We start from the raw sequence: 112,948 nt of genomic DNA, 5'->3' as shown, positions 1-112,948 counted from the left end.
CCTGAGCGCTGGCACGACGTCGTTGCACGCTATTGGGGTGTTGATCGACGGCGCCCAGTTGCGGACCACGCGCAGGCGTACGTCCGGTAACGTTTGCTGACGACCAGGCAGGCAAGAAGCCACATGGTTGCAACGCATCCAATAAAAAAGGCCGCATCGTTCGATGCGGCCTTTTGCTTTTCCATCAAGCGATTCAGTGCATCAGCGCGCCAGCGGCGGACCCTTGCTTAGGTCGCCGTCGTCGGCGATGCCTTTCAGCAGCAGGTCGGAGATCGGCTTGCCGTCGGCATCGTGGTGATACACGTGCAGGTCGCGCTGCGGATACGGGATGTTGAGCCCGTTTTCCAGCAACTGGTTGCGGATCTGTTCCAGCGTGGTGCTCTTGGCCGCGCCGAAATTGCCGTTGGTCGCATATGCGAACAACATCAGATCCACCGTGCTTTCGCCCAGGTTGGTGACCTGCACGAACGGTGCCGGCGACTGAAGGAGGTTCGGATTGTCCTTGGCGATCTGCAGCAACAGCTGCTGGGCTTTCTTCAGATCGTCGCCGTAGCCCACGCCCACGGTCACTTCCAGGCGCCGGTTGGGCAGGGTGCTGTAGTTGACGATCGGCGAGGTGGTAATGGTGCTGTTGGGCAGGGTGATCATGCGCTCGTCGAACGAGCGGATCCGGGTCTGGAAGATCCGGATCTCGTCGACGATGCCTTCTTGGCCGGCAATCACCACATGGTCGCCATCGCGCATCGGCCGCAGCACGATCAGCATCACGCCTGCAGCGATATTGGACAGCGAGTCCTTCAACGCCAGACCGACCGCCAGGCCGGCCGCACCCAGCACCGCGATCAGCGAGGTCGGCGGCACGCCGATCTTGCTCAGCGCGCTCACGAACACCAGCACCAGCAGCAACGCATACAACACGTTGCGCAGGAAGTTGGTCAGCGTGATCTCGATGCGCGCGCGGGTCAGCGCACGGTGCAGCCACTGGCTGAGCTGCTTGGCCAGCCACATGCCGACCACCACGATCAGCAGGGCCAGCCCCCAGTTGAGCGCATATTGCGCCCACGGAATATTGGCCCAGTTGAACGCCGGCTCCGCCGTCTTGGCCGCCACCGGCCTTGCGGCGACTGCTCCCGCAGCCGCCGCCAACACCGCACCCAATATACCCATCAGCTCTCGCTCTTCAACTTGGCCAGACGCAGCCAGGTGTCGACCACGGTGTCAGGATTCAGCGATACCGACTCGATCCCTTCCTGCATTAGCCACTCGGCCAGTTCCGGGTGATCGGACGGCCCCTGGCCGCAGATGCCCACGTACTTGCCCTTGGCGCGCGCCGACTTGATCGCCATCGACAGCAGCTTCTTGACCGCCGGGTTCCGCTCGTCGAACAGATGCGCCACGATCGACGAGTCGCGGTCCAGGCCCAGGGTCAGCTGGGTCAGGTCGTTGGAGCCGATCGAGAAGCCGTCGAAGATCTCCAGGAACTCGTCGGCCAGCAGCGCATTGGACGGCAGCTCGCACATCATGATGATCTTCAGGCCGTTTTCGCCCTGCTTGAGCCCGTTCCGCTCCAGCACCTCGATCACCTTGCGGCCTTCTTCCAGCGTGCGCACGAACGGGATCATCACCCAGAGGTTGTCCAGGCCCATCTCGTTGCGCACCTTCAGCACCGCCTTGCACTCCAGCGAGAAGGCCTTGGTGAAGGACGGATCGACGTAGCGGCTGGCGCCACGGAAGCCGATCATCGGGTTCTCTTCATGCGGTTCGTAACGCGAGCCGCCGATCAGGTTGGCGTACTCGTTGGACTTGAAGTCCGACAGGCGCACGATCACCGTATTCGGTGCCACCGAGGCGGTTAGCGTCGCGATGCCCTCGGCCAGGCGATTGACGTAGAAGCTTACCGGGTCGCCGTAGCCGGCGGTCTTGGCGTCGATCTTCTTGCGGACGTCAGCATCCTGCTTGTCGTATTCCAGCAGCGCGTTGGGATGGATGCCGATATGCGCGGCGATGATCATTTCCAGACGCGCCAGGCCGATGCCGGCGTTGGGCAACTGGCCGAAGTCGAACGCGCGCTCCGGGTTGGCCACGTTCATCATGATCTTGAGCGGGGCAGGCGGCATGTTGCCCAGGTCGGTGGTGGTGCGCTCGAACGGCAGCAGGCCGTCGTAGATGAAGCCGGTATCGCCTTCGGCGCAGCTCACCGTCACTTCCTGACCGTCGCTGATCACATCGGTGGCGTTGCCCGAGCCGACCACGGCCGGCACGCCGAGTTCGCGCGCGATGATCGCCGCATGGCAGGTGCGGCCGCCGCGATTGGTGACGATGGCCGAGGCACGCTTCATCACCGGCTCCCAATCGGGATCGGTCATGTCGGCGATCAATACATCGCCGGCCTGCACGCGATTCATGTCGTCCAGCGAGCGCACCACGCGTGCCACGCCGCTGCCGATCTTGGCGCCTACCGCACGCCCTTCGACCAGGATCTTGGCGTCCTTGGCTTCCAGCGAGAAACGCTCGATCTGGGTGGCATGGCTGCGCGACTTCACCGTTTCCGGACGCGCCTGCACGATGAACAGCTTGCCGCTGACACCGTCCTTGGCCCACTCGATATCCATCGGGCGGCCGTAATGCTTTTCGATCACCAGCGCCTGCTTGGAAAGCTCCTGCACGTCTTCGTCGCTGATCGAGAAGGTGCTGCGCAGTTCCACCGGCGTGTCTTCGGTGCGTACGCGTTCGCCGGGCACATCTGAGTAGACCATGCGGATCGCCTTGCTGCCGAGCGAGCGGCGCAGGATCGCCGGTTTGCCTGCGGTCAGCGTGGGCTTGTAGACGTAGAACTCGTCCGGGTTGACCGCGCCTTGCACGACCATCTCGCCCAGACCGAAGCTGGAGGTGACGAACACCACGTCGCGGAAGCCCGATTCGGTGTCCAGCGTGAACAGCACGCCGGCCGCACCGACGCCCGAGCGCACCATCAACTGCACGCCGGCCGACAGGAACACGTCTTCGTGCTTGAAGCCATGATGCACGCGGTAGGCGATTGCGCGATCGTTATAGAGGCTGGCGAACACTTCCTTGACCTTGTGCACGACATCGTCGGCACCGGTCACGTTGAGGAAGGTCTCCTGCTGGCCAGCGAACGAGGCATCGGGCAGATCTTCGGCAGTGGCCGACGAACGCACCGCCACGGCGACTTCGCCACCACCGTTTTCCGCACACAGCTGTGCGTACGCGGTGCGGATATCGCGGTCCAGTTCCGGCTGCAGCGGAGCATCGATCACCCAGCCGCGGATTTCCTTGCCGGCAACGGTGAGGGCAGACACGTCTTCGACATCCAGCGTTGCCAGCTTGTCGAAGATGCGCTTGGACAGATCGTTATGGGCGATGAAGTCCTTGAAAGCCTCGGCAGTGGTCGCATATCCACCGGGAACCGAAACGCCAAGCCCGGCCAGGTTGCCGATCATCTCGCCGAGCGAGGAATTCTTACCACCTACGCGGGCCAGATCGGCCAGGCGTAGCTCATGCAACCACAGGATATTCTCGTTCAAGCGCGATGCTCCGTATGGCCATCGCCCGAGCGGGCTGGATGGCCGCGTCCGTAGGAAGAAGCCGCTATGATGCAGTGCACAGCGGAATCTGCACAAGCATGAACCCGTAAGTTTTGGACACCAGTTCAAAGAGGTGGTCTTGATGTCAACAATTCGACCGGTGTTCTACGTCTCCGATGGAACCGGTATCACCGCTGAAACGATTGGGCATAGCCTGCTCACGCAGTTCAGTGGATTCAACTTCGTCACCGACCGCATGTCGTTCATTGATGATGCAGAAAAAGCGCGCGATGCGGCGCTGCGGGTGCGCGCGGCAGGCGAGCGGTACCAGGTGCGCCCGGTGGTGGTCAATTCCTGCGTCGATCCCCAGCTGAGCATGATCCTGGCCGAAAGTGGCGCCTTGATGCTGGACGTGTTCGCGCCCTTCATCGAGCCGCTGGAGCGCGAGCTCAATGCGCCGCGGCATTCACGCGTGGGCCGTGCGCACGGCATGGTGGACTTCGAGACCTATCACCGCCGCATCAACGCGATGAACTTCGCGCTGAGCCACGATGACGGTATCGCACTCAATTACGACGAGGCCGACGTGATCCTGGTGGCGGTGTCGCGCGCCGGCAAGACGCCGACCTGCATCTACCTGGCATTGCATTACGGCATCCGCGCCGCCAACTATCCGTTGACCGAGGAAGATCTGGAAAACGAACGCCTGCCGCCGCGCCTGCGCAATTACCGCAGCAAGTTGTTCGGCCTGACCATCGACCCGGAGCGGTTGCAGCAGATCCGCCAGGAGCGGCGCGCCAATTCCCGCTACAGCGCGGCAGAGACCTGCCGGCGCGAGGTGGCCACCGCCGAGCGCATGTTCCAGATGGAGCGCATTCCGACCTTGAGCACCACCAATACCTCGATCGAGGAAATTTCCAGCAAGGTGTTGTCCACGCTGGGGCTGCAGCGCGAGATGTTTTGAGGCGGGGGACTGGTTGGCGGGATTGGGGACTGGAGACGCGCGTAGCGTATTCACGATCCGGAGCTGCCATGACGTGTCACGGCCGGTCGGCAAGCGTCTGAGGAAATAAAAGCGGGCGGGGCAGGGCTCCGCCAAGGTAGGCCTGCCGGTGGCCGGTCGTCAATGCTGCCCGTGCGGCAGCGCAGCGTGTAGGATCGGTTCATGGCGCAAGCACTGAGTAAACTCGAACGCATCCCCAAGTTGAGCCGGTTCGGCTGGCTGATGGGCTTGTACGCAGAAAACTTCCAGCATCTGACCCGGCTGTTCGCACCGGCCGACCTCGCTCCCGGCTCCTATGTCTCGTCGATCGGCGATGGCCTGGACCTGCGTCTGGACGTGATCGAGTGCCACCGCTACACGGTCGAGTTGCGGCTGACCTACGACCTGTGCGATCCGGTGACAGGCGAGCCTGACCCGTCGGCCTATGTACGCCTGTACCGCGATGCGCGCCAGGCCGAGACCACCCATTGCTATGTCGGCCGTCGCTGGCAGGACGTGATGGGCATGTTCCCACCGCCGGCCGAGCTGATCAGCCACCGCATGCGCATGAACACGTTCCTGGGCAAGTGGCTGGACTATCTGGCCGAGCGCGGCCATGGCGTGGCTACCTTGCGTCTGGATACCGACTACGTCGCGCCACCGCGCCCGGGCTCGCAGGCTGCGGTCGGCTGAGGCTGCGCCACGCCGCCTGCACAGCATCGGTCATACTGATGCGCTCGATTCCAGCTCGCCCGCCATGCCCTATACCCCCATCGTCGCCACGCTCGGCTACCTGTTGTCGCCCGACGGCACACAGGTGTTGATGATCCATCGCAATGCCCGCCCCGGCGATCAGCACCTGGGCAAGTACAACGGGCTCGGCGGCAAGGTGGAACCGGACGAAGACGTGCTGGCCGGCATGCGCCGCGAGATCCGCGAAGAGGCCGGCGTGGAGTGCGGCGACATGCAACTGCGCGGCACCATCAGCTGGCCGGGCTTTGGCAAGCATGGCGAGGACTGGCTGGGCTTCGTATTCCTGATCCGCAGCTTCGAAGGCAAGCCGCAGGCCTCCAACCCGGAAGGCACGCTGGAATGGGTGGCGATCGACCGCATGGACCAGGTGCCAATGTGGGAAGGCGACCGCAATTTCCTGCCACTGGTCTTCGATGGCGACCCGCGTCCGTTTCACGGTGTGATGCCGTATCGCGACGGGCGCATGCAGTCGTGGACGTATTCGCGCATCTGAGCGGGGATTAAGGGAGTGCGCAGACGCCCGGGCGAGCGCGGCTGTTGCTGCTGTCTGGCGCGGTCACCGTAGTGCCGGACTTGCGTGTCGTCTCCATTCTCCATGGATGTCGTTTCATCGGCGCTAATGCCATGCGATCGACCTGGCGAGCGCAACCGCAAGCCGGCGCTGCACGCTGTGGCGACCTGCCGCCTGCATTCGCCTCCACGCACTTCTCCACACCGGTTGTGGATGAATCCTGCGCAAGTCTGTGGACAACTGCGCGCGCGCCTTGCGGCGCAAGGCGGCCACGGAAACTGGTGAAAATTTCGCCAGCCGTGCTTACTGCGCGGTCCAGCCGCCGTCGATGGCGATCGCCTGCCCGGTGATGTTGCGCGCGGCATGCGACATCAGGAACGCGACCGTGCCGGCGAGTTCGTCGTAGTCGATGAAGGCGCCCTTGGGCATCGGCTTGAGCATCACATCGCGGATCACCGCCTCTTCGGCGATGCCGCGCGTGCGCGCCTGGTCGGCGATCTGGCGCTCCACCAGCGGGGTGCGCACATAGCTCGGGCATAGCGTGTTGACGGTGATGTCGCAGTCGGCGGTTTCCAGTGCGATGACCTTGGCCAGGCCGACCAGGCCGTGCTTGGCTGCGACATACGCGCTCTTGTACGGGCTGGCGACCAGCGAATGGATGCTGCCGATGTTGACGATGCGCCCGTAGCCGGCCGCGCGCATGCCGGGCAGGACCGCGCGGCTGAGCCGTGCGGCGCCGGTCAGCATCACATCCACCAGCAAGGCCCAGCGCTGCATCGGGAAGTCTTCCAGTGCGGCAACCTGCTGCAGGCCGGCGTTGTTGACCAGCACCTGCGGCGCGCGCGTCACGCACGCCAAGGCCTGCGCGATGCCGTGGTCATCGGTCACGTCCAGCGCCAGTGCTTCGGCCGAGCTGCCGGTGTCGCGCAGGCGCTGCGCGGTGCGTTCGGCCGCCGCCAGATCCATATCGCTGACGATCAGATGGTGGCCGCCGGCGGCCAGCTCGGTGGCGATGCCGGCACCGATGCCGCTGCCTGCGCCGGTGATCAGGATGCTGCGCTTCATGCGGTCCTCGTCGTCGATCGTGCCCGGCCGGAGCGGCCATGCTGATTGCCAGCCTAGCCGATAGCGTGAAACGGTCGCCTGCATGGCGTGCGCGCGTTACCCTTTGCGCCTTGCTCCTCTCAGGTTCCGCATGAAACGCCATTTCTCGATGCTGCGCGATTTCCAACTCGCGGACTGGTTCACCCTGGCCAACGCCTTCTGCGGTACCGGCGCGGTGTTTGCGTCGATGCGCTTCCTGCAGGAAGGCCATCGCGGCGACCTGCTGTTGGGCATGGCGCTGATCCCGCTGGCGTTCGTGTTCGATGCGCTGGACGGGCATGTGGCGCGCTGGCGCAAGGCGTCCTCGACCCTGGGCCGCGAGCTGGATTCGCTGGCCGACGTGATCTCGTTCGGCGTAGCGCCGGCGGCGCTGGGCTATGCCTGCGGCATGCGCGGCGGCTGGGATTGGCTGGTGCTGAGCTATTTCGTCTGCTGCGGCGTCAGCCGGCTGGCGCGCTACAACGTGACTGCCGAAGAGATCGCCGGCGAGGCCGACAAGGTGCCGTACTTCGAAGGCACCCCGATTCCCACCAGCCTGCTGCTGGTGATCCTGCTGGCGGTCGCTGCCAGCAGCGGCCATATCGGCCAGACCTTGTGGTGGGGGCAGTGGCAGCTGGGGCCGTGGCAGTTCCACCCGTTGGTGCTGCTGTTTGCGGTGTCCGGCTCGCTGATGATCAGCAAGACGCTGCGCATCCCCAAACCCTGACCGGTACGGCCGGGCACACGCGGTAGGATGGCTGGTGGACAGTCACGGGAAGGGATCATGGCAACCAGCGGTTCGGACAACGGCAACTTCGAAGACAAGGCGCGCCAGTACTGGAGCGCCTGGGGAGATGCCATGCGCCACGGCCAGTCCGGCGCCGCTGCCCAGCCCGGTGCCGTTCCCGGGACGGGGCCGGGCAGCGACGCACCGCAGGATTGGCGCAAGGCGATGGACTGGTGGTCGCAGCTGCTGCCCACCCAGGCCGCACCGCAGGCGCAGGAGGCCATCGACCGCTTCCGTCATCAGGCCGGCGACTGGTTCGGCACCATGCAGCAGGTGGCCGCGCAGTTCGCCGGGCGCGACACCTCGGCCAACGAAGTCTCCGAAGCCTGGCGGCGCGCCGTGCAGGGGCAGGGCGAGCAGCTGATGCAGTGGACGCTGGGCTCGCTGCGTGGCGGCAGCCCGGGCGGCTTCGACCCGTGGCTGCAGGACGCCGCGCAGGCGCTGGCGAAGTGGCGGGAAGAAAACGCGCCCTGGCTGGACATGCCGGCATTCGGCGTGAGCCGCAATCACCAGGCACGCCTGCAGACGCTGGCCCGTGCACAGCAGGAGTACCAGGCGCAATCGCAGGCCTATGGCGAACAACTCAAGTCGGCCATTGAGCAGGCGTTCGGCCGATTCGCCTCCAAGCTGGGCGAGCACGAAAGCAGCGGCAGTCAGCTGACCAGTGCGCGTGCCTTGTTCGATCTGTGGATCGAGGCCGCCGAAGAGTCGTATGCCGACGTCGCCTTGTCCGACCAGTTTCGCGAGGTGTACGGCGGCTTTGCCAATGCGCATATGCGCCTGCGCGCCGCGTTGCAGGAAGAAGTGGAGCAGTTGAGCGAGCGTTTCGGGATGCCGACGCGTTCTGAGATGGACGCCGCGCACCGCCGCATCGCCGAGCTGGAACGTGCGGTGCGACGCATGCTGCGCACTACGGCCAGCCCGGCCGGCAAGCCCGCTGCAGCGGCGGCTGACCCGGTTGCGCCGGCCACGGCCAAACGCGCGCCGGCATCCAGGGCGGACACTGCGCCCAAGCCGGCAGCGACGACCGGCCCGGCCAAGAAACCGCCAGCGAAAACCGCCACAGCCAAGAACACGAAGGCGTCCAAAAGCGCCGCCAGGCCATCGGCCGGCACAGCTTCCGCTAAGCCGGCCGCACGCAAGCCACGTGGAGCGCAGACATGAAAGGACCGTTGGGATTCAGCGCCGAAGACCTGATGCAGGAAACCCTGTCGATGCAGCGCAAGCTGCGCGAGGGGCTCAAGCTGCTGCCCGGCGTGGAAGACGTGGATTACGGCGTGACCGAGCGCGAGGAAATCTGGCGCGACGGCAAGGTGGTGCTGTACCGCTTTGTCGGCGAGCAGGCGCCGGTGGCCAGGACGCCGCTGCTGATCGTCTACGCGCTGGTCAACCGGCCCTACATGGTCGACCTGCAGGCCGACCGCTCGCTGGTCAAGGGCCTGCTGGGCCACGGCCAGGACGTCTACGTGCTGGATTGGGGCTACCCGGACCGCTCCGAGCGTTACCTCACGCTGGAGGACTATCTGCTGCGCTATATCGATGGCGCGGTGGACCACCTGCGCGCGCAGTCGGGGCTGGAGGCGGTCGATGTGCTCGGCATCTGCCAGGGCGGCACGTTTGCGCTGTGCTATGCGGCACTGCAGCGGCCGAAGGTGCGCAACCTGATCACCATGGTCACGCCGGTGGATTTCCACACCCCCGACAACATGCTCTCCAACTGGGCGCGCATGGTCGATGTGGATCTGTTCGTGGACACCATGGGCAACGTGCCGGCGGATCTGATGAACGCCAGTTACCTGATGCTCAAGCCGTTCCGGCTGAATCTGCAGAAGTACGTCGGCTTGCTCGACATCCTTGACGACAAGCAGGCGCTGGAAGATTTCCTGCGCATGGAAAAGTGGATCTTCGATTCGCCCGATCTGGCCGGCGAGGCCTTCCGCGAGTTCGTCACCCAGTTCTATCAGCGCAATGGCCTGGTGACCGGGCAGGTGCGCATCGGCGGGGAAGCGGTCGATCTGCAGGCAGTGGACATGCCGGTGCTCAACATCTACGCCGAACACGATCATCTGGTGCCGCCCGACGCCTCGCGTGCATTGCGCGGCCTGGTTGGCAGCGACGATTACACCGAGCTGAGTTTCCGCGGCGGGCATATCGGCATCTACGTCTCCGGACGTGCGCAGCGCGAGGTGCCGGTGGCGATCCACCGCTGGTTGCAGGAGCGTGGCGGCAACGCGTGATGCGGCTTTGGGTTGCGCTGTGCCTGCAGCGAGCAGCCGCAGCCGTCACAAGGCGCAGTCGCTGCGCTTTTTAGACTGGGCATCACGTTCGAAGGAGCCTTCCATGGCCACGACCACCGCATTGTCCCGTTCCCTCAACGACCGCATGATCGCCGGCGTGGTCGGTGGCATCGCCCGCCGCTTCGGCTGGAGCTCCACACTGTTGCGAGTGCTGTTCGTGATCGTGTCGATCGCCTCGGCCGCGTTCCCCGGCATCCTGGTCTATCTGATCCTGTGGCTGCTGATCCCCAACCAGGCCGACTGACGCCCGCCCGGCGCCGGTGGTCGTCCGTGCAGGTGCTGGGCGCGTTGTGGACGCTGCCCAATACCTTGCTCGGCCTTGCCATCGGTGCCGCCGGCAGCTGTTTCGGCGCGCGTCCGCGCTGGTCCGGGCAGGAACTGGCGGTGGTGTTCCATGCCTGGCCATGGGGACCAGGTGGGGCAATGACGCTGGGCAACGTGATCCTGCTCAAGGGCGCTTCGCTGGATCTGCAATGCAGCACGTATGCGCATGCTGCCGGGCGCTGTCAGCACCCGCCGGTGCGCCTAGGCGACCACGAACGTGCGCATGTCTACCAGTACATGCTGCTCGGCCCGCTGTTTTTGCCGGTGTATTTGCTGTGCGGCGGCATCCACGTACGCAATCCGCTGGAACGGGCCGCCGACGCATATGCGCTGCACGGCCACGGCTGGTGGCCGTGGGGATCTCAGCGCAACCGCGAGAAACCGAACAGGTCCGACAACGGGTGAGGCCTGCCTTCCAGTTGCGCTCGCAATAAGCCTGCGCCGATCGCGCTGTAGGTGATGCCGTTGCCGCCGTACGCCATCGCGAACGACACCCGCGGCCCATGTTGCGGATGCGGGCCGAAGAACGGCAGCCCATCGGCGGTTTCGGCGAAGGTGCCGCCCCAGGCGAATACCGGGCGCAGGCTGATGTCCGGCATCGTCTGGTGGATCTTCTTCAGCAGCGTCTTCAGCTTGCGCATGACACGTGCGTCGCGACGTGCGGGCAGATCGATGTTGTCGTCTTCGCCGCCGGCCACCACGCGTCCATCCGGCGTGCTGCGCAGGTAGAGATAGGGACGCGCGGTTTCCCACATCATGGTGTGCTTGAGCGCGCCCATCTCGCCGTCGTGCAGCGGATCGGTCACGAATGCGTAGCTGCTGCGGTTGCGTGCCACGCGCTGCGACAGCCACTGCTGGTTTGCGTAGCCTGCGGCCATGATGACGTGCCGGGCGCGCAGCGTGACCCCGTCGCGGGTGCGCAACGCGACATGCCGGTCGTGGGGTGTAAGGGTGGCAATTGTGGTGCGGTCGTAGATGCGCGCGCCGTATTGCTCGCCTTCTGCAAACAGGCGGTAGCACAGCCGATACGGATCGACGCTGGCGGCCAGGCGGCTGAGGATCGCGCCCTCGGAACGTACGCCATAGCTGTGCCACAACGGCGCGCGCTCGATCCATTCGACGGGAAGTTTGTGGGTTTTTCGCACCTGCAGTTCGCGACGCAGGTCGTCGAGATCCCGCGACCGGCTGGCGTAGTACAGGCTGTCCTGACGGCTGAAGTCGCAGCCGCCCAGCGTATTGCAAAGGCCTTGCAGGTCGAGCACGGCTTGCGCGCACGCAGCGTACGCCAGCGCAGCCGCCGGCATGCCGTATTGCCTGGCCAGCGCGATCATGGGTGTGTCGATTTCGTACTGCAGCAAGGCGGTGCTGGCCGAGGTACTGCCCCAGCCGATCTCGCGCTGCTCGAGCACCACCACCTCGTGCCCGTGCTTGAGCAGCTCGTGCGCGATCAGGGCGGCGGTGACCCCGCCACCGACGATGGCCGCCTCGCAATCGGTGTCGCGCTCCAGACGCGGATAGGCGCGCATCAACCCGTTGCGGATCGACCAGAACGGGTAGCCACTCTTGAGGTCCATGCGGTGTCGTACGTGCGGGCGGAGCGCAATTGGACCGGCAGGCAGGGTGAAGCGGTTGTGCAGACAGGCGAGGGGATCCCGCCGTCACCAAACCGCAAACAGCCGGCGTTAACGTGCGTGGAAAGCTCCTCACGGCACGGTCGTTATGCTCGCGCCACTAACGTAGTCACAGTTGTTAACGAGGGTGTGGGCATGTCGATCGTTCTGTACGTCGGTGGCAGCAAAGATGGCGACAAGGGAGTTGTGCCTTACGGGTTCAGCAAGTCGCGCGCGATGACCGACGCCGGCCCGGAGATCTATGTCGAGCGCATGGTGCCGTTGAAGGACGTCGGCAAGATCCGCGTGATGGCACTGGAATCGCTGCACGAAAGCATCCTGGTCGAGCGCGCTGCCACGCATTACGCAGGTCGCGCCAGCTAAGCGCAGCCGACCGGACGAGTGCGCCCACCGTCAGTGGGCGCCAAGTGCCCACAGCTGCAGGTATCGCAACGGTACTTCAGCTCTTACGCACCCTCTGCAACTACCTGACGATCGCCCGCTAGCGCTCGTCAGCCGTCGAAAGACGCGCCGGCATAGTGTTATGGCGATCCTGTCAACGGGTTCCCGCGGCGGGCCAGCACTGCGAAAATGCTTTTTTCAGTGAAGCGGCTCCGGCCGCGCCGCCATGCACGACAGCCAGCTTGCCCAGCAGATCGCTCGCACCATCGCCGACGAGATCGGTGCCCAACCCGCGCAGGCGCGCGCCGCCATTGCCCTTCTCGACGAGGGTGCCAGCGTTCCGTTCATCGCGCGCTACCGCAAGGAAGTCACCGGCGGGCTGGACGACACCCAATTGCGCAATCTGGAAACGCGCCTGACCTATCTGCGCGAGCTGGAAGAGCGCCGCGCGGCGATCCTGTCCAGCATCGGCGAGCAGGGCAAACTCAGCGACGAATTGCGCGCCGAGATCGTGGCGGCCGACAGCAAGTCGCGGCTGGAAGATCTGTACCTTCCTTACAAGCCCAAGCGCCGCACGCGTGCGCAGATTGCGCGCGAAGCCGGCCTGGAGCCGCTGGCTGACGGCCTGCTGGCCGACCCGAACCAGGCGCCGGAAGTCGCTGCTGCGGCGTACATCGATGCAGAGAAGGGCGTGGCCGATATCAAGGCAGCGCTGGAGGGCGCACGCGCCATCCTGATGGAGCGCTGGGGCGAAGATGCCGCCCTGGTGGGCGAGCTGCGCAGCTGGTTGAACGACAACGGCGTGATTCGCGCGCGCGTTGCCGAGGGCAAGGAAGAGGCCGGTGCCAAATACCGCGATTACTTCGATCATGCCGAATCGCTGTCCAAGATTCCCTCGCACCGCTTGCTGGCGCTGTTTCGTGCGCGCCGCGAGGAGTTCCTGTACCTGGATCTGGAGCCGGGCAACGATGCCGAGGCCGGCCATCAGTACGCCGAGGGACGTGTGGCGCGCAATGCCGGCATCTCCAACCAGAACCGTCCGGCCGATCGCTGGTTGCTGGATGCCTGCCGGCTGACCTGGCGCGCCAAGCTGCACATGCATCTGCTGCTGGACCTGTTCAACCAGGCGCGCGAAAAGGCCGAGGCCGAGGCGATCGCCGTGTTCGGCGACAACCTCAAGGACCTGATGCTGGCCGCGCCGGCCGGCCCGCGCGTGGTGCTGGGGCTGGACCCGGGTATCCGCACCGGTTGCAAGATCGCCGTGGTCGATGCCACCGGCAAGCTGGTGGCCACCGAGACGATCTACCCGCACGAGCCCAAGCGGCAATGGGAGCAGTCGCTGCAGACGATCAAGAAGCTGTGCATGCAGCACAACGTGGAGCTGATTGCGATCGGCAATGGCACCGCCAGCCGCGAGACCGACAAGCTCGCCGGTGAGGCGATCGCGCTGTGCGGTGCGAGCAATCTGCAGAAGATCGTGGTCAGCGAAGCCGGTGCGTCGGTGTATTCGGCGTCCGAGTTTGCTGCCAAGGAGTTCCCCAATCTGGACGTGTCGCTGCGCGGTGCGGTGTCGATTGCGCGGCGCCTGCAGGATCCGCTGGCCGAGCTGGTCAAGATCGAGCCCAAGGCGATTGGCGTGGGCCAGTACCAGCACGACGTGGATCAATATCGTCTGGCCAAGGCGCTGGAGGCGCGCGTGGAAGACTGCGTCAATGCGGTCGGCGTGTACGTCAATACCGCGTCGGCGGCGCTGCTGTCGCGCGTGTCCGGGCTGTCGAGCACGGTGGCGGAAAACATCGTGCGCCATCGCGACGACAACGGTCCGTTCAAGCGCCGCAAGGACCTGCTCAAGGTGCCGCGTCTGGGCGACAAGACCTTCGAACAATGCGCCGGTTTCCTGCGCATCGCCGATGGCGACGAGCCGCTGGACGTGTCGGCGGTGCATCCGGAAGCCTATCCAGTGGTCGAGCGCATCGTCGGCAGCACCGGCAAGCCGATCAAGGCCCTGCTGGGCGACGGCAGCTTCCTGCGTGGACTCAAGCCGGAGCTGTTCACCGACGAGCAGTTCGGTGTACCGACCGTGCGCGACATCCTCAAGGAGCTGGAAAAACCCGGCCGCGATCCGCGCCCCGAGTTCAAGGCGGCACAGTTCGCCGAAGGCATCGAGGACATCAAGCATCTCAAGCCCGGCATGGTGCTCGAAGGCGTGGTCAGCAACGTGGCCGCATTCGGTGCGTTCGTCGATATCGGCGTGCATCAGGATGGCCTGGTCCACATCTCCGCGTTGTCGGACACCTTCGTCAAGGATCCGCGCGATGTGGTCAAGGCCGGCGACATCGTCAAGGTCAAGGTGCTGGAAGTGGACGTGGCGCGCAAACGCATCGCACTGACCTGCCGTCTGTCCGATACGCCACCGCCGGCCGATGCCTCAGCCCAATCGCGCGATCAACGCGGCAACGGCGGCGCGGGGCAGGGCCGGCGCGATGGTGGCGGTGGGCGTGGCCCGGCGCAGGGCAACAGCAAGCCGCGTACCACTGCGCCGCCGGCCGACAACGCGCTGGCCGCGGCATTCGCCCGCGCCAAGCGCGGCTGAGTCAGCGTGCCCGGCGGCTGCCCTGGCGTGGCCGGGCAGTGTAGATAGACCCGCTCGCAAGGCGGCGGGTCTGCTGCTGCGATTGGATCGCTATTGGAGCGGTTGATCTGCAATGCCGCTGCGGGGATCTTGCTCTCCGGCCATCGCGATGCGCATGTGCAGAGAAATTGTTCGAAAGGCGGCTGATCTGAGGCCTTGGTGTAGGGCCCTTGCCCGCCCACCATCGCAGGACACGCCGCAAGTACGTCCATGTAGGCTCTTACGCGGCATCCATGCCGCGTAAGGTCCCGCGACGGTGGGCGGGCAAGGACCAATCGGGATGGTCGGTGGGTGTGTTGCAAGCAGCGCTTGGTTGACGACGCTGTTTTGATTAGCTGCTCCCGCGCGACATCACGCCTCACTGCGTACCGCGCGTGTCGGCAAGATCAGGCGTTCGATCAGGTCGACCAGGCCGGGTGGTTCCACCGGCTTGCCCATATGCGCATCGAATCCGGCGACTACTGCGCGGTCGCGGTCTTCTTCGCGTACATAGGCGGTGAGGGCGATCGCGGGGATGTGCCGCGGCAGGTCGGCGCGGCCGGAGCGCACGGTGCGGATCAAGTCGTAGCCATCGCGCACCGGCATGGCGATATCGCTGACCAGCACGTCGAAGGAAGTCTCTGCCAGGCATTGTTCGGCCGCTTCCACCGAGCCGGCCGCCTGCACCTGCGCGCCGGCAAGCATCAGGAACTGCACTACCGCCTCGCGCGAATCCTGGTCGTCGTCGACCAGCAGCAGGCGCACGCCATCCAGGCGCCCGAGACAATCACTCGGCAGCGGACCGACCTGCAGCGACCCGGCCGACGCGGGACGCAGATCGCTGACCCCGTGCTGGAACGGCAGCACGATGGTGAAGGTCGACCCCTGGCCTTCGCCCGCACTGGAGGCACCCAGGCTGCCGCCGTGCAGATCGACCAACTGGCGCGAGATCGACAAGCCCAGCCCCAGCCCGCCCACGCGCCGCGTGGTGCCGGCATCGGCCTGCCGAAAGCGGTCGAACACATGTGGCAGGAACTCGGCGGCAATCCCGATGCCGGTGTCCTGCACGCACAGTCGCAGCCGTTCGTCCTCGATGTCCAGCGCTACCCGCACCGTTCCGCCGGGTGAGGTGAACTTGAGTGCGTTGCTGAGCAGGTTGGACAGCACCTGCTGCAGCCGCCCGGCATCGCCGAAGAACCACAGCTCGCCTTCGCCGGGTGCATCCAGTTCCAGTGCGATGTCGCGCGCCAGTGCAGAGGGTTGCATCAACTCCACCGTGCTGCGCATCAGTCCTGCGATATCGAAGTGCTCTGCCTGCAGGCGGATCTTGCCGGACAGGATCGCGCTCATGTCGAGCAGGTCGTCGATGATCTGCGTCTGCGCACGCGCACTGCGTTCGATGATGATCAGGCCCTTGCCCAGATTGGCCGGCTCGAACACCTCCGACTGCATCAACCGCGACCAGCCCAGGATGGCATTGAGCGGCGTGCGCAATTCGTGGCTGAGCGTGGCCAGGAACTCGTCCTTGACCCGGCTGGCATGCTCGGCCTGGCTGCGTGCGGCGGTCTCGGCCTGCAGCGATTGCTTGAGCTTGGCATCGACGCGCGTGCGCTCGATGACGATGCCGGCCAGATGCGATGCAGAGCGCGCCATCGCCTGTTCGCGCAGCGAGGGCAGGTGGACGCGGTCGTAGTAGATGTTGAGCGTGCCCAGCACCTGCCCGTTGCTATCCAGGATGGGCGTCACGCAGCAGGCAACGATGCCCAGCGCCGCCGAAATCGCGTGGTGGTCGCTGAAGCTGGGGTCGGCCTGGATGTCCTCGCAGATCACCTGCTGCCCGAGATAGGCCGAGCGCGCGCACGGCGGCCCGTTCGGTCCGATCGGCGAGGCTTCGAAATGCCCGCGGTACTCGACCGGAAAATGTGGCGCCGAGCCGAAGCTCAGCGTCTTGCGTACGTCATCCAGCACCATCACCGCGCAATACAGCGCAATGTCGCCACGCGCTTCCACGCTCGCTGCGATGGCGTCCAGCACCACCGGCAGCGGTGCGCCGGTGGTGATCAGGCTCAGGATGACGCGATCGGAGGCGGTTTCATCCTCGATCAGCTTGCGTTCGGAGATATCGGTCAGCGAGCCGATGTGGCCGAGAAAACGTCCATCGCTGGCGAAGTGCGGCGACGCGGTATCGATGCACCAACGGTATTGCCCGTCGTGACGACGCACGCGGTACTCGGCCAGGAACTCGCCACGTTGCTCCAAGGCCTGGCCGAATGCGTGGCGCACGCGTTCGGCATCGTCCGGATGCATCACATCCCACCAGCCCTGATCCATGGCCTGGTCTTCGGCCTGCCCGGTGAAGTGATACCAGCGCGGATTCCAGTACACGCAGTCGCCCTGCGCGTCGGCCATCCAGATCATTGCCGGCACCGTTTCGCACAAAGCGCGGAAGCGCACTTCGCTTTCGCGCAGCTGTTGCTCGAACGCACGGCGGTCATGGATATCGGTGTAGGTGCCGATCCACTCGCTGATGCTGCCGTCGTCGCCGCGCACGGGTAGGGCACGCGCCAGGTGCCAGCGCCTTTGGCCATCGTGGCGTTGCAGCTCACACTCCATTTCGTAGGCGCGTTCAACCTCGATGGCCAATGCCCAGGCCTGCGCTGACAGCTGCAGGCCCTCGGCGGTGTGTGCCTGATGCCACGCGGCGGTCTGGTGGTCGGCAGGGTCCAGTCCGGTGTATTCATACCAACGCTGATTGAAGTAATGCGGCTCACCCTCCGGGTCGGCAATGAAGATGATCTGCGGCAGGGTGTCGGCCAGTCGGCGCAGCCGCGCCTCGTTGGCGGCCAGTTGCTGCTGCGCCTTAGCGCGTTGCATGGATTCCCAACAGCGCGCCGCAACCAGGCGGACCAGCTCGATCTCGGTGGACAGCCAGCGCCGCGGTGCGCGCTGATGCACGCCGATGGCCGCGACCAGGCGGCCGTGTTTATGCAGCGGAATCGCCAGCGATGCGCGCAGGCCGGAGCGTCGGTACTGCCGCGCCACATAGTCCGGCGCACCGGGCGCCATCGCATCGGTGGTGAACCAGGGGCGGTTTTCCAGCAAGGCGTCGCGCAGGCCCTGCGCTACTTCCAGCGGAAAATCGCCCTGCAGGCTTGGCATGTCCTGCACATGGTCGCTGATCACGTGCATGGTTCTGCCGTCGGCCGCCGCCAGGCCGAACGCGCAGCGATTGACCTGCAGATGCTCGCCCAGCAATCGCACGCTGGTGTCGATGATCTGACGCGGATCGGAAACGTTTTGCAGCGCGTCTTCGAGCATCAGCAGGAAACTGTCGCGACTTGCCATGCTGCGTTGCTGGGTGACATCGAATCCGTGCACCAGGATCGCGTCGATGCGGCCGTCGCGCTCGCGCATCGGCTGATACAGGAAATCCACGAAGGTCTGATCGAGCGCATTGCCGGGCGTGCGCTGCAGATAGGCGGACATCGACTCGCCGATGAAGGGACGGCCGCTGCGCCGCACCTCATCGAGCAGCTCGAGATAGCCCTGGTCGGCGACTTCCGGCATCGCCTCGAGCAAGGGACGGCCGAGCAACGGTCGCTGTCCGACCAGCTCGTGGAAACGTTGGTTCGCGCTTTCGATGATGTAGCTGGGTCCACGCAGCACCGCCATGAAGGCCGGCGACTGGTCGAGCGAAGGCAACACCGCTGCGGGCGCGGACTCGCGACGGGGCGGCCCTGCAGCAGGGGCGGGCGTGCCGGCGACATACAGCATGCCCAGAGGTTTGCCGGCCTGCAGCACCGGGCTGCAGGACCATGTCGACAGCGTCAATGCTGCACGCGCATCGGCATCGCTGTGGTTGGCTTCGGCGCCGTCTGCAAGTTCCGCCAAGGGTTGGCCGAATGCTGCCGGGTGGCGTTCGCCCAACAGCGCGATGCAGGCATCGTTGTAGATGCAGCGCGACTGCTCGCCCCAGACCAGCAGCATCGGCACCTGTGCATGCAGGCACAGCGAAAGCGTCGTCCGCAGCGCTGGGCTGTCGCGCAGCTGCGGGTCGGCGGCGCATGCGGACGACGCCAGCAACAGCCCGGCTGTCTCGCACGTCTCCGGCAACAAACCGGCAAACGGCGACACGGCGATATCCATTGGTGACCTGCCCATCATGCCTGGATGCACGATTCTAGTGGCAAGCGGGCCGTGATCGAGGGGGTGTGGCAGCCGGCGCGGCCGCGCGAGGGGTCTACGTTAAGCCCGGCAGGCGGGCGGTCAGCAGCTGTGGCTGACGGTGAAGAGCGTTGAAGACCGGCCGCGCATACATGCTGGCGGCGCACCCGCTTGCGCTGTTGCTCAGCTGGCGGCGTCGCTCAGCTGCCGTGCCCTGGACAGCGCGCTGATCAGTTCGTCTGACAAATAGGGCTTGGTCAGGATCACGCCGCGCTCGAAGCCGCTGGGGATGGTGCCACTGGCAACACCGGTCGCCAGTACGAACGGAATCCCGAGCTCCGACAGCAACCGGGCGACCGGCTCGCTGGTCTCGCCATTGCCGAGGCGGTAGTCGAGCACTGCGATCTCCGGCGCATCGGCCTGGATCAGGGTTAGCGCTTGCGCAACTTCCCCAACCGGACCCAGCACGACCGCGCCAGCCTGGACGAGCTGCAGATCGAGCAGCATGGCATTCATCTGGTCGTTCTCGACCACCAGCACCCGAACTCCACGCAACACCGACATTGCTTACTCCTTCACCTAAGTCGGCCAGTATATCGACACTGCTCCACCGCAGCGCTGACGCCACTGCTTGCACCTGAATTCGTCAGGCGCGTTCTGACACTGTTCGTTTCATGCGCAAGTCGCTATACTGCGCGGCCACGCCGAAGTGGCGGAATCGGTAGACGCAGCGGATTCAAAATCCGCCGCCCTTAAAAGCGTGTGGGTTCGAGTCCCACCTTCGGCACCAGGATGTAGCGGTACAAGCAAAGCCCTTCTGGCGACGGTCAGAGGGGCTTTTCTTTTGTGCGCTCGATAATCGTCGGAACCTGCGAATGTTGGCGGCTGTTGCCCCCTCGCGCCGAGCAGCATCGCGGTCAAAAACAGGGCGATTTGTCGTCGACGTGGTGCAGCAGTTGGTGCGGCATCGTCACCTTTCTTCGCCGTATGGCGGCGTGTTCCATTGCCGCGCATCGATGATGCGTGGTCGCTGAAAATTCCGGCGAGATGAGCGTGGATTGCCGCCAGGCGCCTGCAGGCACGCAACCATCACGCGCGATGCGTACCTTGGAAAGCTCTCTTCAAGCAGGTGGCTTCCCATGGATTTCGATTCTTCGCAGCAACTGCGCATCTTGCGCGACATCCATGACACCACTCCGGTTGCCGACGAAGAGGCCAACTGGGCAGTGCGTGCCGGCTATGCAACACAGGCCGAAGACGGCGACATCGATCTCACCCACGAAGGCCGCAAGGCGCTGGATGTCGGCCAGACCTGATTCGTCGTTGTGTGGATTTGTTCGACTCGCAAGCAAGTAAGTGCGCAGTCGAGTGAGCGCGTTCCACAGTCGATCCGTGCGTGTTTGGATGGAGTGGCGCGATGCGCGTGTATCGTGCCGCTACCGATTGCATGCGGTGGAGTAGGGTGCCCCTGAATTCCAGGCAAAAAAAAGCCCCGGCAATGCCGAGGCTTTCGGATGATTGGCGTCCCCACGGGGATTCGAACCCCGGTGTCCACCGTGAAAGGGTGGTGTCCTAGGCCTCTAGACGATGGGGACGCGTATCAAAACCTGGTTGTAGATTCCAGACGGCCTATGTCGGGAATTTGGTGGAGCCAGGCGGGATCGAACCGCCGACCTCCTGCATGCCATGCAGGCGCTCTCCCAGCTGAGCTATGGCCCCACGATGCTGCGAGCCGGCAATCATAGCGACATCGATGACACTTGGGAAGTGGGGTGTGCAAAAGAGTTTGCGCGACGGATTCGCCAGTGGCGGGGACCAATGTGGCGCGTGCCTTTGCGAGCGCTTGATGAGTGCCCACGTCGCAAGCTGATCGACCTAGATGTCGTCTGCATGCACGAGTGTCTGGTTGCGTAAGGTGACGATGCAGTGGCAGCGGCGTCTTTTGCACGTCGGTCATATGCAACAGTCTGCGCACAGCATTCGATCAGCATCGCAACATCCTGCATTTGCTTGCACCGCCATCTGCGTAGCCGTGCCGGCAACCGCAGCAGGTGAGGTGTAAAGCTCCAGGTCGCACTACGCTGATGCGGAGCTGTTGCATCATCGATATCGACAGATGACACGCCACACCACGAGCACCGCGTGCAGATAACCGCTTACGCAATCGATGCTGAAAAACACGCAAAAAAAAGCCCCGGCAGTGCCGGGGCTTTCAGATGATTGGCGTCCCCACGGGGATTCGAACCCCGGTGTCCACCGTGAAAGGGTGGTGTCCTAGGCCTCTAGACGATGGGGACGCGTATCAAAACCTGAGTTGTCACCCTGACGGCCTAAGCCAGGAGTGGTGGAGCCAGGCGGGATCGAACCGCCGACCTCCTGCATGCCATGCAGGCGCTCTCCCAGCTGAGCTATGGCCCCACGAAACTGAGAACGAAATGATAGCGGCCTGTTAATGTTCGCGCAAGTGCTTTTTCATTTCGCATGAGACGCAGCGTGCGCGGGCACGCTGTGCGTCTGCAACTCAGTTGACGCCGTGCAGGTCGCGCAGTTGCGTCTGTCGAGCACCGAAGTAGGCGGCTAGGTCGGCAATGTCCTGATCGCTCAGTGCAGTGGCCTGCGCCGTCATCAACGGGTGCTGGCGATCGCCGCTGCGGTAGGCCTGCAGAGCATGTGCAAGATAATCGCCGTACTGGCCGCCGAGCTTGGGATAGCTGGGGTCGATAGGGGCGTTGCCGTCGGCGCCATGGCAATCGATGCAGCTCTGGCCGGTGGCCTTGCCTTTCGCGTGCGCCAGCTTGTCGCCGGCGTCGGCGCGCCCGGTCGGCAGGCCGGCAGACGAGCCGGAGCCATGTTCGCCGCTGGCGTGGCCGGCATCGCCGGCGGAATGGTCGGTGGACTCAACCTGGGATTGGGAGCAGGCCGCCAACATCAGGGCAGCGACCAGGGCGATGGCTAGACGCGGAGCGTGCAGGGCGTTCGGCATGTGGGCGCTTATTTGAGGGTGGACAGGTAGGCGGAGATATCGGCGATGTCCTGCTCGGAAAAGCTCTGCGCCTGCGCTTGCATGGTGGGATGCTTGCGTTTGCCCTGGCGGTACTCGGTTAGCGCCTGGGTCAGATACTGGCTGGACTGGCCGCCGATCTTGGGCACGCGATAACTGGGGTAGGCGTTCTTGTAGCCGGTGACCCCATGGCAGCCCTGGCAGGTATAGGCCAGCAAGCGGCCGTTGGACGGGTTGCCGGTGGGCGCTGCGGGTGTGGCCACTGCCGCGGCGGGCGCAGGCGTGGCGGGTGCGGCTGGCGTGACTGACGGTGTCGCTGATACGCCCCCAAACGGCAGGAAGACGACCAGAGCGAGACAAGCGGCGAGCGGCTGCGGGCGCATGGTTTCGTATCCGGAAGACTGATTGAACGTCCGCACGTGGGGGCGTGGCGGAACCGGTCCGAGTATGCCTGCGATTTGGCGCCGCGCAAACGGGGTGAATACGCGAACTTGAACAGACCATGACCTTTGGCGCATTGGCGACATGATCGTTCGGGTGGTCTACTTGCCTACAACACCTGTTCACGCATCCACTAGGACACGACGATGTCGCCACTCTCCTTCTTGCCGGGCCGCAGCGGAACCTGCGCCGCTGCATTGTTGATCACCACGAGCCTGTTGCTGGGCGGCTGCAAGGCGGGAGATGGCGAGGCCAAGGCCGCCGAGGAGAAGAAAACCGTCGATGCGGTACCGGTGGAAATTGCCAAGGCCGCACGCCGTGCGGTGGCGGCCAGCTATACCGGCACCGCCGCCCTGGAGCCGCGTGCCGAAGCGCAGGTGGTGGCCAAGACTTCCGGCGTTGCATTGGCGGTGATGGTGGAAGAGGGCCAGAAGGTGTCCGCGGGTCAGGCCCTGGTTCGCCTGGATCCTGACCGTGCGCATCTGGCCGTGGCGCAAAGCGAAGCGCAGCTGCGCAAACTGGAGAACAGTTACCGCCGTGCCACCCAGTTGGTGGGGCAACAGCTGGTCAGTGCCGCCGATGTCGACCAGCTCAAGTTCGATGTCGAAAACAGCCGCGCGCAGCATCGCCTGGCATCGCTGGAGCTGTCCTACACCACGGTGCAGGCGCCGATTTCCGGGGTGATCGCCTCGCGCTCGATCAAGACCGGCAACTTCGTGCAGATCAATACGCCGATCTTCCGCATCGTCGACGATTCGCAGCTGGAAGCCACGCTCAACGTGCCCGAGCGCGAACTGGCCACGCTCAAATCCGGCCAGCCGGTGACCTTGCTGGCCGATGCCTTGCCTGGTCAGCAGTTCATCGGCAAGGTCGACCGCATTGCGCCGGTGGTGGATTCGGGCAGCGGCACCTTCCGGGTGATCTGTGCATTCGGCCAGGGCGCCGAAGCGCTGCAGCCGGGCATGTTCGGGCGCATCCGTATCGACTACGACCAGCGCAAGGACGCGTTGGTGATTCCGCGCCTGGCGCTGCTGGACGATGGCGAGCCGGCGGTGTTCGTGGTGCGTAACGGCAAGGCCAGCCGGGTGCCGGTGAAACTCGGCTATGCCGAAGGTCCGTGGCTGGAAGTGCGGCAAGGGCTGAAGGAAGGTGACCAGGTGGTGACCGCCGGCAAGGTGGCGCTGCGCGATGGCACTGCGGTGCAGGTCATCGGCCAGCCTGACCGCAAGCCGGTTGCGGCTGCGGCACCGGCAACCGGCAGCGACGGGAAACGCTCATGAGCGATCACGGCAACCCGCACGCACCCGTGCACGACCCGCATGCCCCCTTGCCTGGCGGCGGCGGTCTGGTGGCCTTCGCCACGCGGCGGCGGGTGACCATCGCGATGATCACCGTGACCATGCTGCTGTTCGGGCTGATCGCGCTGCGCAGTCTCAAGGTCAACCTGTTGCCGGACCTGAGCTATCCCACGCTGACCGTGCGCACCGAATACACCGGCGCGGCGCCGGCGGAAATCGAAACGCTGGTGACCGAGCCGGTGGAAGAAGCCGTCGGCGTGGTCAAGAACCTGCGCAAGCTCAAGTCGATCTCGCGCACCGGGCAGAGCGATGTGGTGCTGGAGTTCGCCTGGGGCACCAACATGGACCAGGCCAGCCTGGAGGTGCGCGACAAGATGGAGGCCCTGTCGCTGCCGCTGGAAACCAAGCCGCCGGTGCTGCTGCGTTTTAATCCATCCACCGAGCCGATCATGCGGCTGGCGCTGTCGCCCAAACAGGCGCCGGCCTCCGACAACGATGCGATCCGCCAGCTCACCGGTTTGCGTCGCTACGCCGACGAAGACCTGAAGAAGAAGCTCGAACCGGTGGCCGGCGTGGCCGCGGTCAAGGTCGGCGGCGGGCTGGAAGACGAGATCCAGGTCGATATCGATCAGCAAAAACTGGCGCAGCTCAACCTGCCGATCGACAACGTGATCACCCGGCTCAAGGAGGAGAACGTCAATATCTCCGGTGGCCGGCTGGAGGAAGGCTCGCAGCGGTATCTGGTGCGCACGGTCAACCAGTTCGTGGATCTGGACGAGATCCGCAACATGCTGGTGACCACGCAGAGCAGCAGCGGCAGCGCCGCGGAAGCGGCGATGCAGCAGATGTATGCGATTGCCGCGTCCACCGGGTCGCAGGCGGCATTGGCGGCGGCGGCCGAAGTGCAGAGCACCTCGTCGGCGTCCAGCAGCAGCATCGCCGGCGGCATGCCGGTGCGATTGAAGGATGTGGCCGAGGTCCGCCAGGGCTACAAGGAGCGTGAGGCGATCATCCGCCTGGGCGGCAAGGAAGCGGTGGAGCTGGCGATCTACAAGGAAGGCGACGCCAATACCGTGTCCACCGCCGCGGCGCTGCGCAAGCGGCTGGAGCAGTTGAAGGCGACCGTGCCCGGCGATGTGGAGATCACCACCATCGAGGACCAGTCGCACTTCATCGAGCACGCGATCAGCGACGTCAAGAAGGATGCGGTGATTGGCGGCGTGCTGGCGATCCTGATCATCTTCCTGTTCCTGCGCGATGGCTGGAGCACCTTCGTGATCAGCCTGTCGTTGCCGGTGTCGATCATCACCACCTTCTTCTTCATGGGCCAGTTGGGCCTGAGCCTCAACGTGATGTCGCTGGGCGGGCTGGCACTGGCTACCGGGCTGGTGGTGGATGATTCGATCGTGGTGCTGGAAAGCATCGCCAAGGCGCGCGAACGTGGCCTGAGCGTGCTGGATGCGGCAATCGCCGGCACCCGTGAAGTCAGCATGGCGGTGATGGCGTCCACATTGACCACGATCGCGGTGTTTCTGCCGCTGGTGTTCGTCGAGGGCATCGCCGGGCAGCTGTTCCGCGACCAGGCGCTGACCGTGGCGATCGCGATCGCGATCTCGCTGGTGGTGTCGATGACGCTGATTCCGATGCTGAGTTCGCTCAAGGGCGCGCCGCCGATGGCGTTCCCGGACGAGCCCAGCCACCCGCAGTGGCAGCCGCAGCAGCGCTGGCTCAAGCCGGTGGCTGCCGGTCGGCGCGGGGCCGGCGCGAGCGTGCGCTATGCGTTCTTCGCGGTGGCGTGGGCGGTGGTCAGGCTGTGGCGCGGCATCGCACGAGTGGTGTCGCCGGTGATGCGCAAGGCCAGCGACCTGGCGATGGCGCCGTATGGCCGCGCCGAGCGTGGTTACCTGGCGATGCTGCCGGCGGCATTGCGGCGGCCCGGCCTGGTGCTGGGACTGGCGGCCGCTGCGTTCATCGGCACCGTGTTGCTGGTGCCGATGCTGGGTGCGGATTTGATTCCGCAGCTGGCGCAGGACCGCTTCGAAATGACGGTGAAGCTGCCTTCCGGCACGCCGCTGGCGCAGACCGACGCCCTGGTGCGCGAGTTGCAGCTGGCGCACGACAAGGACCCGGGCATCGCCTCGTTGTATGGGGTGAGCGGCAGCGGTACGCGGCTGGACGCCAACCCCACCGAGAGCGGCGAGAACATCGGCAAGCTCACCGTGGTGATGGCCGGCGGCGGCAGCCCGGAAGTGGAAGCGGCGGCCACCAGGCGGCTACGCAGCAGCATGGTGGACCATCCGGGAGCGCAGGTGGATTTTGCACGGCCGGCATTGTTCAGTTTTTCCACGCCGCTGGAAGTGGAGCTGCGCGGGCAGGATCTGGGCGAGCTGGAACGTGCCGGGCAGAAACTGGCGGCGATGCTGCGGGCCAATGGCCATTACGCCGACGTCAAGTCGACGGTGGAAGAGGGCTTCCCGGAAATCCAGATCCGTTTCGATCAGGAACGCGCCGCTGCGTTGGGCCTGACCACCCGCCAGATCGCCGATGTCATCGTCAAGAAGGTGCGCGGCGATGTGGCCACGCGCTACAGCTTTCGCGATCGCAAGATCGATGTGCTGGTGCGTGCGCAACACAGCGACCGCGCCAGTGTGGATGCGATCCGTCAGCTGATCGTCAACCCGGGCAGCAGCCGGCCGGTGCGTCTGGCGGCGGTGGCCGAGGTGGTGGCGACGACCGGGCCTAGCGAGATCCATCGCGCCGATCAGACCCGCGTGGCGATCGTCTCGGCCAGCCTGCATGACATGGATCTGGGCGGCGCGGTGCGCGAGGTCGAATCGATGGTGCGCGACGATCCGCTGGCCGCCGGCGTGGGCATGCATATCGGCGGGCAAGGCGAGGAACTCGCGCAATCGGTGAAGTCGCTGTTGTTCGCCTTCGGTCTGGCGATCTTTCTGGTCTATCTAGTGATGGCCTCGCAGTTCGAATCGCTGCTGCATCCGTTCGTCATCCTGTTCACCATTCCGCTGGCGATGGTCGGCGCGGTGCTGGCCTTGCTGATGACCGGCAAGCCGGTGTCGGTGGTGGTGTTCATCGGCTTGATCCTGCTGGTGGGGCTGGTGACCAAGAACGCGATCATCCTGATCGACAAGGTCAACCAGCTGCGCGAGGAAGGTGTGCCCAAGCGCGAGGCCTTGATCGAAGGCGCGCGTTCGCGCTTGCGGCCGATCGTGATGACCACGCTGTGCACCTTGTTCGGCTTCCTGCCATTGGCGGTGGCGATGGGCGAGGGCGCCGAGGTGCGCGCGCCGATGGCGATCACCGTGATCGGTGGGTTGCTGGTGTCCACGCTGCTGACCCTGCTGGTGATCCCGGTGGTGTACGACCTGCTGGACCGTCGCGCCGACGCGTACTACCTGGAGCGTGGCCGGCGCACGGCCGGCCAACGTGCGCAGGCGACCGGTAACTCCGACGGGCTGGAGGCGCTATGAGCGTTGCCGCCTTCAGCATCCGTCGGCCGGTCACCACCATCATGTGCTTCGTCTCGCTGGTGGTGGTGGGGCTGATTGCCGCGTTCCGGCTGCCGCTGGAGGCGCTGCCGGACATTTCCGCACCGTTCCTGTTCGTGCAACTGCCGTACACCGGCTCCACCCCGGACGAGGTGGAACGCAACCTGGTGCGGCCGGCCGAAGAGGCGCTGGCGACGATGACCGGCATCAAGCGCATGCGCTCGACCGCCACCGCCGATGGCGCCAACATCTTCATCGAGTTCTCCGACTGGGACCGCGACATCGCCATCGCCGCATCGGATGCGCGCGAGCGGCTGGATGCCATCCGCGACGATTTTCCGGAAGATCTGCAGCGCTTGCATATCTACAAATGGTCCAGCAGCGACGAACCGGTGCTGAAGGTGCGCCTGGCCAGCCAGACCGATCTGACCGGCGCGTACGACATGCTCGACCGCGAGTTCAAGCGGCGCATCGAACGGATTCCCGGCGTGGCCAAGGTGGAGATCTCCGGCGCACCGCCAAACGAAGTGGAGATTGCCATCGCGCCGGACCGGCTCACCGCGCACGACCTCAGCCTCAATGACTTGAGCGAGCGCCTGGGCAAGCTCAATTTTTCGGTATCGGCAGGCCAGATCGACGACAACGGCCAGCGCATTCGGGTACAGCCGATCGGCGAATTGCGCGACCTGCAGGAACTGCGCGACCTGGTGCTCAATGCCAAGGGGCTGCGGCTCGCCGACATCGCGCAGGTGCGGTTGAAGCCGACGCGGATGAATTACGGCCGCCGCCTGGATGGGCGCCCGGCGATCGGGCTGGACATCTACAAGGAGCGCAGCGCCAACCTGGTGGATGTGTCCAAGGCGGCGTTGAAGGAGGTCGAGGACATCCGCGCCGAACCTGCGATGCGCGATGTGCAGATCAAGGTGATCGACAACCAGGGCAAGGCGGTGACCTCGTCGCTGGCGGAACTGGCCGAAGCCGGCGCGGTGGGCCTGCTGTTGTCGATCACGGTGCTGTTCTTCTTCCTGCGCCACTGGCCATCGACGCTGATGGTGACGCTGGCGATTCCGATCTGCTTTGCGATCACGCTGGGCTTCATGTACTTCGTCGGCGTCACGCTCAACATCCTGACCATGATGGGCTTGCTGCTGGCGGTCGGCATGCTGGTCGACAACGCGGTGGTGGTGGTGGAAAGCATCTACCAGGAACGCGAGCGCATGCCCGGTCAACCGCAGCTGGCGGCCCTGCTCGGCACGCGCAGCGTGGCAATCGCGCTCAGCGCCGGCACCTTGTGCCATTGCATCGTGTTCGTGCCGAACCTGTTTGGCGAGACCAACAACATCAGCATCTTCATGGCGCAGATCGCGATCACCATTTCGGTGTCGCTGCTGGCCTCGTGGCTGGTGGCGATCAGCCTGATTCCGATGTTGTCAGCGCGCATGAAGACACCGCCGATGGTGAGCTCCGAGCGCGGCGTGATCGCGCGGCTGCAGCGCAGTTATGCCAAGGTGCTGGCATGGACGCTGGCCCATCGCGGCTGGAGCGTGGCCGGCATCGTGTTGGTCAGTGCGATCAGCCTGGTGCCAATGAAGTTGACCAAGGTCGACATGTTCGGCGGCGATGGCGGCAACGAGGCTTTCATCCAGTATCAGTGGAAAGGCTCGTACACGCATGAGCAGATGGGGGAGGAGGTGGGGCGGGTCGAGCGTTACCTGCAAGCCAATCGCGACAAGTACCACATCACCCAGATCTATTCGTGGTTCAGCGAAGCGGAAGGCGGCAGCACCACCGTGACTTTCGACGCAGGCAAGGTCAAGGAGCTGCCGGCGTTGCTGGAACAGATCCGCAAGGCCTTGCCGCGCTCGGCGCGTGCGGACTACAGCATCGGCAATCAGGGCGATGGCGGCAGCGGTAATCAAGGCGTGCAGGTGCAGTTGGTCGGCGATTCGACCCAGGCCTTGCAGGCCCTGGCCGACGATGTGATCCCGCTGCTGGCGCAGCGCAAGGAATTGCGCGACGTGCATGTGGACACCGGCGACCGCACCAGCGAGTTGGCGATCCGGGTCGATCGCGAGCGTGCGGCGGCCTTCGGGTTCAGTGCCGAGCAGGTGGCAAGTTTCGTCGGTCTGGCGTTGCGTGGCACGCCGTTGCGCGAGTTCCGCCGCGGCGACAACGAGGTGCCGGTGTGGGTGCGCTTTGCCGGCGCCGAACAGAGCAAGCCGGAAGACCTGGCCAGCTTCACGGTGCGTACCAAGGATGGCCGCAGCGTGCCGTTGCTCAGTCTGGTCGATGTGCAGATTCGCCCGGCCGCCACCCAGATCGGCCGCACCAATCGCCAGACCACGCTGACCATCAAGGCCAATCTGGCCAGCAAGGTCACCGTGCCGGAAGCACGCGCGGCAATGGAAAAGCCGCTCAAGGCGATGAGTTTCCCCGCCGGTTACAGCTACACCTTCGACGGTGGCGATTACCAGAACGACGGCGAAGCGATGGGCCAGATGGTGTTCAACCTGGTGATCGCGCTGGTGATGATCTATGTAGTGATGGCAGCGGTATTCGAATCGCTGCTGTTTCCTGCGGCGATCATGAGCGGCGTGGTGTTTTCCATCTTCGGGGTGTTCTGGCTGTTCTGGATCACCGGCACCTCGTTCGGGATTATGTCCTTCATCGGCATCCTGGTGTTGATGGGCGTGGTGGTGAACAACGGCATCGTGATGATCGAGCACATCAACAACCTGCGCCGCCGCGGCATGGGCCGCACGCAGGCACTGATCGAAGGCTCACGCGAGCGCTTGCGGCCGATCATGATGACGATGGGCACCGCCATCCTGGCGATGGTGCCGATCTCGTTGACCAGCACCACGATGTTCAGCGATGGCCCGCCGTACTTCCCGATGGCCCGCGCGATCGCCGGCGGGCTGGCGTTCTCGACGGTGGTGAGTCTGCTGTTCCTGCCGACGATCTACGCAATTCTCGATGACATGAGCAACGGCGCAGCCGCGCTGGTACGACGTGCGCGCGGCGTGCCGAAGACGCCGCCGGCAAGCGATGCGCTGGAATCGTGAGCCGCCACCCTGCTGAAGGTTTCCCGGCGTAAGTCATTCACCAGCGCACTGAGGCCCTGAGTGACAAGGCGCAAAGGCCCTCTCCCGGTGGGGCGAGGAGGCACGGCGTGCGCGCCAAGGGCGCGCGTGCCTTGGAGCGCCCGCGCCGCAAGCGTGGGCTGGGGCGCGGAGCGAGGGGTTGGGGTGAGGGTACGGCTTCTCTTCCGGGGCACTGCCAAGCACGCGGCTGTGTTTCGCCGGCTTCGGTGAGGGCGACAGCGCGTCCGCGGACTGGCTCCTCGGCTCGGTCAGACATCCTGTCTGACTCGCCGCCGCGGCACATCCCTGTGCCGCTCTCCGCCAATCCCCGGCCACGCTGCCGCTTCGGCGAGTCGTTGCCATGGCCTATTCAAGGCAAGCCGATTCGTCATTTTGTTTTCCAGTGATCTGCGCGATTCTTAATGACAGCAGCAGAGCCGGGATCTGTTGACGTGTCACGGTGTGGTGCGCCGAAGACGCCATCGCCACGTAGCGCCCGAGTTTTGAACGACACGGCGCGCCTGAAGCCCCTCTACCCGTCGGGGCGAGGAGGCACGGCTTGCGCGTCAAGGGCGCGCGTGCCTTGGAGCGCCCGCGCCGCAAGCGTGGGCCGGGGCGCGGAGCGAGGGGGGGGTGAGGGCACGGTTTCTCTTCCGGGCCACTGCCAAGCACGCGGCTGTGTTTCGCTGGCTTCGGTGAGGGCGACAGCGCGCCCGCGGACTGGCTCCTCGGCTCGGTCAGACATCCTGTCTGACTCGCCGCCGCGGCACATCCCTGTGCCGCTCTCCGCCAATCCCGGGCCACGCTGCCGCTTCGGCGAGTCGTTTCCACGACGTTGAGCGACGAAAAACGACAGCCAATTCAGTGCTCGATTTGGCGCGAGCCAATCATCTGCCAAGTTCGCCGCACGTCTTCTGGACCTTCGACTTCGTAGCTCTCAGACACACCGTCCAGATGCCAACTGCTCAGAAGTGCACGGTTTCCACCGCTCTCAATCCGCCGCCTTCAAGAAGGATGCGAAGAGGCCTCTGCCCCGATAGCCGAGGCAACGATCAAAACCTAGGTCGGGCATGCCCTGCGGCAATTGTTGCTCTCCGTTCCGCCAACACAGGAACATTCGAGAGTGGTCCGCGGGCGCCGGGGCAAGAGACCTTACACGACATGGGGCGTGTAAGAGCCCCCATGGATGGGTTCACGGCGTGTCCTGCCCCGGCGCCCTCGGAGCGCTCCTGCGCGCAAAAGGCGCCGGCAAACCGGGCTTTCCTCATTTAAAACCAAAGCGCCAGCTGATCAGCTTTCCTCAGCTATCCAGCTTTCCCGGCAACCTGGGTTCCAAGTTGCTGGATACGGCGGCCAGAGAATCAGCCCGCGCGTACCTGCCGCACGATCGCCGCCGCCTTGGCCGAGCTCTCCTTGACCTTGTCCCACTGGCCCTGCGCCAGCCAGTCCTTGGGCACCATCCACGAGCCGCCGATGCACAGCACGTTCGGCTGCGACAGGAACTCGGCCGCGTTGGCCTCGCTGATGCCACCGGTGGGGCAGAGCTTGAGTTCGGACAGCGGGCCGGCTAGGCCTTTGAGCATCTGCAAGCCACCCACGGCGGTGGCCGGGAACAGCTTGCACACGCGGAAGCCCAGGCCCATCAAGGTCAGCAGCTCGGTCGGCGTGGCCGCGCCGGGCACGGCGGGGATCGGCGCATCGGCAAGCAGGCGCGCCAGCGGCGCCGGCGTGCCGGGGGTGACCAGGAAGTCGGCCCCGGCATCCACCGACTGACGCAGTTGCAGCTCGCTCAGCACGGTGCCGGCACCGATCACGATGTTGGGCAGCTCGCGCTTGAGCATGGCCAGCGCTTCGATCGCGACCGGTGTGCGCAGGGTCAGTTCGATCGCGGGCAGGCCGCCTTCGAGCAGCGCATCGGCCACGCGGCGCGCCTGGTCCAGCGTGTCCACGGTGACCACCGGCAGGATGCCGGCGTCGCGCAGCAGCTGTTCGGCGGTGTTCTGGGTCTGGGCAATCGTCATTGCAACTCCGTTAGACGGCGACCGCGAGGCGGTCGCGCAGAGGGAAGGGGAATCAGGCGTCCTTGGACTCGTGCGGTGCGGCGGCTGCCGCTGCATCGGCACCGAGTTCGTACTCGGCGTCGTAGCTCCACAGCGCGCCGTCCGGACGGGTCGGGCCGCAGGAAATCGAGATGGCGCCCTGGTCGGCCGGGCCAACCACCTGGCGGTTGATGGCGAACAAATTGCGCCCCAGATCGTTGCCCGCCACCGAGGTGTTGGGTGCGACCTCGCGCGATGCCCACTCTTCGGCCGAGACCAGCACTTCCAGCGTGCCGGCTTCGCCGTCCAGGCGCACGATGTCGCCTTCGCGCACACGCCCGATCGGACCGCCGCGTGCGGCCTCTGGCGTCATATGGATCGCCGCCGGGAACTTGCCCGAGGCACCGGACAGACGGCCGTCAGTGACCAATGCCACGCGCCGGCCCTGGTTCTGCAACAGGCCCAGCAACGGCGCCATCGAATGCAGTTCCGGCATGCCGTTGGCACGCGGGCCCTGGTAACGCAGCACCACCACAAAATCGTGCGGCAGCACGCCGGCGGCATGCAGCTTGTTGAGCACCTGCGGCGTATCGATCACCACTGCCGGCGCTTCGATCGTGCGGTGCTGCGGCTTGACTGCTGACAACTTGATCAGCGAACGGCCCAGGTTGCCGCGCAGCAGGCGCAGGCCGCCCTGTGATTCGAATGCGGCGCTGACCGGCCGCGCCACGCTGTCGTCGGCAGTGGTCGCAGTGCCGGGCACGTAGACGACCTTGCCGTCCTGCAGGCGCGGCTCGTTGGCGTAGGCGCGCATGCCGCCTTCGACCACGGTGGGCAGGTCGTCGTGCATCAGCCCGGCGTCCATCAGCTCGCGGAACACGAAGGCAGTGCCGCCCGCGGCCTGGAAGCGGTTCACGTCGGCTTCGCCGTTGGGGTAGATGCGGGTCAGCAGCGGCACGGTCTGAGAGATCAGATCCATGTCGTCCCAGGTCAGCACGATGCCGGCCGCACGCGCCACCGCAATCCAGTGGATGGTGTGATTGGTCGAACCACCGGTGGCCATCAGCGCGACCACGGCATTGACGATGGCACGCTCGTCGATCAGGCGACCGAACGGACGGAAGTCCTGGCCCAGCGCGGAGATCGCCAGCGCACGCGCGGTGCCCTCACGGGTCAGTGCATCGCGCAACTGCAGCTCCGGGTTGACGAACGAGGCGCCAGGCAGCTGCACGCCCATCGCCTCGAGCAACACCTGGTTGGAGTTGGCGGTGCCGTAGAAGGTGCAGGTACCGGCCGAGTGATACGAGGACGACTCGGCTTCCAGCAATTCGGCACGGGTGGCTTCGCCGGCGGCGTAGCGCTCGCGCACTTCGGCCTTCTGCTTGTTCGGAATGCCCGGCGTCATCGGGCCGGCCGGCATGAACAGCGCCGGCAGATGCCCGAACGCCAGCGCGCCGATCAACAGGCCCGGCACGATCTTGTCGCACACGCCCAGGTAGACCACGCTGTCGAACATGTCGTGGCTCAGGCCGATCGCCGCGGCCTGGGCGATGTTGTCGCGCGAGAACAGCGACAGCTCCATGCCGGCGCGGCCCTGGGTCACGCCGTCGCACATCGCCGGCACGCCGCCGGCGACCTGCGCGGTGGCACCGAGCGTACGCGCGGTGTCGCGGATCAGCTGGGGGTAATGCTCGAACGGCTGATGCGCCGACAGCATGTCGTTGTAGGCGGTGATGATGCCCAGGTTGGGCGTGGCCGCACCGCGCAGGCGCGACTTGTCGGTCGGCTCGGACGCGGCGAAACCATGCGCCAGGTTGCCGCAGCTCAAACGGCTGCGGAACGGACCCTCGCGCAGGGCGGCATCGAGACCGGCCAGATACGCCGCGCGCGAGGGCGCGCTGCGCTTGCGGATACGGTCGGTGACAGCTTGGATGTTCGGATGCAGGCTCATTGGCTACCGGCTATGAGAAACGGGGGGAAGAAAGTAAGCACGCTCTTTTTGATACCCGCAGAAGACGTGCGGGCTCTTGCGAAGGACTCGCACAACATCGGTTGTTGCGAGGGACTCGCACCTAAGCACACCAGTGAACCCGCAATTTCGGGCCCGGGGGCTGCAGCGCCACGCGGATCGGATACTCGCTGACATCGTCACCGGCCAATGCAGCCTGCAGCACGTCCAGCTTCTGCTTGCCGCGCAACAGCAGCAGGCGGGTCGGGATGGCGGCCAGTCCGGCCGGTGTTAGCGTGATCCGCAGCGGCCACTGATTCGAGCCGGGGCAGCCGGTGGCATCCAGCGACGCGTAGGGCTGCGGGCTGGACAGTGCCTTGCTCAGGTCGGTCGAGCCCGGAAACAGCGAGGCGGTGTGTCCGTCGCCGCCCATGCCCAGCACCGCCAGACACGCCGGTTCGGCGTGCGTGGCCTGCAGGTTCGCGGTGTGCACGCACTCGGGCAACTGCTTGCCCGGGCGCACCAGCGGGATGAAGGTCGCCGCCGGTGCGTGGGTCAAAAAGCTGTGATTGACCAGCCAGGCGTTGCTGTCCTGATCCTGCGGCGAGAGCCAGCGCTCATCGACCAGGCCCACTTCCACCCGCGACCAGTCCAGCGGACGGTGAGCGAGCGATTCGTACACAGGCGCCGGGGTGGTGCCGCCTGACAGCAGCATGCGCGCCTGGCCGCGGCGCGAAATCTCCTGTTCCAGCAGGTCGGCCATCTCGCTGGCCACCGCCTCGGTCCATTCGGCCGGGTCTTCGTAGCGCACCAGTGTGATGCGCGGATTGTCCTGCAGGTTCATCGCTGCTCCCCTGGATGCTGACGCTGCGCATCCACCGCATAGGCGGCGGCACCGAGCAGGCCGGCATGCGGATGCATGACAGCCAGCGACGGCACCCGCGACATGATCGCGGAGAAGCGTCCCTTGTGTTCGAAGCGCTGGCGGAAGCCGGAATGCTGCAGCGAATCCAGCACCTTGGGCACCAGCCCGCCGGTGAGGAACACGCCGTCCCAGGCGCCCTGCATCAACACCATGTCGCCGGCGATCGCGCCGAAGATGGCGCAGAACAGATCGATGGTGCGCGACGAGCGCGGGTCGCCCGCCGCCGCACGCGCGGTGATGTCCTTGGGCTGCAGCGGGCCCGGGTCGACCCCGGCGATCTCGCTGAGCGCGCGATGGATGTTGACCAGGCCCGGGCCACAGATCAGACGCTCGTTGGAAACCCGGCCGAACTGCTCGGAAAGGATCTCCAGGATGCGGATCTCCTCCGGCGTGCCGGGCGGGAAGCTGACGTGGCCACCTTCGGTTTCCAGCGGAAAGCAGCGCCCGTTGCGGATGATCAGCCCACCCACGCCCAGCCCGGTGCCCGGGCCGATCACGCCGTAGTTGCGCGGCTGATCGATCGGCGCCGGCCGCCAGCTGGCGCCGCCGACCTGCACCACGTCCTGCGGGCGCAGCAGGCTGATCGCCATGGCCTGCGCGGCGAAGTCGTTGATCAGGTGCAGGGTGCTGAAACCCAGCATCGCGGCGGTGCGCGAGCGCGAGATCACCCACGGATGGTTGGTGATGCGCGCCTCGTCGCCGTCCACGCGGCCGGCCACGGCGAACACGCCCTGGGTGGCCTGCACGCCGATCTGGTCGAGGTAATAGCGCGCGGCTTCGCCGAGCGAACCGAAATCGACCACCGCAAATTCGCGCGAGGTGTCATCCAGCAGCGGCACCGAGGCGTCGACATCGGCCAGCGCGAAGCGCGCATTGGTTCCGCCGATATCGGCAACCAGCACCGGCTTGGAAGGAGCGGTCATGCGGTGTGTCCCTGTGCGTCGGTGGCCGGGGGCAGGAAGGGCGCCGCGGCATCGGGGCCCCAGCTGCCGGCCGGGTAGGGCTGCAGCGGCAGCTGCGCGTCTTTCCACGCATCGCTGACGCTGTCGATCCACGACCAGGCGGCCTTGACCTCGTCGTCGCGCACGAACAGTGCCGGGTTGCCGTTGAAGGCATCCACGAACAGGCGCTCGTAGGCGATGCGGCGGTGCAGGCCGGTCGGTACCGACAGTTCCAGTTCCAGCGGCTGCAGTTCGATCGCGCCCCATTCCGGGCCGGCCAGGCTGCTCATCAGGCCAAGCTCGATGTTTTCCTGCGGCTGCAGCTGGAAGGTCAGGCGGTTGGGCACCGCGTTCTGCCGGTCCGGGCGCTCGAACAGCCAATGCGTCACCGGCTTGAGCGTGACCACGATGCGGGTGGAACGCTCGGCCAGGCGCTTGCCGGTGCACAGGTGGAACGGCACCCCGGCCCAGCGCCAGTTGTCGATATGCGCGGTCACCGCGACGAAGGTTTCCACGTCGCTGCCTTCCGGCGGGTGATAGGCCTGCGCCGGCTGGCCGTTGATGCTGCCGGCGGTATAGCGGCCGCGCACGCTGTCGTGGGCGGCATGTTCGGCGGTCATCGGGCGCAGCGCGCGCAGCACCTTGACCTTCTCGTCGCGGATGCGGTCGGCTTCCAGCGAGGCCGGCGGCTCCATCGCCACCAGGCAGAGCAACTGCAGGATGTGACTCTGCACCATGTCGCGCAGTGCGCCGGAGCGTGCGTAATAGGCATCGCGCCCGTCCACGCCTTCGCTTTCGGCCACCAGGATCTGCACCGACTCGATATAGGTGCGGTTCCACACCGCTTCCAGCAGCGTATTGCCGAAGCGCAGCGCGATCAGGTTCTGCACCGCCGCCTTGCCCAGGTAATGGTCCAGGCGGAACACGCGGTCTTCGTCGATCAGCGCGCCGATCGACTGCAGGATCTCGCGGGCGCTGTCCGAGTCGTGGCCGATCGGCTTTTCCAGCATCAGCCGGTGCGGCGCAGCCAGCGCGCCGCCCAGGGCCAGGCCCTGGCAGGTGCTGATGTACAGGCCCGGCGGAATCGCCAGGTAGCTCACGCACTGGCGGCTGGCCAGCTCGCGTACGGCATTGGCCACCGACTCGGCATCGCGCAGATCCACCGAGCGATAGTCGACCCGCTGCAGCAGCGTTTCGATCTGCTCGGGCGTGGCGATCGGCAGCGCGGCGGCCAGGCGCGGGCGCAGGACCTCGCGGAATGCCTCGGTGTCGTGCGGCGACAATGCCAGCGCACGGATACGGAAGTCCTCCGGCAGCAGGCCATCGACGAACAATCGCAGCAGGGACGGGAAGAGATAGCGCTGGGCGAGATCGCCGGTGGCGCCGAACAGGATCAGGGTGTTGTGCATGGACCGAATTTCAGATTCTGGAGACATCGTGATCAGCAGCTGGTCGGAAAGGCGCCGGACAGCCGGCGGTCGGTATGTCTGTTCCTGAGCGACACTGGCGTGCGCGCAGCGGGGGATGGACGCGCACGCCCAATCCCCGATTGTTGCAGCAAGTGGCCGTCAGCGGTTAGCGCCGCGGCGGTAGATCTGCACATGCGTGGCCGAATGGCGGGCCTCGCAAGGTAGGCTGCACCGCTTGAGACAGCGGCTTGGGTCGGTGGCGGCATGGTCCCTCCCGAGATCGATGTTGCCATGTGAAAACGATTACATGTCAGAATAAACCAATGCATTCGTTTGCAGGAAATTTCCTTGCAGGCACATGCGGCGTCACCGCCGTCGGGAGGGCCGAGGGCAGGGCGCACAACTTACGTTGAGGCCGAAGATGGCGAAAGTGCAGTTGGAAGGTGTCCGCAAGGTCTACGAGAACGGCCAGGTCGCGGTACAGGGTGCGAGCTTCGAGGTCGCCGATGGCGAATTGATGGTGCTGGTCGGGCCGTCCGGCTGCGGCAAATCGACCCTGTTGCGCATGATCGCCGGGCTTGAGGACATCAGCGCCGGCACGCTGAAGATCGGCGAGCGCGTGGTCAACGACGTGGCCCCCAAGGACCGCGACATCGCCATGGTGTTCCAGAGCTATGCGCTCTACCCGCACATGACCGTGGCCGAGAACCTGGCCTTCGGGCTCAAGCTGCGCGGCCACCCCAAGCAGGTCATCGCCGAGCGGGTCAACAACGCCGCCGAGCTGCTGGGGCTGACCCCGATGCTCGACAAGCTGCCCAAGGCGATGTCCGGCGGCCAGCGTCAGCGCGTGGCGCTGGGGCGGGCGATGGTGCGCGAGTCGTCGGTGTTCCTGCTCGATGAGCCGCTGTCCAATCTGGATGCCAAGCTGCGCCACAGCGTACGTACCGAGATCGCGCAGCTGCACCGCAAGCTCGGCACCACGATGATCTACGTCACCCACGATCAGGTCGAGGCGATGACGCTGGGCCAGCGCATCGTGGTGCTCAAGGATGGGGTGATCCAGCAGATCGACAGCCCGATGGCGCTGTACGACCGCCCGGCCAATCTGTTCGTGGCCGGATTCCTCGGCAGCCCGGCGATGAACGTGCTGCAGGGGCGCCTGGATGAGCAGGACGGCCTGCATCTGGTCATGGCCGATGGCTGGCGCGTGCCGCTGGGTGCGGCGCGGGTCGAGCGCAGCTGGTTCGGTCGCGAGGTCATCGTCGGCGTGCGTCCGGAGCATCTGCAGCCGTCAAACGACGCCGCGCTGGGCTTTGACGCGCGTATCGATGTGATCGAGCCGGTCGGCAACGAGATCTTCCTCAATCTCGACCGCGGCGGCCAGCCGCTGGTGATCCGCGTCGCGCCGCAGGCCCTGCCGGCGGTGGGGGAGCATCTGCGCCTGGCACTGCGCAGCGAGGCGCTGCACTTCTTCGACCCGGCCAGCGGCGAACGGCTGGCGCTGGCCTAACGCGCCAGCCCCTGCACGAACGCAAGCGGGCGGGCGGCATGCGCGCCCGCCTGCAGCACGGCGTCGGCTTCGAGGGTCAGCTCCAGCGGCAACACCGCCAGCGCAAGATCGCCCGCCACGCTGACCAGCGTGCCGATGGTGGCATCGCCCAGCAGCACGGCCTGGCCCGCCTCGACCAGCGCATCGCTGCCAACGGCATCGCCCTGCAACAGCTGCAGCGCACGCTTGGCCTTGCCCAGAAAATGCGTCCGCGCCACGATCTCCTGGCCCGGATAGCAGCCCTTTTTGACGCTGAAGGCCTGCAGGCGATCCAGCGCCAGCTGCTGCGGCGTCCACTGCTCACGTTGCGCATCGGGCAGGCGCGCCAGCCCCAGTTGCAGGTCCGTACGGCGCCACTCGGCGTCCATGCGCGGTACTTCGATAGGCGTGGCCAATGCCTCATCGTTCGCCAGCAACATCAGCGTGCGCGGCAGGGCAGGGCTGCCCAGGTCCAATTCGATACGCTGCGTTCCGATATCGGCCTGCGGGCCCTGGGCGCGGGCAGGCGCGGCAAGGCCGCCAAACGCCGAAAGCGCCGCCACGCCGATCTTGAGCTTGCGTCGGAACACAAAACGGCCGAGTTGCGTTGCGATCTCGGCCGCATTGCCATCGGGCAACAGCATCAGCAGGTGTGTGTCGTCCTCACGCAGGAGTGCGAAGATGGCGATCACGCGCCCCTTTGCCGTCAACCACGCATTCCACTGCCACTGCCCGATCGCCAGCGCCTGTACGTCGTTGGCAAATTGCGCATGCGCGAACGCCACTGCATCCGTCCCGATCAAGCGGACGTATTGCATGTCGTGCAGGGAGCCAAAACCCTGTGGAATAAGATTCAGGTTGTCAGCCATGGAAGGGGAGGACTAAAATCGCAATGTTGTGAGACCACTATGATAGGCCATCCAACCCCCACCCCAGCGCAGGATTCCGAGACGCAGCCTTCCCCTCAGGAGACGATTCCCGAGAAGAAGCCACTGCCGAAGGAAATTGGTGGACGCGACGGCCCCGAGCCAACGCGCTACGGCGACTGGGAAAAAAATGGACGCTGCATCGATTTTTGAGCAGCTTTTAGCCACAGCGGTCTAGTGCCGCCCAGCCGAGAAAACGAGCCCAGCGAATGGCGATCCGCGAACGTCCTCTTTCCCCGCATCTCCAGGTGTACCGCTGGCAGATACAGATGGTGACCTCGATTCTCAATCGAGCCACCGGCATCGTACTGTCCATCGGCGCTCTGGCGATTGCCGCCGCCTTGCTGACATTGATGCTCGGCCCCGACCACTGGAATTGTTTCCGCGAGCACGCAGGCGCCTGGTACGGCCAGGTCTTCCTGTTCGGCTGGACTTGGTGCTTCGCGTTCCACCTGTTCGGTGGACTGCGCCACATCATGCAGGACTTCGGACAGGGCTATGCAGTGCGCTCGTTCGTCAGTCTTGGCTGGTTGTCGCTGATCCTGAGCTTCGTGCTCACCGCTGCGATCTGGGCCTATGTACTGCTGGCCGGAGGTGCCGTATGAACCGCTACCGTACCCCGCTGAAGAACGTGCGTGGCCTGGGCGCCGCCAAGACCGGCACCGAGCACTTCGTGGTGCAGCGCCTGACCGCCACCGCCCTGGTGCCGCTGTCGATCTGGTTCCTGATCTTCGTGCTGAGCCTGATCGGTGCCGATCACGCTGCAGCCAGCGCCGCGGTGGCCAAGCCCTGGAATGCGATCCTGTTGGTCGGCTTCCTGATCGCCTCGTTCTGGCATGCGCAGCTGGGCATGCAGGTGGTGCTGGAAGATTACGTGCACAACTCGCTGCTTGCGCTTGCTGCGCAGACCATCGTGCGCTTCGTCGCCGTGCTGGGCGCCATCGTCAGCGTGTTTGCCGTGGCGCGTATTGCGCTGGGCATCAGCTGAGTCGTCCGCGACCAAACAGGAATCCATAATTCGATGTCCGCTTACAAGATTACAGAACACAAGTACGACATGGTCGTGGTGGGCGCCGGCGGCGCCGGCCTGCGCGCCACGTTCGGCCTGGCCCAGAAGGGCCTGCAGACGGTCTGCCTGACCAAGGTCTTCCCGACCCGCTCGCATACCGTGGCGGCGCAGGGTGGCATCTCGGCCGCGCTCGGCAACATGGGCGAAGACGACTGGCGCTACCACTTCTACGACACCATCAAGGGCTCGGACTGGCTGGGCGACCAGGACGCGATCGAGTACATGTGCCGCGAGGCGATTCCGGCCATTATCGAGCTCGAGCACTACGGCGTGCCGTTCTCGCGGACCGAAGAGGGCAAGATCTACCAGCGCCCGTTCGGCGGCATGACCACCAAGTACGGCGAAGGCCCGTCGGCACAGCGCACCTGCGCGGCGGCCGACCGTACCGGTCACGCGATGTTGCACACGCTGTATCAGCAGTCGCTGGCGCACAACGCGCGCTTCATGATCGAGTACTTTGCACTCGACCTGATCTTCGACGAGGAAGGCGTTTGCCGTGGTGTGCTGGCGCTGGACATGGCCGATGGCAGCTTGCATCTGTTCCGCGCCCACGGCGTGGTGCTGGCCACCGGCGGCTATGGCCGTGCCTACTTCAGCGCGACCTCTGCCCACACCTGTACCGGTGACGGCGGCGGCCTGGTGATGCGTGCCGGCCTGCCGGTGCAGGACATGGAGTTCGTGCAGTTCCATCCCACCGGTATCTACGGTGCGGGCTGCCTGATCACCGAGGGCGTGCGTGGTGAAGGCGGCATCCTGCGCAACAGCAACGGCGAGCGCTTCATGGAGCGCTATGCACCGCATTACAAGGATCTGGCATCGCGCGACGTGGTATCGCGTTCGATGACCGTGGAGATCCGCGAAGGCCGTGGCGTGGGCGAGCACAAGGATCACATCCTGCTCGACCTGACCCACCTCGGCCCAGAAGTGATCAACGAAAAGCTGCCCGGCATCGCCGAAAGCGCGCACATCTTTGCCGGTGTGGACGTGACCAAGCAGCCGATTCCGGTGTTGCCGACCGTGCACTACAACATGGGCGGCATTCCGACCAACTTCTACGGCGAAGTCGTGCGCAAGCAGGGCGACAACCCGGATGCGGTCGTGCCGGGCCTGTATGCGATCGGCGAAGCTGCCTGCGTGTCGGTGCACGGTGCCAACCGCCTGGGTTCCAACTCGCTGCTGGATCTGGTGGTGTTCGGCCGTGCGGTGGCAAACCGCTGCGCCGAGACGGTCAAGCCCAACCAGCCGCACAAGACGCTGCCGTCCGATGCCTGCGACAAGGCCCTGGGCCTGCTGGACAAGCTTCGCTACGCCAACGGCTCCACGCCGACCTCGGTGATTCGCGACAACATGCAGCGCACCATGCAGTCGGACGCGGCCGTGTTCCGTACCAGCAAGACGCTGAAAGAGGGCGTCGACAAGATGGCCGAGATCTTCGCCAGCTTCGAAGACGTCAAGGTCTCGGACCGCTCGCTGGTGTGGAACTCTGACCTGATCGAAACCTACGAGTTGAACAACCTGCTGCTCAATGCAGTGGCGACGATCAACTCGGCCGAGCAGCGGCATGAGAGCCGCGGCGCGCATTCGCACGAAGACTTCCCGGACCGCGACGACGTCAACTGGCAGAAGCACACGCTGGTCACCGTCGACGACAAGGGCAAGTGCGAGTTCGAATATCGCCCGGTGCACATGTACACGCTGAGCAAGGACGTGGACGTGGTCCCGCCGAAGCCGCGCGTTTACTGATCGATGCGCATGGATCGATCCGCTTTCGCATTGCCTCTGCTGGCCGGCCTGTCCGGGTACCGCAGCCGTGCACCGCGACAGCCGGATCGCCCCATGACGCAGGGGCAACGCCGGCACGCCGCCGGCGGTTGCGCCACCGCCTCGGCGGTGGCATCCGTCATCTTTACCTTCATGCGCACGGTGCGGTTGTCGTTCGCACCGCGCATCGCCTGAGCCAACGAGAGCAGCTATGGCAGAGTTCACCCTCCCCAAGAATTCAAAGATCGGCAAGGGCAAGCATTACCCTGCTCAGGGCGCCAAGAACAAGCGCACCTTCAAGGTCTACCGCTGGGATCCGGATGGCGAAGCCAACCCGCGTACCGACAGCTATGAGATCGATCTCGACAAGTGCGGTCCGATGGTGTTGGACGCGCTGATCAAGATCAAAAACGAGATCGACCCGACGCTGGCGTTCCGTCGCTCCTGCCGCGAGGGCATCTGCGGCTCGTGTGCGATGAACATCGACGGCACCAATACGCTGGCCTGCACCAAGGCGATTGCCGCCTGCGGCAAGGCCGAGGTGCCGATCTATCCGCTGCCGCACATGAGCGTGATCAAGGATCTGGTGCCGGATCTGACGCATTTCTACGCGCAGTACGCGTCGATCAAGCCGTGGATCCGCACCCAGACCCCGCCGCCGCCGGACCGCGAGCGCCTGCAGTCGCCGGAAGACCGCCGCAAGCTCGATGGGTTGTACGAGTGCATCCTGTGCGCCTGCTGCTCGACCAGCTGCCCGAGCTACTGGTGGAATGGCGAGCGCTATCTGGGCCCGGCGATCCTGCTGCAGGCGTATCGCTGGATCATCGATTCGCGCGACGAAGACACCGGTGCGCGCCTGGACGACCTGGAAGATCCGTTCAAGCTGTATCGCTGCCACACCATCATGAACTGCGCGCGGACCTGCCCCAAGGGCCTGAACCCGGCGCTGGCGATTGCCGAGATCAAGAAGTTGATGATGGCGCGTCGCGCCTGATCGCAGGGCAATGCGGCCCCCGCTTCGGCGGGGAGATGGTTCACAGCGGCACCGGCCCTTGGTCTGGTGCCGCTGTCGTTTTCGGTGCCGGCAAGGCGAGCTGGAGAGTGAGATGGATGAAGAAACCCTGCTGAAGAAACTGCGCTGGCGTTGCCGACGCGGCATGCGCGAGCTCGATCAATTGTTCGGGCGCTATCTGGATCAACGCTGGGCGCAGGCTTCCGAGTCCGAGCGCGCGGTTTTCCTACAGCTGCTGGATTGCGAAGACGATAAGTTGTGGCGCTGGTTCATGGGATACGAGGCCTGCCCCGATGCCGTCAACGCCGCACTCATCGCCGATATTCGCGCCATGCCGGCTTGAATGGCGGCCCTCGCGCGGGCTTGCCTGCGCGCTGGGCGTGCTGAGCGCGCTCGCATTGTGGGCACTCTGGCGGAGCGGGGTGCCGCCATGGCTGGCGGTGCTGTTGTCTGTCCATGCAGTGTTGACCGGTGGGCGATCGCTGCGCCTGCTGTTGCGCTCGCCAGCGCGGGAAGTGATCGTGCCCTGGAGCGAAACGCCTGCCAGCGTTGACGGTGTGCAGGTGCAGGGCCTGCAGGTGGCGTGGCGCGGGCCGATCGCGGTGGTGGCGTGGACCGGCCTGGATGCACGTCGCCAACGCCTGCTTTTCTGGCCGGATACCTTGCCCGCGGCGCAGCGACGTGAACTGCGTCTGGCCGCTCAGGCATACGCCATTTCGTCCCGGCGGCCGCAAGTGGCACCATAGCGTCCCTTTCCTGGTTGAACCGCATGTTCAAACCTATCCCGGTTGCCATCGGCTTGCGCTACCTGCGTGCCAAGCGGCGCAATGGCTTCATCTCGTTTATCTCGATGGCATCGATCCTGGGCATCGCCCTGGGCGTGACCGTGCTGATCACCACGCTGGCGGTGATGAGCGGTTTCCAGAAGGAAATCCGCGACCGTCTGCTGCAGATGGCCGCGCATGCCACGGTCAGTGCGGACGGCGCGCCGATGCACGACTGGCAGCATGCAGTCGCGGTCGCCATGGCCGATCCGCGCATCGCCGGTGCCGCGCCGTACATCGAAACCGAATCGCTGCTGCAGGGCCCGCGCAAGCAGCCGGCGATCGTGCGCGGCATCGTTCCTGCCGAAGAGGGCAAGGTGTCGGTGCTGGCCAAGAAGATGCAGCAGGGGTCGGTCGACAGCCTGACCCCGGGCTCCTACAACATCGTCATCGGCAAGGAGCTGGCGATCTGGCTGGGCGTGGACATGGGCGACAGCATCGTGGTGCTGCTCAGCGATACCCAGGCCACGCCGCTGGGCGCGATGCCGCGGCTCAAGCGCTTCACCGTCAGCGGAATCTTCGAGGCGGGCTACAACGAGATCGACCGCGGCCTGGCCGTGGTCAACATGCAGGACCTGGCGCGTGTGTTGCGCATGGACGGCGTCACCGGCGTGCGGCTGCGCCTGCACGACATGGATCAGGCCTGGCCGGTGGCGCGCGATCTGGCGGTGAAGTTGCATGGCCCGTACCGGGTCAGCGACTGGACCCAGGAGAACGCCAATCTCTACCACTCGTTGAAGATGGAAAAGACCGTGATGGGCATCTTGCTGTCGCTGATCGTGGCGATGGGCGCGTTCAACCTGGTGTCCTCGCAGGTCATGCTGGTCACCGACAAGCAGGCCGATATCGCCATCCTGCGCACCCTGGGCCTGTCGCCTGCGGGGGTGATGCAGGTGTTCATGGTGCAGGGCTCGTTGATCGGCTTCATGGGCACGATCATGGGCGTGATCGGCGGCATCGTGCTGACGCTCAACCTGGAACGCATCCTGGGCGTGATCGAGACGATCTTCAGCGTCAAGCTGCTGCCCGAGGACGTGTATTACATCACCGGCTTGCCGACCGACATGCAGACCCAGGACGTGGTGGTGATCACCGTCGTTGCGTTGGTGATGAGTTTCCTGGCGACCTTGTATCCGGCATGGCGCGCCTCGCGCACGCAGCCGGCGGAGGCGCTGCGTTATGAATGAGATCAGGGAATCGGCTGTGCAAATGCCAAACCAAGCAGAGGCGGTGATCCGCGCCGAGGGTCTGGCCAAGACCTACGCCGAAGGCAAGATGCGCACGCCGGTGTTCGACGGTCTGGATCTGACAGTGGCGACCGGCGAAACCGTGGCCATTGTCGGCGCCTCGGGGGCGGGCAAGAGCACGCTGCTGCATCTGCTCGGCGGCTTGGATATTCCGACCTCGGGCGAGGTGTATGTGGCCGGCCGCCGCATGTCAGCGTTGTCCGATGGCGAGCGCGGCAAGCTGCGCAATCAGGCCCTGGGTTTCGTGTACCAGTTCCATCATCTGCTGCCGGAATTCACCGCGCTGGAAAACGTGATGATGCCGGTGCTGCTGTCCGGGAAAGAGGTGTCGGTGGCGCGGGCGCAGGCCTTGCAGTTGCTGGAATCGGTCGGGCTCGGACATCGCATCGAGCACAAGCCGAGCGAGTTGTCCGGCGGCGAGCGTCAGCGTGCGGCGGTGGCGCGTGCGCTGGTAAACAAGCCAGGCTGCGTGCTGGGCGATGAGCCCACCGGCAACCTGGACGACAAGACCGCCGAGACCGTGTTCGAACTGATGCTGGAACTCAATCGTGCGCAGCGCACCAGTCTGGTCCTGGTGACGCACGATCGCAGTCTGGCGCGACGCCTGGACCGCGTGCTCGAGCTGCATCAGGGCAAGCTGCGCGAACTGGCGCCATCTGCGGTGTGAGACGCGTTGCCTGGCCGTCGGAGTTCCTGGCGGCTGGGCGGCGGTGAACCCGCGATCTCAGATTGAAGATCCTGGGGGCTGGTTGCGGGTGCATTCGCGTGATGCACCGACTGGCGTTGGCCACAACATGCGCCTTCAGCACGCAGTGCCCGCGCGCTGCATCGCGTCGATGCTCGCGGTGACAGGACGCGCCGTGACAGGAAGAACGGTCGCCGCCACGGGCGTGGCAACGACCCAACGCATCAGGGAATGATGCGCAGCGCGCGCAGGCGCGTGAACAGTTCCAGGAACGATGCACGGCTGTCGTAGAAATCCGTAAAGCCCAGTTCGCGGCTCTTGGTCATGTCGTTGACGCACTCGATCTCGCGGCCCAGGTCGGCATCGGTGTGCCACCAGGATGCCAATCGATTGACGTCGGCCTCCACCAGGCCATGCTGGCTGGCGATCTCGCTCCATATTGCCGGCGCGGTCTCGCTCAGGCGTGCCTCCAGCGGCTGCGGGGTCTCGGGGCAGGGCGCAGCGTCGAGCCCGAAGAAGTCGGCAATCTGGCTCCACATCCAGCGCCAGCGGAACACGTCGCCGTTGACGGTGTTGAAGGCCTGATTGCGTGCGGCCGGGCTCAGGCCTGCCCAGGCCAGCTGCTTGCCGAGCAGGCCGGCATCGGTCAGGTCGGTGAGGCTGTTCCACTGCGCCTGCGAGCCGGGAAACACGAACGGCTGGCCGGTGTGCTTGCATAGCGATGCATACACCGCCAGCGTCACGCCCATGTTCATCGCATTGCTGCCATTGGCCATGCCGATCATGGTGTGCGAGCGATGCACGCTCCAGCCGAAGCCATGCTGCTCGGCATGTGCGAACAACAGGTCTTCCAGCGTGTAGTAGAAGTTCTCGCCGGGCTGGCGCGGCTCGCTTTCGCGAAACGGCGTTTCCGCCTTGCCGCTGCCGTAGTTCTCGAACGCGCCGAGGTAGTGCTTGGTACCGGTGACCAGCGCCATGTGCTGCAGCGGCGCATCGCTCAGCGCTTCGCACAGATGCCGCATCATCGCGCCGTTGGCTTCGACGTTCTCGCGCTCGGTGTCGCGCCGTGTCCAGGTGCAGAAGAACACGTGGGTGATCGGCAGGCCACGCAGCGCGGTGCTGGTGCTGTCGGCATCCAGCAGATCGGCCGCAAGCGAGATCACGCCGTCCTGAGGCAGCGGGCGCCGTGCCAGGCCATAGACGGTCCAGCCATCGGCCACCAGGACATTGGCGAGGTTGTAACCGGAAATGCCGGTCACGCCGACAATCAGTGCAGTGCCTTTACGCATGGGGGAAGCTCCTCAGAAACAGTGGCGAACATAGCGCGGCAGTCATGAAATCGAGGCGAATGCAGTCCGATAAGGTTGCTGTGTGGCCTGCAGACGCTGTCCTGCCCGGCGCATTGCACCTGCGTGGCAGCACCTTCCACCTGCTGGATATACCACTGCAGGGTTAGCCTGATTCCTACCGCGCAATGCGCCGCTCGCTGCTGTGCCCGACGCAGGCGCTGGTCTAACTTGAGTCGGTGGATGGACCACGGCCGGGATGGCGACCGACAGCATGGATGCGTCAGCACAGGCACCGCCTACACCGCGGCGGATACCGACGATGACCGCGGCAGCGGCCTTGTTGCTGGGCATCGTGGTGTGCGCGTGGTCGCCGGCGCTGCTGTCGCGTGCGGTCTATGCCGCGTGCCTTGCTGCAGGGCTGCTGGGCATCGGCCTCGGCACATGGCTGCGTCCGCGGCGGATCGTGTTAGCGGGGACACTGGCCAGCGCGGTGTTCGGTTTCGGTCTGGTGGGCTGGCAGGTCACCGGCGTTCTGCAGGCACAACTGCGCCCGCAGGATGAAGCGCGGGAACTGACGGTGCGCGGGCAGATTGTCGAACTGCCGGTCGCCGAGCCACGACGCACGCGCTTTCAGCTGCGCGTGGATGACGATTCCGCACAGCCTGCCGCGCTGCGCGGCAAGCTGCTGCAGTTGGCCTGGTATGACGACTTCGGTGCCGAGCGCATGGGGCCGCGTGCCGCGCTGCGCGCGGGCGCCGCCTGGCAGCTGCGGCTCAAGCTGCGTGCGCCGCGCGGCTTGCGCAACCCTGGTGGCTTCGATGCCGAGCGGCAGGCACTGGCGCAGCGCATTGCCGCCAGCGGCTATGTGCGGGTGCCGATTGCGGCGCGGCAGACCGCTGCACCGCGCGGCGTGGATGCCTGGCGCGAAGCGATGTCGCAGCGCATTGCCGACCGCGTGCCCGGATCATCGGCGCCTTACCTGCGCGCGCTCGCCCTGGGCGACACGCGCGGGCTGGACGACGCAGCCTGGGCCACGCTGCGTGCGACCGGGCTCAGCCATCTGATTGCGATCTCGGGATTTCATGTAGGGCTGGTCGCTGCATTCGTCGCCCTACTGGTCGCCGGACTCTGGCGAGCCTGGCCGGTGCTTGGAACGCGGATTCCGCGTAGCCACGCGGCGGCGGTCGCCGCCTTGCTCGGTGCCGCAGGGTATGCAGTGCTGGCGGGCCTGGCGCTGCCCACGGTGCGCACCGTGTTGATGATTGCCGTGGTCGCGTTGGCGCGGGTGCTGCGGCGGCGTGCCAGCACCGTGCAGATCCTCGCGCTGGCCTTGTTGGCAGTACTGCTGTGGGACCCGCTGAGCGTGCTGGTGGCGGGCTTCTGGCTCAGCTTTGCCGGGGTGGCCTGGCTGGTGTGGTGCCTGCCAGCTGACGATCGCGCAGTTGTGCGCGGCTTCCTGTCCGCCCAGACCGTCGCCACTGTCGGCCTGCTGCCGTTGACCGTCAGCCTGTTCGGGCAGGCATCGCTGGTGGGGCCATTGGCCAATCTGGTCGCCATTCCCTGGTGGACTTTTGTGGTGGTGCCACTCGCCTTGCTGGGCACCGGGCTGGAAGCAGTGCTGCCGGGAGCGGGCGTGTGGGCATGGCGATTGGCCGGTTGGTGCTTCGAGCTGACCTGGCCAGGCCTGGTCTGGCTTGGGCAGACCTCGGTGGCGCTGTGGTGGGTGCCCGAGTCCGATGCGCTTGCGTTGGTCGCAGCCTTGCTCGGCGCGTTCTGGTTGCTGTTGCCGCGCGGCACGCCCGGCAAATCCATGGCGCTGCTGTTGTGGTTGCCGCTGCTGTGGCCGGACCGCGAGCTGCCCGCGGCCGGCGAGGCCGACGTGCAGGTGCTGGACGTGGGGCAGGGCCTGGCGGTGCTGGTACGCACGCAGCGGCATGCGTTGCTGTTCGACACCGGCCCGGCGGTACGCGATGGCTTCGATGCCGGCGAGCGGGTGGTGCTGCCGGCCTTGCGCGCGCTCGGGGTGCGACGCCTGGATGCCATCGTGCTCAGCCATGCCGACGCCGACCATGCCGGCGGCTATGCAGCGGTGCGTGCGGGATTGCCCGTGGCGATGACGGCGGCACCGCCACAGGCGCCACTGGACGTCAGCACCCGCTGCCGTGCCGGCCAGCAATGGGCATGGGATGGGGTGCGCTTTGGCTTCCTGCACCCCAGCGCCGGCTTCCCGTATCTGCGCAATCAGTCCAGTTGCGTGCTGCGTATCGAAACACGGTATGGCAGCGCATTGTTGCCGGGCGATATCGGTGAGCTCGTCGAGCGCAGCCTGCTGCGGGAACATGCTCCGGAGTTGCGTGCCGATCTGGTGGTGGTCCCGCACCATGGCAGCGCCGACGGCTCGCATGCCGATTTCATCGCCGCCACCGGCGCGCGGCTGGCGCTGGTGTCCTCCGGGCACGGCAATCGCTTCGGTCACCCGCGTGCCGAGGTGGTGCAGCGCTGGCAGGGCAGTGGCGCCGAGTTGCTCGACACGGCCCAGGCCGGGGCAATCCGGGTCTGGCTGGGCGCCGACGGCCTGCAGGTACGCGAGCGCCGGCGCTGGCAGCCACGGCTCTGGGATGCTGCGGAACGGCGGCGGTCGGCTGCTATCCTATCGACCAGCGAATAGGCGGCCGCGTTGCCGGAGGAATCGAATCGTGTTGGAGCTGGTCAAGGCAGGCGGTTGGCCGATGGTGCCGTTGCTGTTGCTGGGCGTGATCGCGCTGGCGATCGTGCTGGAGCGTCTGTGGAGCCTGCGCCGCAACGAGGTGACCCCGCCAGGTCTGGGCGAGGAGGTCCGCAACTGGGCCGCGCGCGGCAAACTGGATCCCAGCCACATTGAGTCGCTGCGGCGCAATTCGCCGCTGGGCGCCTTGCTGGCTGCGGCGCTGGACGTGCGTGGTCGTCCGCGTGAGTTGATTCGCGAGCGCATCGAGGACACCGGCCGGCATGTGGTGCACCGCATGGAGCGCTATCTGAATGCCTTGGGCACGATCGCCTCGGCCGGGCCGCTGCTGGGACTGCTGGGCACGGTGGTCGGCATGATCCAGATGTTCCTGGGCATCCTCGATCACGGCGTGGGCGATGTGAACCAGCTGGCCGGCGGCATCGGCAAGGCGCTGGTGTGCACGGCCACCGGCATGATCATCGCGGTACCGGCATTGATGGCGCATCGCTTCTTCAAGGGCCGCATCGCCGGTTACATCATCGAGATGGAGCAGGAAGCCACCTTGTTGCTGGACACGATGGACGGCCGCGTGGTGCCAGCCGCCACGGCGCCGGTCGCGGCAGCTGGCAAACCCGTCATGGCAAAGGGCTGACGGATGCGCATCGGCAGTGACCGAGGCCAGGACGAGCCGCATATCGATCTGGTGCCATTGATTGACGTCATCCTTGTCCTCATCATCTTTTTCGTGGTGACCACGACTTTCGACGCACGCTCCACGCTGCAATTGCAGCTGCCGACCGCCAGCGACCAACACAGCAGCACACCGCCACGTTCGCTGAGCGTGCTGGTCAATGCAGATGGGCGTTATTTCATCAACGATCAGGAAGTGCTGCGTTCGGACGTGGACTCGCTCAAGCAGACCATCGCCCAGCTCGCCGGCGACGACCGCGAGCAGACGGTGTTGCTGCGCGCCGATGCACGCACGCCGTATCAAGCGGTGGTGATCGCGCAGGATGCATTGGGGCAACTCGGCTTCCGCCGCATCGCGATCGCCACAGCGCCTCAAGCCGGGGCGACACCCACGACCGGCCAGACACGCACTAACGGAACCCGCCAGTGACCACCTCCAACGACCGCCCGGCGCCAGTTTCGTCCTGGCGCACGTACCGTCGCCTGCTGGCCTTCGCCAAGCCGTATCGCCTGTTGCTGGTCGCCGCGCTGATTGCCGCGCTGATCGAGGCGGCGGGCACGACCGGCTTCCTGGCGTTGATGAAGCCGATCACCGACGAGACCTTCATCTACAAGAATGCCGAAGTCAGTCGCTGGCTGCCGGTGCAGATCATCCTGTTGTTCGTGGTGCGCGGGGTTGCCGGCTACATCACCGATATGGCGATGGGCAAATCCGCACGCAGCATCGCGCGCGACCTGCGCGTCAAGGTGATGTCCAAATATCTGCGCCTGCCGGGATCGCGCTTCGACTCCGAACCGGTACCGTCGATGCTGATCCGGCTGGGTTCGGACTCGGACCAGGTGGCGCAGGCGGCGGTGGATGCGGTCAAGGTGATGATCCAGCAATCGCTGCAGGTGATCGGCGCGCTGGCGTTGATGCTGTGGCATAGCTGGCAGGTCACGCTGACCATCCTGGTGCTGGCACCGGTGCTGGCCTGGGTGATGGACAAGGTGGCGCGGCGCTATCGGCGCATCAGCCACAGCATTCAGGAAAGCGGCGCGCATCTGCTGCAAGCGGCCGACCAGACTTTGTCCAGCCATCAGGAGGTCAAGATCTACGGTGCCCAGCAGACCGAAATGGAGCGCTATGGCGCGCTGGCCGACCGCAATCTGCGTCTGGCGATGAAGGTCGAATCCACGCGCGGCATTTCCACCGCCACGGTGCAGATGATCGGCGCGATCGGTCTGTCGGCGCTGCTGTTCGTCGCCGGGGCCCAGGCACTGGCCGGGCGGCTGACCGCCGGCGACTTCGTGGTGCTGATGACCTCGATGCTGACGATCATTCCGGGCCTCAAGCAGCTCACCAATGTGCAGAACATGGTGCAGCGCGGCCTGGCCTCGGCCGAGCGCCTGTTCTCGGTGCTCGACAGTCCCGACGAGCCGGACCAGGGCGCGGTGCCGCTGACGCGCGCCAAGGGCCTGATCGAATTCCGCAATGTCACTGCACGCTATCCGGGCCAGGTGAACCCGGCCTTGGCCGAGGTCAGTTTCGTGGCGCAACCGGGCACGGTGACGGCGATCGTCGGGCGTTCCGGCAGCGGCAAGTCCAGCCTGATCAAGTTGATCCCGCGCTTCTACGAAGCAGAGTGCGGGCAGATCCTGCTCGACGGGCACCCGGTGCAGGCGTATGCGCTGGCCGATCTGCGACGGCAGATCGCGCTGGTCGGCCAGCAGGTCATGCTGTTCGACGGCAGCATCGCCGACAACGTCGCCTATGGCGAAATGCGCAGTGCCGACGCCGGCCAGCTGGAACGCGCCATCCTGGGCGCCAACGCGATGGAGTTCGTCGCGCAGCTGCCCGAAGGCCTGCAGTCGCATGTGGGCACCAAGGGCGGGCGCCTGTCCGGCGGCCAGCGCCAGCGTCTGGCGATCGCGCGCGCAATGCTCAAGGACGCGCCGATCCTGATCCTGGACGAAGCCACCGCGGCGCTGGACAACGAATCCGAACGTCTGGTGCAGGACGCCTTGCACAAGCTGATGCCGGACCGCACTACGCTGGTGATCGCGCACCGCTTGTCCACCATCGAGCATGCCGACCAGGTGCTGGTGATGGACCAGGGCCGTATCGTCGAGCGCGGCACCCATCACCAATTGCTGGAGCAGGGCGGCTTGTACTCGCACCTGCACGGCATGCAGTTCCGCGAACGTCAGGCATGAGCAAGCGCGGCACCCGCACGCCGGGTTACTGGTACGACAATGCGCCGATCCCGCTGTCGGCGCGCCTGCTGGCGCCGGTTTACGGTGCTGCCATCGCGCTGCGACGCGCCCTGTATCGCCGCGGCTGGCGCAAGCGCCACGGCGTGCCGGTGCCGGTGATCGTGGTGGGCAACGTCACTGCCGGCGGCACCGGCAAGACGCCGTTGACGATTGCCCTGGTCGCCAAGTTGCAGGAGGCCGGCTGGACGCCTGGCGTGGCCAGTCGCGGGTATGGCCGTGACGAATCAGGCACGGCACGCTGGGTCGAGGCGGACACGCCAGTCGCGCTCGGCGGCGACGAGCCGGTCCTGATTGCCTGGAAGACCGGCGCCCGCGTACGCGTGGACAGCGATCGCCTGGCTGCGGCGCGCGCTTTGGTCGAAGCGGGCTGCGACATCGTCGTCTGCGACGACGGGCTGCAGCATTACCGGCTGGCCCGCGATGTGGAGATCGAAGTGGTCGATGGCCAGCGCCGCTACGGCAACGGGCGCCTGCTGCCGGCCGGGCCACTGCGCGAGCCGGCTGCACGCGCACGCGACTGCGATTTCCGGGTGGTCAATCTGGGCCAGGCCAGCGCAGCAGCGACCGCACCCGCGCCCGATGACACCGGATTTGGCGAATGGCAGATGCGTCTGAGCATCGACAGCGTGCAGCCGATGGATGGCAAGCGCGCTCAGCCATTGAGCAGGCTTGCCGGCCAGCGCGTGCATGCGGTAGCCGGGATCGCGCACCCGGAACGTTTCTTCGCGATGCTGCGCGCGCGCGGCATTGGCGTGGTGCCGCATGCCTTCCCCGATCACCACGTCTATCGCGCCGCCGATTTCAGCTTCGGCAGCCGCCTGCCGGTGCTGATGACCGAAAAGGATGCAGTGAAGTGCAGGCCATTTGCCGACGAGTGGCTGTATAGCGTACCGCTCAAGGCGGAGCTGCCGGCGGCGTTCTGGGTGAGTCTGCTTGATCGCCTGGACAAGTTGGCGAGCCGGCAAGGGGTGTGAACGCTGCGCCGGGAGTGGTGATCTGCGGCTTGGTTGCAGGGTCCTTGCCCACGCACCGTCGCGGGACACGCCGCAAGTACATCCATGTAGGCTCTTATGCGGCACCCATGCCGCGTAAGGTCCCGCGACGGTGGCTGAGCAAGGACCAATCAAGATGGTCGGTGTGCCCGTGCGAGCAGTGCATGCAGCGGCGTGCTAGTGATGGTGTAAGGCATCGCTGCTCAACTGAACACCGCGACTTCGCTCAATCACACCGCGACATCATGCGATTCGGTTATCTCGTTTCTTCAATTCTTCCTGCTTTCCAGAGCGCGCACGCATGACCACCACAACCTCTGCAGATTTCGTCGTCGCCATTCCCGCACGCTACGCTTCCACGCGCTTGCCGGGCAAGCCGCTGCAGTTGATCGGCGATCGCCCGATGATCCAGCATGTGGCTGAGCGGGCGCTGCTGGCCGGTGCGCGTGAGGTCTGGGTGGCCACCGACGATGCACGCATTGCCGAGGTGATCGAAGGCCTTTCCGGCGTGCATGTGGCAATGACCGGTAACGAACATGTATCGGGCACCGACCGGCTTGCCGAATGCGCGCGGATTGCCGGCTGGGAAGCCGATACCTGCGTGGTGAACCTGCAGGGCGACGAGCCGTTCGCGCCTGCCGCCGGCATCCGTGCGGTGGCCGAGCTGCTGCTGCACTCCGGCGCCGAAATGGCCACGCTGGCCGCACAGGTCGACAGCGCGCACGAGCTGTTCGATCCGAACGTGGTCAAGCTGGTGCGTAACGCAGCTGGCGACGCCTTGTACTTCAGCCGCGCGCCGATTCCCTGGCATCGCGACAGCTTCGCCAGTCAGCGCGACAGCTTGCCCAGTGACGGGCAATGGCTGCGCCACATCGGGATCTACGCCTACCGCGCAGGATTTCTGCAGCGCTTTGCGGCAATGCCGCCCGGGATGCTGGAGCGCATCGAGTCGCTGGAACAATTGCGCGTGATGGAGGCCGGCTACCGCATCGCGGTGGCGTTGACGCCCGAACAGTTTCCGCCGGGCATCGATACGCCGGACGATCTGGCGCGCGCGCAAACCCGCATGGCAGCGGCATGAGGGTGCTGATCGTGTGTCTGGGCAATATCTGCCGCTCGCCAATGGGCGAGGGCGCCCTGCGTGCGCGGCTGGACGAGGCGCGGTTGTCGCGGCGGATCGAGGTCGATTCCGCCGGCACCGGCGACTGGCATGCCGGCGATCCGCCGGACCCACGCGCGATTCGCTGCGCACGCGGCCATGGCGTGGACATCTCCGGGTTGCGCGCGCGCCAGGTGCGCGGCGCCGACTTCGAACACTTCGACTGGTTGCTGTGCGCCGATGGCAGCAATCTGCGCGATCTGCAACGCCTCGCCCCGGCGCCGCTGCGCGACAAGGTCGCGCTCTGGCTGCCCTGGGCCGGTGTGGAAGAGCGTGACGATATCCCCGACCCCTACACCGGTGACATGGACGATTTCGAGCGTGCCTGGCAGCTGGTCGATACCGCTGCGCGCCAGACCGTGGCCAGACTCACCCGCAGCTAATCGGGCTTGGGCATAATTACGGTATGACTGCCCAGCTTACCCAGGAATTGCCGGAATTTCCTACCTGGCTTAATGCCAGGCCATCCACCCTGCAGGAGCATCGCGGGCGGGCGCTGGTGCTGGCATTCGTCAATGCCAGCTCGGTGTGGTGCGCCGAGCGCCTGGCCGAGCTGGCGCAGTTCCAGGCGCGCAGCCCCGGCCGGCTGCAGGTGATCGTGGTGCAGGTGCCGCGCTTCGACAGCGAACGCGAGCCGCAACGTGCGCTCAAGCAGCTGCGCGGCCATGGCGTCAGTGCGCCCATCTTGCTCGACAGGGACTGGGAGACCTGGCGCCGTTTCGGCATCGACTCCTGGCCGACGCTGGTGCTGCTCGATGCCTACGGCCGCGAGCGTCAGCGCCTGGTCGGCGTGACCGGCGATCTCGACAAGGCGCTGGTCGCCCTGTGCGAAGGCCAGCAGCCGCCATCGGACGCCGACCTGCATGGGATGGCCGAGCGCGATCCCGAGCCGCGCCTGGAGCTGCGGTTTCCAACCGGCCTGGCCGCCACCGAGGACCGCCTGTACATCGCCGACACCGGCCATCACCGCGTGCTCGAATGCACCCATGGCGGCCGCGTGCTGCGCCAGTTCGGCCACGGTAATGCGGACTTCATCGATGGTGGCATCGGTGAGGCGGCGTTCCGGCGTCCGCAAGGCCTGGCGCTGGAGCGCGACCAGCTGTATGTCGCCGACACCGGCAATCACGCCCTGCGTCGCATCAACCTGCGCAGTGGGCAGGTCGACACCTTGTGCGGCACCGGGCGCTCCGGCGAGCCGGTTGAGGGGCCGCTGGCGTTCGCAGGTGCCTCGGCGCTGAACTATCCGCAAGGTCTGGCCGTGGCCGACAATCAGGTGTTGATCGCCATGGCGGGCGACAACCGCATCTGGAGCTATGACCTGGGCCGCGCCGCATTGAGCGCACGCGCCGGTACCGGTGCGCTCGAGATTCGCGATGGCAGCGGGCACTTGGCCGCATTTGCACAGCCGGCCGGCCTGGCCGCGGTGCAGCAGGTGGCCTACATCTGCGATGGCCTGGGCTCGTCGATCCGCACCATGCAATTGCGTGGCGATCTGGTGCAGACCCTGGTCGGCGGGCAGGGCACCTGGCAGTTCGGCGACGAGGACGGCCCGCGCGGCACTGCGCGGCTGCAGTTTCCGCAAGCCATCGCGCTGGCGGCCGATTCGCCGATGCTGTGGATCGCCGACACCGGCAACGGCCGCCTGCGCTGCCTGCGTCTGGGTGGCGGCGAACTGACCACGGTCGCGCTGCCACGCCGCCTGCATGGCCCGGCCGGGCTGGCGGTCGCCGCCGGCGCGGTGTGGATTGCCGAGACCGATGCCCATGCCGTGTTGCGTTACGACCTGGCGAGCGGCGAACTGCGCGATGTTTCGATAGAAGAATGAACGCAAGGCCCCAATCCGATTTCGATGGAAAGGCGTTTGCTGCGCAACTGAGCACTGCGCCCGGCGTCTACCGCATGTACGCGGGCGACGACACCTTGCTGTATGTCGGCAAGGCCGGTGCATTGCGCAAGCGCGTGGGCAGCTATTTCAACGGCACGCCGAAGAATGCGCGGCTGACCTCGATGCTGTCACAGGTCGCGCGGATGGACGTCACCGTGACCCGCAGCGAGGCCGAAGCGCTGCTGCTGGAAAATCAGCTGATCAAGTCGCTGTCGCCGCGCTACAACGTGTCGCTGCGCGACGACAAGAGTTATCCCTACGTGCTGCTGACCCGTGAGCAGTGGCCGCGCATCGCCTTACATCGTGGCCCGCGTGCCGTGCAGGGGCGCTACTTTGGCCCGTACACCGGCGTTACCGGCGTGCGCGAAACGCTGAGCCTGATGCACAAGCTGTTCAAGCTGCGCAGTTGCGAAGACAGCGTGTTCCGCAATCGCTCGCGGCCGTGCCTGCAATACCAGATCGGCCGCTGCAGCGCGCCCTGCGTCGAGCTGGTTGCCGCGCCCGATTACGCCGAATCGGTACGCCGCGCCACCATGTTTCTGGAAGGCAAGAGCGACCAGCTCGGCGAAGAGATCATGCAGTCGATGCAGCAGGCCAGCGAGGCGCTGGAGTTCGAGCGCGCCGCACGCCTGCGCGATCTGCTGTCCTCGTTGCGCAGCATGCAGAACCGCCAGTACGTGGACGGCCGCGCGGCGGATCTGGACGTGCTGGCCTGCGCCACGCAAGCCAGCCAGGCCTGCGTACTGCTGCTGAGTTTTCGCGACGGCCGAAACCTGGGCACGCGTTCGTTCTTCCCCAAGACCAATGGCGAAGACAGCGCGGACGAAATCCTGGCTGCGTTCGTGTCGCAGTACTACGCCGAACATTCGCCGCCACGCGAGATCCTGCTCGATCGCGAAATTCCCGATGCCGAGCTGATCGAAGCTGCACTCAGCACCGCCGCCGAATACAAGGTGACGTTGAAGTGGAACGTGCGCGGCGAGCGTGCCGGCTATCTGTTGCTGGCGACACGCAACGCACAGCTGACCCTGGTCACCGAACTCACCAGCCAGAGCGCGCAGCACGCACGCAGCGAGGCATTGCGCGAGATGCTGGGGCTGGCCGAGCAGGTCAAGCGGGTGGAGTGCTTTGACATCAGCCACACCATGGGCGAGGCGACGGTGGCCTCGTGCGTGGTGTTCGATGCCAGCGGTCCGGTGCGCGGCCAATACCGGCGCTTCAATATTTCCGGGATCACGCCGGGCGACGACTACGCCGCGATGCGTCAGGCCATCGAACGGCGTTTTCGACGCGCGGTGGAAGAAAACGGCGTGCTGCCGGATGTGCTGCTGATCGACGGTGGCGCCGGTCAGCTCGCACAGGCGAAGGGCGCGCTGGCCGATCTGGGCATCGAGAATGTGCTGCTGGTCGGCGTGGCCAAGGGTGAGGAGCGCAGGGCAGGGCACGAGGCGCTGATCATGGCCGACGGCCGCGAACTGCGGCCGGGTGCGGCATCGCCGGCACTGCAGTTCATCCAGCAGGTGCGCGACGAAGCGCACCGCTTTGCGATCACCGGTCACCGCGGTCGCCGCCAGAAGGCGCGCATGACCAGCAAGCTCGAGGATATCCCCGGCATCGGTCCGCGCCGACGCGCGAGCCTGCTCAAGCATTTCGGTGGCCTGGTCGGGCTCAAGGCCGCCGGCGAGGCCGAGATTGCGCGGGTGGAGGGCGTCAATGCCGCACTTGCCGCGCGAATCTACGCTAACCTGCACGGGCTGGCGCTTCCCGATGCGGCAGGCGAGTCGAGTCCGTAATGAAGTTGACCATCCCCACGTGGCTGACACTGCTGAGGATCGTGATGATCCCGGTGTTGGTCGTGGTGTTCTACCTGCCGTACACCTGGACCAATTTCGCCTCCGCCGGCGTGTTCGCGCTGGCTGCCATTACCGACTGGCTGGATGGCTGGGTCGCGCGGCGTTATCACCAGTATTCGGCCTTCGGCGCGTTCCTGGACCCGGTGGCCGACAAGCTGATGGTCGCAGTGGCATTGTTCCTGATCGTGCAGGGACACCCCACGCCGTGGATGGCGTTCTGGGCGGCGGTCATCGTCGGCCGTGAAATCGCGGTATCCGCATTGCGGGAATGGATGGCCGAAATCGGCCAGCGTGCCAAGGTGCGGGTGGCGGTGATCGGCAAGGTCAAGACCACCGCACAGATGGTCGCGCTGCTGTGTCTGCTGTATTCGGTGACGCCTGGGCAGATGCCCACGCATGAAATCTGGTTCGGCAACCTGATTTTCCGCGCCGGTTACTGGACGCTGGCGATCGCCGCATTGCTGACGCTGTGGTCCGGATTCCAGTATCTGCAGGCCGCCTGGCCGAGCCTGCGCGCCGATGAAAAAGCCGCGATCACCAGCAAACCGAAAAAAGTCGAAAGCAATAGTTGACAGCGATGCTGTTCGCTGTAGAATTTCGCCTCCCAAGCGGGAATAGCTCAGTTGGTAGAGCGCAACCTTGCCAAGGTTGAGGTCGCGAGTTCGAGTCTCGTTTCCCGCTCCAGATGTAGACAAGGCCCCTTGCCGGAGGTCTCGTTGTTTCAAGGCAGGATGCCTTGGGTTTGATGTTTCGGCCTGGTGGTAGAGTGGTTATGCAGCGGACTGCAAATCCGCGTACGCCGGTTCAATTCCGGCCCAGGCCTCCACATTGCATGCGTTGTTTCATGCGTCGGTAACGACGACAGGACTGGCGCAACGAAGTAACAAGCTGTACAATTTTGCTCCACGCGGGAATAGCTCAGTTGGTAGAGCGCAACCTTGCCAAGGTTGAGGTCGCGAGTTCGAGTCTCGTTTCCCGCTCCAAATTCGAACCCTGTATATCGAACGATATATAGGGTTTTTTATTGGCCGATGCTGGTGTCGGGCTAGCATTTGAGGAGGGCAACTATTGGCCTTCTTCTCGCTGACGTAGGGCAGCGTGCTTGATGCCAGATGTGCATTGCGCTTGGTGCACCGCTGGCGCCAGGACGTCTGTCGTAAACAAGATCGCATCGTTGTGCGTGGCACTGCGTGGATGCTGCGGTTGGTGCTCTCCAGACGCACGGAGGGGCACCGCGGCCTGCATCGCTGTGCAATGGCGCGCCGCTTCATCTCATTCAGAGCAGGTCTTGGCATCGCTGACCATGTCTACCGCAGCCGTGATCACCAATCTGCTCGCGCTGCTCCACCTCAGCCTGCGCGGCGCTGAGGATTGCGGTGATGTCCGAGAGAGGGGAGCGGGCTGAGGGCGCGCCACGCATTTGTAAGCGCGACGCGGAGGCTGGACTGCGTAATGCGAGAGCGCTGCAACCTCGCAGCGGGCAAGGTCTGCCTGCGCGTCGATGGCCTTGTGCGATTTGCAGTGCCATCAGAGCGTGCCCGGGGCGGGAATCGAACCCGCATAGCCTTGCAGCTGAGGGATTTTAAGTCCCTTGCGTCTACCAGTTTCGCCACCCGGGCATTGCGATAGCGTGCCTGATTGCGCGCCGATTGTGAATCGCCGCGTCGCCGGTTCGCCGCACTGATGACCGGATGGCTGCCTGCGCTATGCTCCCACCGCGCAGGCGCGCAGCAACCGGCTGCGCACGATCGAAGGAACCGCATGTCCAGCACCACGCTACTCGCTCCGCCGCAGGCCCGCATCGCCGTGATTGGGTTGGGCTATGTCGGCCTTCCGTTGGCCGTTGCATTCGGCGAGCAACGCGATACGTTGGGCTTCGACATCGATGCGCAGCGGGTCGCGCAGCTGCGCGACGGTCACGACGCCACGCTGGAGCTGGACGACACCGAGCTGGCTGCCGCCACCCGGTTGCGCTACACCGCGAATGCTGCGGACCTGGCTACGTGCAGCATCTTCATCGTCACCGTGCCGACGCCGATCGACAGCTTCGAGCAGCCCGACCTGGAACCGCTGCGCAGTGCCACCACGCTGATCGCCGCTGCGCTCAAACCCGGCGACCTGGTGATCTACGAATCCACCGTTTACCCGGGCACCACCGAAGAAGTCTGCGTGCCCTTGCTCGAAGCCGCATCGGGGCTGCGTTTCAACGACGACTTCTTCTGTGGCTACAGCCCCGAGCGCGTCAATCCGGGTGACCGCCAGCGGCGTCTGCGCGATATCCGCAAGATCACCTCCGGCTCCACCGCAGAAGCCGCCGATGCGGTCGACGCGCTGTACACCAGCATCATCACTGCCGGCACCTGGCGGGCGCCGTCGATGCGCGTGGCCGAGGCCGCCAAGGTGGTGGAAAACATCCAGCGCGACGTCAATATCGCACTGGTCAACGAGCTGGCCTTGATCTTCGACAAGCTGGGTATCGATACGTTGGACGTGCTGGAAGCCGCCGGAACCAAGTGGAATTTCCTGCCGTTCCGCCCCGGCCTGGTCGGTGGTCACTGCATCGGGGTGGATCCGTATTACCTGATGCACAAATCCGAAAGCGTGGGCTATCACCCGGACCTGATCCACACCGCGCGCCAGGTCAACAACCGCGTCGGCCGGCACGTGGCCGAGCGCGTCTGCGGCATGCTGGCCACGCGTGGCGTGGTGCTTGCGCAGGCGAGGGTGCTGGTGCTGGGCGCCACCTTCAAGGAGAACTGCCCGGACCTGCGCAACAGCCGCGCGGTGGAACTGGTGCAGCTGCTGCAAGCCGCGGGCGTGCAGGTCGACACCTGCGACCCGTGGGCCGACCCCGCAGAAGCGCTGCAACATGCCGGCGTGCAGTTGTGCGAGCTTGCGGACGAAGGTGCGTACGACGCCGTCGTGCTGGCAGTCGCGCATGCGCAATACCGCGACTACGACACCCGGCGCATCGCCGCGCTGGGCAAACAGGGTGCGGTGATTTACGACGTCAAATCGGTGTGGCCGCGCGAGGCGGTCAGCGATCGTCTGTAACGCGGCCGGGCTGCTGCAGCCACTGCACCGCGCCATGCGCGGCACGTAATCCGCTGGCGAAGCAGGCAGTCAGCAGATAGCCGCCTGTCGGTGCTTCCCAGTCGAGCATCTCGCCGGCACAGAACACGCCAGGCCGCGCGCGCGCCATCAGCTGCGCATCCAGCGCCTCCAGCTGCACGCCGCCGGCCGAGCTGATTGCCTCGGCAAGCGGGCGCGGTCGCAACAGGCGTAACGGCAAGCGTTTGAGCGTATGCGCCACCAGCGCAAGATCGTCGCCCGCCTGTTTGCCCAGGTGTTCGTAGAGCAAAGCGGCCTTGACGCCGTCGATGCCGACCTGCCGGCGCAGATGCTCGCTGAAACTGCGTCCCTTGCGCGGTTTTTCCAGTTCGGCGCTGACGCGTTCCAGCGAGCGTCCCGGGAGTAGGTCCAGGCCCAGCTCGGCGACGCCATCGGCATCGATCTGCGCGCGCAGATCCGCAGCCAGCGCATAGATCAGGCTGCCCTCTATGCCGGTGGACGTCGCAACGCACTCGCCCTGCAACTGATGCGGCGTGCCATCGCGATCCTGCCAGTGCGCGACCACGGGCTTGAGCGGCGCACCGGCATGCCGCTGCACAAAATGCGCGCTCCAGGCGATGTCGAAGCCGCAGTTGGCCGGCACCAGCGGCGCCACCGCAATGCCGTGATCCTGCAGCACGCCTTGCCAGCGACCATCGGAGCCGAGCTGCGGCCAGCTGCCGCCACCGAGCGCCAGCACCACGACATCTGCGGTGCGTTCGACATCACCGGTGGGCGAGTGGAAACGCAAGGCACCGTCATCACTCCAACCAAGCCAACGATGCTGCACATGAAACACAACGCCCTGTTCCTTGAGTCGGCGCACCCAGCCACGCAGCAGCGGCGCGGCCTTGCGATCCATCGGGAACACGCGCCCCGAGCTGCCGACATAGGTCTCCACGCCCAGATCGCGCGCCCAGGCGCGCAGCGCGTCCGCATCGAACTGCTGCAGCCACGATGCGACGGCCTCGCTGCGCTCGCGATAGCGTTGCGCAAACAACAGCATCGGATCGGAGTGGGTGAGGTTCAAGCCGCCCTTGCCGGCGATCAGGAACTTGCGCCCCACCGAACCCTTGGCTTCGTACAGGTCGACCGCAAGGCCTGCCGCACACGCCACCTCTGCCGCCATCAGGCCGGCCGGCCCACCACCGATGATGGCCAGCCGCCGCTTGCTCGCATCCGTCATTGCTCAGCCCTTCAGTGCGGCTGCACGCCGAGCAATTCCACATCGAACACCAGCGATGCGCCGGGTGGGATCACGCCGCCAGCGCCGTTGTCGCCATAGCCGTACTCGGGCGGAATCATCAAGCTGCGCTTGCCGCCCACACGCATGCCGGCCACGCCCTCGTCCCAGCCGCGGATCACCTGATGGCCGCCCAGCACGAACTGGAACGGCTCGGCGCGGTCGAGCGAGCTGTCGAACTTCTTGCCATGCTTGTCGGCGGCTTTTTCGTCGTACAGCCAGCCGGTGTAGTGCACGGTGACCAACGCGCCCGGTGTGGCTTCGGCACCAGTGCCGATGTTGCGGTCGATCCGCTCGAACGTGGCGATGGTGCCGCCGGACGGCGGCAGAGCAGGCGCACAGCCCGCGAGCAGCAGGGCAGCACAAAGCGTCAACAGAAGGCGCATGGGATGGTCCAGCAAAGGGAGTGCGTCATTATCGCACCTGGCTCCCGGTATCATCGCGCCCATGGCCAAGCTGCTGCTCAATCTGCGCAATGTTCCCGATGACGAAGCCGACGAGGTGCGGGCGCTGATGCGCGAGCATCTGGTGCAGATCTACGAAACCCGGCCCAGCAACTGGGGCATCTCCGCCGGCGGCATCTGGCTCAGTGACGATGCCGATTACCCGCGCGCCAAGGCGCTGATGGATGCGTATCAGGCCCAGCGCGGCGCTGTGGCGCGTGCGCAGCGCCAGGATGCGCTCGCTGCCGGCACGGCCGAAACCTTTGGCGCGCTGCTGCGCAAGCGGCCGTTGTTCGTGATCGCCACGTTGATCGGCATGCTGGTCGTCGCCTCGCTGGTCCTGCTGCCGTTCCTGCTGTTGCGCGGCTGATCGCACCTGCGGCCGCATCGGCTTAAAATGGCCGCATGATCACCAATACCGCTGCCTACCAATTCGTCACCATCCAGGACCCGCAGTCGCTCGCCGACAGCGTCCTGGCACACGCCGGGCAGCAGGCCTTGATGGGATCGGTGCTGGTGGCCGAAGAGGGGATCAACCTGTTTCTGGCCGGCGAAGCCGAGCAGATCGACACGTTCTATGCGTGGCTGCAGGCCGATGCGCGTTTTGCGCAGATGCGCATCAAGTACAGCCTGAGCGCGCTGCAGCCGTTTGCGCGGCTCAAGGTGAAGGTCAAGCCGGAGATCATCAGCTTTCGTCGCGACGATGCCTCGCCGCTGCAGGGCCGTGCGCCGGCGGTGACGCCCGCCACGCTGCGCGAGTGGATGCGGGCAGGGCGCGATGATCGCGGCCGCCCGTTGGTGCTGCTGGACACGCGCAATGCCCAGGAAGTGGCATACGGCACGTTCCAGGGCGCGTTGACGCTGCCGATCGACAAGTTCACCGACCTGCCGGCAGCGCTGGAAGCACATCGCGCTGCGTTGGCCGACGCCACCGTGGTCAGCTTCTGCACCGGCGGCATTCGTTGCGAGAAGGTGGCGCTGTGGATGCAGGCCGATGGCATGGACAACGTGCTGCAGCTCGAGGGCGGCATCCTCGGCTACTTCGAAGAGGTTGGGGGCGAAGGCTACGATGGCCGCTGCTTCGTGTTCGACGAACGCGTTGCACTCGATGCGCAATTGCGCCCATTGGTGGATGCCGAGCGCAGCACCGAAGCAGGAAAAATCTGACCGAGCGCGAGTGAAATGCCCGATGTTCGCGTATTGGGCGCGCTCGCATCATCCGATCACGCCGCGATAGTGCATGCAATGCCTACCATGACACGCGGCGGCAGAGTACTTCGCGCTCTGACTCGAACGTAATACGTCGCATCGAGCTTGCCCTGAATTATTCACGGAGATAGGCTGCACCAGCCAGCCGCACAGCGAGGACAACAAGGATGACCATCAGAGTTTTTCTGATCGACGATCATGCACTCGTGCGTACCGGCATGAAGATGATCCTGTCCAAGGAAGTGGACATCGATGTGGTGGGAGAAGCAGAGAGCGGGGAAGCGGCCTTGCCGCAAATTCGTCAGCTCAAGCCCGAGATCGTGCTGTGCGATCTGCACCTGCCCGGTGTCAGCGGCCTGGAAATCACCGAGCGCATCGTCAAGGGCGATTACGGCACCCGCGTCATCATCGTCTCGGTGCTGGAAGATGGCCCATTGCCCAAGCGTCTGCTCGAAGCCGGCGCATCGGGGTATGTCGGCAAGGGCGGCGATGCGCAGGAGTTGCTGCGCGCAGTGCGCGAAGTCGCACTGGGCCGGCGCTATCTTGGCAATACCATTGCGCAGAATCTGGCCCTGTCCAACCTGGAAGGCGGCAGCTCGCCCTTCGACGCGCTATCGCCGCGCGAACTGGAGGTTGCCCTGTTGCTGACCCAGGGCCTGCGCCAGGAAGATATCGCTAAGCGCCTGAACCTCAGTGCCAAGACCATCAACACGCATAAGGCGCGCCTGTTCGAGAAGGTCGGCATCCAGGACAACATCGCCCTGGCGCGTCTGGCCAATCAGTACGGTCTGACCGATCCGGCGCGTACCTTGTAAGCCACGCCCTCGGGTTTCGATCTTGCAGATGCAGCAGTCAGATGCTGCTGCACAACGAGCGGATGAAAAGAGCATGCACGCTGTTCTGCGCGGGAGAAGCACTCCTGGGTCCCGAACGCGCGTGTTCGCTTCGGCATTTAATGCCCGAGAGGCGCTTTGCTTGCGACGGCTGCCGATGATGACCTGTCGTTACAGCGCGGTGCGCCGCGCCATTGGAGCAGGCTGATCGAATCGGTTTGAACGCCGCTGCATTCGATGACGAGCGGTTGCCGATGCGTAGCAGCGGACATTTCGGTTTGCTGGCGTGGATGCAGTTACGGCGTAGGGCCATGATGGTGCTGGCTTCTGCCTGAGTCGCGACATTGGCAACAGCAGCTCCGGCGCTCGTTGATGCGGTGGGAACAGTGCCCGGGACAAGCGCGACTGCGAGCGCAGCAACCGTCTCGTTGCGATCCCTGCAAAGCCTGGTCATCCAGCATCGGCATGACACTGCCGCACGCAAAAGCAAGGCGGCCCGAAGGCCGCCTTGTTTGACACTACCCGCCTGGATTCACGCAGGCGGGTTCAACCGGCTGGGAAACGATCAGTGATCGCCACGCGGCTTGTTGGTGTCGTCCTGCTGTTCCTGCGCGTCATCGCCATTGCGCGCTGCATCTGCCGGCTTTGCTGCCTCGGACACGACGACCGTCGGCTTCGGCTTGTCGGCAGTGTGCTCGTTGGCGTCTGCAGACAGCACGGGTGCGACCGCTGCAGGCCGCTCAGGTGCCTTGTACGGCACCGGCGTTTCGGCCTGCGTCGATGTCGCGGTCGCTGCTGTTGCGTCGGTCGGAGCCAATGCGTCAAGCAGCGTGGTCTGCACAGGAGCGTACGGCTTGCGTGCCGGCGCAGCGTCGGCAGACGGCGAGGTCTGCGGCACCGTGGCGGTGGACGTCGCGGCAACATCGGCTGCCGGGCTTGCTGCCGTTGACGGCTCGGCATGCGGCGGCTTGGATGTCACGACGACGCCCGCCTGCGCGCTGGAAGGCGCAGCAGCGACCGGCTTGGGCACACTGACGGCTGCCGGCGCTGGGTCGGTTTTCACCGGCTCCGCTTGCGATGCTGTCGTGGCTGCCACCGGTGCTGCCTGTTCCTGCCGAGCAACCGCAGGTGCTGTAGCGTCGGCCGATGCCGGCGGCACCGAGGTTGACTGCACAGCCGGCTCGGGCGAACGCACGGCCGAAGGAGCAGCACGCTCGACCGGCTGAGCTGCAGGAGCCGGAGCCGCGGCTGGCGTCGCGACCGGAGCCGAGGCGGCAACCGATGGCGAGGCAGCAGACGGAGCCGGAGCGGTAACCGGGGCCTGAGCCGGCGAGCTCGCCGAGTCCTGCGCAACAACCGGAGCCTGCGGCGCTTGCGGGGTCGTCGATGCAGCGGCAGAAGCCTGCGCAGCCGGTGCCGATGCAGCCGGCGCCGCGTTGCTGGCCGGTGCGCTTGCAGCCGGTGCCGGAGAGGCCGCCGATGTGTCGCCACGTGCGTGTTCGGCTGCGGTGACTGCCGGAGCTGCAGCCTGCTGCTCGAACGACGGCGTGGCATTGGAAACCGGCGCCGTGGTCGACGTTGTGTCAGCCGCCAGCGGTGCTTCCGCACGCTCCTTCGGGACCGGGCGCGGCTTCACTGCGGCCGGAGTGCTGAACTCCGGCTTGGCGCGTGCCGATACCGCGGGCGTGCTCGCGTCGTCGTCGAAGTCGAACTCCGGTTGACCGGCGCGCGGGGCAGCCGAGGTGTGGGCCTGCGCACCGGCTTCGTCGTTCTCGTTGTCGCCATCGAGATCGCCGTCGGCGTCGCCGTCCAGATCGTCCGTCTCCAGACCATCGACGCCGGTACCGCCTTCACCGTTTGCGCCAGCGCCACGACGGCGACGACGGCCACCGCGACGACCGCGACGACGACGGCTGCCGCCTTCGCCATTTGCCGCATCATCGCCTGCTGCCTCCGGTGCCTGGCCCTCCGCATTGGCGTCGGTACCGCGATCGGTATGCGACTCGGTCACGATGACCTCGACCGGATGCGCCGGGGTGGCCGCCGCTGCTGCCACCGGCGTTGCCGGGGCTGCGGTGTCGGCAATTGCCGCGACCACGGTTGCAGTCGTTGCGGTTGCAGCAGTCGAGGTCAGCGTCTGCGCCGAAGCAGTGCCTTCTTCCTGACGCGCAGGGCGCTGCTGCCGCTCGGGCGGCGCGCCGTCCTGCTGCTGCGCAGCTGCACGCGGCGGGCGCGGTGCCTGGTTCTGCGGCTTCTGCTTCTGCTGCTGGGGCTGCTGCGGCTGCTTGGGCTGTTGCTGTGCCTCGTTGCGCGGCGGCTTGGGCACCTGCACCTGCTGCGCCTGACCGCCGTTTTGTGCAGCCTGGCCATTGGCCGGCTGACGGCGCTCGTCACGACGCTCCTTGTTGGCACCATTGCCGTTGCCGTTACCGCCATTGCCGCGGTGCTGATTGCCACCGTTGCCGCCGTTGCGGGCATCGCGGCCGTCGCGACGCTGGCCGCCACGATCGCCACGCTCGTTGCGGCTGCTGCGGCCGGCATCGTTCTGACGCGGACGCTGGGTCGACTCGGGCGCAGGCGCAACCGGCTCGACGCCGCCGAAGATGCGCTTCAGCCAGCCGACCACGCCGGTCACCGGCGCGGGAAGCGGCAGTGGCGCGACCGGAGCCGGTGCAGGTGCAGCGGCGACCGGGGCAGGGGCCTCCTCACGCAGCGGAGCCGGCTGGCTCGGCTTGATCGAGGTCACTGCCGGCGCAGCCGGGATATTCAACTGTGCCTTGGTCAGCGCATGCACCGGCAGCTTGCGCGGGGTACCGCGCTGGTAGCTCGGCTTGCCGCTGTCTTCGCCCAGCTCGTTCTCACGCAGACGCGTGACTTCGTAGTGCGGGGTGTGCAGCTGCTCGTCGGCAACGATGATGATCGGCGACTCGTGACGCTGCTCGATCTCGCGCAGCGCGCTGCGCTTTTCGTTGAGCAGGTAGTTGGCGATCTCCACCGGGGCCTGGACCAGCACCTGTCCGGTGTTTTCCTTCATGGCGTGCTCTTCGGCCACGCGGATGATCGACAGCGACAGCGACTCGACGCTGCGCATGCGGCCATGGCCGTCGCAACGCGGGCACACGATCTGGCTGGATTCGCCCAGGCTCGGGCGCAGGCGCTGGCGGCTCATTTCCATCAGACCGAAGCGCGAGATGCGGCCCAGCTGCACGCGTGCGCGGTCGTACTTGAGCGCGTTCTGCAGCTTGTTTTCGACTTCGCGCTGGTGCTTGGTCGAGGCCATGTCGATGAAGTCGATCACCACCAGGCCGCCCAGGTCGCGCAGGCGCAACTGGCGGGCCACTTCCTCGGCCGCTTCCAGATTGGTCTGGAAGGCGGTCTCTTCGATGTCGCTGCCCTTGGTGGCGCGCGAGGAGTTCACGTCGACGGCGGTCAGCGCTTCGGTCTGATCGACCACGATCGAGCCGCCCGACGGCAGGCGCACATTGCGCTCGTAGGCGCCTTCGATCTGCGATTCGATCTGGAAGCGGTTGAACAGCGGGATGTCGTCGGTGTAATGCTTGAGCTTGCGCAGGCTCTGCGGCATCACCTGCTGCATGAATTCCTGGGCGTCGGCGTACAGCTCCGGCGTATCGACCAGGATTTCGCCGATGTCGGCGCGCAGGTAGTCGCGCAGGGCGCGGATGATCAGGCGCGATTCCTGGTAGATCAGGAACGCGGCCGGCTTGCTCAGCGCCGCCTCGGCGATCGCCTTCCAGGTCTGCAGCAGGTAGTCCAGATCCCACTGCAGTTCTTCGGCGTCACGGCCGACACCCGCGGTGCGGATGATCACGCCCATGTCGTCGGGGATGTCGAGCTTGTCCAGCGCTTCCTTCAGCGCGGCACGGTCTTCGCCTTCGATCCGGCGCGAGACGCCACCGGCGCTGGGCGAATTGGGCATCAGCACCATGTAGCGGCCGGCCAGTGAGATGAACGTGGTCAGGGCGGCGCCCTTGTTGCCACGCTCTTCCTTGTCGACCTGCACCACGATTTCCTGGCCCTCGCGCAGCAACTCGCGGATGGTCGACTTGTTGTGGTCGACACCAGCCTGGAAATAGTCGCGGGAGATTTCCTTCAGCGGCAGGAAGCCATGGCGCTCGGCGCCATAGTCGACGAACGCCGCCTCCAGCGAGGGCTCGAGCCGGGTGATACGGCCCTTGTAGATGTTGGACTTCTTTTGTTCCTTGGACGGCTGTTCGATGTCGATGTCGTACAGGGTCTGGCCGTCCACAATCGCCACGCGCAGCTCTTCGGCCTGCGTTGCGTTGATCAGCATTCGCTTCATTGTTGCGTTCCTCTCGCGCTCTACCGCGCGGAACGCCGTGACGTTTCGCCTCTGGAACAGCTTGTCGGCCCTTCGCGCAACGCGCGGACAGGCCTGACCAGGGTTTCCAGCGCTGCAACACCACGGCAGGCCGCGGGAGCGCTTGTCTTAAGTTTTATAGGTGTTTCAGGGCCGGCAGCCGCGTCCGGACGAACCGGGGCAGCGCACGGGACATGTTCAGCGCGACGGTCAAAAACCGCCGGCGATGGCCGGGTAGGCCGGTGAGCCGCTAACATGGCCGCCCCGGGGGCGGTGGTCGCGCACTGTGCCGGAATCATCGGAAGGCAGGCTTCTGGCCAATCAACTTCCAACGAAATCAAACCCTTATCTCGCTCGCCGAGTGTAACAGAATAAAGAGCCGGATGACCGACCCCCAGACCCCCAAGCCGCCCACCGACCGTGTGGGCGTGCGCATTCTCAAAGTTCCGGAAGACCGTGCTGGGCAGCGGCTGGACAATTTCCTGCTCGGCCAGCTCAAGGGCGCGCCACGCAGCCTGATCTACAAGCTAGTGCGCAGCGGCCAGGTGCGGGTGAACGGTGGGCGGGCCAAGGCCGAGCGCAAGCTCGAGGGTGGCGAGGAAGTGCGGATCCCGCCGGTGCGCGTTGCCGAGGAGGGCGACAAGGCGGCGCCACCGGCATCGTTCCTGGCGCGGCTGGAAGCGGCGATCGTGTTCGAGGACGCGCGCCTGCTGGCGCTCAACAAGCCGTCCGGGGTCGCCAGCCACGGCGGCAGCGGGATCAGCTTCGGCGCCATCGAAACCCTGCGCGCCCTGCGCCCGAACCAGACCCTGGAGCTGGTGCACCGGCTCGACCGCGATACCTCCGGCCTGCTGATTGTGGCGAAGAAGCGTTCGGCACTGACCGAGCTGCAGGCCTTGATGCGCGAGGACGACCGTGTCGAAGGCCGCGGCATCACCAAGCGCTATCTGACCTTATTGGTAGGCCGCATGCCGGACGGGGTGATGACGGTCGATGCGCCGCTGCACATCGGGCTGCGCCAGGGTGGCGAGCGGCATGTGCAGGTCAATGCGATCGGCAAGCCCTCGCTGAGCCACTTCAAGCTGCTGGAGCGACGCGGCGGGCACTCCTATTGCGAAGTCCGTATCGAAACCGGCCGCACCCACCAGATCCGCGTGCACGCCCAGCACCTGGGTCACCCGGTGGCCGGCGACGACAAGTACGGCGAAGCGGAGGTCAACAAGCGCCTGCGCGACCAGCTCGGCCTGAAGCGCCTGTTCCTGCACGCCGCTTCGCTGGAATTTGCGCTGGATGCCGGCAAGACGCCCTATGTGTTGAGCGCGCCGCTGGCACCGGAGCTGGCCGAGGCATTGGACCGGCTAGGGCGCTGAGGCCGCCGTTGCGCTGCGGCGACGCTTCCATCCTGGTCGAGGCCGCCAGCGCGTCGCCGACGCGTCCTGGCGGTCGGCGAGATGGTCGTCGTGCCGGCGCTGCGGCTGCGGTTCGGTCGTGCGTTAAGGCGTGGCGAAGCGGAACAACACCAGGCTGATCGCCAGCGTGCCCATGCCGGCCACCAGGCCGTAAACCGTCTCGTGGCCCTGCGCGTAGCGCTTGGCCGCCGGCAACAATTCGTCCAGCGCCAAGAACACCATCACCCCGGAAATCAGGCCGAAGACCGTGCCGAACACCGCTTCTGACAGCACGCTGGACAAGGCCAGATAGCCGATGCCGGCGCCGATCGGTTCGGCCAGTCCGCTGAGCAGGCTGGCGCCAAAGGCGTAGAACTTGTTGCGGGTGGCGAAGTACACCGGCACCGCAATCGCGATCCCCTCGGGAATGTTGTGGATGGCGATGGCGAACGCGAGCGGCATGCCGACCGCAGGGCTTTCCAGCGTGGCGAAGAAGGTCGCCAGGCCTTCGGGGAAATTGTGCGCGGTGATGGCGATGGCGGTCATCAAGCCGACCCGGCGGATATAGGCACGGTTGTCGTCGCGGAACAGCGGATCGTCGCTGGACAGGCTCTGGTGCGGGTTGGGCACCAGGCGGTCGATCACCATGATCAGCAGCATGCCGGCCAGAAACGCCAGCGTGCCGAAGGTGAAGCCGAGCTTGTCGTTGTAGGCGTTGGAGAACGAGGCGATCGACTTGTTGAGAATCTCCGACAGCGACACATACACCATCGCGCCGCCGGCGAATGCCAGCCCGAATGCCAGCAGGCGCGGGTTGGGCTTCTTGGAGAACACGACCATCAGGCTGCCGAGTCCGGTCGCCAGGCCAGCGGCCAGCGTGACCGCAAATGCGGTCCAGACATTGTGGGATGACACTTCGAGCATGTGACGCACGACCTCGTGGAATAGAACGTACTCGGCGGGGAGCGTGGCGACTGCTGCTGCGCACTTTGCGCATGACCACACTGCGGCTGCAGGATGGCCATGCCTGGATGACGAAGGCGTGGTGTCTGGCGCGATAACCCTGACGCGTGCACGCTGGCATCAGGCGCGCACCGTGGGTAGCTGGAGCTGATGCAGGCCGTTCGCCGTGCTCAGTCTTGCGCGCTGCGCGCCGGCGCGTTGCCGCGGCCGTACGCGCAACACATCAAAGGCGGCTTAGCCGCCTCGACGCGCACGCTCTTCGATGGCGAAGCACTCGTCCGGGCGCGGCACCGGCGGCTTGAACGCGACCGGCACCTGGATCGTCTGCGGCACTGCCTGGCCATTGCGCGTGGCGGCCCGGAATTTCCATTCGCGCACGCGGCTTTGCGCGGCTTCGTCCAGCACCGGCTGACCGCTGCTTTGCGATACCGAGACGTCGGTCGGGGTGCCTTCGACACCGACCACGACCCGAAGCACCGAGGTGCCGCCGATGCCGGCACAGGCCAGCTGCGGCGAGTATTCCGGCGGCGGGGTCTTCAAGGCGGCCAGTTCGGTCGGTGCCACCGCCGGTGCGGAGGGCTGCTGCGACGACTTGCCACACCCGCTGATGCCGACGGCAAGGAACAGGCCGGCGAGGGCAGCGCGAGACAGGGTCATGGGGTGGCTCCTTGATCGTAAAGCTGGGCGGTCTTGGCCGCACAGATGAAGTCGTTTTCGCTCAATCCGCCAACGTCGTGGGTGGAATAGCGCACCACCACGCGGTCGTAATGCACGCCCAGGTCGGGGTGGTGGTCTTCGCGGTGGGCGATCCAGGCCAGCGCGTTGACGAAGGCCAGCGTGCGGTAATAGTCGGCAAAGCGGAATGTGCGGGTGATTGCCGTGCCCACTTCGGCCAGCTCCCAGCCCGGCACCTGCGGCAGCAGTTCAGCCAGACGCGCTTCGCCGAGCTTGTGGTCGCTGCCCTTGCGCGGCAGGCAATGGGCCTGTTCCAGGGGAATCAGATCGGTCATGACAGTCTCGCAGGGGTGGCGGACAGCGCGTTCACTCAGGATCACGGTGTTCCATGAGCGCAGGCGCATTGAGCGGTAGAATAACCCGCATGATCCAGATATCCGACAAAGCCCAAACCTATTTCCGCAAGCTCATCGAACGCGAGGGCGTGCCCGGCATGGGCGTGCGCCTGAGCGCGGTGGATGCGGGCACCCCGCGCGCCGACGCCCGGCTGGAGTTCGCCGAACCGGCGGACCTGAGCGGCGACGAATGGGCGATCGACTGCGACGGCTTCACCTTATATATCGTCGCCGCCAGCGTGCCCTGGGTGGATGGCGCCGAGATCGACTACGTCACCCAGTCCACCGGCAACCAGCAGCTCACCATCAAGGCACCCAAGATCAAGGGCGAAGCGCCGGCCGAGTCCGCATCGATGGTGGAGCGCGTGCGCTGGGTGGTGGAGAACGAGATCAACCCGCAGCTGGCGTCGCATGGCGGCCGTGTGGCGGTACAGGAGGTCTCGGCAGAGGGTGTCGTGCTGCTGCGCTTCGGCGGCGGTTGCCACGGCTGCGGCATGGCCGATGTGACCTTGAAGCAGGGCATCGAGAAGACCCTGATGGGGCGCGTGCCCGGCGTCATTGCGGTGCACGACGCGACCGACCACGCCACCGGCGACGCGCCGTATATCCCGCGCGACAGCGCGGCCTGATTCCGCGCCACCGGTGACCACGGCCGCCGATCTGCTGCAGGCACTGCGCGCGCGCATGCCGGGCAAGCTCATCCTGGATCGGCGCACCGGCCTGCCTTACGGCTGGGCAAGCTGGATGAGCAGCCGCATCGGGCCGGCGGCTGCGTTCGACGATGACCAGGTGATGGGCGTGCTGCTGGCACGGCCAGCGCCGCCGGCAGGTGCTGGCGTGGCGTTGTTGTCGCCGTTCCAGGCATTTCGCAGCCTGTGGTGGCAGCACTGGGAGCCGCGGCCGAAAGACCAGCGGCCACAACACTGGCTGGCGCTGCTCGGCAGCCTGTTGATCCATCTTGGCTTCATCGCACTGCTCGTTTGGGTGGTCACGGTGCGCTGGGCGCCGGATGACACCAAGACCGGCGACGAATCGCGGGTGCGCATGACCTTCATTGGCGACGGTGCGGCAGAGCAGGGCGGTGGGCAAGGGCAGCCCACTGACGCTGCGCAGGCCGCCTCGGGCGATGCGGCTTCGGCGTCACAATCCAGTGAGTCCGCTGCGACCGGCAGGCCAAGCGCAGCGCCGTCGGTGCCTGCGCCTGTCGAGTCCGTCGACCCTCCTTCAAGCACAGCCCAGGCCCAGGACATCGCGCCGGAACCAGTGGCTGCCGCTCCCAGCGAACCGGTGGCTCCAGAGGTGCCACGCGTGACCGTACAGGTGCCGCCGGTGACGATCGAATCGCCGCTACAGGTCACCGAAACACCGGTGGCCACGAACGACTTTGTCGTGCCGCCGCCGCCCACGATCACGCTCGCTCCGCGTCCGGTCGCGCCGGCCGCACCGCAGATCGAGGTGCGTCAGCGCGATATCCAGACCGTGACCGAGCAGCCGCAGCTGCGCGAATTGCAGCGTCCCGCAGCGACCGTCGCGATGCGCACTGCCAACGCACCGACGGTGCGCGAGCGGGAAATCGTCGTTCCGGACCGGCCCCAGGTCGTTGCGCCATCGGTGCGCAGCCGCGAGATCACGCCGACTGTGCGCATGCCTGACGTGGCCATTCGAACGACCGAGTTGCCAAGCGTGCCGGATCCCGCGCCGCAACCGGCACCGGCCGGGCCAGCCCAGCAGACGCCGGCGACTCCAGCGCCGACATCGTCGACGTCGGTAGCTGCGGCAACGCAACCATCGGCGGCGTCCACGCAGCCCAATCAGGCACAGGCGAATTTGGCGCGATCGGCGCAACCCAGCAGCACTACGGCGGCAGCCGCATCGGCAGCCAAGCCGGCGACCAGCAATGCCGGCCCGGCGCCAGCAGATCGCAGCGGCGGCTGGGATGTTGCGGCCAATGCAGACGACTGGAGTAAATCCGACCGTCGTCGCGCCGGTGAAGCCACAGGCGCCAATGGAACACGCAATGGCATGTTCAACGCAGACGGCAGCGTTCACGTCGCCGCCGGAGCCGGCGATGCCGGCAACGGCGCCGGTGATCGAGGACCGCCAGGCAGCGAAACCGATACCTGGACCCGCGACCAGATCGCCCAGGGCGGCACCTGGCTCAAGCGTCCGCCGTACGGCTACACGCCGACCTCGCTGGACAAGTACTGGATGCCGAACCAGTCGCTGCTGCAGGAGTGGGTACGGCGCGGCCTGAAGAAGATCGAAATCCCGATCCCGGGCACGACCACCAAGATCAGTTGTGTGGTGTCGTTGCTGCAGTTCGGCGGCGGCTGCGGCCTGAGCGACCCGAATCTCAACGATCAACCCGCAACAGCCAGACCGCCGCCGGATGTGCCGTTCAAGCGGGAGCTGCAGGAAGACAACGGGGCTGTGAGGTAGTCGGCTGCTAAGCTGATTCTGACATAATATACATTATGCGAAATAAGCTCTTGGGGCGGCGCGGGCTCGGCTGCGCTGGATCTGGCTTTGGATCAAGACTTGCTTGCCGAACCGTTGTAAGTTTTTTAAATTCGTGTCCTTTTTGCTCGGATCGTGCCCCTCATTGATTTGCAAGGACTTTTTCTCTCCCGCGGGACACGATCCTAAGTAAAGCCTGGGTGCTCTCCGCGCAGTCAGCACGACACCATGCCTTGCTTGGCATCAGGTGGACGCCGCACTCTTCGATGGTCCACCGACGCACTCTGAGTATCCATTTAACGCAGTCAAGGGGGCCTATGGTTCCGGGGACGCAGTAATGAGTGTCTGGTTTTCCCAGTCGCGTACTCTGAGGGGCGCACCTTTGTAGGTGATCCGGCGTTGGCGTCCTTGCTTGCCGAGGAGCTCGCTTAATGTAAATGGCGGGCCTGATCGACCTTGCCCAGCGCATGCTTTCCGGTGGCGCCAGCCCGGTTCCGAAATTCCCCGCGCTCCTGCTGGTGCTGTAGCCACCTACGCTTCCAGTCATACGTTCAACGTCGCCAGTTGCTGATCAAAGCGTTCGTTGCGGGCGAAGGTCCATGGAGCTAGCGATGCAGGCGATTGCCTAAGAGGATAGGTACCGTCACTCAAATCCGATGAGGACCTTTGGGGTAACTGCGGAACCAGTCTTGCTCGAACTGCGAGGTCAGATACGGGCGCACAAACGCTGACTAGGTGAGTTCCCGCAACCGTTCCTCATGCTGGGCGATGGCTTCCACATCACTGAGTGTCGGGTAGTGACGCAACAGCCGATAGGCCTCCTCGCGCTCGGACTTTGGTACGGCTTGGTTGCCGGCGAGTTCCTTGAGAAACGCTCCGGCTCGAAGCAGGTTGCGAGTGCGCTCGTCAGGCAGGGTCATGCGACTGCTCACCAAAGCTAAGGAATTCTTAGCGTAGCGCTTAGCCCCACCCGCGTGCCAGCGACGAGGGGCGCAGCCTAACGCTTAGCCGCCCTGCGTGTGGCACTAGCAGCCTCTTTCTTGATGGCAGGCCGCGCCTTGGCCGGACGTGATTGTGCGAGCGCCTGGGCCCGTGCCTGAGCTGCCGCGCTCTCACGCTCGGCGCTATGCTGGGCCCGTTCGGCCGCACGTCGGGCTTGATCGGCTTCGCGCAGTGCCGCGACATGTTCGCGGGCCTGGGTAGCCAGTTGAGCCTTGTGCGCCTTGCCTTCCTGGCGCAGGCGATCGATCTCGGTGTAAGCCCGATCCTCGACCTGGCGCAGGTGTGTCTGCAGGGTTTCGCGTTCGCTCGCAGCCGCGCTTCGTTCCTGCTCCAGACGAAACTGGGCGCTTTGAAACTGCGCTTCCAGGGCGTCTCGGCGCCCGCTCAGTTCCTCGAGTTGCCGCTGCAGCGCGCCGACCTGTACGGCGAGCTCGCGAGCTCGCTGCTCGCAGACGGCCAAGGCCGCCTCGGCGATCTGGGCAGCAACTACCGCCTGCTGGCGTTGTGCCTCAATGGCGGCCATGCGCTCACGCTCGGCGGTTACGCGGGTTTCGGTCTCGGCTTGGGCATTGGCCAGAAAGTCGCGCTCTGGCGCCAGCGCAGCGTCTGCTTGTCCACGCCCGGCCGTTAACGCCAACTCCCACACTTTGGCTAAGGCCACGCCCACATCCTCCGGGACGTCCGGCAGCGACAGCCGGTGCTCAAGCCGCTGGGAGAGCCGAGTCCACCACGCGTCCAGCAATGGTCCGATCGTATTCGGCGAACCGCGGCCCAGATGCAGGCGTACGCGTTCGACGGTCGGCCGTTCGCCGGCGCCGAGCAACGCGTCGGCCGCCTCAAATACCTCGCTTTCCTGGATACCTTTGGCCATCTGATGCTCTCCGACGCAAACACCCTACCCCATTGCCAATCCACGTCCGATAACAGCGATGCCGCAGCGAGAAGCAGAAGGTAGCGTCCTACCCTGCCGAAGACAATGCCTGCGATACGGAGTGGGATGGGTATCGAGGGGAGTTGCGCGGCCCGTGCACCGCAGGCGGTTGCCAAGCCCGTGGTGAGTGCGTTGCCGCAAACGTGGGCGCCCCACTCCGCTGAACAAGCTGGTTTCCTGGGCAACGCGGCTGCAGTATTCCTGCAGCCGATTACACATGCGCTTACTTATCCGCACCTGGTACCGGGTGCAGGAAAAGGGTGCGGCAGCTTATGTGGCTCGCCGCATCTCTGAACGACGCCCGCCTCAACCCGCGATGGTAAAGACCGATCCCGAATCCACCCTGATCCCGGCACCGTTGATGAAGCTGGCGCGCTCGGAGCACAGGAAGGCAACCGCCGAGGCCACTTCTTCCGGGCGGCCGCGTCGCTTGAGCACCATGCCGGGACGCTCTTCGTCCAGAAACGATTCGATCGCCTGTTCGAACGTGGTTCCGTTTTCGCTGGCGCGCTTTTGCATCATCTTGTCGGTCATCGGGGTTGCGATGAAGGCGGGCGACACCGTATTGACCAGCACGTTGTCCGGTCCGTAGGCCTTAGACAGGCCCTTGGCCAGGCTCAGGATTCCTGCCTTCGATGCGCAATAAGCCAGCTCGTCCACGTAAGGCTGCACTGCGTCTTCCGAGGCGAACAGCACGATCCGGCCCCATTGATTGCGGCGCATCGCGGGGATGGCCTGGCGGCACATGCGCACTGCGCCCATCAAGTTGATGTCCAGCGTTTCGAGCCAGCCGGCGTCGCTGACCTCCAGGAAGTCGCCAGTTGCGCCGGTAACGCCCGCTGCGTTGATGTAGATGTCGGGGTCGCCCAGTTGTTCGCGCACCTGTGTCCAGATGGCGGCGACGTCCTGCTCGCGCGTGACGTCGCCCTCGATGGCGATGATCTGCCCCAGGCCCGACAGCTCGGCCACTGCCTGGTCGAGCGTGCCGTCCGGAAGATCGGTGATCGCCACGCGCACGCCGGCTTCGAGCAGCTGTCGCGCGGTCTCCTTGCCCATTCCCGAGTCGCCGCCACTGATGAGGGCGATCCGATTGTTGATTCCGAGATCCATGCTGAACTCCTGGTGGTAGAGAGAGGTGGTGGTAGGCACGCAACTAGCGGGCGAGAAAGCGCTCCGCCGTGCGTAGGCCAAGTGCCATCTGCGTCAGCGCGGGATTGGCTGCCAGTGCACTTGGAAAAATCGAGTTGTCGCAGATGTAGAGGTTGGCGATGTCGAATGCGCGACCATCCGGATCCACCACGGCCTGCTCCGGATCGGTGCCCATGCGGCAGGTACCCAACGTGTGTGCGGAGCGGGCGGCGGCGAAGATGCGTTGGGCACCGGCCGCCTCCCAGATGGCGTGTAGCGATGCGCGCGCGTGGGCATCGATCGCGCGTTCGTTGGGTCCGTAGCTGAAGTCGATACGCGCCTTGCGCTGGCCGAAGGCATCGCGCTCATCGGACAGGCTCAGCCGGTTGGCGTCCTGCGGCAGGCATTCGCCATTGATGCCGATGCCGGCCAGGCGGTTGTAGCGCGTCATGGTCGAGACGAGCTCCCTCCCCCACAGGCCTGCGCCACGTGCCAGGGTGTTGGCCAGAGTGATCGGCTGCACGCCCAGGCTCTGCACCAGATAGCCGCCGATAAAATCCGCATTGGCCGGGCGCAGCATGTCCTCGGTGATCAGCGACGAGGGGTAGCCACGGTTCATGCGCATGTCCGCATCGAACTCCCCCCACACCTGGGTGGCCACATGTGCCATGAAATTGCGTCCGACCTGACCGCCGGAGTTGGCCAGCCCCAGGTTGAGCAGCAAGCGCGGTGTTTCCACGCCGCCTGCGCACAGGAACAGGCTTGTGCAACGCTGGCGCAGTTCGCGTCCGTCCTGTTGGTAGACCACCGCGCTGACCATGCCACGCGCATCGCGCTCGATATCGATGACCCGGCAACCGGGTCGCAACTGGGCACCGTGCGCGCGCGCCAACGGCAGCCAGGTGGTATCGACGCTCACCTTGGCGCCGTTGCTGCAACCTTGATGACAGGCGCCGCAGTTGTTGCAGGCCGCGCGCATGCCGTAGTGCGGCTGCGCATGCGCCCTGGTCACCAACGCGGCAGGGGCATCGGTGGCGGTGATGCCGAGCGTGCGGCAACCGCGCTCCATCGCGTTGGCCGAGGCATTGCGCTGCGGCGGCGCATAGGCGTAGCCGCGCTCGGGATCCCATGGATAGTGCGCCGGCCCGGACACGCCGATGAACTCCTCCACGCGGCGGATGTAGGACATCAGCTCTTCATGCGCGATCGGCCAGTCCATGCTGCGCTGCCCGGTATGTGTCGACAGGCTCAGATCGCGCTTGTCCGGACGCGGGCAGAAGGCGCCCCAGTGCAGGGTCGAACCGCCTAGGCCCGAACCGGAATTGTTGGCGCCGAATGCGGTGGGCGTCTGCCCGCCGCTCAGGCGCTCCTCCATCCAGTAGATGCCGGTGGTCAACTCATCGGGCAGATGGGACGCAGGACTGAAGGCCGCACCCGCCTCCAGCACCACCACCGACAGACCTGCTTGTGCAAGCCGTGCGGCCAGCGGGCCGCCGCCTGCCCCGCTGCCTACCACCACCACATCGACTGCAGCGTCGTGGATGCCCGGGTTCATCGCAGGCCTTCGGCAGGAAGCTGCCAGGCTTCCTGTCGGTCGGCTGCGGTGTGCTGATAGCCCAGGCTGTCGATACCAACACCGCCAACCGCAAAGCCGTCGTATCCCAAGGCCGCCATCGTGGCGGGAAGGCTGACCCAGGTCCGCACGGCTTCGGCGCGCACGTCCTCGAACCAATGCGCCAGCTGCGCTGCATCCAGCCCATGTGCCGAGGAATCGCCGGCCGTCGCGCGCGACACCTCGCGCAGCCAACGGTCCTGGATATCGGCAGACAAGCCGACGAATCCATTGCTCAGCGCGTCGAGCGTGTCGAGCCCCAGCGGCATCGCCAGCCGATCGGGTGGCAACGCGGCATGGCGCCAACCATCTCCTGCGCCCTCGGCAAGCTGGACGTCGATCCGCCGTGCAATCCCGCGCGCATCCCCTGCCCCATCCAATACACGCGCAACGACTGCGCCGAGTATCTCCAGTTGGTGCTGGCTCAGCACGCCTTGCGCATCTGCGGCCGGACCGGCATGCCTACTGAGCAGCAGCTTGCGCATGCGCGGGGCAACCCGGTCTGCATTGAGCAGCCTGACGAAGTCATCAGGCAGGCACTTGTCCATGCTGCGCTCCACATGCGCTGCGATCAGCTGCGCCAGGTGTTGCGGTTGTTCGTAGGGGATCAGGTGCGCGGCATCGGCCACGACGGCAAGACGCGCAGCGTGATAATGCGGGGCGTTCAACGCGGTTTGCGCGGCTTCGCCGAGGTCGCCATCCTCACTGCCGGCTAGGATCAACGCCGGCACGTGCATGCAGCCGGCCTGGGCGCTGTAGTCCTCACGACTGGCGTGCGCAAGCCAGGCGATCCATGCTTTTGCACTGGTTCGCAGCACATCGTTTACAGCCGCGTCCCTCACAGGCGCAGGCAACCTCGCCGCACAGTTGTCGTCGATGAACTGCTCGGCCTCTTGCCGGGTGGGATGGCCCTTTTCGAACCAGGCCAGCATGGTCTGTCGGCGTGACTCCTCCATCGGCTCGGGCGCCGGCGGCGATGCCGCGACAAGGATCACGCCGGCCAAGCCGGCAAGCCCGGCCACGCCATCGCGCGCCTGCGCCGCCGCCAGGGTGGCGATCTTTCCGCCCATGCTGTGTCCGACCACAAACCAGCAGGTCGGTTGTCGCCGGATCACCTCTTCGACAAACCAGGCAACCAGTGCGGCGGTGTCGACATGCTGCAGCGGCGGCGCGTCTCCAAAGCCGGGAATATCGAGCGCCACACAATCGAAGCGCGCCTCCAGTCGCTGGATCACGCCAGACCACTCGTTGCTGCTGGACCCAAGGGCGTGCAGGAAGAACAGCGTCGGCTTCGCCATGTAACACCTCTCTCCATCAGGCGCGCATGATGACCGGCGCTTTGTCCATGCCTCGTGCAGATGAGTCCGACATCGTGTGATGACGTGAGGCTTGGCGCTTGTCCGCGAACAACGTCTGTTGCATCCCGATCGGCATGCCTGCAAGGCGGCAGATCAGCGTCACACATGCGGCCTTGTCGCACGCCCTATCTGTCAGCGTGCCGTTGCAACTGCATCGGGTTCAACGGATAAGCATGTGCATCTGCATCGCTCGCCCGGTGTCTTTCAAAGGAACAAGACGCCTCACACCAGGTCGCGATAATCCTGCAGGATCACCATCACCAACTGGCTGCGCGAACGCACGTCGAGCTTGTTGAACAGCTGCTGGAAGGTGGCCTTGATCGCGCTTTCCGAACTGCCGAGCTGGCGTGCGATCAACTTGTTGGACTGCCCGCGCAGCAGGCCACGCAGCACTTCGCGCTCACGGTCGGTGAAACTGGGCCGGCTTTCCTGGGTGCCCTGGGCGACCAGCGATTGCAGATAACGCTGGTCGATCAGCACCCGGCCCATCGCCACCGCATGGATGCTGTCGATCAGTTCATCGGTGGAGACATCCTTGCGGCAGATGCCGGACACCCCGAGCCGGATCAAGGCCAGTGCGTCGCGCTCGGGCAGCCCGGCGGTGACGACCAGCGTGGCCGGACGGCGCGCCTGCTCGGCCTGGCGCCGCATGTAATCCAGCGCGTTGTACTCGCCCATGTCGTAGTCGAGGATGACCACGTCCGGCGTCAGCGAGGCGATCTGTACGATGGCCTGCGCCAATGCGCCGGACTGCCCGACCACCTCGAAGCGGGCGTCGGCACCGAGTAGGCGCAGCAGGCCCTCGCGGAACAGCGTGTGGTCGTCCAGCAGGTAGAGGCGCACCGGTGCGCGCCGCGACTCATCCATCCAGCGCCTCCGCATATGCTGCATGCGCCAGCGGCAGATGCAGCTCGAAACAGGCGCCTTCGCCGCCGGGCGCGTAACGCAGCAGACCGCCCTGGTTGGCCATCAGCGCACGCGAGATGTACAGCCCCAGCCCGGAACCGTCGCTGTCGCTGCGGAACGGCTGGAACAGGCGGCCCGGCTCGGCGATGCCGGGCCCGGTGTCGCGCACGCTCAGCACCGCGCGCTCCTGCTCCAGGCGCGCACTGACGATCAACTGGCGGCGTTGCGGTGGCAGCGCCTGCACCGCGCGCAGCGAATTGCGCGCCAGATTGAGCAGCACCTGCAGCAACGCATGGCGGTCGCCGTGCACCGAAGGGAAGTCGGCCGCGATCTGGATCACCAGTTGGCCATCGACGTCCTCCCAGTCCGAACGGATGATCACATCCAGCTCGCTGCACAGCGTCTGCAGCCGCGTTTCATGCGCGTCGTCGGGCAACTGCCGACGCAGGTTGAAGGACGCCAGCTCCATCAGTGCCGCCACCAGGCTACGCAACGCGGCCAGATCTGGATCTGCGCCAATGGCCGGATGCCGCGCCAGGTTGGAGGTGACCACACCCGCCGCCGAACACAGGTTGCGGATCTCGTGCGACACCGCGCCGGCCAGCAGGCGATTGTTCTTCAGCACATCGTCGAAGTGCGCCGATTCGCGCGCGCGCACTTCCTCGCTGGTGTCGACCAGGATCGCGGCCAGGTGACGCTCGGCGCTGTCTTCGTAGACCGAGAACCAGGTGGTGGCCGGAAAGCGGGTGCCGTCGCTGCGGCAGCCCCAGGTGCTGGCCGACGTCCGCATGCCATCCAGGTTGGCGCTCATGCTCAGCGCATCGTCCAGCAGCGGCAGGAACTCACGCACCGCGCGGCCTTCCAGCCCGCCCTCCTCGGCCATGTCCAGGATCTCGTGCGCGGCGCGGTTGGCCGCCACGATGCGGCCGTCGCCGGCCACGGTCAGCAACGCCGCCGGGCTGCTCTCGGCAAGCAGCCGCAATTGCCGCTCCAGCCGCCGGCGCAGCCGCTGTTCGGCGCGCAGCTGCACGTAATGGGCCAGGATCACCCGGCGGGTGCGGCTGATTTCGGCCACGAGCAGCCCGCAGCCGGCATAGGCAACCGTCGCCATGAAAAAGCGCAGTGCCTGTTCGACCGGGGTTTCGTCGGTGACGAAAAGGCCGCGCAGCACCGCACAGGCGATCGCGGCAATGACGATGTCGCGCCGCGACAACACCGTGGCCGCCAGCACCACCGGCAGGATGTACAGCAGCCCCAGCGATACGCCCAGGTGCGAGTACCACTCCGCCCACACCAGCGAGGCCAGCATCGCCAGCGACGCCCATAGCGTCGGGCCGCGATTGAGCTTGACCACCTGCCCGCGCCACTTGAATGGCAGTCTCAGTCTGTCCATTGCCTACCCATGCACGTGCGCTGCAATGCCGCTCCTCTCTTGCGATGGTTGATGCCACAGCATCGTGGCCAGGCCTGCGGATTTCACCCTATCGAAAGATAGCCCGGCCGCATCGTTCGGACGGTGCGTGCACTGTCCAACGCTGGCGCAAGGATGGCAGACACGACCGTGGAGGCTGGGTGTAATGCATCCACCCCACGTCGATGTTGCCTCTCCCATGATCACCCGCGATACGTTTCCGTTGCGACGCATCTGGCCCAAGACCTACAAGCGCCTGCTGGTGTTGCTGGCGTTCGACTGCGCCGTGGCCGTGCTCTACACCTTCTTCGGCTGGCAGTGGCTGTCGATCGAAGCCTTGCCGCTGGCCCAGCTCGGCTCGGCGCTCACCATCTTCCTGGCGTTCCGCGCCAATGCGGCCTATGGCCGCTGGTGGGAGGCGCGCCAACTCTGGGGCGCGCTGGTGAACACCTCGCGCGCCATCGCACGCCAGGCCCTGACCGCGCTGGATGTGGACCCGGCCGACCCGCGCCAGGCCGCACTGCGCAACGATATCGTGGTGCACCTGGTCGCCTTCGTACACGCCTTGCGCTGCCATCTGCGCCGGCAGAACCCGTTTCCCGAGCTGGCCGGGCTGCTCGGCCAGGCACGCGCCGACGACCTGCGCGGCTACGCCAACGTCCCCAACGCGCTCACCCTGCGGCTGGGCCAGCAACTGCAGCAGGCGCGCGACTGGGGCATGCTCGACAGCCTGCGCTGGTCGTCGCTGGACGCCAACCTCACCACGCTGGCCAATATCCAGGGCGCCTGCGAACGCATCAAGAACACCCCGCTGCCGCGGCAGTTCTCCTCGCTGCCGCGCACGCTGGTGAACATGTATTGCTGGCTGGTGCCGCTGGGCCTGATCGCCGGCATGGGCCTGGCCATGCCGATCGCCTCGGTGTTGATCAGCTTCACCCTGATCGCCATCGACAGCGCCAGCAGCGCCATCGAAGACCCGTTCGAGAACACCGTGCACGACACCCCGATGACCGCGCTGTCGCGCGGCATCGAACTCACCCTGCGCGAAATGCTGGGCCAGCGCGTACCGCTGCGCGAAGTGCGCGCCATCGACGGTTTCATCTACTGACCACGGAGCCAGCCATGCAGACCACCCCCACCCACCTGATCTTTGCCACCAATTTTTCCGAGACCTGCCATGCCGCCATCCCGACCGTGGCGCAACTGGTGGACCGCCTGCGCGCACGCCTGACCATCCTGCACGTGCACGCCAAGGGCAAGCGTGCGCAGGCCCAGCAATCGCTGGATGCGTTCTTTGCCGAGGCTTCCAATTACCCGGGCTGCGAGCGCGCACTCGCCGGCGGCCCCGCCGCCGCCGGCATCGTCTCGTTCTGCCGCAGCCGTGACGACGCGCTGCTGATCATGCCGCCGTCCGAGCGCACCGGCCTGCCGCGCCCGCTGCATGTGTCGCTACGCGCGCGCGTGCTGCAGCGCGTGGCCACGCCTATGCTCACCCTGCCCTACGCCGATGCGATCCCGCGCGATGGCGCCGTCGGCGGCCACGTCGCCTGCTGGATCACCGGCCGCGAAACCAGCCTGGAATCGCTGCGCGATGCCGCCGCCCTGGCGCGTCGCCGCGGCGCCGACCTGCACCTGCTGCACGTCGTGCCGGAAATCAGCGAAGGCCTGCTGGTGGACAGCCTGTTCAATGACAAGCCGCTGAGCGAAGACGCGGCCGCCAGCTGGCTCGGCGACCTGGTCCAGCAACTGCCCGACGAGGACCTGCGCGTGCGCATCCACGTCGCCATCGGCAATCCGCGGCGCGAGATCGCCGGCTTGCTCAAACGCGCCTGCGCCGATGTGCTGGTGGTCGAACACGACGCCGTCGTCCGCCGCGGCGTCTGGCGCTCCTCGCTGCAGTCGGCACTGGCAAAGACGCCCTGCGTGCTGATCTGTCTTCCGCCGCCCCATCTGCGCCGCCCGATCCTGGGCGCTGGCGGCGAGCAAGCCGACGCTGCGCGCGGCCGCAGCCTGGCCAAGCGGTTATTGCGCGTGTGAGGCAACCGAGTGCTCGGCGAGCGGCTGAGTGGGCATCTGAAGTCGTCAGCTGGGCAAGGGAGAACCTGCCTCATCGCGGCATGCATCCCTGAGCGCGAGGCGGTTTTTACCGACGTCATGACCTAGCGGCGGGCCCGCACCAGCATATTCGAGGACGCGCAAGCGGGCCTGCCATCAACGTGTGGACCGGCTTATCGATCAGCACTTTCGCAGCGCTATCTGCACCTCTGTGGTGGATCTGTCCAGGCGATAATGCGTCCACGCTGGCTGCCACACAGGCTGGCGCGCACAAGCTGGATGCAGCGCCCTACCCCTTCAGCATAAGCGACGCATCCGGATACCCGTCGCACATGAAGTCCACGAAGGCACGCACCTTCGGGGCAGCCAGGCGCCTGGACGTGTGCAACACCCACAGCGCCGGCTCCGCGCCAGCGATGGTGCCCCACTGCACCAGTTCGCCACGGGCGAGCTGGTTCCATGCGATCGACTGCGGAATCAGCGCGATGCCACCGCCTGCCATCGCCGCGTCGCGGACCATCAGGAACGAGGAAAACCGCAGTCTTGGAATGGGTTCCAGGACCAGACGCCCGTCATCGAGCGTCCATGTGGTCGGCTGGAAGCTCGACATCACCACGGCAGGCAGTGATGTGACCGCGCCGCCGGTCGGCATGGCGATGCCGGGCGCGGCCACGACCACCAGCCGATCCCTGGCGAAGCAGCGCCCGACCAGGCTGCTGTCCGGGTTGGGATTGATGCGGATGGCCACATCGAATTGCTCTTCCACCAGATCGACCGTGCGGTCCTCGGCCACCACCTCCAGCGTGATCTCCGGATAGGCCGCGCAGAACTCTGCGCCGATCCGTCCCATCGCCAGTTGCGAGAACAGCACCGGCGATGCCACCCGCAAGCGCCCACGCGGGCTCGAGAGCCCCTCGCGTGCGGCTGACATGGCTTCGGCCACCTCGCTCAACGGCACTTCGGTGCGCTGCATCAGCAGCTGCCCGGCCTCGGTGAGCCTGAGGCCACGTGCGCTGCGCTCGACCAGTCGCACTCCCAGTTGCTCCTCCAGCTCGGCAATGCGACGCGACAGGGTCGCTTTGGATCTGCCGCTGGCACGGCTGGCCTTTCCCAGGCCCTGGTTCGCCGCGACCAGCGCGAAATCGATCAATGCATTGAGATCCATGGTGTTCCAGATTTGAAACCAGGCGTCTACATCTTGGCGTCTTTGTATTGGCGATGCAACGACCTATCGTCTCGTCACCGCAACGTCAGTCACGGCGAAACATGTCGCACTGACACCTCTTCCTTCCATAGCAGGAGATTCACATGAGCATTCTCGTTACCGGTGCCACCGGCACCATCGGTTCCCTGATCACCCAGGGCCTGGCCGACGCAGGCGCCGAGGTCAAGGCACTGGTTCGCCAACCCGGCAAGCGCGCTTTCCCGACCGGTGTCACCGAAGTGGTCGCAGACCTCACCGACGTCGCGTCGATGCGCGCCGCGTTGTCGTCGGTGCGCACGCTGTTCCTATTGAATGCGGTCACTCCCGACGAAGTGACGCAGGCGCTGATCGCCTTGAATCTTGCCAAGGAGGCAGGGATCGAGCGCATCGTGTACCTGTCGGTGATCCATGCCGACAGGTTCACCAACGTGCCGCACTTCACCGGCAAGCACACGGTCGAGCGCATGATCGAAAGCCTCGACATTGCTGCCACGATTCTGCGCCCGGCGTATTTCATGCAGAACGAAGCGATGATCCAGCAGACGATTCAACAGTACGCCGTCTACCCGATGCCGATCGGCTCGGCAGGTGTGGCCATGATCGATGCGCGCGACATCGCCGACATCGCGGTTGCCGAGTTGCTGCGCCGCGACCGCGCACCCGCCGCACTTGAGCGTGTCACGCTCGAACTGGTCGGCCCGCATGCAGTGACGGGCCCCTCCGCCGCGAAGGTCTGGAGTGCGGTACTTGGGCGCGAGATCGCCTATGCGGGCGATGACGTGGCCGCCTTCGAAGCGCAGATGGCCGCCTACGGCCCCTCCTGGCTGGCCTATGACATGCGCCTGATGATGGCCGGCATCCAGACCCACGGCATGCGGGCGGCCGACGGCGCGGTAGAAACGCTGCAGGCCATGCTGGGGCGTCCGCTGCGCACCTACGAAGACTTCGTGCGCGAGGCGACGGCTCGGGCCTGAGCGCAGGTGGCGCGGCAGGCGTGGCGATCACGGGCAGGATGTCATGCCGCTGCATGGCACCTGCGCGTCTGAGGCAGACTATGCAGATGGACACGATTCGGCCGTATCAATCTCGGGACTTCGACGCCTGCATGGCCCTCTTCGATGCGAATGTGCCGGTGTTCTTCAGCGCCGGTGAACGTGCCGACTTCGCCGGCTTCCTGAGCCATCACGCCGCGGCGTGGCACTACCAACTGCTAGAGCGCAGCAACGCTGTCGCTGGCTGTGCCGGCTACGCGATCGACGCCGATGGCACCACGGCGAGCTTGTGCTGGGGCATGGTCCACCCGCGCCTGCACCGCTGCGGCGTGGGGACGCAGTTACTCCAGGCCCGGCTTGAAGCATTGCGCCAGATGCCGGATGTCCGGCGTGTCATCCTGGATACCAGTCAACACACGCGGCAGTTCTATGCCCGCTTCGGCTTTGTCGTGCAGCAAGTGACGGTGGATGGCTATGCGCCGGGTCTGGAACGGTGGGATATGGCGCTCGAGTTGTAGTGCTGCATGCTATCTGCGGGCGATGCTGACCTGCGCAGTGACGATGTTTTTCACGGTGTAGGGATGCCCGAGCGATCGTGCAGACACCTAGCCTCGCCGTATCACCGCTTTTGGTCACCAAGTACCCGCCACCGAACACGACGCTCTGAGCACTTCCTACTGCTGAAGGAGCACGCTTATCGCGCTGCGTCCTTGTTCATCTGGGCACGCGCGAGCACGCTGGCCGATACCAGCACATCCGGCAGTTCCTGGCGGAAGGCCTCGGCTTGCCCGGCCTGCAAGACCCCGTAAAAGCTTGCGTTGTCGAACACCGGTCTGCCCTGCAGGAAGAAGCCATCGCGGCCTTGCACGACGAAATGGAAACACGCCTGCCAGCGCGGGTCCGGGCTGGCCGACAACTGCACCACCACCTCGCTACTGGCAGATGCGGTGCTTGCCGGGGTGACCGTGATCGTTCGCGCGGTGATCTGACTGCTGTTCATGGTGAACATGATCACGCTTAAGGCGTGGTGGCGGAGTGAGCCGGTGATGGCACGACCTGGCATCCAGAGCGGACGCGCCGGCTGACCAACGCGCCGGGAGCCAGCCAACGGCATATCCCGCGCCAGCGCCGATGGGTGCAGGCCACTCCCAGGCCAAGCACGCGAACCAAGTGATGAAGCAGCACGATTGACGCCCATCGACACCGTCACGCAGCTTGCGCTGGACGCTGTATCGCGGGACGTAAACCAGAGAATCTAATCAGACAGGTCGCTCGCTGCCGCAGCTGGCGTCCATACGAACAGGCCAAGCATCGAGCACGATGCCGAGGCAAGCAACGTCAGCATTATCACGCTGCGAATCGCCGCGCCGAAAGTCGGTTTTTTCCTGACCTGCGTGAACGAAAATGTGAGCTAAACGCGGCCTGGAGCGGGTGGTTTAAGTTTCTGTTTTTTGCGTCGTTATCACGTTGCCGAGGCATTCACGCGAACATCACGTGGCCTGCCAGCCGGTGCCACCCACTGGACATCAGGACGACTCGCATGACTGCCTATTTGCAACGCTATAACGTCGGGCGCCGTCTCGGCGTCGCCTTCGGAATCCTGATTCTGCTGTCGAGCCTGCTGGTGGCGACCGGCCTGGTCACCATGGCCAATGCAAGGCAGCAATTCGATTTCATCGTGCTCGATCGCATGGCCAAGATCCAGATCGGCAATGGCATGCTGGATGCCAACTCATCCATCCTGATCGCGCTGGGCACCTATGCCATGGCCACCAGCGATGAGCTCAACAACGAAGCGCTCACCACCATCAAGGCGCAGCGCCAGCGCTACAACGAGCTGCGTGCCAAGCTCGATACGCTGCCCAGCTCCGAGGAAGGTCGCAAGATTCGCGCCGAGATGGATGCGCGACGTGCCATCTCGGGCAAGATCAACGACCAGGTCATGGTACTTGCCGCTAAAAACGACAATGCGCCAGCGCAGGCCTTGCTCAGCGAAAAGGCGCGCCCGGCGACGATGGCATGGCAGGACAAGATCCGCGAGCTGGTGACGCGTCAGGAAGGCCAGAGCCAGCAAGCCTATGCCGATGCAGTGGCGTCGATGAACCGCGGCAAGCTGCTGATCATCTCCGGTGGCGTTGCCGTGGTGGTGATCAGCAGCCTGCTTGCCTGGCTCATCACCCGCAGCCTGACCCAGCCGCTCGCACGCGCAACCAAGGCCGCAGAGGCAATTGCCAACGGCCAGTTGGACAATGACGTGGAAAGCGACGCCAAGGATGAAACCGGCCGTCTGTTGCGCGCCATGCGTGGCATGCAGAGGCAGCTGCAATCCTTGCTCGACGCGCAGAGCGACATGGCCAGGCGCCACGATGATGGCCAGACCAGTTTCCGCATCGATGCCGCGGCGTTTCCTGGCGACTATGGCCGCATGGCCAAGGACACCAATACGCTGGTGGCGTCGCATCTGGCGGTACAGACCAACCTGGCACGCATCATGGGGCGCTACGCCGTCGGCGACCTCAGCGAGAGCATGGACCGCCTGCCCGGCGAGAAGGCCGTGCTCACGCAGACCATGGACGAGGTGAAGGCCAACCTGTCTGCGATGAACCGCGAGATCAAGCAGCTGGCGCAATCCGCAGCCAACGGCGACTTCAGTGCACGCGGCGATGCCGAGCGTTTCCAGTACGACTTCCATGTGATGGTCGACAGCCTCAACCAGCTCATGGCCACTGCCGACGGCAACCTGCAATCGCTGTCGTCGCTGCTGCAATCCATCGCCGCAGGCGACCTGACCGCGCGGATGACCGGCGAGTTCAAGGGCGTGTTTGCGCAGATGCGTGACGACGCCAACGCCACTGCCGCGCAGCTGGCAGAGATTGTTGGCCGCATCCAGCACTCGGCCGTGTCGATCAACTCTGCCGCCAGCGAAATCGCCGCAGGCAATCAGGACCTGTCGCAGCGCACCGAGCAGCAGGCGGCCAATCTGGAAGAAACCGCCGCTTCGATGGAAGAGCTCACCTCCACCGTGCGCCAGAATGCCGAACACGCCCGTCAGGCCAATCAACTGGCGATCGGTGCGGCCGGCGTGGCATCGCAGGGCGGCGAGATCGTGAGCAAGGTGGTAGGCACCATGGCCGGGATCGAGGCCTCGTCCAAGAAGATTGCCGACATCATCTCCGTCATCGACGGGATCTCGTTCCAGACCAATATCCTGGCCTTGAACGCGGCGGTGGAAGCCGCACGTGCCGGCGAACAAGGCCGCGGCTTTGCGGTGGTGGCGTCGGAAGTCCGCACCCTGGCCCAGCGCTCCACCGCTGCGGCGAAGGAGATCAAGAGCCTGATCGACGATTCGGTCGAGCGGGTCGCCGAAGGCTCGACGCTGGTGCATACGGCAGGTTCCACGATGGCCGAAATCGTGGCCAGCGTGCAGCGCGTGACCGACATCATGGGCGAGATTTCTGCGGCATCGCAGGAACAGTCGGCCGGTATCGAACAGGTCAACACCACCGTGACACAGATGGACGAAACCACACAGCAAAACGCAGCGCTGGTGGAAGAAGCCACCGCCGCCGCACGCTCGATGGAAGAACAGGCCGTGCAGCTGACGCAGGCAGTGTCGGTGTTCAAGATCAGCGAGGGCAGCACGCGCACCACGCGGCCGGCAGCGCCGGTTGCGGCAAAGCTCAGCGAGATTGCCGGCCGACCTTCCGCTGTCAAAAGCCCGGGACGCCAGGCACCTGTAGCGAAACGGGCGGTGGCCGCAGGCGCATCGCACGATGCAAGCGACTGGCAGGAGTTCTGATCTGTCGCATCGCAAACAACGGCCCGGCTGGTCCGGGCCGTTTGCTTTTGGGGGCTGAGCGAATGCAGCTAACTCTGGCGCCAAAGCGATCCGGTACCTGATGTGCGAACGCCTGCACGATGCCTTAACCCGCACGACCTATGCTGCGCCGGGCTGGACCGCGCGGCGCCCTGTTGCGCTGAATATCGATCGCCGTTGTCGTCCATGTCCCCGGAAGATCAAAGACATCGCAAAGGAGACTGTATGAAGAAACTGCACACGCTTATGGCTGTCGGTTGCCTGCTGGGTCTGAGTTCGCCTGCATTTGCCGAGATCGCCAATCTGACCAATAGCGCCGATGGCGCCAATCGCGACGCGGGTATCGCGGCGGTAAAGCAGAAACTGCAGGACGCCTGCAAGTCGCGCAACGGCAGCGTGGATCTGGACTCGTTCGAGGTGGTGTTCGAGAGGTCCAGCAAGAACCCGGACGTCCCAAAGCCCTATTATGTGGACGCGAAAATCAAGTGCGATCTGCCCTAAGAGCGTCTGACGAAACGCGCCTGGCAGTGCCAAAGCGCGTCCATCGCGCATCGCGCATATAGATCGTGACAAGGCCCCGCATACGCGGGGTTTTGTTTTTACGGCGGCCGGCCCTGCGCGTCGGGCCGGCGCTTGAAGAGCGTCGATTCCATCCTGTTTGTGAAAAACCGCGCTCAGGCGCGCTACGCGTTGATCATCGCTCGCCTGCGCTCATCGGCAGGCGGGCGGGCTTGCATCAGCTGCAATACGTGCTGCACTTGGCAATGCGGTTTTTGAACATCGTGCATGACCATGCGCTGCACTCTCTGCAAACGCGCCTTGGCTGATGCAGACGCCCTGCCCGCTATCCCAGCTGTGCCCGCGCCGCATCCAGGGTGGTCATGATCTGGATTACTTCATCCAGCGGATGGAGTGGAGATTCCTTGCGCCCTTCCCCGATGTAGCGCGCCGCGGCTGTCGCTTGCCACGACAGGCCCGCGTAGCCGCTGATTCCGGTCGGATCCGTCCACACTGCCGGCATGCTGGCGTGGTCGTTGCCGACCAGGCTCAGCGCGGTCGGGTTGTGAAACTCGCCGGCAAGGTCGATGCGGCCCTGGCTGCCGGTGACATAGGCGGTGGAACTGCTGCGGGCCACGATGGAGCTGATCAGCGTGGATTGCGCGGTGCCGCCATGCGACAGCACCATGGTGGAGAAGGCATCCACGCCAGTGTCGGTCAGCGCGCCGGTGGTCGTGATCGCGGTCGGTGCGCCCAGGATCATCGAAGAGAACTGCACCGCATACACGCCCAGATCCAGCAGCGCGCCGCCGCCGAGCGCAGGATTGCGCTGGCGGTGCGTCGCATCGTCAGGGCCGCGTTGGCTCAGATCGGCGAACACATGGCGAAGCTCGCCCAACGCGCCATCGGCCAGCAGTTGCCGCAGCACCGAGGTATGCGGCAGGTAACGGCTCCACATGGCTTCCATCAGGAACAGACCGCGCTGCCGCGCCTCCTGCACCAGCACGCGCGCATCGTCGGCGCAGGTGGTGATGGGCTTTTCGATCAACACATGTTTGCCGGCACGCAGCGCCAGCAAGCCCTGCTGCAGATGTTCGCTGTGCGGTGTGGCGATATAGACGATGTCGACATCGCGGTCCTCAACCAGCGCCTCGTAGCTGTCATAGGCGCGCTGCATCTCCCAAGTGCTGGCAAAGGCCTCCGCACGCGCACGCGTGCGCGAGGCCACTGCAAATGGCTGTTGCCCGGTATGGCGGCGCAACGCGCTCACAAACGCCGAGGCGATCGCTCCAGGCCCCAGCACTCCCCACCGCAACGAGGGCTCGCCGCGCTGCGGCAGGAACAGCTCGGGCTCGGGAAACACTGTGGGCGTCATGCGCTTGGCCTCCTGGGTAGCATGTGCGCGCATCCTAGCAAAGCGGGAGCAGCATTCCCGGTGGTGTCAGCTTGCGCAGCGTCATCGAGCGGTTTGGATGGATCACTGCAGGCTCAGCGTGCAGCGCCTTCTGTCGCCGGGTCGAAGACGCGCTTGCAATAAGAGTGCAGATGTTCCGGCGCATCGGCACGACCGCGGAAGGCGATGTGGCCGTCGGGCCGCACCAGGATCAGCACGCTGGTGTCCGCAATGCCATAGGCGGCGTGCGCAGCACCGTCCAGATCCGAGAGTGCGGTGGCGTCGTCGGGCTGCGGCACGGCGGCGCCCAGGATGAGTCTGGGCCGCAGCCACGGCCACGCCTCCAGCCCGGCAAGCGCCAGCCGCAGCTGTGGCATGGCATCGTGCTGCCGCCCGTCGAAGGCAAGCAGCGCCCATCCCCAACTCCATCCATCCGGGTTGTAGAGATGGGCGAACAGCGTTGTCGAGGTGCCATCGGCGGCGACGACATTTGCATCGGGCGCGCGGTCGCCGCAGTGCGGCACGCGGCGCTGAAGTAGCTCGCGCAGGCCGCCGAGATGATCGTCGTTGAGCGGGCTTTGCGGATACGCCACCGATAACTGCTGCAGATCGTCCGAGCCCTGGATCAACGTGCCGATGGTGGGCATGAGCTTGGCGGCGATGCCCATGGCCGCATCCTTGATCGGGCCGCGGTAGACGCTGTTGTGGAAGCCACGCGCCTGTCGTTCATCCAGTTCACGGTGCTCGCCGCCACGCTCTACGTCGTAGGAATCGAGCACCACCGGCGCGGCCTTGCCTTGCAAGGTCATCGCCAGCCGCCATGCCAGACCGATCGCATCGTGCAGGCCTGCATTCATGCCCTGCCCGCCAATCGGCAAGGTGCGGTGGCCGGCATCGCCGACCAGCAGCACGCGCCCCTTGGCGTAATGCGCGGCGGTGCCATGCTTGAAGCGGCTATGCGTCAGCCAGATCGGATCGCTCAGGGTCAGCGTCGGGTCCTCGGTCACCTCGCGCGCGATGGTCTGCATTTCCTCCAGGGTCGGGTCACGCTCCGGGATGCCGGTGTCGTCGGCCAGGAAAAACAGCCGGTGGTAGCCGCCCCACACCGGCAGCACACCGCAGAAACCCTTGGGGTAGTAGAAAAACCAGAGCTGATCGAAATCGGTGGAACGTCGCCAACGCAGCTGGGCGTCGACCTGACGGTTCATGCGATTGGGTAGCTTTTTCGGTTCGAAATCCAGCCCGAGCTGTTTGCGCACGGCGCTGTCGCCACCATCGGCGCCGATCAGGTAACGGCAGCGCAATTGCTCGGTCGGGCCGTCAGCCTGGTCGCCGCTGCCGCATGTTGCAAGTGTGACGGTGACGCCGTCGGCATCCTGTTCGAAGCCGACAATCTTGCGGCCGCGCTCGACGCTGCCGCCTTTCGCTTCGAGCTGCTCAGCCAGCACGGTTTCGATGACGTCCTGCCCGCTGTAAAGCACCTGCGCATACGGGCTGGCGATATCGGCAATTTCCACCGGGTCGACGGTCTGCCCGTTGAGCAAGGTGCTGACCTTGGTGATCCGATACGACTTTTCCGCCAGCGCATCGCGGATGCCAATGCTGTGAAGCAGCTCCTGCGGCCGCGCCCAGAGGTTGTTGGCGCGCGAATGCGGCCTGGCTTGCACGCGTTGTTCGAAGACGCGGAAGTCGACGCCGTGATGGGCGAGCGCACAGGCGGTGGTCAACCCGATCGGGCCGCCTCCGACGATGATGACGTCGGTGTCGACGTCGCGTTGTACGGAAGCGTTCATGGCCTGCCTTTTTTTCGGGCGACGCGTGTTGCGTCGGCGGTCGCGGTCGGCGCACTGACGTCCTGCGCCATGACCTCGTTCATTTCGACCAGCACGGCGAGCGCGGTTGCCACGCGTCTGGCTCCGATGCGGTCCAGCATGCGTTGGTCTAGAGGAGCGGCGGCGGCTTCTGCTGCATTTAGCGCGGCGCGGCCGGTGCGCGTGAGCACCACCAGCTTTGCGCGCTGGTGGTGGGGATTGGGCTGGAGCGCAACGAAGCCTTGCTCAAGCAATAGATCGACGACACGCTGCACCGCCTGCCGGGTGATGCCCATGTTGCGCGCGATATGCGCCACCGGCAGTGGCATCGGCGAATAGCCCAACGCGCCCAGGACCTGCCACCACGCAGTGGTCAGCCCGGCAGGGCGTACCAATGCATTACCGGTCTCGACCAGGCGGCCATTGGTCTCGAAGATCTTGATCACCAGGTTGCGGACAGCCAGTAAATCGTCTTGAGTGCTCATGAGCAGTATGCTGCCGATTTGACAATATGTTGTCAATTGCACATTTTAGGCTGCAGCATTTTCCTGCCGGCGCCCTGCATCCTTGGAACTCCCTGCACCAGAAGTCGAGCGACGCAGCAGCGCTGGCGTCGAACGCATGGGCGATCAGGTTCGTCATCGCGCCGCTGTGATCGCTCCCGATCCGGAGCCTGTGGTCGAGATACATCGCGCCGATTGGCCCGCTGCTATTGACGGGTGGCATAACGCAGACGAGTCAGTGACCACATAGTCGTTTTCTACTTGAACGACATTGTCGTCTGAGCATCGATTCGCGCAGCAAGTTGCGACAACATCCCTGCACTTCTGCTCGCTTTTCACGTGGAGAGCCCTCTTCACGCGTCACACGCCTTGCACCGTGTGCTGCTTAGCTTGTTCCAATGAGCGCACGTATTTCATCGCACACCCTTGCCTTTACATCGCACACGGATTCAGCCCCTACCGCCGGACTCAAGCATTCGATTGCGGACAAGTGGCTCGAGACCCATCCGATGCTGCCGCTTCCCGGGCGCGGTCACACCATAGAACGCTGGCAGACGCTTGCCGATATCGCGGCAGATGACCTGTGCGCGGCCAAGTTCCTGGAAGCGCATTACGACGCGCAAGCCATCTGCGCCGATCTGGGGGTGGATCTCATCACGCCGACCCAGCGTTGGGCGGTATGGGCGGCCGAGCCGCCTGGCTCCGATATGCGTTTTTCCGGACAAGTACTTAACGGCACCAAGGCGTGGTGTTCTGGTGCCGCGCAAGTGACGCATGCGCTGGTGACGACGCGCCATGCAGGCGCCAGTTGCCTGTTTGCCGTGGCGCTGGATCAGCCCGGCATTCAGATCGACAGCAGTGCGTGGCAGGCGGTCGGCATGCAAGGCATCGAGACGGCCAATGTCCGCTTCTCCGATACGTCAGCGCGGCAGATTGGCGCAAGTGATGCGTACCTGACCCGACCTGGATTCTGGCACGGAGGTGCCGGCATCGCTGCGTGCTGGTTCGGCGCCACCGTTGCAGTTGCCGATGTGCTGCGTGCCTCTGCGCGTGTGAGCAAAGATCCGCATGCCGCCGCGCACCTGGGCGCCATCGATGCAGGCCTGGCATCTGCCGCTGCGTTGTTGCGCCAGCTGGCAACACGCATCGATGCGCAGCCGGAGCAGGCACATCTGCGTGACGTACTGCAGGTGCGCAGCGTGGTCGAGGCGGTGGCTCGTGACACGCTGGATCGGGTCGCACGTGCGTTGGGTCCAGGGCCGCTGTGCGGCAACCGCGCACATGCGCAGCGTTGTGCCGACTTGTCGGTGTTCATTCGGCAACACCATGCAGAACGCGACCTGCAGGCCCTGGGCGAGTTGTGCCAACAGGAGACATCGCCTTGGAAGATCTAGCCGGGCAGCCCATCGAGGGCACAGGCACGCCGGAAGCCGCATGGCGCGCCGCGCCTTACCTGAGCGAGCTGTCACGTGCCACGCTGTCGCACCTGATGCAAGGCGGCCAGCGTCTGGTGGTGGTGGCGCCGCACCCGGACGATGAGGTGCTTGGATGTGGCGGGTTGATTGCCGCCGCGCGTGCCGCAGGCGTACCGGTGCTGATCATCGCGCTGACCGATGGGGAGCAGGCCTATCCCGACGAACCCGGCTGGCAGCCACAGGTGTTGGGTCCGGCGCGGCGCCTGGAACTGGAAGCTGCCGCGCAGCAGTTGGGTGTAGTGCCTGGCGCATTGACCCATCTCGCCCTGGGCGACGGCGCGCTGGCGGCATGCGAAGCGCGCATGGCACAGGCCCTCGGCGATCTGATCACTGCGCAGGACACGGTGCTGGTGACCTGGGACCGCGATGGCCATCCGGATCATGAAGCCGCATCGCGTGCGACCGATGCCGCGTGCAAGGCGCAGTCGGCGCGGCGTCTGCAATATCCGGTCTGGGCGTGGCATTGGTCGCGTCCAGAAGACGGGGTATTTGCCGATGGCACTGCCGTGCGCTTCGATCTATCGCCCGCGGTGCTGGGTGCCAAGCAGCGCGCCATTGCGTGCTTTGCCACGCAGCTTGGCAACTGCACGCCCGCCGTTGCAGCACCGATCCTGCCGCCGTCGGTGCTGGAGCGCTTTGCGCGGCCGTTCGAGGTCTTCATCCGATGACCGCGCTGAGCATTGAGCACTTTGAGCAGATGTATGCCGATGCAGACCCGTTCGGTTATCGCTCGCGCTGGTACGAGCAACGCAAGCGCGACATCCTGCTCGGTGCCCTGCCCTACCCGAGGTTCGCGCGCGGCTGGGAGTTTGGCTGTTCCAATGGCGAGCTGACCGCGCAGCTGGCGCAGCGCTGCGACACGCTGCTGGCGACGGATCTGTCGCAGCAGGCGGTCGAGCTGGCGAGCGTGCGCGTGCAGGCGCTGCCTGCGGTCACGCTGCAGCAGGCGGCGCATCCGTCGGACTGGCCGGAAGGGCTGTTCGACCTGATCGTCTTCAGTGAAGTGGGTTATTACCTCGACGATCCGGCGTTCGAAAAGACCGTCGCGCTGTTCGCCCGCTCGCTCACCGCCAAGGGCTGTCTCGTGGCATGTCACTGGCGGCATGACTTCGACGGTGCTTTGCGCAGTGCCGAGCAGGTCCACAGCGCCTTGAACCAGGCATTGGCAATGGACACGCTGTGTTCCTATCAGGATGCGGACTTCGTGCTGCAGGCCTGGATGTCCGGGCCGTCGATTGCGCAACAGGAGCAGCTGCGATGATCGCGGTGACCATCCCGGCGCATAACGAAGCGGATCTGATCGGCAAGTGCCTGCAATCCATTCTGGTTGCAGCCGCGCATCCGCATTTGGCGGGAGAGCGCGTGGAAATCCATGTCGCACTCGACCGCTGCAGCGACGGCACCGGCGCCATCGCACGCGCGCACGGCGCAAGAACCGTCACCACCTCCGGTGGTGTCGGCATTGCGCGTGCCGCGGCGGCGTCAGCCGCGATTGCGCGCGGGGCGCGCTGGCTTGCGTTTACCGATGCCGACACCTGCGTGCCGCCGGACTGGCTTTCGGCACAGCTCGATTGCGCTGCTGATGTGTTCTGTGGCGTGGTGGAGGTGACCGACTGGCACGATTTCCGTCCTGAGACACGGCAGGCCTTCCTGACCAAGGAAATTCGCCGCGATGGGCATCCGCATGTGCATGGCGCCAATCTCGGCATGAGTGTGGCTGCGTACGTGGCAGCCGGTGGTTTCTCTGCGCTCAAGTGCAGCGAAGACGTGGCGCTGGTCTCGGCACTGGAGCGCGCGGGCATGCAGATTGCCCGCCTGGTCAAGCCGGTCGTCAATACCAGCGCCCGCCGCATCGCCCGTGCGACCGGCGGATTCAGCGATCACCTGGCTCGACTGGAGATGGCCGTACTGGCAGACGAGCCGGTACTGGGTAATCAGGTCTAGAGCGGCTATCAATACCACTGCGTAGCCGCCAGGTGGGCGTGGCTGGTGCTGGGAATTATATGCAGCACTCTTGCACTGCGATTCCTTCGCGTCATCCGCACTCGCGTGGCGACTGCCTGCTGCGCCTTGCTGGCCACTCTTAATCGTTGGGTGTGTCGCCGACTATTGTTCAGCAGCAAGCAGTCGCGTCGGTTCCAGGCATTGGATGGGATCGCCATTGGAAACGGCGCAAATAAATCAGTTTATCCAGCGATCGATACCTCGATCACCACCAGCTGTCGCGACAATGGAAGCTGCGTTTATCTGCATAAGCGAGCTGTGCATAATCCACTGCGGTCGTGTTCTTTTTGATTTAATCGTCATCTGCTGATTATTGCCTTTATCGCTTGCAAGTTGAAAAAATTGCGATCAAGGTGCAACTGTTCTCGACTTAATGCGCCGGCCACGCCGGCCACTGCCGCTACCGAGGTTATGATGGACCCCACGATGTTTCGGCAGATTGGTCGTTATCGATTGACTGCACATACGGTCCCGGTGGGCGGTGTTTTCTCCCCGGAGATTCTGGTGTCGTTCGATGATGGAATCACCTTGTATGGGCACAGGCATGAGATGCGATTCGACACGCAACTTGCCGCGCACCACTACGCCAGACAATGGATGGGCAGATGCACCATCACGTCGCTGGGCATTCTCGAGAGTCTCTGAGCGACGCCGCTACCTCTGATGTCAGGAACCAGACGGCTCCGCTGCCGGGAAGCCAAGCGTGAAACAGGCGCCCTGCCCTGGCATCGACTGCACTTCAATATAGCCGTCGGCCTGCCTGACCGCCCCATCCACTTGCGCCAAGCCCAGCCCGGTGCCCTTGCCTGCCGGTTTGGTGGTGAAGTAGGCGTCGAACAGCTGATCGCGGATCTCAGGTGCAATGCCGCTGCCATTGTCCTGGACAGAGAGGGTGACATAATCGCCGGCGCGACGACCGGCGGCATCCACATCTGCTAGCGTCCGCGTCGCCACGGTGATGCAGACCCTGCCACGCACCGCGCAGACATCGCGCGCATTGATCACCAGGTTCAACAAGGCCCGTTCCAGCGTGTGTGGATCCGCCAGTACGTCACTGTCGCAAGTCGTGGTCTCCCACTCGACCGATACCGCAGCGCCTGCCGCCTGTTGAAGCAAGGGCAGCAGGCGCGCGACCAGCGCATTGAGCTCGACACGTTCGGGAGCATAAGGATGCTTGCGTGCAAAGCCCAGTAGGCGTTGGGCCATGACCGAGCCCTGCTGCAGAGCGGTCTCTGCCATGCGCAAAATCTTCTGATCCTCTTCTACGATCGAGCCACGCGACTGAACCACATCGATGGCAGCGCCCGCGGTTTGCAGCACATTGTTCAGGTCGTGAACGACACCGGCCAACAGTTGACCGACTGCCTCGCCCTCCTGCGCACGCTCGGCTACGCGCTCAGCCAGACGCTGCGCGGCGCGTGCAATATCCAGCTCAACCTCGATGCTTGGAGACTGCGCCTCTGCACGTACTTGGTCGTGCGTCGCCGCAGCAGCCTGCTCATCGTGCCTGGTTGTAGCCTCGCTGCGGGCCTGCAGCGTCTGGTTGAGCGTGTGTAATGCTTGCTGCGACTGCCGGCGTTCGGTGATGTCGCGATTGACCGCCAGCACGCCCTCGATCTGGCCATCAGCGTTACGCAGTGGGCTTGTCGACACCAACCAGCTCTGGAGCTGCCCGTCTGCATTCGTACATTCGGTCTCGAACTGCTGCGACTCGCCACGCTCGGCGGCAGCGAGCGCTTGTTGCACGCGTGGCCTGAATCGCTTTGGCCATAACGACACCCAGGGCAGACCCACCACGGACTTGGCATCGACAAACGCCACACGCGCCAGACCATGTGCATTGACGAACCTGACGCGTCCGTCCAAGGCAATTTCCTTGATGGAATCCAGCGACAGCTCGACGACCTGTCGATAGCGATGGTCGGGAAAGTCCTGCGTGCTGTTCATGGTTCTCAAATCGATCACGTGTTTTTCGCGTGGGAAACGTAGTGTGATGCATGCATCCTCAGAAAACCTGCTTTATGGGCTCTACAAACGAAAAACTGATTCTTGTCGTCGAGGACGATGCTGACACGCTCGAGTTGGCCACGCTGCTGCTGACCGAAAGCGGTTATGCGGTCGTCACCGCAACCGATGCGCAGGGCGCGCTGGAGCATATCGATAAGCACCCGGCGATCGCGCTGGTTTTCACCGACCTGCAGATGCCGGGCTTACTCGATGGATACGGCCTGATTTCGTATCTGCGCGCAGACGGTAACAATCTGCCGGCGATCCTGACATCGGGTCTGGGGCATTCTCCCAATGGACTACCCAGCCGGACCACGTTCTTGAGCAAGCCCTACACCCGCCGCAGCCTGGTCCAGAATATCGAGGCTTTTGTCGGGCATTAGAGCGGCTGACAAAACTCTTGCGCCGCCCTCAGGCGGGCGGCCGGTGCCAGGCATCGGCATGTACCGCTCGTACACTCCAGGCCTGAGCACGCCGTCCGCACCACCTGACGACCGCTGGCCACGTTTTCTTAGCCGCTCTTGGCGTGCCGGTCAGAGCGCAGCTACCTATCGGCGCATGTGTATGTGTCAGGTCGTGGTGATTGCGCCACACTGGGCTGAATAGAACACCCCAGGAGGATTGATAGGCGTCGCGGTGAGCTGCTCTACGCTGGATCGCAGACGGTGCCAGGTATCAGCGTGCCGCACGCCGCCAGCCTGCATTGATCGCTTCCTGGCTGGTGCAGAAAAAACGCTCGCCCTTGGCAGGTGAGATGCTGGTCCGCGTGTAATCGCGTTGCCCGGGCATATGGAAGATCTTGCTGCCCTTGCTCGAAATATTGCCCTTGATGGCGCAGTGCGCAGGCGTTTGCGCTGCCGCCTGAGCGCGCTGTGCCGATTGCTTGCGCTTGCTGCGTCGGTAATCGGCAGGCATCTGAAAGCTGCCGGCCCAGAGGTTGCGCCGCTGTTGCTGCGCGTTGCGTTCGTCGGCAACGAACGCGGTGGCGTACTCGCGGTAGGCCACCGCCCAACCGGATTGCACCATCCAGCGGTTGACCGACTGCCCCTGCACATAGCACTCGGCCACGATCCGTCCATAGCGATCGGTGTCCTTGGGTTGGCAGCGAACCGTCTTGTCGAGCAGATAGCCATCCAGTGCAGCAGCGGAACGTCGGCCGCAAGGCCATGCGCTGCCAGCGTTGCTGGTGCATTGCTGCGTGCTTTCGGGTGCATCGATGCCCCACAGGCGGATACGTTTCTGCGCGACAGTGATGGTGTCACCATCGGTCACGGTTGCCCGGCCGACCAACTCTGCTGCAATAAGGGGTGAAGCGAATAGTGCAACGACAACCACCACCGAACATCTGAACAACATCAACAACAAGCCTCGGGTGATCGGCAGAGCGTGGTCCATCTGTTTTTGCCTTGGTGACAGCGTCTAGCCGATTGGCTCACCAGAGATCCATCGCACTGATGCCTGCATCATCCAGGCCGACGCGGGGCCGGCACTGTATGCCAACGGGACGGCGATGCCTATCCCTTGCGGTGGTCTGCGAAGACGGTGTTGCGCTCGGTGTTCATCGATGCGCATTCGTTACGGCTGCATTGGCCGCCGATCAATCGCGGTGCCGATAGACGGCGAATAGAAACCAGTGCCTTGAAGGCCGGTGTCTCTGAGAAGTTGGATTGATCATGATGAGACCTACAGGTAGCCCCTGCCCCCGCGCTCTTGGCGCAAGTAACACACCGAGTACTGCCCGGTTCTTTGCAGAACCGGGCATGCAGGCAGGCTTACTGCGCAGCCGCTTGCGGCGCGACAGGCGCCGCATCCGGCGTCACTCGCCAGATCGTATTGGCCAGATCGTCCGCGACGATCAACGCACCACGTGGATCGAGCGTGACACCGACCGGGCGGCCGCGGGTCAAGCCATCGTCGCCATAGAAGCCGGAGACGAAGTCGATCGGGTCGCCTGCCGGGCGGCCATCGCGGAACGGAACGAACACCACCTTGTAGCCCACCGGCGGGTCGCGATTCCAACTGCCGTGCTCACCGACGAACACGCCGTCGCCGAACTGCGTTCCCATCGTGGTCGAAGAAAACGCGACACCGAGTGCGGCGACATGCGAGCCCAGCGCGTAATCGGGCACGATGGCCGAGGCGACCTTCTGCGGATCCTGCGGCATGACTCGCGTGTCCACATTCTTGCCCCAGTAGCTATAGGGCCAGCCGTAGAAACCGCCTTCGCGTACCGAGGTGAGGTAGTCGGGCACTAGGTTCGGGCCGATCTCGTCACGCTCGTTGACCACCGCCCACAGTGCGCCGCTACCTGGCTGGATCGCCAATGCGGTGGGATTGCGCAGCCCGGTGGCATAGCTCTTGTGGGCGCCGGTTGCCGGATCCACCTGCCAGACCTGGGCGCGGTCGACTTCGGCAATCATGCCGCGCTCGGTGATATTGCTGTTGGAGCCGATCGCAACATACAGATAGCGTCCATCGGCACTGGCGGTCAGCGCCTTGGTCCAGTGATGGTTGATGGCCGACGGCAAGTCGGTGACCTTGCTGGGCGCAGCGCTGGCCTTGGTCTGCCCTTGCTGATAATCAAAACGCACCAGCGCGTCCTGATTTGCCACGTACAGCGCATTGCCGATCAGCGCCAGGCCGTACGGTGCATTGAGCTTGTCGGCAAACACGGTCTTCAGTTCATAAGTGCCGTCGCCATCGGCATCGCGCAGCAGCGTCAGACGGTTGCCGCTCTTGACCGAGGTGTTGCCCTTGGCCTTGATCGCACCGGCAATCACGTCCTTGGGCTTGAGGTTGGGTGCGTTGCCGCCCCGGCCTTCGGCCACCAGGATGTCGCCATTGGGCAACACCAGCGTCTGGCGTGGAATGCCCAGACCGGTGGCGATTGCAGTGATGCGGTAACCCGCAGGCACGGTGGGTTTGCGTTCGCCCCAGGCTGCCGGCTCGGCGATGGTCATGTCGGGCAGCAGGCCGCGATCCGGCGCGGGCAGCTCGGGACTGGCGCCGTGTTGTTTGAGCTCGGGTGCCTTGCCGCAGGACGCGAGTGCGGCAGCGAGAATGGAGACCGACACGACCGTAACGGTATGACGCTTCATCGGGCACCTCCCACGCGCAGGCTGGACAGCCCCGACCAGGTTGCAACAAGCGCGAATGCGGTCGCAATCGCAGAAAATACCAACGCTGCCGGCATGATGGCCCAGGCATCGCGTGCGTGATGCAGGGCGTCGAAGAAGCCGACGATCCATGCGGCACCGAGCGCGATCACATAGATCACATTGCGGCTTCCGCGAACGAAGCCGACGATCGCACACAGCAAGGCGATCGTCGTCAATACCATCGCGCCGATCAGCAGCCACGCAGCAAAATTGGCCCACTGGATCTGATGACTGCTCCAGTACGCGTAGTCGCTCAGCAAGGCACCGAGAAACAGCGGCCACACACCGCCGAGCACGGCTGCATGGAACGGATGGATGGCCCAGGATCGGGCGGACGTGGCAGTTGATTTCATGGCGGACTCATTGGGCGCGTGGTGAAACGTGCCCCGATGCTGCCACCTACCACGTGATGAGCGCGGTGATGCTGAGTCTTCTCTGCGCGACGGCTGCTCTGACGCAGAAGCCTCGTGCCCATGGTTCAGGACATCGTCACCCAAGGCTATCGATTCGAACAGCATCCGTAGCGCGGGACGCGACTAACTTACTGTCCAGATGAGGCCGATCACGGCCAAGTGCGCAACGTAATAACCATAAAATGCCCAACGTAGCCGGGGTATTGGCAACTGCAGCCTGCCGAGCTGCATCAGCGGAAGTGCCAACAAGGCCCAGCCATTGCCGTTGTACCAACACAACAACCCCATGCAGATCCATACCTTCCACGGCAATTTGGCTAGAGTCGGCTTCGTGGAAGCCAGGCCGCAAAGTGACTGCAGCGTTCCGCCAGTACGGAACCAGCTCCACGCTGTCCCTACAAGCCAAACTCCGGCCCATTGATAGTCGACGGCCATTGGCGCAAGCAATCCAAGAAACGAGGCCAGCAGCCAGCGGCGATCTTGCATTGACCAGACGAGACAAGTCGCAAGAGCGAAGGTGATAAGGACGTTGACCGGCAGAAGGAAACCAATTGCCCATACATGAAACGGCTGTGCAATGAGCCCCCAGCCAGCCAGCCGCTTTACCGACTTCGCGTAGTCGGCTCCAGGCTGAGCGAGGTTGAAGGCCATGATCAAAGCGAAAACTGGGAAGGCTATACGTCCGAGTTCAGATAGAACCGGTACGTAGCCATCCAGCAACCCCTTGACTACATGATCAAATGTCATAAAAACAAGTGCAATCCATTTCAGGAGCTCCCTGCCGCTACTCGTCATGTCGCCTCTCAATGTCGTGCTGCAGCCGCCGCAAAACTGCGCTTGGACAACCATGGAATGTGCGGCCAAGCCCATCACCATCGCCGCGTGAAGTTTTCATCAATCAACTATCGGTGGAAGAACGGTTGTAACTCATACCTAGCAGGCAATCACCCACTCTTTGACACAGGCAGCTGATGCGGCTTCTGAACCGGCTGGCTTTGTCGCTGCAAAAGCGCACGACAGAATAGTGGAATGTAGGCGCTCTGGCGTGGCGGGCATGGAGACATCCAGCTCCTTCCAAGGCTGCGCTGCTCAAGCAAAACCGAAACCACTCATCTTGCCGAGCGACCGCTGGACCGCTGCCATGACCACAGGTCATAGAAAGATGTGCGTGTTCCAGGCCGCTCTCTCCGCGGGGCTCCACCCACTGGAGGAGCGGGCAGATGAAAGCATTCGCAATGATGTTGCTGGCAACCGCGTTGACCATGACCGACACGACCAGCATGCCCAGCCAGCGCCGCTTCAAACAGGGGCACAGAATAGGACCGCACCGATGCGATTGCACGAGCTGCGTGACCAAGACCAGCACTGACTCCCTGCCCCGCCGGTGTCGTCAGCAGCACCCATCCAGGATGGCTTGAGTTTCAGTGCGGGTGTGCAGTGATGAGCACCGGTCATAGGACCATGCAAGCTGGATGGATGGAGCGGCATTGCATCTGCGTCATGCTCGTTGCCGGTATGTACGGCGAGGAGACGGCGATGAAAAACGCAAGCCTGGTGCATTCGACTCGGCATGGTGTACGCACAGCTGGGGCGCCATCTGCACCGCATGGTCCGGCATCGGATGCTTGGATTCGCGCTGCCTTGCCCCTAAATCGGTGGAGAGATGCGATGCCATGCGCAAGCGCGCTGCGCCGCACTCTCCCCTCCATGGCTGCACTGTTGTTGGGCGCAGTTGTCTTGCTCTCTGTTGCCCCCTCCCCCGCGGCAGCACACCCTTCGGAGATCACGTCCATGACGACACACGCCACCTTGTCGCCCACGCAGCAGGCCATTGCGCCGATTGCCGCGTTTGCGGCCACCGGCGACATCGACCGCTTGAACACCGCATTGGAGACGGGCCTCGATGCTGGCTTGAGCATCAGCGACTGCAAGGAGGTACTGGTCCAGCTGTATGCGTACGCCTGGTTTCCGCGCAGCCTCAATGCACTGGCTGCGCTGATGCAGGTCGCCGATGCACGCAAGCAGCGCGGCATCGCCGATGCGCCGGGACACGACCCCGGCCCGGTACCGAGCGGCGATGCGCTGCTGGCGCTGGGCACTGCCAACCAGACCCGCCTGGCCGGCGCGCCGGTGACCGGGCCGTTGTTTGCGTTTGCGCCGGCAATCGATCAGTACCTCAAGACGCATCTGTTCGGCGACATCTTTGCCCGCGACAACCTGGACTGGGTGAGCCGTGAACTGGCCACGATCAGTGTGCTCGCCGCCCTGGAAGGCGTGGAGGCGCAGCTGCAATCGCATTTGAAGATCGGCCTGAACATCGGTGTGACCGAGGCACAACTGCACGAACTGGCCCAGGTGCTGGACAAGCGTGTCGGTGCGGCCGCCGGCACACGCGCCAAGGCAGCACTGGCCAAAGCCCGGGCCCAGTGAGCCTGCGGCGGGATTCGACAACCGCAGCGCATCCTGCCGGTGCGAATGCGGCTGCCGACGGCACCACGTCGAAACCGATCGGCCCCGCTAGAGCGGCGACGGGCCAGCCGCCAGCGCAGGCCGCACGCCGGCCTGCTTGACGACCAACTGGCCGATGTACTGCTCGGCCAGCCTGGTACCGATCTCCAGCGCGGTCTGTAGCGAGCCGAAGGTGGGCGCAGCCGGCAGCGGCACGGGATGCCCACAGACCTGCAAGGTCTCCAGCACGATGCGCCGATGCCCGAGCTGTCGAGCGACCACACGGTACGGCAGGCCCTGGTCGGTGCCTTCCGTGGACATTCTTTCGGTGCAGTGGGTACTCATCGGGCTCGAGCATAGCTGTGATGCCCAAATTTAGCGGCGCCGGAACTTGAACAATTTATGCAGACGCTAGCGCAGCGCCAGCGGCGCGCTCCCGACATGACGCTGCGGCCTGAGCAGGCCCGACCATGCTGCGATGACACCGATGTCGCGCCCTGCGTGGCGCACTTAGCGGCGCCGACGAGGGGCATCATCAGAATAATCTGCTGTAGGGGAACGCCGAACTTTGAGTTCCCCCCGGAAACAATCGGCTTGAATATTCCCCCGGCATTCAGCTTGATGGCTTTAGGCAAGCGCGCGCCGGCCTCGAAGCTTTATTCGGCGCACTGAACATCCATCGTTTCTTCGAGCATATCTCCTTACGAATTTCGTGCAGGAAATGCGAGGAATTGGGCACAATGGCTGTGCTCGCTCGCTTTTGATTAATATAAATCCGGTGGATATATGCGTCTAGCAGCAGAAAATTTAATATAACACCGGTGTCATTTCGATAAACCGCACCCTGTTAGGCCTGATACGGAAGAGTCCGTTAGACGTGCTAACTTACAGTCGAATCCGCTACTGCGTGTGGGCAATTCACCGACATCTTCGACGCATTTCCCGATTACCTGCGATATGCATCGCATTTAGAATTGCCGCCCCCGGATATTCGTGACCGCTTATTGTCGCGTCCGCTCTGACATTTATTTGCGGTCGAGTCTGATAGGGAGTTTTCTAATCCAATTTGGCTATGGATTAAATCATAAAACCCTATGCGTGATGTTTTTCTCTGAATAGCAACTGTCCGTTCAGGCTTTAGAGTTTACCGATAGCGCCGTTAAACAATCTCGCAAGCACACGGTTCAATGCGTCGGCGCATCACCGTGTTATCCGGAGCGCTTATCTGAGGGGACAGATTCGCGGCGGATAAAGTGAATAACACGTGAAATCAAATGCCACGCCGGTAATTCCCGGTGATGGAATCGTCTGCGCCAAATTTTAGATCTTTTGCAGTTGCGGCGCGCCACTACCGGAATCGACCAACCTATGAATCGCTCGCTACTCGCAACCACGATCGCCTCCTGCCTTGTCCTGACTGCCTGTGGCGGCGGTGGCGGCGGCGGCAATGTCCGCAGTGATCCGCCGCAGACCACGGTGGTCGCTCCGACGCCGTCTACGCCGTCTACGCCTACTACGCCTACTACGCCGACAACCCCAACAACCCCAACAATCCCAACGACGCCGACGACGCCGACGACGCCGACGACGCCGACGACGCCGGGCACCACCACGGCCGACCCGTTGCCCAAGACCGCTCCGACGCCGGCACCTGCGCCCGCCCGCTACCAGGGCTTGGGCAGCAACCTGCTGGTGCCGACCAATGCGGATCTGGCACAGCAGGCCGGTGCCAGGGGCCAGGGCGTCAAGCTGGCAGTGCTGGACGACAACCTCTACGGCAGCTACGCGCCGATCAGCGGCAAGGTCGATACCTTCAACGATTACACCGCCAGCCCCGGCACACCGGAATCCACGTCGAACGCGCTGCGCGGCCACGGCACCGTCGTCTCGGCATTGGTGCTGGGCACCGCCCAGGACGGCTTCGCCGGCGGTATCGCGCCGGATGCGGACCTGTTCTATGCGCGCATCTGTGCCGAAAATTCCTGCGGTACCCAGCAGACCCGCCGCGCGGCGGTGGACCTGGCGGCTGCCGGCGTGCGGATCGCCAATCTGTCGATCGGCGCCTCGTATGCAGATGCGGCCAGCAGTGCGAATGCCGCGCTGGCCTGGAAGTACGCGCTGACCCCGCTGGTGCAGGCCGATGCGCTGATCGTGGCCGCCACCGGTAACGAAGGCGCGGCGGAAGCCTCCTACCCGGCAGCGACGCCGGTGCAGGAAGCCAGCCTGCGCAACAACTGGCTGGCCGTGGGCGCGGTCAACATCGACAGCGCCGGCAATGCCGCCGGCCTGACCAGCTATTCCAACCATTGCGGCGCCGCTGCACAGTGGTGCCTGGTGGCGCCGGGCAGCTACTTCGCACCGGCATTGGCCGGCACCGAGCTGCAGGGCCAGATCGCCGGCACCTCGTTCTCCACTGCCGCAGTGAGCGGCATCGCGGCGCAGGTGCTGGGCGTGTATCCGTGGATGAGCGCCTCCAACCTGCAGCAGACCCTGCTGACCACCGCCACCGACCTGGGCGACCCCGGCGTGGATGCGCTGTACGGCTTCGGCCTGGTCAATGCGGCCAAGGCGATCAAGGGCCCGGGCCAGTTCGCCAGCAACTGGTCGGCGAATGTGACCTCCGGCTACGACAGCACCTTCAGCAATGACATCTCCGGCGCCGGCGGCCTGACCAAGAACGGCACCGGCAAGCTCACGCTCAGCGGCAACAACACCTACACCGGCGGCACCAGCGTCAGCGACGGCGTGCTCGCACTGTCCGGCAGCCTGCGTTCGGATGTCACCGTGCTCAACTCGGCCACGTTCGAATCGCATGGCGGCGTGATCAATGGTAACTACAGCCTGGTCAACCCCACCGGCACCACCGCCCTCGAGCTGGGTAAGGGCTTGACCGTCACCGGCCAGGCCAGCCTGAAGGGCAACCTGCTGTTGCTGCCGGAAGCGGCTGGCTACAACGTCGGCAGCAGCGAGAAGATCGTCAAGGCCGGCACGCTGCAAGGCACCTTCGACCGCGTGCAGTACGCCAACAACTTCTTCTGGACTGCCTCGCTCGCCTACGACCCCACCACCGTCACCGCCACGCTGACCCGCAATGCCTCCGCTGCCAGCGCGCAAGCGGCCGGTGCGCCGCAGTCGGTGGTCAACGGTGCCACGCAGGCCGATACGCTGGTCAAGGTGCTGGATACGCGTGTGGCCTCCGGTGATACGGATAACCTGGGTGGCCTGATCAGCGCCACCGGCGCGCTACTGGCGGCCAACGATGCGCAGGTTGCCGCATCGCTGCCGACCCTGGCCGGCCAGGTGCACGGCATCGAGCGCACGCTGGGCTTCCAGTCCGCACTTAACGATGCACGCGTGGCGGCCGATCGCCTGCCCTACCTGGCCGACACCACCACGCTGACCACCTGGATGCAGGGCAGCTATCTGGACGGCGAACTGGGCGGCAAGGGTTTCGACTCGGCCGATTACACCCAGCAGGCCACCACCGTCGGTGTGGATCTGCCGATGGGCAACGCCGGCACCATCGTGGGTGCGGCGCTGAGTTCGGGGCAGGACCGTGCGCACATCGATGCGTCGGCCAGCCGCCTGCGCTCGGACCGTTATGCGATGACCGCGTATCTGTATCAGCCGATCGGCCAGGCGTACGTGTCCGGGATCGGTTCCTACGGCATGAGCAATGTGGACACCGAACGCACGGTGCAGGCCGGCAGCATCGGCGAGCGCCTGCAGGATCGCCGCCACGACACCAACTGGTCGCTGCGTGCCGAAGTCGGCCTGATGCCGCAGGCAGGGTTGTCGCCGTTCATTGCCGCAGGCGTGGTCAGCCAGACCCAGGATGCCTTCAGCGAAGCGTCGGCCACCGGGCTGGGGTTGAGCGCCAACAGCGACACGTTGCGTGCCGGCTATGGCGAGGTGGGTGTGCGCGGTCATCTGGTGCGCGGCAAGTGGGGCTTCGATGGCTTGATCGCCTACCGCTCGCTGCTCGGCAATCCGAACTCGGACTTCACCGCCTGGTTCACCGGTCTTCCGGAAGCGCGCTTCAACGTGGCCGGCGAGCCGGTGTCCAAGCAGTCGGCGCGTGCCTCGGTGGGCGTGCGCTACCAGCTCAACGATGCCTTCTCCATCTACGGCAACGTGGGCGCCGAGCGCGGTCGTTCCGATGCCAACAGCATCAATGCCAATGTCGGTTTGCGCTGGCAGTTCTAAGCGCGACCGGCACCCGA

At 65.2% G+C, this 112,948-nt stretch carries 93 protein-coding genes, 9 tRNA genes, 2 other RNA genes and 3 pseudogenes (1 of these 107 cut by a window edge); 62 read left to right on the top strand and 45 right to left on the bottom strand.

Annotated elements, in window-relative coordinates; all coding sequences use genetic code 11:
• Window positions 1-5, top strand: partial view of an oligoribonuclease gene (orn, locus tag KHN93_RS11470; protein WP_211920142.1) — the 3' portion only. It extends 580 nt beyond the left edge of the window; the window shows 5 of its 585 coding nt (coding positions 581-585); the start codon falls outside the window, past its left edge; the stop codon is at window positions 3-5.
• 196 nt (window positions 6-201) lie between these two features.
• Here orn and KHN93_RS11465 read toward each other — a convergent pair whose 3' ends face one another.
• Window positions 202-1,167, bottom strand: coding sequence for a mechanosensitive ion channel family protein (locus KHN93_RS11465; protein WP_211920140.1), 966 nt, complete (start codon window positions 1,165-1,167; stop codon window positions 202-204).
• Window positions 1,167-3,545, bottom strand: a complete 2,379-nt coding sequence (gene ppsA, locus KHN93_RS11460; protein ID WP_211920138.1) for a phosphoenolpyruvate synthase — start codon at window positions 3,543-3,545, stop codon at window positions 1,167-1,169. Before ppsA ends, KHN93_RS11465 begins: the two co-directional genes overlap by 1 nt.
• 142 nt (window positions 3,546-3,687) lie before the next feature.
• Here ppsA and ppsR point away from each other — a divergent pair, with 142 nt between their 5' ends.
• The 3 genes from ppsR (at window position 3,688) to KHN93_RS11445 (ending at window position 5,773) form a co-directional block, all read left to right on the top strand.
• Window positions 3,688-4,509, top strand: coding sequence for a posphoenolpyruvate synthetase regulatory kinase/phosphorylase PpsR (gene ppsR, locus KHN93_RS11455; protein WP_024939184.1), 822 nt, complete (start codon window positions 3,688-3,690; stop codon window positions 4,507-4,509).
• A 201-nt stretch (window positions 4,510-4,710) separates the two neighbouring features.
• A complete protein-coding gene (locus KHN93_RS11450; RefSeq protein WP_016904415.1) occupies window positions 4,711-5,220 on the top strand; it encodes a DUF1249 domain-containing protein in 510 nt (169 codons plus the stop codon).
• 64 nt (window positions 5,221-5,284) lie between these two features.
• Complete coding sequence (locus KHN93_RS11445; protein ID WP_211920136.1) at window positions 5,285-5,773, top strand: NUDIX hydrolase; 489 nt, start codon at window positions 5,285-5,287, stop codon at window positions 5,771-5,773.
• 321 nt (window positions 5,774-6,094) lie between these two features.
• Here KHN93_RS11445 and KHN93_RS11440 read toward each other — a convergent pair whose 3' ends face one another.
• Window positions 6,095-6,856, bottom strand: coding sequence for a 3-hydroxybutyrate dehydrogenase (locus KHN93_RS11440; protein ID WP_211920134.1), 762 nt, complete (start codon window positions 6,854-6,856; stop codon window positions 6,095-6,097).
• Window positions 6,857-6,938: 82 nt separating this feature from the next.
• On the opposite strand from KHN93_RS11440, the gene KHN93_RS11435 reads away from it, so the two are divergent.
• The 5 genes from KHN93_RS11435 to KHN93_RS11415 all read left to right on the top strand — a co-directional run bounded on the left by KHN93_RS11435 (window position 6,939) and on the right by KHN93_RS11415 (window position 10,687).
• Window positions 6,939-7,601, top strand: a complete 663-nt coding sequence (locus KHN93_RS11435; RefSeq protein ID WP_026064801.1) for a CDP-alcohol phosphatidyltransferase family protein — start codon at window positions 6,939-6,941, stop codon at window positions 7,599-7,601.
• A gap of 54 nt (window positions 7,602-7,655) precedes the next feature.
• Window positions 7,656-8,825, top strand: coding sequence for a class III poly(R)-hydroxyalkanoic acid synthase subunit PhaE (gene phaE / locus KHN93_RS11430; RefSeq protein ID WP_212579638.1), 1,170 nt, complete (start codon window positions 7,656-7,658; stop codon window positions 8,823-8,825).
• Window positions 8,822-9,898, top strand: coding sequence for a class III poly(R)-hydroxyalkanoic acid synthase subunit PhaC (locus KHN93_RS11425; protein ID WP_024938704.1), 1,077 nt, complete (start codon window positions 8,822-8,824; stop codon window positions 9,896-9,898). Before phaE ends, KHN93_RS11425 begins: the two co-directional genes overlap by 4 nt.
• 103 nt (window positions 9,899-10,001) lie before the next feature.
• Complete coding sequence (locus KHN93_RS11420; protein WP_016904409.1) at window positions 10,002-10,202, top strand: PspC domain-containing protein; 201 nt, start codon at window positions 10,002-10,004, stop codon at window positions 10,200-10,202.
• The gene (locus KHN93_RS11415; RefSeq protein WP_104645786.1) at window positions 10,172-10,687 is read left to right on the top strand and encodes a hypothetical protein; all 516 of its coding nucleotides are present in this window, start codon (window positions 10,172-10,174) and stop codon (window positions 10,685-10,687) included. Before KHN93_RS11420 ends, KHN93_RS11415 begins: the two co-directional genes overlap by 31 nt.
• Here the strand turns inward: KHN93_RS11415 and KHN93_RS11410 are convergent.
• A complete protein-coding gene (locus KHN93_RS11410; protein WP_211920131.1) occupies window positions 10,645-11,856 on the bottom strand; it encodes an NAD(P)/FAD-dependent oxidoreductase in 1,212 nt (403 codons plus the stop codon). The genes KHN93_RS11415 and KHN93_RS11410 overlap by 43 nt on opposite strands.
• Window positions 11,857-12,048: 192 nt before the next feature.
• Between KHN93_RS11410 and KHN93_RS11405 the strand changes: the two genes are divergently transcribed.
• Window positions 12,049-12,276 carry a hypothetical protein gene (locus KHN93_RS11405; RefSeq protein WP_016904406.1) on the top strand — a complete coding sequence of 76 codons (228 nt, stop codon included), beginning with the start codon at window positions 12,049-12,051 and terminating at the stop codon, window positions 12,274-12,276.
• A gap of 244 nt (window positions 12,277-12,520) precedes the next feature.
• Complete coding sequence (locus KHN93_RS11400; RefSeq protein WP_211920129.1) at window positions 12,521-14,887, top strand: Tex family protein; 2,367 nt, start codon at window positions 12,521-12,523, stop codon at window positions 14,885-14,887.
• A 390-nt stretch (window positions 14,888-15,277) separates the two neighbouring features.
• On the opposite strand, the pseudogene KHN93_RS11395 reads toward KHN93_RS11400, so the two are convergent.
• From KHN93_RS11395 to KHN93_RS11390, 3 genes and pseudogenes are all read right to left on the bottom strand, one after another.
• Window positions 15,278-18,259: pseudogene (locus tag KHN93_RS11395) on the bottom strand (PAS domain S-box protein); the annotation flags it as partial.
• Window positions 18,260-18,313: 54 nt separating this feature from the next.
• A pseudogene (locus KHN93_RS21715) lies at window positions 18,314-18,577 on the bottom strand (hybrid sensor histidine kinase/response regulator); the annotation flags it as partial.
• A 675-nt stretch (window positions 18,578-19,252) separates the two neighbouring features.
• Window positions 19,253-19,633 carry a response regulator gene (locus KHN93_RS11390; RefSeq protein ID WP_039527100.1) on the bottom strand — a complete coding sequence of 127 codons (381 nt, stop codon included), beginning with the start codon at window positions 19,631-19,633 and terminating at the stop codon, window positions 19,253-19,255.
• Window positions 19,634-19,772: 139 nt separating this feature from the next.
• Between KHN93_RS11390 and KHN93_RS11385 the strand changes: the two genes are divergently transcribed.
• Window positions 19,773-19,859, top strand: a tRNA-Leu gene (locus tag KHN93_RS11385).
• A 349-nt stretch (window positions 19,860-20,208) separates the two neighbouring features.
• Complete coding sequence (locus KHN93_RS11380) at window positions 20,209-20,385, top strand: hypothetical protein (RefSeq protein ID WP_039521745.1); 177 nt, start codon at window positions 20,209-20,211, stop codon at window positions 20,383-20,385.
• A gap of 203 nt (window positions 20,386-20,588) precedes the next feature.
• Here the strand turns inward: KHN93_RS11380 and KHN93_RS11375 are convergent.
• The 6 genes from KHN93_RS11375 to KHN93_RS11350 form a co-directional block, all read right to left on the bottom strand.
• Window positions 20,589-20,664 (bottom strand) — tRNA-Glu (locus KHN93_RS11375).
• Between the two features lie 48 nt (window positions 20,665-20,712).
• Window positions 20,713-20,788 (bottom strand) — tRNA-Ala (locus tag KHN93_RS11370).
• Between the two features lie 502 nt (window positions 20,789-21,290).
• Window positions 21,291-21,366, bottom strand: a tRNA-Glu gene (locus KHN93_RS11365).
• A 45-nt stretch (window positions 21,367-21,411) separates the two neighbouring features.
• Window positions 21,412-21,487 (bottom strand) — tRNA-Ala (locus tag KHN93_RS11360).
• A 103-nt stretch (window positions 21,488-21,590) separates the two neighbouring features.
• Window positions 21,591-22,052 carry a c-type cytochrome gene (locus KHN93_RS11355; RefSeq protein ID WP_039514407.1) on the bottom strand — a complete coding sequence of 154 codons (462 nt, stop codon included), beginning with the start codon at window positions 22,050-22,052 and terminating at the stop codon, window positions 21,591-21,593.
• Between the two features lie 8 nt (window positions 22,053-22,060).
• Window positions 22,061-22,453, bottom strand: a complete 393-nt coding sequence (locus KHN93_RS11350; protein ID WP_039521742.1) for a c-type cytochrome — start codon at window positions 22,451-22,453, stop codon at window positions 22,061-22,063.
• Between the two features lie 204 nt (window positions 22,454-22,657).
• Between KHN93_RS11350 and KHN93_RS11345 the strand changes: the two genes are divergently transcribed.
• Genes KHN93_RS11345 through KHN93_RS11335 form a run of 3 tightly spaced genes read left to right on the top strand, consistent with a single transcriptional unit; the run spans window position 22,658 to window position 30,380 of the window.
• The gene (locus tag KHN93_RS11345; RefSeq protein ID WP_046342821.1) at window positions 22,658-23,791 is read left to right on the top strand and encodes an efflux RND transporter periplasmic adaptor subunit; all 1,134 of its coding nucleotides are present in this window, start codon (window positions 22,658-22,660) and stop codon (window positions 23,789-23,791) included.
• Window positions 23,788-27,297, top strand: a complete 3,510-nt coding sequence (locus tag KHN93_RS11340; RefSeq protein WP_211920125.1) for an efflux RND transporter permease subunit — start codon at window positions 23,788-23,790, stop codon at window positions 27,295-27,297. Before KHN93_RS11345 ends, KHN93_RS11340 begins: the two co-directional genes overlap by 4 nt.
• Window positions 27,294-30,380, top strand: coding sequence for an efflux RND transporter permease subunit (locus tag KHN93_RS11335; protein WP_211920123.1), 3,087 nt, complete (start codon window positions 27,294-27,296; stop codon window positions 30,378-30,380). Before KHN93_RS11340 ends, KHN93_RS11335 begins: the two co-directional genes overlap by 4 nt.
• Before the next feature lie 1,379 nt (window positions 30,381-31,759).
• Here the strand turns inward: KHN93_RS11335 and KHN93_RS11330 are convergent.
• The 5 genes from KHN93_RS11330 to zwf all read right to left on the bottom strand — a co-directional run bounded on the left by KHN93_RS11330 (window position 31,760) and on the right by zwf (window position 37,660).
• Window positions 31,760-32,419 carry a bifunctional 4-hydroxy-2-oxoglutarate aldolase/2-dehydro-3-deoxy-phosphogluconate aldolase gene (locus KHN93_RS11330; protein ID WP_016902600.1) on the bottom strand — a complete coding sequence of 220 codons (660 nt, stop codon included), beginning with the start codon at window positions 32,417-32,419 and terminating at the stop codon, window positions 31,760-31,762.
• A 52-nt stretch (window positions 32,420-32,471) separates the two neighbouring features.
• Window positions 32,472-34,388 (bottom strand): phosphogluconate dehydratase, encoded by a 1,917-nt coding sequence (gene edd, locus KHN93_RS11325; protein WP_016902599.1) that lies wholly within the window; start codon window positions 34,386-34,388, stop codon window positions 32,472-32,474.
• A 121-nt stretch (window positions 34,389-34,509) separates the two neighbouring features.
• Window positions 34,510-35,229, bottom strand: coding sequence for a 6-phosphogluconolactonase (pgl, locus tag KHN93_RS11320; RefSeq protein WP_047125299.1), 720 nt, complete (start codon window positions 35,227-35,229; stop codon window positions 34,510-34,512).
• Window positions 35,226-36,233 carry a glucokinase gene (glk, locus tag KHN93_RS11315; protein WP_016902597.1) on the bottom strand — a complete coding sequence of 336 codons (1,008 nt, stop codon included), beginning with the start codon at window positions 36,231-36,233 and terminating at the stop codon, window positions 35,226-35,228. Before glk ends, pgl begins: the two co-directional genes overlap by 4 nt.
• Window positions 36,230-37,660: a glucose-6-phosphate dehydrogenase gene (gene zwf / locus KHN93_RS11310; RefSeq protein WP_016902596.1), complete on the bottom strand. Its 1,431-nt coding sequence runs from the start codon at window positions 37,658-37,660 to the stop codon at window positions 36,230-36,232. The genes glk and zwf overlap by 4 nt, the downstream gene beginning before the upstream one ends.
• 421 nt (window positions 37,661-38,081) lie before the next feature.
• On the opposite strand from zwf, the gene KHN93_RS11305 reads away from it, so the two are divergent.
• Window positions 38,082-39,170 carry an ABC transporter ATP-binding protein gene (locus KHN93_RS11305; protein ID WP_016902595.1) on the top strand — a complete coding sequence of 363 codons (1,089 nt, stop codon included), beginning with the start codon at window positions 38,082-38,084 and terminating at the stop codon, window positions 39,168-39,170.
• Here KHN93_RS11305 and ygfZ read toward each other — a convergent pair.
• A complete protein-coding gene (gene ygfZ, locus KHN93_RS11300) occupies window positions 39,167-40,057 on the bottom strand; it encodes a CAF17-like 4Fe-4S cluster assembly/insertion protein YgfZ (RefSeq protein WP_211920121.1) in 891 nt (296 codons plus the stop codon). The two genes, KHN93_RS11305 and ygfZ, sit on opposite strands and share 4 nt — an antisense overlap.
• Between ygfZ and KHN93_RS11295 the strand changes: the two genes are divergently transcribed.
• The 10 genes from KHN93_RS11295 to lolD all read left to right on the top strand — a co-directional run bounded on the left by KHN93_RS11295 (window position 39,959) and on the right by lolD (window position 46,694).
• Window positions 39,959-40,267: a DUF1674 domain-containing protein gene (locus tag KHN93_RS11295; RefSeq protein ID WP_228960434.1), complete on the top strand. Its 309-nt coding sequence runs from the start codon at window positions 39,959-39,961 to the stop codon at window positions 40,265-40,267. The two genes, ygfZ and KHN93_RS11295, sit on opposite strands and share 99 nt — an antisense overlap.
• Window positions 40,268-40,323: 56 nt before the next feature.
• The gene (gene sdhC, locus KHN93_RS11290) at window positions 40,324-40,719 is read left to right on the top strand and encodes a succinate dehydrogenase, cytochrome b556 subunit (RefSeq protein ID WP_026064344.1); all 396 of its coding nucleotides are present in this window, start codon (window positions 40,324-40,326) and stop codon (window positions 40,717-40,719) included.
• The gene (sdhD, locus tag KHN93_RS11285) at window positions 40,716-41,102 is read left to right on the top strand and encodes a succinate dehydrogenase, hydrophobic membrane anchor protein (RefSeq protein ID WP_016902592.1); all 387 of its coding nucleotides are present in this window, start codon (window positions 40,716-40,718) and stop codon (window positions 41,100-41,102) included. Before sdhC ends, sdhD begins: the two co-directional genes overlap by 4 nt.
• Before the next feature lie 33 nt (window positions 41,103-41,135).
• On the top strand, window positions 41,136-42,926 hold the full coding sequence (gene sdhA, locus KHN93_RS11280) for a succinate dehydrogenase flavoprotein subunit (protein ID WP_016902591.1): 1,791 nt from the start codon (window positions 41,136-41,138) through the stop codon (window positions 42,924-42,926).
• 3 nt (window positions 42,927-42,929) lie between these two features.
• Complete coding sequence (locus KHN93_RS11275; protein ID WP_211920119.1) at window positions 42,930-43,139, top strand: hypothetical protein; 210 nt, start codon at window positions 42,930-42,932, stop codon at window positions 43,137-43,139.
• A 16-nt stretch (window positions 43,140-43,155) separates the two neighbouring features.
• On the top strand, window positions 43,156-43,938 hold the full coding sequence (locus tag KHN93_RS11270) for a succinate dehydrogenase iron-sulfur subunit (protein ID WP_039521725.1): 783 nt from the start codon (window positions 43,156-43,158) through the stop codon (window positions 43,936-43,938).
• Window positions 43,939-44,050: 112 nt separating this feature from the next.
• The gene (locus KHN93_RS11265) at window positions 44,051-44,299 is read left to right on the top strand and encodes an FAD assembly factor SdhE (RefSeq protein WP_016902588.1); all 249 of its coding nucleotides are present in this window, start codon (window positions 44,051-44,053) and stop codon (window positions 44,297-44,299) included.
• Window positions 44,250-44,702 carry a YgfX family protein gene (locus KHN93_RS11260; protein WP_211920117.1) on the top strand — a complete coding sequence of 151 codons (453 nt, stop codon included), beginning with the start codon at window positions 44,250-44,252 and terminating at the stop codon, window positions 44,700-44,702. The genes KHN93_RS11265 and KHN93_RS11260 overlap by 50 nt, the downstream gene beginning before the upstream one ends.
• A gap of 23 nt (window positions 44,703-44,725) precedes the next feature.
• Entirely contained in the window at window positions 44,726-45,967 is a 1,242-nt protein-coding gene (locus KHN93_RS11255; protein ID WP_039514422.1) for a lipoprotein-releasing ABC transporter permease subunit, read from the top strand.
• A gap of 22 nt (window positions 45,968-45,989) precedes the next feature.
• Window positions 45,990-46,694, top strand: coding sequence for a lipoprotein-releasing ABC transporter ATP-binding protein LolD (lolD, locus tag KHN93_RS11250; RefSeq protein ID WP_485129926.1), 705 nt, complete (start codon window positions 45,990-45,992; stop codon window positions 46,692-46,694).
• A gap of 242 nt (window positions 46,695-46,936) precedes the next feature.
• Here the strand turns inward: lolD and KHN93_RS11245 are convergent, their stop codons facing one another.
• A complete protein-coding gene (locus KHN93_RS11245) occupies window positions 46,937-48,001 on the bottom strand; it encodes an SDR family oxidoreductase (protein WP_211920115.1) in 1,065 nt (354 codons plus the stop codon).
• Between the two features lie 256 nt (window positions 48,002-48,257).
• Between KHN93_RS11245 and KHN93_RS11240 the strand changes: the two are divergent.
• The 13 genes and pseudogenes from KHN93_RS11240 to KHN93_RS11180 all read left to right on the top strand — a co-directional run.
• Window positions 48,258-50,804 (top strand): annotated as a pseudogene (locus tag KHN93_RS11240) (DNA internalization-related competence protein ComEC/Rec2); the annotation flags it as partial.
• Entirely contained in the window at window positions 50,698-51,360 is a 663-nt protein-coding gene (locus tag KHN93_RS11235; protein WP_039514427.1) for a MotA/TolQ/ExbB proton channel family protein, read from the top strand. The pseudogene KHN93_RS11240 and the gene KHN93_RS11235, both read left to right, overlap by 107 nt.
• A gap of 3 nt (window positions 51,361-51,363) precedes the next feature.
• Window positions 51,364-51,828 (top strand): ExbD/TolR family protein, encoded by a 465-nt coding sequence (locus KHN93_RS11230; protein WP_211920113.1) that lies wholly within the window; start codon window positions 51,364-51,366, stop codon window positions 51,826-51,828.
• Window positions 51,825-53,594 carry a lipid A export permease/ATP-binding protein MsbA gene (gene msbA, locus KHN93_RS11225; RefSeq protein ID WP_211920112.1) on the top strand — a complete coding sequence of 590 codons (1,770 nt, stop codon included), beginning with the start codon at window positions 51,825-51,827 and terminating at the stop codon, window positions 53,592-53,594. Before KHN93_RS11230 ends, msbA begins: the two co-directional genes overlap by 4 nt.
• On the top strand, window positions 53,591-54,628 hold the full coding sequence (lpxK, locus tag KHN93_RS11220; RefSeq protein ID WP_102581629.1) for a tetraacyldisaccharide 4'-kinase: 1,038 nt from the start codon (window positions 53,591-53,593) through the stop codon (window positions 54,626-54,628). The genes msbA and lpxK overlap by 4 nt, the downstream gene beginning before the upstream one ends.
• Window positions 54,629-54,947: 319 nt before the next feature.
• The gene (kdsB, locus tag KHN93_RS11215; protein WP_211920111.1) at window positions 54,948-55,727 is read left to right on the top strand and encodes a 3-deoxy-manno-octulosonate cytidylyltransferase; all 780 of its coding nucleotides are present in this window, start codon (window positions 54,948-54,950) and stop codon (window positions 55,725-55,727) included.
• Entirely contained in the window at window positions 55,724-56,188 is a 465-nt protein-coding gene (locus tag KHN93_RS11210; RefSeq protein WP_024938676.1) for a low molecular weight protein-tyrosine-phosphatase, read from the top strand. Before kdsB ends, KHN93_RS11210 begins: the two co-directional genes overlap by 4 nt.
• A 23-nt stretch (window positions 56,189-56,211) precedes the next feature.
• Window positions 56,212-57,630 carry a hypothetical protein gene (locus KHN93_RS11205; protein WP_211913910.1) on the top strand — a complete coding sequence of 473 codons (1,419 nt, stop codon included), beginning with the start codon at window positions 56,212-56,214 and terminating at the stop codon, window positions 57,628-57,630.
• Window positions 57,627-59,483, top strand: coding sequence for an excinuclease ABC subunit UvrC (gene uvrC / locus KHN93_RS11200; protein ID WP_047125315.1), 1,857 nt, complete (start codon window positions 57,627-57,629; stop codon window positions 59,481-59,483). Before KHN93_RS11205 ends, uvrC begins: the two co-directional genes overlap by 4 nt.
• Entirely contained in the window at window positions 59,483-60,115 is a 633-nt protein-coding gene (pgsA, locus tag KHN93_RS11195; protein ID WP_016902574.1) for a CDP-diacylglycerol--glycerol-3-phosphate 3-phosphatidyltransferase, read from the top strand. The genes uvrC and pgsA overlap by 1 nt, the downstream gene beginning before the upstream one ends.
• Before the next feature lie 36 nt (window positions 60,116-60,151).
• Window positions 60,152-60,227 (top strand) — tRNA-Gly (locus tag KHN93_RS11190).
• Window positions 60,228-60,295: 68 nt separating this feature from the next.
• Window positions 60,296-60,369: transfer RNA gene (locus KHN93_RS11185), tRNA-Cys, on the top strand.
• An 81-nt stretch (window positions 60,370-60,450) separates the two neighbouring features.
• Window positions 60,451-60,526, top strand: a tRNA-Gly gene (locus KHN93_RS11180).
• A 552-nt stretch (window positions 60,527-61,078) separates the two neighbouring features.
• Here KHN93_RS11180 and KHN93_RS11175 read toward each other — a convergent pair.
• Window positions 61,079-61,162, bottom strand: a tRNA-Leu gene (locus tag KHN93_RS11175).
• Window positions 61,163-61,304: 142 nt separating this feature from the next.
• Here KHN93_RS11175 and KHN93_RS11170 point away from each other — a divergent pair.
• Window positions 61,305-62,597, top strand: coding sequence for a nucleotide sugar dehydrogenase (locus KHN93_RS11170; protein ID WP_211920110.1), 1,293 nt, complete (start codon window positions 61,305-61,307; stop codon window positions 62,595-62,597).
• On the opposite strand, the gene KHN93_RS11165 is transcribed toward KHN93_RS11170, so the two are convergent.
• Window positions 62,581-63,840, bottom strand: a complete 1,260-nt coding sequence (locus KHN93_RS11165) for a TIGR03862 family flavoprotein (RefSeq protein ID WP_211920109.1) — start codon at window positions 63,838-63,840, stop codon at window positions 62,581-62,583. The two genes, KHN93_RS11170 and KHN93_RS11165, sit on opposite strands and share 17 nt — an antisense overlap.
• A gap of 11 nt (window positions 63,841-63,851) precedes the next feature.
• On the bottom strand, window positions 63,852-64,283 hold the full coding sequence (locus KHN93_RS11160) for an FKBP-type peptidyl-prolyl cis-trans isomerase (RefSeq protein WP_211920108.1): 432 nt from the start codon (window positions 64,281-64,283) through the stop codon (window positions 63,852-63,854).
• Window positions 64,284-64,344: 61 nt separating this feature from the next.
• Between KHN93_RS11160 and KHN93_RS11155 the strand changes: the two genes are divergently transcribed.
• The 3 genes from KHN93_RS11155 (at window position 64,345) to KHN93_RS11145 (ending at window position 66,364) form a co-directional block, all read left to right on the top strand.
• Window positions 64,345-64,710 carry a DUF6164 family protein gene (locus KHN93_RS11155; protein ID WP_039514436.1) on the top strand — a complete coding sequence of 122 codons (366 nt, stop codon included), beginning with the start codon at window positions 64,345-64,347 and terminating at the stop codon, window positions 64,708-64,710.
• A 35-nt stretch (window positions 64,711-64,745) separates the two neighbouring features.
• Entirely contained in the window at window positions 64,746-65,507 is a 762-nt protein-coding gene (locus tag KHN93_RS11150) for a sulfurtransferase (RefSeq protein WP_211920107.1), read from the top strand.
• 209 nt (window positions 65,508-65,716) lie between these two features.
• Window positions 65,717-66,364 (top strand): response regulator, encoded by a 648-nt coding sequence (locus KHN93_RS11145; RefSeq protein ID WP_016904564.1) that lies wholly within the window; start codon window positions 65,717-65,719, stop codon window positions 66,362-66,364.
• A 583-nt stretch (window positions 66,365-66,947) separates the two neighbouring features.
• Here KHN93_RS11145 and KHN93_RS11140 read toward each other — a convergent pair.
• Window positions 66,948-70,694 (bottom strand): Rne/Rng family ribonuclease, encoded by a 3,747-nt coding sequence (locus KHN93_RS11140; protein WP_047128737.1) that lies wholly within the window; start codon window positions 70,692-70,694, stop codon window positions 66,948-66,950.
• Window positions 70,695-71,104: 410 nt separating this feature from the next.
• Here KHN93_RS11140 and KHN93_RS11135 point away from each other — a divergent pair, with 410 nt between their 5' ends.
• Window positions 71,105-72,091 carry an RluA family pseudouridine synthase gene (locus KHN93_RS11135; protein WP_016904562.1) on the top strand — a complete coding sequence of 329 codons (987 nt, stop codon included), beginning with the start codon at window positions 71,105-71,107 and terminating at the stop codon, window positions 72,089-72,091.
• A gap of 123 nt (window positions 72,092-72,214) precedes the next feature.
• Here KHN93_RS11135 and zupT read toward each other — a convergent pair whose 3' ends face one another.
• The 3 genes from zupT to KHN93_RS11120 form a co-directional block, all read right to left on the bottom strand.
• Window positions 72,215-73,033, bottom strand: a complete 819-nt coding sequence (gene zupT, locus KHN93_RS11130) for a zinc transporter ZupT (RefSeq protein ID WP_016904561.1) — start codon at window positions 73,031-73,033, stop codon at window positions 72,215-72,217.
• A gap of 273 nt (window positions 73,034-73,306) precedes the next feature.
• Window positions 73,307-73,729, bottom strand: coding sequence for an energy transducer TonB (locus KHN93_RS11125; protein ID WP_126968909.1), 423 nt, complete (start codon window positions 73,727-73,729; stop codon window positions 73,307-73,309).
• Window positions 73,726-74,082, bottom strand: coding sequence for a 4a-hydroxytetrahydrobiopterin dehydratase (locus tag KHN93_RS11120; protein WP_039815276.1), 357 nt, complete (start codon window positions 74,080-74,082; stop codon window positions 73,726-73,728). Before KHN93_RS11120 ends, KHN93_RS11125 begins: the two co-directional genes overlap by 4 nt.
• Before the next feature lie 89 nt (window positions 74,083-74,171).
• Here KHN93_RS11120 and KHN93_RS11115 point away from each other — a divergent pair, with 89 nt between their 5' ends.
• Together KHN93_RS11115 and KHN93_RS11110 are read left to right on the top strand one after the other, a co-directional pair.
• Window positions 74,172-74,771, top strand: a complete 600-nt coding sequence (locus KHN93_RS11115; protein ID WP_211920106.1) for an NfuA family Fe-S biogenesis protein — start codon at window positions 74,172-74,174, stop codon at window positions 74,769-74,771.
• Between the two features lie 13 nt (window positions 74,772-74,784).
• A complete protein-coding gene (locus KHN93_RS11110) occupies window positions 74,785-76,581 on the top strand; it encodes a transmembrane repetitive protein (RefSeq protein WP_211920105.1) in 1,797 nt (598 codons plus the stop codon).
• A gap of 749 nt (window positions 76,582-77,330) precedes the next feature.
• On the opposite strand, the gene KHN93_RS11105 is transcribed toward KHN93_RS11110, so the two are convergent.
• From KHN93_RS11105 to KHN93_RS11075, 7 genes are all read right to left on the bottom strand, one after another.
• Window positions 77,331-77,519 carry a BPSL0761 family protein gene (locus KHN93_RS11105; protein WP_244812112.1) on the bottom strand — a complete coding sequence of 63 codons (189 nt, stop codon included), beginning with the start codon at window positions 77,517-77,519 and terminating at the stop codon, window positions 77,331-77,333.
• Window positions 77,520-77,596: 77 nt separating this feature from the next.
• A complete protein-coding gene (locus KHN93_RS11100) occupies window positions 77,597-78,472 on the bottom strand; it encodes a DNA-binding protein (protein ID WP_211920104.1) in 876 nt (291 codons plus the stop codon).
• 366 nt (window positions 78,473-78,838) lie between these two features.
• On the bottom strand, window positions 78,839-79,642 hold the full coding sequence (locus KHN93_RS11095) for an SDR family NAD(P)-dependent oxidoreductase (protein ID WP_024939964.1): 804 nt from the start codon (window positions 79,640-79,642) through the stop codon (window positions 78,839-78,841).
• A gap of 43 nt (window positions 79,643-79,685) precedes the next feature.
• Window positions 79,686-81,215 (bottom strand): GMC family oxidoreductase, encoded by a 1,530-nt coding sequence (locus KHN93_RS11090; protein WP_211920103.1) that lies wholly within the window; start codon window positions 81,213-81,215, stop codon window positions 79,686-79,688.
• A complete protein-coding gene (locus tag KHN93_RS11085; RefSeq protein ID WP_053051480.1) occupies window positions 81,212-82,570 on the bottom strand; it encodes an alpha/beta hydrolase in 1,359 nt (452 codons plus the stop codon). The genes KHN93_RS11090 and KHN93_RS11085 overlap by 4 nt, the downstream gene beginning before the upstream one ends.
• A gap of 282 nt (window positions 82,571-82,852) precedes the next feature.
• The gene (locus tag KHN93_RS11080) at window positions 82,853-83,497 is read right to left on the bottom strand and encodes a LuxR C-terminal-related transcriptional regulator (protein WP_024939961.1); all 645 of its coding nucleotides are present in this window, start codon (window positions 83,495-83,497) and stop codon (window positions 82,853-82,855) included.
• Entirely contained in the window at window positions 83,490-84,929 is a 1,440-nt protein-coding gene (locus tag KHN93_RS11075; RefSeq protein WP_154832004.1) for an ATP-binding protein, read from the bottom strand. The genes KHN93_RS11080 and KHN93_RS11075 overlap by 8 nt, the downstream gene beginning before the upstream one ends.
• A gap of 184 nt (window positions 84,930-85,113) precedes the next feature.
• On the opposite strand from KHN93_RS11075, the gene KHN93_RS11070 reads away from it, so the two are divergent.
• Window positions 85,114-86,055: a bestrophin family protein gene (locus KHN93_RS11070; RefSeq protein WP_244812111.1), complete on the top strand. Its 942-nt coding sequence runs from the start codon at window positions 85,114-85,116 to the stop codon at window positions 86,053-86,055.
• A 14-nt stretch (window positions 86,056-86,069) separates the two neighbouring features.
• Window positions 86,070-86,984, top strand: a complete 915-nt coding sequence (locus tag KHN93_RS11065) for a universal stress protein (RefSeq protein WP_184352518.1) — start codon at window positions 86,070-86,072, stop codon at window positions 86,982-86,984.
• 307 nt (window positions 86,985-87,291) lie between these two features.
• Here KHN93_RS11065 and KHN93_RS11060 read toward each other — a convergent pair whose 3' ends face one another.
• Window positions 87,292-88,167, bottom strand: a complete 876-nt coding sequence (locus KHN93_RS11060; protein ID WP_211920102.1) for a LysR family transcriptional regulator — start codon at window positions 88,165-88,167, stop codon at window positions 87,292-87,294.
• Between the two features lie 143 nt (window positions 88,168-88,310).
• Between KHN93_RS11060 and KHN93_RS11055 the strand changes: the two genes are divergently transcribed.
• The gene (locus tag KHN93_RS11055; RefSeq protein WP_104622691.1) at window positions 88,311-89,180 is read left to right on the top strand and encodes an NmrA family NAD(P)-binding protein; all 870 of its coding nucleotides are present in this window, start codon (window positions 88,311-88,313) and stop codon (window positions 89,178-89,180) included.
• A gap of 131 nt (window positions 89,181-89,311) precedes the next feature.
• Window positions 89,312-89,716 carry a GNAT family N-acetyltransferase gene (locus tag KHN93_RS11050; RefSeq protein ID WP_104622690.1) on the top strand — a complete coding sequence of 135 codons (405 nt, stop codon included), beginning with the start codon at window positions 89,312-89,314 and terminating at the stop codon, window positions 89,714-89,716.
• 176 nt (window positions 89,717-89,892) lie between these two features.
• Here the strand turns inward: KHN93_RS11050 and KHN93_RS11045 are convergent, their stop codons facing one another.
• Window positions 89,893-90,198, bottom strand: a complete 306-nt coding sequence (locus KHN93_RS11045; protein WP_212579636.1) for a hypothetical protein — start codon at window positions 90,196-90,198, stop codon at window positions 89,893-89,895.
• A 540-nt stretch (window positions 90,199-90,738) separates the two neighbouring features.
• On the opposite strand from KHN93_RS11045, the gene KHN93_RS11040 reads away from it, so the two are divergent.
• Both KHN93_RS11040 and KHN93_RS11035 read left to right on the top strand, forming a co-directional pair.
• On the top strand, window positions 90,739-92,997 hold the full coding sequence (locus tag KHN93_RS11040; RefSeq protein ID WP_104559651.1) for a methyl-accepting chemotaxis protein: 2,259 nt from the start codon (window positions 90,739-90,741) through the stop codon (window positions 92,995-92,997).
• 243 nt (window positions 92,998-93,240) lie between these two features.
• Window positions 93,241-93,516 carry a hypothetical protein gene (locus tag KHN93_RS11035; protein WP_104559652.1) on the top strand — a complete coding sequence of 92 codons (276 nt, stop codon included), beginning with the start codon at window positions 93,241-93,243 and terminating at the stop codon, window positions 93,514-93,516.
• 343 nt (window positions 93,517-93,859) lie between these two features.
• On the opposite strand, the gene KHN93_RS11030 is transcribed toward KHN93_RS11035, so the two are convergent.
• From KHN93_RS11030 to KHN93_RS11020, 3 genes are all read right to left on the bottom strand, one after another.
• Complete coding sequence (locus KHN93_RS11030) at window positions 93,860-94,888, bottom strand: Gfo/Idh/MocA family protein (protein ID WP_104559773.1); 1,029 nt, start codon at window positions 94,886-94,888, stop codon at window positions 93,860-93,862.
• A 113-nt stretch (window positions 94,889-95,001) separates the two neighbouring features.
• Complete coding sequence (locus tag KHN93_RS11025; protein ID WP_104559653.1) at window positions 95,002-96,699, bottom strand: FAD-dependent monooxygenase; 1,698 nt, start codon at window positions 96,697-96,699, stop codon at window positions 95,002-95,004.
• Complete coding sequence (locus KHN93_RS11020) at window positions 96,696-97,244, bottom strand: MarR family winged helix-turn-helix transcriptional regulator (protein WP_244812110.1); 549 nt, start codon at window positions 97,242-97,244, stop codon at window positions 96,696-96,698. The genes KHN93_RS11025 and KHN93_RS11020 overlap by 4 nt, the downstream gene beginning before the upstream one ends.
• Before the next feature lie 485 nt (window positions 97,245-97,729).
• Here KHN93_RS11020 and KHN93_RS11015 point away from each other — a divergent pair, with 485 nt between their 5' ends.
• The 5 genes from KHN93_RS11015 (at window position 97,730) to KHN93_RS10995 (ending at window position 100,774) form a co-directional block, all read left to right on the top strand.
• On the top strand, window positions 97,730-98,614 hold the full coding sequence (locus KHN93_RS11015; protein WP_104559654.1) for an acyl-CoA dehydrogenase family protein: 885 nt from the start codon (window positions 97,730-97,732) through the stop codon (window positions 98,612-98,614).
• Entirely contained in the window at window positions 98,602-99,363 is a 762-nt protein-coding gene (locus tag KHN93_RS11010; RefSeq protein ID WP_102584509.1) for a PIG-L deacetylase family protein, read from the top strand. Before KHN93_RS11015 ends, KHN93_RS11010 begins: the two co-directional genes overlap by 13 nt.
• Entirely contained in the window at window positions 99,360-99,956 is a 597-nt protein-coding gene (locus KHN93_RS11005) for a class I SAM-dependent DNA methyltransferase (RefSeq protein ID WP_104559655.1), read from the top strand. Before KHN93_RS11010 ends, KHN93_RS11005 begins: the two co-directional genes overlap by 4 nt.
• On the top strand, window positions 99,953-100,639 hold the full coding sequence (locus tag KHN93_RS11000; protein ID WP_102584511.1) for a glycosyltransferase family 2 protein: 687 nt from the start codon (window positions 99,953-99,955) through the stop codon (window positions 100,637-100,639). The genes KHN93_RS11005 and KHN93_RS11000 overlap by 4 nt, the downstream gene beginning before the upstream one ends.
• A 59-nt stretch (window positions 100,640-100,698) precedes the next feature.
• Window positions 100,699-100,774, top strand: a non-coding RNA gene (locus KHN93_RS10995) — sX9 sRNA.
• Between the two features lie 591 nt (window positions 100,775-101,365).
• Here the strand turns inward: KHN93_RS10995 and KHN93_RS10990 are convergent.
• The gene (locus KHN93_RS10990; protein ID WP_104559656.1) at window positions 101,366-102,646 is read right to left on the bottom strand and encodes a two-component system sensor histidine kinase NtrB; all 1,281 of its coding nucleotides are present in this window, start codon (window positions 102,644-102,646) and stop codon (window positions 101,366-101,368) included.
• Between the two features lie 50 nt (window positions 102,647-102,696).
• Between KHN93_RS10990 and KHN93_RS10985 the strand changes: the two genes are divergently transcribed.
• Complete coding sequence (locus KHN93_RS10985) at window positions 102,697-103,089, top strand: response regulator (protein WP_372358761.1); 393 nt, start codon at window positions 102,697-102,699, stop codon at window positions 103,087-103,089.
• A gap of 58 nt (window positions 103,090-103,147) precedes the next feature.
• Window positions 103,148-103,223, top strand: a non-coding RNA gene (locus tag KHN93_RS10980) — sX9 sRNA.
• 158 nt (window positions 103,224-103,381) lie between these two features.
• Here the strand turns inward: KHN93_RS10980 and KHN93_RS10975 are convergent.
• The 4 genes from KHN93_RS10975 to KHN93_RS10960 all read right to left on the bottom strand — a co-directional run bounded on the left by KHN93_RS10975 (window position 103,382) and on the right by KHN93_RS10960 (window position 107,072).
• Window positions 103,382-104,062 (bottom strand): thermonuclease family protein, encoded by a 681-nt coding sequence (locus KHN93_RS10975; RefSeq protein WP_039527223.1) that lies wholly within the window; start codon window positions 104,060-104,062, stop codon window positions 103,382-103,384.
• A 416-nt stretch (window positions 104,063-104,478) separates the two neighbouring features.
• On the bottom strand, window positions 104,479-105,804 hold the full coding sequence (locus KHN93_RS10970) for a PQQ-dependent sugar dehydrogenase (protein ID WP_211920101.1): 1,326 nt from the start codon (window positions 105,802-105,804) through the stop codon (window positions 104,479-104,481).
• Window positions 105,801-106,217, bottom strand: a complete 417-nt coding sequence (locus tag KHN93_RS10965; protein ID WP_212579635.1) for a hypothetical protein — start codon at window positions 106,215-106,217, stop codon at window positions 105,801-105,803. Before KHN93_RS10965 ends, KHN93_RS10970 begins: the two co-directional genes overlap by 4 nt.
• A gap of 183 nt (window positions 106,218-106,400) precedes the next feature.
• On the bottom strand, window positions 106,401-107,072 hold the full coding sequence (locus KHN93_RS10960) for a TraX family protein (protein WP_065047516.1): 672 nt from the start codon (window positions 107,070-107,072) through the stop codon (window positions 106,401-106,403).
• A 996-nt stretch (window positions 107,073-108,068) separates the two neighbouring features.
• On the opposite strand from KHN93_RS10960, the gene KHN93_RS10955 reads away from it, so the two are divergent.
• Window positions 108,069-108,707, top strand: a complete 639-nt coding sequence (locus KHN93_RS10955; protein ID WP_211920100.1) for a carboxymuconolactone decarboxylase family protein — start codon at window positions 108,069-108,071, stop codon at window positions 108,705-108,707.
• 87 nt (window positions 108,708-108,794) lie between these two features.
• Here KHN93_RS10955 and KHN93_RS10950 read toward each other — a convergent pair whose 3' ends face one another.
• Window positions 108,795-109,070: a hypothetical protein gene (locus tag KHN93_RS10950; RefSeq protein WP_047125354.1), complete on the bottom strand. Its 276-nt coding sequence runs from the start codon at window positions 109,068-109,070 to the stop codon at window positions 108,795-108,797.
• A 1,023-nt stretch (window positions 109,071-110,093) separates the two neighbouring features.
• Between KHN93_RS10950 and KHN93_RS10945 the strand changes: the two genes are divergently transcribed.
• Entirely contained in the window at window positions 110,094-112,931 is a 2,838-nt protein-coding gene (locus KHN93_RS10945) for a S8 family serine peptidase (RefSeq protein ID WP_211920099.1), read from the top strand.
• The last annotated feature ends 17 nt before the right edge of the window (window positions 112,932-112,948 follow it).

Origin of the sequence: Xanthomonas arboricola pv. juglandis (assembly GCF_905367715.1) — a bacterium.
Classification (GTDB): Bacteria; Pseudomonadota; Gammaproteobacteria; order Xanthomonadales; family Xanthomonadaceae; genus Xanthomonas; species Xanthomonas arboricola.
The sequence above is the reverse complement of the archived record's forward strand: the minus strand, read 5'-3'. Positions and strand labels throughout refer to the sequence as shown.

What these genes read in the sequence shown, in the direction of transcription:
- KHN93_RS11465 (WP_211920140.1), bottom strand. Translation starts at nt 1,167, where the DNA reads ATGGGTATATTGGGTGCGGTGTTGGCGGCGGCTGCGGGAGCAGTCGCC.
- ppsR (WP_024939184.1), top strand. Translation starts at nt 3,688, where the DNA reads ATGTCAACAATTCGACCGGTGTTCTACGTCTCCGATGGAACCGGTATC.
- KHN93_RS11450 (WP_016904415.1), top strand. Translation starts at nt 4,711, where the DNA reads ATGGCGCAAGCACTGAGTAAACTCGAACGCATCCCCAAGTTGAGCCGG.
- KHN93_RS11445 (WP_211920136.1), top strand. Translation starts at nt 5,285, where the DNA reads ATGCCCTATACCCCCATCGTCGCCACGCTCGGCTACCTGTTGTCGCCC.
- KHN93_RS11440 (WP_211920134.1), bottom strand. Translation starts at nt 6,856, where the DNA reads ATGAAGCGCAGCATCCTGATCACCGGCGCAGGCAGCGGCATCGGTGCC.
- KHN93_RS11435 (WP_026064801.1), top strand. Translation starts at nt 6,939, where the DNA reads ATGGCGTGCGCGCGTTACCCTTTGCGCCTTGCTCCTCTCAGGTTCCGC.
- KHN93_RS11425 (WP_024938704.1), top strand. Translation starts at nt 8,822, where the DNA reads ATGAAAGGACCGTTGGGATTCAGCGCCGAAGACCTGATGCAGGAAACC.
- KHN93_RS11420 (WP_016904409.1), top strand. Translation starts at nt 10,002, where the DNA reads ATGGCCACGACCACCGCATTGTCCCGTTCCCTCAACGACCGCATGATC.
- KHN93_RS11410 (WP_211920131.1), bottom strand. Translation starts at nt 11,856, where the DNA reads ATGGACCTCAAGAGTGGCTACCCGTTCTGGTCGATCCGCAACGGGTTG.
- KHN93_RS11405 (WP_016904406.1), top strand. Translation starts at nt 12,049, where the DNA reads ATGTCGATCGTTCTGTACGTCGGTGGCAGCAAAGATGGCGACAAGGGA.
- KHN93_RS11400 (WP_211920129.1), top strand. Translation starts at nt 12,521, where the DNA reads ATGCACGACAGCCAGCTTGCCCAGCAGATCGCTCGCACCATCGCCGAC.
- KHN93_RS11390 (WP_039527100.1), bottom strand. Translation starts at nt 19,633, where the DNA reads ATGTCGGTGTTGCGTGGAGTTCGGGTGCTGGTGGTCGAGAACGACCAG.
- KHN93_RS11380 (WP_039521745.1), top strand. Translation starts at nt 20,209, where the DNA reads ATGGATTTCGATTCTTCGCAGCAACTGCGCATCTTGCGCGACATCCAT.
- KHN93_RS11355 (WP_039514407.1), bottom strand. Translation starts at nt 22,052, where the DNA reads ATGCCGAACGCCCTGCACGCTCCGCGTCTAGCCATCGCCCTGGTCGCT.
- KHN93_RS11350 (WP_039521742.1), bottom strand. Translation starts at nt 22,453, where the DNA reads ATGCGCCCGCAGCCGCTCGCCGCTTGTCTCGCTCTGGTCGTCTTCCTG.
- KHN93_RS11345 (WP_046342821.1), top strand. Translation starts at nt 22,658, where the DNA reads ATGTCGCCACTCTCCTTCTTGCCGGGCCGCAGCGGAACCTGCGCCGCT.
- KHN93_RS11340 (WP_211920125.1), top strand. Translation starts at nt 23,788, where the DNA reads ATGAGCGATCACGGCAACCCGCACGCACCCGTGCACGACCCGCATGCC.
- KHN93_RS11335 (WP_211920123.1), top strand. Translation starts at nt 27,294, where the DNA reads ATGAGCGTTGCCGCCTTCAGCATCCGTCGGCCGGTCACCACCATCATG.
- KHN93_RS11330 (WP_016902600.1), bottom strand. Translation starts at nt 32,419, where the DNA reads ATGACGATTGCCCAGACCCAGAACACCGCCGAACAGCTGCTGCGCGAC.
- edd (WP_016902599.1), bottom strand. Translation starts at nt 34,388, where the DNA reads ATGAGCCTGCATCCGAACATCCAAGCTGTCACCGACCGTATCCGCAAG.
- pgl (WP_047125299.1), bottom strand. Translation starts at nt 35,229, where the DNA reads ATGAACCTGCAGGACAATCCGCGCATCACACTGGTGCGCTACGAAGAC.
- glk (WP_016902597.1), bottom strand. Translation starts at nt 36,233, where the DNA reads ATGACCGCTCCTTCCAAGCCGGTGCTGGTTGCCGATATCGGCGGAACC.
- zwf (WP_016902596.1), bottom strand. Translation starts at nt 37,660, where the DNA reads ATGCACAACACCCTGATCCTGTTCGGCGCCACCGGCGATCTCGCCCAG.
- KHN93_RS11305 (WP_016902595.1), top strand. Translation starts at nt 38,082, where the DNA reads ATGGCGAAAGTGCAGTTGGAAGGTGTCCGCAAGGTCTACGAGAACGGC.
- KHN93_RS11295 (WP_228960434.1), top strand. Translation starts at nt 39,959, where the DNA reads ATGCGCGAACGCCACTGCATCCGTCCCGATCAAGCGGACGTATTGCAT.
- ygfZ (WP_211920121.1), bottom strand. Translation starts at nt 40,057, where the DNA reads ATGGCTGACAACCTGAATCTTATTCCACAGGGTTTTGGCTCCCTGCAC.
- sdhC (WP_026064344.1), top strand. Translation starts at nt 40,324, where the DNA reads ATGGCGATCCGCGAACGTCCTCTTTCCCCGCATCTCCAGGTGTACCGC.
- sdhD (WP_016902592.1), top strand. Translation starts at nt 40,716, where the DNA reads ATGAACCGCTACCGTACCCCGCTGAAGAACGTGCGTGGCCTGGGCGCC.
- sdhA (WP_016902591.1), top strand. Translation starts at nt 41,136, where the DNA reads ATGTCCGCTTACAAGATTACAGAACACAAGTACGACATGGTCGTGGTG.
- KHN93_RS11275 (WP_211920119.1), top strand. Translation starts at nt 42,930, where the DNA reads ATGCGCATGGATCGATCCGCTTTCGCATTGCCTCTGCTGGCCGGCCTG.
- KHN93_RS11270 (WP_039521725.1), top strand. Translation starts at nt 43,156, where the DNA reads ATGGCAGAGTTCACCCTCCCCAAGAATTCAAAGATCGGCAAGGGCAAG.
- KHN93_RS11265 (WP_016902588.1), top strand. Translation starts at nt 44,051, where the DNA reads ATGGATGAAGAAACCCTGCTGAAGAAACTGCGCTGGCGTTGCCGACGC.
- KHN93_RS11260 (WP_211920117.1), top strand. Translation starts at nt 44,250, where the DNA reads ATGCCGTCAACGCCGCACTCATCGCCGATATTCGCGCCATGCCGGCTT.
- KHN93_RS11255 (WP_039514422.1), top strand. Translation starts at nt 44,726, where the DNA reads ATGTTCAAACCTATCCCGGTTGCCATCGGCTTGCGCTACCTGCGTGCC.
- lolD (WP_485129926.1), top strand. Translation starts at nt 45,990, where the DNA reads ATGCCAAACCAAGCAGAGGCGGTGATCCGCGCCGAGGGTCTGGCCAAG.
- KHN93_RS11245 (WP_211920115.1), bottom strand. Translation starts at nt 48,001, where the DNA reads ATGCGTAAAGGCACTGCACTGATTGTCGGCGTGACCGGCATTTCCGGT.
- KHN93_RS11230 (WP_211920113.1), top strand. Translation starts at nt 51,364, where the DNA reads ATGCGCATCGGCAGTGACCGAGGCCAGGACGAGCCGCATATCGATCTG.
- lpxK (WP_102581629.1), top strand. Translation starts at nt 53,591, where the DNA reads ATGAGCAAGCGCGGCACCCGCACGCCGGGTTACTGGTACGACAATGCG.
- kdsB (WP_211920111.1), top strand. Translation starts at nt 54,948, where the DNA reads ATGACCACCACAACCTCTGCAGATTTCGTCGTCGCCATTCCCGCACGC.
- KHN93_RS11210 (WP_024938676.1), top strand. Translation starts at nt 55,724, where the DNA reads ATGAGGGTGCTGATCGTGTGTCTGGGCAATATCTGCCGCTCGCCAATG.
- KHN93_RS11205 (WP_211913910.1), top strand. Translation starts at nt 56,212, where the DNA reads ATGACTGCCCAGCTTACCCAGGAATTGCCGGAATTTCCTACCTGGCTT.
- uvrC (WP_047125315.1), top strand. Translation starts at nt 57,627, where the DNA reads ATGAACGCAAGGCCCCAATCCGATTTCGATGGAAAGGCGTTTGCTGCG.
- pgsA (WP_016902574.1), top strand. Translation starts at nt 59,483, where the DNA reads ATGAAGTTGACCATCCCCACGTGGCTGACACTGCTGAGGATCGTGATG.
- KHN93_RS11170 (WP_211920110.1), top strand. Translation starts at nt 61,305, where the DNA reads ATGTCCAGCACCACGCTACTCGCTCCGCCGCAGGCCCGCATCGCCGTG.
- KHN93_RS11165 (WP_211920109.1), bottom strand. Translation starts at nt 63,840, where the DNA reads ATGACGGATGCGAGCAAGCGGCGGCTGGCCATCATCGGTGGTGGGCCG.
- KHN93_RS11160 (WP_211920108.1), bottom strand. Translation starts at nt 64,283, where the DNA reads ATGCGCCTTCTGTTGACGCTTTGTGCTGCCCTGCTGCTCGCGGGCTGT.
- KHN93_RS11155 (WP_039514436.1), top strand. Translation starts at nt 64,345, where the DNA reads ATGGCCAAGCTGCTGCTCAATCTGCGCAATGTTCCCGATGACGAAGCC.
- KHN93_RS11150 (WP_211920107.1), top strand. Translation starts at nt 64,746, where the DNA reads ATGATCACCAATACCGCTGCCTACCAATTCGTCACCATCCAGGACCCG.
- KHN93_RS11145 (WP_016904564.1), top strand. Translation starts at nt 65,717, where the DNA reads ATGACCATCAGAGTTTTTCTGATCGACGATCATGCACTCGTGCGTACC.
- KHN93_RS11140 (WP_047128737.1), bottom strand. Translation starts at nt 70,694, where the DNA reads ATGCTGATCAACGCAACGCAGGCCGAAGAGCTGCGCGTGGCGATTGTG.
- KHN93_RS11135 (WP_016904562.1), top strand. Translation starts at nt 71,105, where the DNA reads ATGACCGACCCCCAGACCCCCAAGCCGCCCACCGACCGTGTGGGCGTG.
- zupT (WP_016904561.1), bottom strand. Translation starts at nt 73,033, where the DNA reads ATGCTCGAAGTGTCATCCCACAATGTCTGGACCGCATTTGCGGTCACG.
- KHN93_RS11125 (WP_126968909.1), bottom strand. Translation starts at nt 73,729, where the DNA reads ATGACCCTGTCTCGCGCTGCCCTCGCCGGCCTGTTCCTTGCCGTCGGC.
- KHN93_RS11120 (WP_039815276.1), bottom strand. Translation starts at nt 74,082, where the DNA reads ATGACCGATCTGATTCCCCTGGAACAGGCCCATTGCCTGCCGCGCAAG.
- KHN93_RS11115 (WP_211920106.1), top strand. Translation starts at nt 74,172, where the DNA reads ATGATCCAGATATCCGACAAAGCCCAAACCTATTTCCGCAAGCTCATC.
- KHN93_RS11105 (WP_244812112.1), bottom strand. Translation starts at nt 77,519, where the DNA reads ATGACCCTGCCTGACGAGCGCACTCGCAACCTGCTTCGAGCCGGAGCG.
- KHN93_RS11100 (WP_211920104.1), bottom strand. Translation starts at nt 78,472, where the DNA reads ATGGCCAAAGGTATCCAGGAAAGCGAGGTATTTGAGGCGGCCGACGCG.
- KHN93_RS11095 (WP_024939964.1), bottom strand. Translation starts at nt 79,642, where the DNA reads ATGGATCTCGGAATCAACAATCGGATCGCCCTCATCAGTGGCGGCGAC.
- KHN93_RS11090 (WP_211920103.1), bottom strand. Translation starts at nt 81,215, where the DNA reads ATGAACCCGGGCATCCACGACGCTGCAGTCGATGTGGTGGTGGTAGGC.
- KHN93_RS11085 (WP_053051480.1), bottom strand. Translation starts at nt 82,570, where the DNA reads ATGGCGAAGCCGACGCTGTTCTTCCTGCACGCCCTTGGGTCCAGCAGC.
- KHN93_RS11080 (WP_024939961.1), bottom strand. Translation starts at nt 83,497, where the DNA reads ATGGATGAGTCGCGGCGCGCACCGGTGCGCCTCTACCTGCTGGACGAC.
- KHN93_RS11075 (WP_154832004.1), bottom strand. Translation starts at nt 84,929, where the DNA reads ATGGACAGACTGAGACTGCCATTCAAGTGGCGCGGGCAGGTGGTCAAG.
- KHN93_RS11070 (WP_244812111.1), top strand. Translation starts at nt 85,114, where the DNA reads ATGCATCCACCCCACGTCGATGTTGCCTCTCCCATGATCACCCGCGAT.
- KHN93_RS11065 (WP_184352518.1), top strand. Translation starts at nt 86,070, where the DNA reads ATGCAGACCACCCCCACCCACCTGATCTTTGCCACCAATTTTTCCGAG.
- KHN93_RS11060 (WP_211920102.1), bottom strand. Translation starts at nt 88,167, where the DNA reads ATGGATCTCAATGCATTGATCGATTTCGCGCTGGTCGCGGCGAACCAG.
- KHN93_RS11055 (WP_104622691.1), top strand. Translation starts at nt 88,311, where the DNA reads ATGAGCATTCTCGTTACCGGTGCCACCGGCACCATCGGTTCCCTGATC.
- KHN93_RS11050 (WP_104622690.1), top strand. Translation starts at nt 89,312, where the DNA reads ATGGCCCTCTTCGATGCGAATGTGCCGGTGTTCTTCAGCGCCGGTGAA.
- KHN93_RS11045 (WP_212579636.1), bottom strand. Translation starts at nt 90,198, where the DNA reads ATGAACAGCAGTCAGATCACCGCGCGAACGATCACGGTCACCCCGGCA.
- KHN93_RS11040 (WP_104559651.1), top strand. Translation starts at nt 90,739, where the DNA reads ATGACTGCCTATTTGCAACGCTATAACGTCGGGCGCCGTCTCGGCGTC.
- KHN93_RS11035 (WP_104559652.1), top strand. Translation starts at nt 93,241, where the DNA reads ATGAAGAAACTGCACACGCTTATGGCTGTCGGTTGCCTGCTGGGTCTG.
- KHN93_RS11030 (WP_104559773.1), bottom strand. Translation starts at nt 94,888, where the DNA reads ATGACGCCCACAGTGTTTCCCGAGCCCGAGCTGTTCCTGCCGCAGCGC.
- KHN93_RS11025 (WP_104559653.1), bottom strand. Translation starts at nt 96,699, where the DNA reads ATGAACGCTTCCGTACAACGCGACGTCGACACCGACGTCATCATCGTC.
- KHN93_RS11015 (WP_104559654.1), top strand. Translation starts at nt 97,730, where the DNA reads ATGCTGCCGCTTCCCGGGCGCGGTCACACCATAGAACGCTGGCAGACG.
- KHN93_RS11005 (WP_104559655.1), top strand. Translation starts at nt 99,360, where the DNA reads ATGACCGCGCTGAGCATTGAGCACTTTGAGCAGATGTATGCCGATGCA.
- KHN93_RS11000 (WP_102584511.1), top strand. Translation starts at nt 99,953, where the DNA reads ATGATCGCGGTGACCATCCCGGCGCATAACGAAGCGGATCTGATCGGC.
- KHN93_RS10990 (WP_104559656.1), bottom strand. Translation starts at nt 102,646, where the DNA reads ATGAACAGCACGCAGGACTTTCCCGACCATCGCTATCGACAGGTCGTC.
- KHN93_RS10985 (WP_372358761.1), top strand. Translation starts at nt 102,697, where the DNA reads ATGCATCCTCAGAAAACCTGCTTTATGGGCTCTACAAACGAAAAACTG.
- KHN93_RS10975 (WP_039527223.1), bottom strand. Translation starts at nt 104,062, where the DNA reads ATGTTGTTCAGATGTTCGGTGGTGGTTGTCGTTGCACTATTCGCTTCA.
- KHN93_RS10970 (WP_211920101.1), bottom strand. Translation starts at nt 105,804, where the DNA reads ATGAAGCGTCATACCGTTACGGTCGTGTCGGTCTCCATTCTCGCTGCC.
- KHN93_RS10965 (WP_212579635.1), bottom strand. Translation starts at nt 106,217, where the DNA reads ATGAAATCAACTGCCACGTCCGCCCGATCCTGGGCCATCCATCCGTTC.
- KHN93_RS10960 (WP_065047516.1), bottom strand. Translation starts at nt 107,072, where the DNA reads ATGACGAGTAGCGGCAGGGAGCTCCTGAAATGGATTGCACTTGTTTTT.
- KHN93_RS10955 (WP_211920100.1), top strand. Translation starts at nt 108,069, where the DNA reads ATGACGACACACGCCACCTTGTCGCCCACGCAGCAGGCCATTGCGCCG.
- KHN93_RS10950 (WP_047125354.1), bottom strand. Translation starts at nt 109,070, where the DNA reads ATGAGTACCCACTGCACCGAAAGAATGTCCACGGAAGGCACCGACCAG.
- KHN93_RS10945 (WP_211920099.1), top strand. Translation starts at nt 110,094, where the DNA reads ATGAATCGCTCGCTACTCGCAACCACGATCGCCTCCTGCCTTGTCCTG.